98 protein-coding genes, 2 tRNA genes and 4 pseudogenes (2 of these 104 cut by a window edge) are annotated in these 113,905 nt (G+C 72.9%); 49 read left to right on the forward strand and 55 right to left on the reverse strand.

Going from position 1 to position 113,905, the window contains the following annotated elements; all coding sequences use genetic code 11:
- The 5 genes from rsmA to rsmI form a co-directional block, all read right to left on the reverse strand.
- A protein-coding gene (gene rsmA / locus AC5K6T_RS29060) for a 16S rRNA (adenine(1518)-N(6)/adenine(1519)-N(6))-dimethyltransferase RsmA (protein WP_493213750.1) crosses the window boundary here: on the reverse strand, positions 1-382 show its start. It extends 542 nt beyond the left edge of the window; the window shows 382 of its 924 coding nt (coding positions 1-382); its start codon is at positions 380-382; its stop codon lies off the left edge, out of view.
- An 85-nt stretch (positions 383-467) separates the two neighbouring features.
- Positions 468-2,066, reverse strand: coding sequence for a resuscitation-promoting factor (locus AC5K6T_RS29065; protein WP_493213752.1), 1,599 nt, complete (start codon positions 2,064-2,066; stop codon positions 468-470).
- Positions 2,067-2,412: 346 nt separating this feature from the next.
- Positions 2,413-3,294 (reverse strand): TatD family hydrolase, encoded by an 882-nt coding sequence (locus tag AC5K6T_RS29070; protein ID WP_493213754.1) that lies wholly within the window; start codon positions 3,292-3,294, stop codon positions 2,413-2,415.
- Between the two features lie 46 nt (positions 3,295-3,340).
- Positions 3,341-3,829: a hypothetical protein gene (locus tag AC5K6T_RS29075; protein ID WP_493213756.1), complete on the reverse strand. Its 489-nt coding sequence runs from the start codon at positions 3,827-3,829 to the stop codon at positions 3,341-3,343.
- Positions 3,830-4,042: 213 nt separating this feature from the next.
- On the reverse strand, positions 4,043-4,891 hold the full coding sequence (gene rsmI, locus AC5K6T_RS29080; RefSeq protein ID WP_493213757.1) for a 16S rRNA (cytidine(1402)-2'-O)-methyltransferase: 849 nt from the start codon (positions 4,889-4,891) through the stop codon (positions 4,043-4,045).
- Positions 4,892-5,282: 391 nt separating this feature from the next.
- Here rsmI and AC5K6T_RS29085 point away from each other — a divergent pair, with 391 nt between their 5' ends.
- Entirely contained in the window at positions 5,283-7,007 is a 1,725-nt protein-coding gene (locus AC5K6T_RS29085) for a dolichyl-phosphate-mannose--protein mannosyltransferase (protein ID WP_493214289.1), read from the forward strand.
- A gap of 153 nt (positions 7,008-7,160) precedes the next feature.
- On the opposite strand, the gene AC5K6T_RS29090 is transcribed toward AC5K6T_RS29085, so the two are convergent.
- A complete protein-coding gene (locus tag AC5K6T_RS29090) occupies positions 7,161-7,670 on the reverse strand; it encodes a hypothetical protein (protein ID WP_493213759.1) in 510 nt (169 codons plus the stop codon).
- A 440-nt stretch (positions 7,671-8,110) separates the two neighbouring features.
- On the opposite strand from AC5K6T_RS29090, the gene AC5K6T_RS29095 reads away from it, so the two are divergent.
- Complete coding sequence (locus AC5K6T_RS29095) at positions 8,111-8,899, forward strand: NUDIX domain-containing protein (RefSeq protein WP_493213761.1); 789 nt, start codon at positions 8,111-8,113, stop codon at positions 8,897-8,899.
- Here AC5K6T_RS29095 and AC5K6T_RS29100 read toward each other — a convergent pair.
- The gene (locus AC5K6T_RS29100; RefSeq protein ID WP_493213763.1) at positions 8,883-9,812 is read right to left on the reverse strand and encodes an NsdA family TPR-like regulatory protein; all 930 of its coding nucleotides are present in this window, start codon (positions 9,810-9,812) and stop codon (positions 8,883-8,885) included. The two genes, AC5K6T_RS29095 and AC5K6T_RS29100, sit on opposite strands and share 17 nt — an antisense overlap.
- Positions 9,813-10,777: 965 nt before the next feature.
- On the opposite strand from AC5K6T_RS29100, the gene AC5K6T_RS29105 reads away from it, so the two are divergent.
- The 14 genes from AC5K6T_RS29105 (at position 10,778) to AC5K6T_RS29170 (ending at position 20,845) form a co-directional block, all read left to right on the forward strand.
- Positions 10,778-11,047, forward strand: a complete 270-nt coding sequence (locus tag AC5K6T_RS29105) for a DUF6284 family protein (protein WP_493213764.1) — start codon at positions 10,778-10,780, stop codon at positions 11,045-11,047.
- Positions 11,047-11,289, forward strand: a complete 243-nt coding sequence (locus tag AC5K6T_RS29110) for a hypothetical protein (RefSeq protein ID WP_493213766.1) — start codon at positions 11,047-11,049, stop codon at positions 11,287-11,289. The genes AC5K6T_RS29105 and AC5K6T_RS29110 overlap by 1 nt, the downstream gene beginning before the upstream one ends.
- Positions 11,286-12,173 (forward strand): DUF2637 domain-containing protein, encoded by an 888-nt coding sequence (locus AC5K6T_RS29115; RefSeq protein ID WP_493213768.1) that lies wholly within the window; start codon positions 11,286-11,288, stop codon positions 12,171-12,173. The genes AC5K6T_RS29110 and AC5K6T_RS29115 overlap by 4 nt, the downstream gene beginning before the upstream one ends.
- Positions 12,173-12,622 carry an RRQRL motif-containing zinc-binding protein gene (locus tag AC5K6T_RS29120; RefSeq protein ID WP_493213770.1) on the forward strand — a complete coding sequence of 150 codons (450 nt, stop codon included), beginning with the start codon at positions 12,173-12,175 and terminating at the stop codon, positions 12,620-12,622. The genes AC5K6T_RS29115 and AC5K6T_RS29120 overlap by 1 nt, the downstream gene beginning before the upstream one ends.
- A complete protein-coding gene (locus AC5K6T_RS29125) occupies positions 12,577-12,894 on the forward strand; it encodes a hypothetical protein (RefSeq protein WP_493213772.1) in 318 nt (105 codons plus the stop codon). Before AC5K6T_RS29120 ends, AC5K6T_RS29125 begins: the two co-directional genes overlap by 46 nt.
- 2 nt (positions 12,895-12,896) lie before the next feature.
- Positions 12,897-13,064: a pRL2-8 gene (locus AC5K6T_RS29130; RefSeq protein WP_493213774.1), complete on the forward strand. Its 168-nt coding sequence runs from the start codon at positions 12,897-12,899 to the stop codon at positions 13,062-13,064.
- A gap of 119 nt (positions 13,065-13,183) precedes the next feature.
- Entirely contained in the window at positions 13,184-15,325 is a 2,142-nt protein-coding gene (locus AC5K6T_RS29135) for an ATP-binding protein (protein ID WP_493213776.1), read from the forward strand.
- Positions 15,326-15,529: 204 nt separating this feature from the next.
- On the forward strand, positions 15,530-15,850 hold the full coding sequence (locus AC5K6T_RS29140) for a hypothetical protein (protein WP_493213778.1): 321 nt from the start codon (positions 15,530-15,532) through the stop codon (positions 15,848-15,850).
- A 91-nt stretch (positions 15,851-15,941) separates the two neighbouring features.
- On the forward strand, positions 15,942-16,805 hold the full coding sequence (locus AC5K6T_RS29145) for a deazapurine DNA modification protein DpdA family protein (RefSeq protein WP_493213779.1): 864 nt from the start codon (positions 15,942-15,944) through the stop codon (positions 16,803-16,805).
- The gene (locus tag AC5K6T_RS29150) at positions 16,802-17,722 is read left to right on the forward strand and encodes a bifunctional DNA primase/polymerase (protein ID WP_493213780.1); all 921 of its coding nucleotides are present in this window, start codon (positions 16,802-16,804) and stop codon (positions 17,720-17,722) included. Before AC5K6T_RS29145 ends, AC5K6T_RS29150 begins: the two co-directional genes overlap by 4 nt.
- Entirely contained in the window at positions 17,719-17,898 is a 180-nt protein-coding gene (locus AC5K6T_RS29155) for a hypothetical protein (protein ID WP_493213782.1), read from the forward strand. Before AC5K6T_RS29150 ends, AC5K6T_RS29155 begins: the two co-directional genes overlap by 4 nt.
- Positions 17,895-19,040 (forward strand): DUF3631 domain-containing protein, encoded by a 1,146-nt coding sequence (locus AC5K6T_RS29160; RefSeq protein WP_493213784.1) that lies wholly within the window; start codon positions 17,895-17,897, stop codon positions 19,038-19,040. The genes AC5K6T_RS29155 and AC5K6T_RS29160 overlap by 4 nt, the downstream gene beginning before the upstream one ends.
- 209 nt (positions 19,041-19,249) lie before the next feature.
- Positions 19,250-19,498, forward strand: coding sequence for a helix-turn-helix transcriptional regulator (locus AC5K6T_RS29165; RefSeq protein ID WP_493213785.1), 249 nt, complete (start codon positions 19,250-19,252; stop codon positions 19,496-19,498).
- Positions 19,499-19,579: 81 nt separating this feature from the next.
- Positions 19,580-20,845: a tyrosine-type recombinase/integrase gene (locus AC5K6T_RS29170; RefSeq protein ID WP_493213786.1), complete on the forward strand. Its 1,266-nt coding sequence runs from the start codon at positions 19,580-19,582 to the stop codon at positions 20,843-20,845.
- 229 nt (positions 20,846-21,074) lie between these two features.
- On the opposite strand, the gene AC5K6T_RS29175 is transcribed toward AC5K6T_RS29170, so the two are convergent.
- Positions 21,075-21,485, reverse strand: a complete 411-nt coding sequence (locus tag AC5K6T_RS29175) for a hypothetical protein (protein WP_493213788.1) — start codon at positions 21,483-21,485, stop codon at positions 21,075-21,077.
- A 232-nt stretch (positions 21,486-21,717) separates the two neighbouring features.
- The gene (locus tag AC5K6T_RS29180; protein WP_493213789.1) at positions 21,718-22,032 is read right to left on the reverse strand and encodes a hypothetical protein; all 315 of its coding nucleotides are present in this window, start codon (positions 22,030-22,032) and stop codon (positions 21,718-21,720) included.
- A gap of 244 nt (positions 22,033-22,276) precedes the next feature.
- On the opposite strand from AC5K6T_RS29180, the gene AC5K6T_RS29185 reads away from it, so the two are divergent.
- Both AC5K6T_RS29185 and AC5K6T_RS29190 read left to right on the forward strand, forming a co-directional pair.
- Complete coding sequence (locus AC5K6T_RS29185; protein WP_493213791.1) at positions 22,277-23,905, forward strand: penicillin-binding transpeptidase domain-containing protein; 1,629 nt, start codon at positions 22,277-22,279, stop codon at positions 23,903-23,905.
- Positions 23,906-24,579: 674 nt separating this feature from the next.
- The gene (locus AC5K6T_RS29190) at positions 24,580-26,253 is read left to right on the forward strand and encodes a penicillin-binding transpeptidase domain-containing protein (RefSeq protein ID WP_493213793.1); all 1,674 of its coding nucleotides are present in this window, start codon (positions 24,580-24,582) and stop codon (positions 26,251-26,253) included.
- A gap of 198 nt (positions 26,254-26,451) precedes the next feature.
- Here the strand turns inward: AC5K6T_RS29190 and AC5K6T_RS29195 are convergent, their stop codons facing one another.
- A complete protein-coding gene (locus tag AC5K6T_RS29195) occupies positions 26,452-26,811 on the reverse strand; it encodes an SsgA family sporulation/cell division regulator (protein ID WP_493213795.1) in 360 nt (119 codons plus the stop codon).
- 167 nt (positions 26,812-26,978) lie between these two features.
- Between AC5K6T_RS29195 and AC5K6T_RS29200 the strand changes: the two genes are divergently transcribed.
- From AC5K6T_RS29200 to AC5K6T_RS29215, 4 genes are all read left to right on the forward strand, one after another.
- Positions 26,979-28,034, forward strand: a complete 1,056-nt coding sequence (locus tag AC5K6T_RS29200) for an energy-coupling factor ABC transporter permease (protein ID WP_493213797.1) — start codon at positions 26,979-26,981, stop codon at positions 28,032-28,034.
- 2 nt (positions 28,035-28,036) lie between these two features.
- Positions 28,037-28,798, forward strand: a complete 762-nt coding sequence (gene cbiQ / locus AC5K6T_RS29205) for a cobalt ECF transporter T component CbiQ (RefSeq protein WP_493213799.1) — start codon at positions 28,037-28,039, stop codon at positions 28,796-28,798.
- Positions 28,786-29,544 (forward strand): energy-coupling factor ABC transporter ATP-binding protein, encoded by a 759-nt coding sequence (locus tag AC5K6T_RS29210; RefSeq protein ID WP_493213800.1) that lies wholly within the window; start codon positions 28,786-28,788, stop codon positions 29,542-29,544. Before cbiQ ends, AC5K6T_RS29210 begins: the two co-directional genes overlap by 13 nt.
- 164 nt (positions 29,545-29,708) lie before the next feature.
- Entirely contained in the window at positions 29,709-30,923 is a 1,215-nt protein-coding gene (locus AC5K6T_RS29215; RefSeq protein ID WP_493213802.1) for a serine hydrolase domain-containing protein, read from the forward strand.
- Between the two features lie 28 nt (positions 30,924-30,951).
- Here the strand turns inward: AC5K6T_RS29215 and AC5K6T_RS29220 are convergent, their stop codons facing one another.
- The 5 genes from AC5K6T_RS29220 to AC5K6T_RS29240 form a co-directional block, all read right to left on the reverse strand.
- Positions 30,952-31,227, reverse strand: coding sequence for a DUF1876 domain-containing protein (locus AC5K6T_RS29220; protein WP_493213804.1), 276 nt, complete (start codon positions 31,225-31,227; stop codon positions 30,952-30,954).
- A 131-nt stretch (positions 31,228-31,358) separates the two neighbouring features.
- Complete coding sequence (locus AC5K6T_RS29225) at positions 31,359-32,204, reverse strand: EamA family transporter (protein WP_493213806.1); 846 nt, start codon at positions 32,202-32,204, stop codon at positions 31,359-31,361.
- Positions 32,201-32,638: a YbaK/EbsC family protein gene (locus AC5K6T_RS29230; protein WP_493214290.1), complete on the reverse strand. Its 438-nt coding sequence runs from the start codon at positions 32,636-32,638 to the stop codon at positions 32,201-32,203. Before AC5K6T_RS29230 ends, AC5K6T_RS29225 begins: the two co-directional genes overlap by 4 nt.
- Before the next feature lie 448 nt (positions 32,639-33,086).
- Positions 33,087-35,306: an MMPL family transporter gene (locus tag AC5K6T_RS29235; RefSeq protein WP_493213808.1), complete on the reverse strand. Its 2,220-nt coding sequence runs from the start codon at positions 35,304-35,306 to the stop codon at positions 33,087-33,089.
- 196 nt (positions 35,307-35,502) lie between these two features.
- The gene (locus AC5K6T_RS29240; RefSeq protein ID WP_493213810.1) at positions 35,503-36,108 is read right to left on the reverse strand and encodes a TetR/AcrR family transcriptional regulator; all 606 of its coding nucleotides are present in this window, start codon (positions 36,106-36,108) and stop codon (positions 35,503-35,505) included.
- A gap of 600 nt (positions 36,109-36,708) precedes the next feature.
- Here AC5K6T_RS29240 and AC5K6T_RS29245 point away from each other — a divergent pair.
- Entirely contained in the window at positions 36,709-39,942 is a 3,234-nt protein-coding gene (locus tag AC5K6T_RS29245; RefSeq protein WP_493213812.1) for a S41 family peptidase, read from the forward strand.
- 536 nt (positions 39,943-40,478) lie between these two features.
- Here AC5K6T_RS29245 and AC5K6T_RS29250 read toward each other — a convergent pair.
- From AC5K6T_RS29250 to AC5K6T_RS29265, 4 genes are all read right to left on the reverse strand, one after another.
- Positions 40,479-40,700: a hypothetical protein gene (locus AC5K6T_RS29250; protein WP_493213813.1), complete on the reverse strand. Its 222-nt coding sequence runs from the start codon at positions 40,698-40,700 to the stop codon at positions 40,479-40,481.
- Positions 40,701-40,816: 116 nt separating this feature from the next.
- Positions 40,817-41,698 carry an SDR family oxidoreductase gene (locus AC5K6T_RS29255; protein WP_493213815.1) on the reverse strand — a complete coding sequence of 294 codons (882 nt, stop codon included), beginning with the start codon at positions 41,696-41,698 and terminating at the stop codon, positions 40,817-40,819.
- A complete protein-coding gene (locus AC5K6T_RS29260) occupies positions 41,695-42,774 on the reverse strand; it encodes an alpha/beta fold hydrolase (protein WP_493213817.1) in 1,080 nt (359 codons plus the stop codon). Before AC5K6T_RS29260 ends, AC5K6T_RS29255 begins: the two co-directional genes overlap by 4 nt.
- On the reverse strand, positions 42,771-44,420 hold the full coding sequence (locus AC5K6T_RS29265; protein ID WP_493213819.1) for a flavin-containing monooxygenase: 1,650 nt from the start codon (positions 44,418-44,420) through the stop codon (positions 42,771-42,773). The genes AC5K6T_RS29260 and AC5K6T_RS29265 overlap by 4 nt, the downstream gene beginning before the upstream one ends.
- A 644-nt stretch (positions 44,421-45,064) precedes the next feature.
- Here AC5K6T_RS29265 and AC5K6T_RS29270 point away from each other — a divergent pair.
- Positions 45,065-45,685 (forward strand): MerR family transcriptional regulator, encoded by a 621-nt coding sequence (locus AC5K6T_RS29270; RefSeq protein ID WP_493214291.1) that lies wholly within the window; start codon positions 45,065-45,067, stop codon positions 45,683-45,685.
- A 38-nt stretch (positions 45,686-45,723) separates the two neighbouring features.
- On the opposite strand, the gene AC5K6T_RS29275 is transcribed toward AC5K6T_RS29270, so the two are convergent.
- Entirely contained in the window at positions 45,724-46,548 is an 825-nt protein-coding gene (locus AC5K6T_RS29275) for an exodeoxyribonuclease III (protein ID WP_493213821.1), read from the reverse strand.
- A 148-nt stretch (positions 46,549-46,696) separates the two neighbouring features.
- Between AC5K6T_RS29275 and AC5K6T_RS29280 the strand changes: the two genes are divergently transcribed.
- A complete protein-coding gene (locus tag AC5K6T_RS29280) occupies positions 46,697-47,173 on the forward strand; it encodes a GNAT family N-acetyltransferase (RefSeq protein WP_493213822.1) in 477 nt (158 codons plus the stop codon).
- 452 nt (positions 47,174-47,625) lie between these two features.
- On the opposite strand, the gene AC5K6T_RS29285 is transcribed toward AC5K6T_RS29280, so the two are convergent.
- The 4 genes and pseudogenes from AC5K6T_RS29285 to AC5K6T_RS29300 all read right to left on the reverse strand — a co-directional run bounded on the left by AC5K6T_RS29285 (position 47,626) and on the right by AC5K6T_RS29300 (position 49,266).
- Positions 47,626-47,865 (reverse strand): hypothetical protein, encoded by a 240-nt coding sequence (locus tag AC5K6T_RS29285; protein ID WP_493213824.1) that lies wholly within the window; start codon positions 47,863-47,865, stop codon positions 47,626-47,628.
- Between the two features lie 525 nt (positions 47,866-48,390).
- Positions 48,391-48,450: pseudogene (locus AC5K6T_RS29290) on the reverse strand (hypothetical protein); the annotation flags it as partial.
- A 16-nt stretch (positions 48,451-48,466) separates the two neighbouring features.
- A pseudogene (locus AC5K6T_RS29295) lies at positions 48,467-48,586 on the reverse strand (DUF4259 domain-containing protein); the annotation flags it as partial.
- Between the two features lie 287 nt (positions 48,587-48,873).
- Positions 48,874-49,266, reverse strand: a complete 393-nt coding sequence (locus AC5K6T_RS29300; RefSeq protein WP_493213826.1) for a hypothetical protein — start codon at positions 49,264-49,266, stop codon at positions 48,874-48,876.
- Positions 49,267-49,286: 20 nt separating this feature from the next.
- Between AC5K6T_RS29300 and AC5K6T_RS29305 the strand changes: the two genes are divergently transcribed.
- Positions 49,287-49,820, forward strand: coding sequence for a hypothetical protein (locus AC5K6T_RS29305; protein ID WP_493213828.1), 534 nt, complete (start codon positions 49,287-49,289; stop codon positions 49,818-49,820).
- Positions 49,821-51,158: 1,338 nt separating this feature from the next.
- Positions 51,159-51,677, forward strand: a complete 519-nt coding sequence (locus AC5K6T_RS29310; protein ID WP_493213830.1) for a hypothetical protein — start codon at positions 51,159-51,161, stop codon at positions 51,675-51,677.
- A gap of 231 nt (positions 51,678-51,908) precedes the next feature.
- On the opposite strand, the gene AC5K6T_RS29315 is transcribed toward AC5K6T_RS29310, so the two are convergent.
- The 7 genes from AC5K6T_RS29315 to galU all read right to left on the reverse strand — a co-directional run bounded on the left by AC5K6T_RS29315 (position 51,909) and on the right by galU (position 58,299).
- Positions 51,909-51,982 (reverse strand) — tRNA-Ala (locus tag AC5K6T_RS29315).
- Between the two features lie 159 nt (positions 51,983-52,141).
- Positions 52,142-53,545, reverse strand: a complete 1,404-nt coding sequence (sepX, locus tag AC5K6T_RS29320; protein WP_493213832.1) for a divisome protein SepX/GlpR — start codon at positions 53,543-53,545, stop codon at positions 52,142-52,144.
- Between the two features lie 187 nt (positions 53,546-53,732).
- Positions 53,733-54,389 (reverse strand): GNAT family N-acetyltransferase, encoded by a 657-nt coding sequence (locus tag AC5K6T_RS29325; RefSeq protein ID WP_493213834.1) that lies wholly within the window; start codon positions 54,387-54,389, stop codon positions 53,733-53,735.
- A 17-nt stretch (positions 54,390-54,406) separates the two neighbouring features.
- Positions 54,407-54,934 (reverse strand): MogA/MoaB family molybdenum cofactor biosynthesis protein, encoded by a 528-nt coding sequence (locus AC5K6T_RS29330; protein WP_493214292.1) that lies wholly within the window; start codon positions 54,932-54,934, stop codon positions 54,407-54,409.
- Entirely contained in the window at positions 54,919-55,398 is a 480-nt protein-coding gene (gene moaC / locus AC5K6T_RS29335) for a cyclic pyranopterin monophosphate synthase MoaC (protein ID WP_493213836.1), read from the reverse strand. Before moaC ends, AC5K6T_RS29330 begins: the two co-directional genes overlap by 16 nt.
- A gap of 671 nt (positions 55,399-56,069) precedes the next feature.
- A complete protein-coding gene (gene glp / locus AC5K6T_RS29340; protein ID WP_493213838.1) occupies positions 56,070-57,392 on the reverse strand; it encodes a molybdotransferase-like divisome protein Glp in 1,323 nt (440 codons plus the stop codon).
- Between the two features lie 4 nt (positions 57,393-57,396).
- On the reverse strand, positions 57,397-58,299 hold the full coding sequence (gene galU / locus AC5K6T_RS29345) for a UTP--glucose-1-phosphate uridylyltransferase GalU (RefSeq protein ID WP_493213840.1): 903 nt from the start codon (positions 58,297-58,299) through the stop codon (positions 57,397-57,399).
- Between the two features lie 298 nt (positions 58,300-58,597).
- Here galU and AC5K6T_RS29350 point away from each other — a divergent pair.
- Positions 58,598-59,185, forward strand: a pseudogene (locus AC5K6T_RS29350) (5-formyltetrahydrofolate cyclo-ligase); the annotation flags it as partial.
- Positions 59,186-59,469: 284 nt separating this feature from the next.
- Here the strand turns inward: AC5K6T_RS29350 and AC5K6T_RS29355 are convergent.
- Positions 59,470-62,418, reverse strand: a complete 2,949-nt coding sequence (locus AC5K6T_RS29355; protein ID WP_493213842.1) for a penicillin acylase family protein — start codon at positions 62,416-62,418, stop codon at positions 59,470-59,472.
- 252 nt (positions 62,419-62,670) lie between these two features.
- Between AC5K6T_RS29355 and AC5K6T_RS29360 the strand changes: the two genes are divergently transcribed.
- From AC5K6T_RS29360 to mscL, 6 genes are all read left to right on the forward strand, one after another.
- Positions 62,671-64,194, forward strand: a complete 1,524-nt coding sequence (locus tag AC5K6T_RS29360; protein ID WP_493213844.1) for a potassium/proton antiporter — start codon at positions 62,671-62,673, stop codon at positions 64,192-64,194.
- Between the two features lie 511 nt (positions 64,195-64,705).
- Positions 64,706-65,998 carry an MFS transporter gene (locus tag AC5K6T_RS29365; RefSeq protein ID WP_493213846.1) on the forward strand — a complete coding sequence of 431 codons (1,293 nt, stop codon included), beginning with the start codon at positions 64,706-64,708 and terminating at the stop codon, positions 65,996-65,998.
- A gap of 67 nt (positions 65,999-66,065) precedes the next feature.
- Positions 66,066-66,401: an FmdB family zinc ribbon protein gene (locus AC5K6T_RS29370; RefSeq protein ID WP_493213848.1), complete on the forward strand. Its 336-nt coding sequence runs from the start codon at positions 66,066-66,068 to the stop codon at positions 66,399-66,401.
- A 101-nt stretch (positions 66,402-66,502) separates the two neighbouring features.
- Positions 66,503-67,336 carry an S-methyl-5'-thioadenosine phosphorylase gene (locus tag AC5K6T_RS29375; RefSeq protein ID WP_493213850.1) on the forward strand — a complete coding sequence of 278 codons (834 nt, stop codon included), beginning with the start codon at positions 66,503-66,505 and terminating at the stop codon, positions 67,334-67,336.
- A gap of 536 nt (positions 67,337-67,872) precedes the next feature.
- Complete coding sequence (locus tag AC5K6T_RS29380; protein ID WP_493213852.1) at positions 67,873-68,373, forward strand: hypothetical protein; 501 nt, start codon at positions 67,873-67,875, stop codon at positions 68,371-68,373.
- A gap of 138 nt (positions 68,374-68,511) precedes the next feature.
- Positions 68,512-68,988, forward strand: coding sequence for a large conductance mechanosensitive channel protein MscL (mscL, locus tag AC5K6T_RS29385; protein WP_493213853.1), 477 nt, complete (start codon positions 68,512-68,514; stop codon positions 68,986-68,988).
- 54 nt (positions 68,989-69,042) lie between these two features.
- Here the strand turns inward: mscL and AC5K6T_RS29390 are convergent, their stop codons facing one another.
- Positions 69,043-69,219 carry a hypothetical protein gene (locus AC5K6T_RS29390; protein ID WP_493213855.1) on the reverse strand — a complete coding sequence of 59 codons (177 nt, stop codon included), beginning with the start codon at positions 69,217-69,219 and terminating at the stop codon, positions 69,043-69,045.
- A gap of 358 nt (positions 69,220-69,577) precedes the next feature.
- Between AC5K6T_RS29390 and AC5K6T_RS29395 the strand changes: the two genes are divergently transcribed.
- The 4 genes from AC5K6T_RS29395 (at position 69,578) to AC5K6T_RS29410 (ending at position 74,393) form a co-directional block, all read left to right on the forward strand.
- Complete coding sequence (locus AC5K6T_RS29395; protein ID WP_493213857.1) at positions 69,578-70,825, forward strand: low temperature requirement protein A; 1,248 nt, start codon at positions 69,578-69,580, stop codon at positions 70,823-70,825.
- A 59-nt stretch (positions 70,826-70,884) separates the two neighbouring features.
- Complete coding sequence (locus AC5K6T_RS29400) at positions 70,885-71,913, forward strand: P1 family peptidase (RefSeq protein ID WP_493213858.1); 1,029 nt, start codon at positions 70,885-70,887, stop codon at positions 71,911-71,913.
- Positions 71,914-72,192: 279 nt separating this feature from the next.
- Positions 72,193-73,407, forward strand: a complete 1,215-nt coding sequence (locus tag AC5K6T_RS29405) for a L,D-transpeptidase (RefSeq protein ID WP_493213859.1) — start codon at positions 72,193-72,195, stop codon at positions 73,405-73,407.
- 242 nt (positions 73,408-73,649) lie between these two features.
- Positions 73,650-74,393: a DUF6227 family protein gene (locus AC5K6T_RS29410; protein WP_493213861.1), complete on the forward strand. Its 744-nt coding sequence runs from the start codon at positions 73,650-73,652 to the stop codon at positions 74,391-74,393.
- A 189-nt stretch (positions 74,394-74,582) separates the two neighbouring features.
- Here AC5K6T_RS29410 and AC5K6T_RS29415 read toward each other — a convergent pair whose 3' ends face one another.
- Entirely contained in the window at positions 74,583-74,837 is a 255-nt protein-coding gene (locus tag AC5K6T_RS29415) for a hypothetical protein (protein WP_493213862.1), read from the reverse strand.
- A gap of 155 nt (positions 74,838-74,992) precedes the next feature.
- On the reverse strand, positions 74,993-76,639 hold the full coding sequence (locus AC5K6T_RS29420; protein WP_493213864.1) for an MFS transporter: 1,647 nt from the start codon (positions 76,637-76,639) through the stop codon (positions 74,993-74,995).
- A 62-nt stretch (positions 76,640-76,701) separates the two neighbouring features.
- Here AC5K6T_RS29420 and AC5K6T_RS29425 point away from each other — a divergent pair, with 62 nt between their 5' ends.
- Positions 76,702-77,664, forward strand: coding sequence for a helix-turn-helix transcriptional regulator (locus tag AC5K6T_RS29425; protein ID WP_493213865.1), 963 nt, complete (start codon positions 76,702-76,704; stop codon positions 77,662-77,664).
- A gap of 347 nt (positions 77,665-78,011) precedes the next feature.
- Here AC5K6T_RS29425 and AC5K6T_RS29430 read toward each other — a convergent pair whose 3' ends face one another.
- From AC5K6T_RS29430 to AC5K6T_RS29440, 3 genes are all read right to left on the reverse strand, one after another.
- On the reverse strand, positions 78,012-78,665 hold the full coding sequence (locus AC5K6T_RS29430; RefSeq protein ID WP_493214293.1) for a TetR/AcrR family transcriptional regulator: 654 nt from the start codon (positions 78,663-78,665) through the stop codon (positions 78,012-78,014).
- A 653-nt stretch (positions 78,666-79,318) separates the two neighbouring features.
- Entirely contained in the window at positions 79,319-80,317 is a 999-nt protein-coding gene (locus AC5K6T_RS29435) for a sigma-70 family RNA polymerase sigma factor (protein ID WP_493213867.1), read from the reverse strand.
- Between the two features lie 878 nt (positions 80,318-81,195).
- Positions 81,196-81,990, reverse strand: a complete 795-nt coding sequence (locus AC5K6T_RS29440; protein WP_493213869.1) for a dioxygenase family protein — start codon at positions 81,988-81,990, stop codon at positions 81,196-81,198.
- Between the two features lie 544 nt (positions 81,991-82,534).
- Here AC5K6T_RS29440 and AC5K6T_RS29445 point away from each other — a divergent pair.
- Complete coding sequence (locus AC5K6T_RS29445; protein ID WP_493213871.1) at positions 82,535-83,059, forward strand: MarR family winged helix-turn-helix transcriptional regulator; 525 nt, start codon at positions 82,535-82,537, stop codon at positions 83,057-83,059.
- A gap of 105 nt (positions 83,060-83,164) precedes the next feature.
- Here AC5K6T_RS29445 and AC5K6T_RS29450 read toward each other — a convergent pair whose 3' ends face one another.
- Both AC5K6T_RS29450 and AC5K6T_RS29455 read right to left on the reverse strand, forming a co-directional pair.
- Positions 83,165-84,697, reverse strand: a complete 1,533-nt coding sequence (locus tag AC5K6T_RS29450; protein ID WP_493213873.1) for an MFS transporter — start codon at positions 84,695-84,697, stop codon at positions 83,165-83,167.
- A 327-nt stretch (positions 84,698-85,024) separates the two neighbouring features.
- The gene (locus tag AC5K6T_RS29455; RefSeq protein WP_493214294.1) at positions 85,025-85,672 is read right to left on the reverse strand and encodes a TetR/AcrR family transcriptional regulator; all 648 of its coding nucleotides are present in this window, start codon (positions 85,670-85,672) and stop codon (positions 85,025-85,027) included.
- Positions 85,673-86,191: 519 nt separating this feature from the next.
- Between AC5K6T_RS29455 and AC5K6T_RS29460 the strand changes: the two genes are divergently transcribed.
- On the forward strand, positions 86,192-87,478 hold the full coding sequence (locus AC5K6T_RS29460; protein ID WP_493213875.1) for a M6 family metalloprotease domain-containing protein: 1,287 nt from the start codon (positions 86,192-86,194) through the stop codon (positions 87,476-87,478).
- An 80-nt stretch (positions 87,479-87,558) separates the two neighbouring features.
- Positions 87,559-87,631 (forward strand) — tRNA-Arg (locus AC5K6T_RS29465).
- A gap of 47 nt (positions 87,632-87,678) precedes the next feature.
- On the opposite strand, the gene AC5K6T_RS29470 is transcribed toward AC5K6T_RS29465, so the two are convergent.
- The 8 genes from AC5K6T_RS29470 to AC5K6T_RS29505 form a co-directional block, all read right to left on the reverse strand.
- A complete protein-coding gene (locus AC5K6T_RS29470; protein ID WP_493214295.1) occupies positions 87,679-88,080 on the reverse strand; it encodes a tyrosine-type recombinase/integrase in 402 nt (133 codons plus the stop codon).
- Positions 87,984-89,249: a hypothetical protein gene (locus AC5K6T_RS29475; protein WP_493213877.1), complete on the reverse strand. Its 1,266-nt coding sequence runs from the start codon at positions 89,247-89,249 to the stop codon at positions 87,984-87,986. The genes AC5K6T_RS29470 and AC5K6T_RS29475 overlap by 97 nt, the downstream gene beginning before the upstream one ends.
- A gap of 89 nt (positions 89,250-89,338) precedes the next feature.
- Positions 89,339-91,417, reverse strand: a complete 2,079-nt coding sequence (fxlM, locus tag AC5K6T_RS29480) for a methyltransferase, FxLD system (protein WP_493213879.1) — start codon at positions 91,415-91,417, stop codon at positions 89,339-89,341.
- 21 nt (positions 91,418-91,438) lie between these two features.
- Positions 91,439-92,713 carry a lanthionine synthetase C family protein gene (locus tag AC5K6T_RS29485; RefSeq protein WP_493213880.1) on the reverse strand — a complete coding sequence of 425 codons (1,275 nt, stop codon included), beginning with the start codon at positions 92,711-92,713 and terminating at the stop codon, positions 91,439-91,441.
- Positions 92,710-95,664 carry a lantibiotic dehydratase gene (locus AC5K6T_RS29490; RefSeq protein WP_493213882.1) on the reverse strand — a complete coding sequence of 985 codons (2,955 nt, stop codon included), beginning with the start codon at positions 95,662-95,664 and terminating at the stop codon, positions 92,710-92,712. Before AC5K6T_RS29490 ends, AC5K6T_RS29485 begins: the two co-directional genes overlap by 4 nt.
- 216 nt (positions 95,665-95,880) lie before the next feature.
- Positions 95,881-96,060 (reverse strand): FxLD family lanthipeptide, encoded by a 180-nt coding sequence (locus AC5K6T_RS29495; protein WP_493213884.1) that lies wholly within the window; start codon positions 96,058-96,060, stop codon positions 95,881-95,883.
- A gap of 187 nt (positions 96,061-96,247) precedes the next feature.
- Positions 96,248-96,436 (reverse strand): hypothetical protein, encoded by a 189-nt coding sequence (locus AC5K6T_RS29500; RefSeq protein ID WP_054242262.1) that lies wholly within the window; start codon positions 96,434-96,436, stop codon positions 96,248-96,250.
- Positions 96,437-96,877: 441 nt separating this feature from the next.
- A complete protein-coding gene (locus AC5K6T_RS29505; RefSeq protein WP_493213886.1) occupies positions 96,878-97,324 on the reverse strand; it encodes an ATP-binding protein in 447 nt (148 codons plus the stop codon).
- 239 nt (positions 97,325-97,563) lie between these two features.
- On the opposite strand from AC5K6T_RS29505, the gene AC5K6T_RS29510 reads away from it, so the two are divergent.
- Complete coding sequence (locus AC5K6T_RS29510) at positions 97,564-98,853, forward strand: NsdA family TPR-like regulatory protein (protein ID WP_493213888.1); 1,290 nt, start codon at positions 97,564-97,566, stop codon at positions 98,851-98,853.
- Positions 98,850-99,389 carry a GNAT family N-acetyltransferase gene (locus AC5K6T_RS29515; RefSeq protein WP_493213890.1) on the forward strand — a complete coding sequence of 180 codons (540 nt, stop codon included), beginning with the start codon at positions 98,850-98,852 and terminating at the stop codon, positions 99,387-99,389. Before AC5K6T_RS29510 ends, AC5K6T_RS29515 begins: the two co-directional genes overlap by 4 nt.
- Before the next feature lie 369 nt (positions 99,390-99,758).
- On the opposite strand, the pseudogene AC5K6T_RS29520 reads toward AC5K6T_RS29515, so the two are convergent.
- Positions 99,759-99,920, reverse strand: a pseudogene (locus tag AC5K6T_RS29520) (IS256 family transposase); the annotation flags it as partial.
- 999 nt (positions 99,921-100,919) lie between these two features.
- Between AC5K6T_RS29520 and AC5K6T_RS29525 the strand changes: the two are divergent.
- From AC5K6T_RS29525 to AC5K6T_RS29535, 3 genes are read left to right on the forward strand one after another with little or no spacing between them, the layout of a single operon-like run.
- Entirely contained in the window at positions 100,920-101,726 is an 807-nt protein-coding gene (locus tag AC5K6T_RS29525) for a hypothetical protein (protein WP_493213892.1), read from the forward strand.
- 58 nt (positions 101,727-101,784) lie between these two features.
- The gene (locus tag AC5K6T_RS29530; protein ID WP_493213894.1) at positions 101,785-103,395 is read left to right on the forward strand and encodes an AbeC-like domain-containing protein; all 1,611 of its coding nucleotides are present in this window, start codon (positions 101,785-101,787) and stop codon (positions 103,393-103,395) included.
- Positions 103,392-104,090 carry a TIR domain-containing protein gene (locus AC5K6T_RS29535; protein ID WP_493213895.1) on the forward strand — a complete coding sequence of 233 codons (699 nt, stop codon included), beginning with the start codon at positions 103,392-103,394 and terminating at the stop codon, positions 104,088-104,090. Before AC5K6T_RS29530 ends, AC5K6T_RS29535 begins: the two co-directional genes overlap by 4 nt.
- Before the next feature lie 114 nt (positions 104,091-104,204).
- Here AC5K6T_RS29535 and AC5K6T_RS29540 read toward each other — a convergent pair whose 3' ends face one another.
- Positions 104,205-105,014, reverse strand: coding sequence for a macro domain-containing protein (locus AC5K6T_RS29540; RefSeq protein WP_493213897.1), 810 nt, complete (start codon positions 105,012-105,014; stop codon positions 104,205-104,207).
- A gap of 322 nt (positions 105,015-105,336) precedes the next feature.
- Between AC5K6T_RS29540 and AC5K6T_RS29545 the strand changes: the two genes are divergently transcribed.
- Positions 105,337-106,692 carry an AfsR/SARP family transcriptional regulator gene (locus AC5K6T_RS29545; protein ID WP_493213899.1) on the forward strand — a complete coding sequence of 452 codons (1,356 nt, stop codon included), beginning with the start codon at positions 105,337-105,339 and terminating at the stop codon, positions 106,690-106,692.
- A 571-nt stretch (positions 106,693-107,263) separates the two neighbouring features.
- Here the strand turns inward: AC5K6T_RS29545 and AC5K6T_RS29550 are convergent.
- Positions 107,264-108,538, reverse strand: a complete 1,275-nt coding sequence (locus tag AC5K6T_RS29550; protein WP_493214296.1) for a ferredoxin reductase family protein — start codon at positions 108,536-108,538, stop codon at positions 107,264-107,266.
- 257 nt (positions 108,539-108,795) lie between these two features.
- On the opposite strand from AC5K6T_RS29550, the gene AC5K6T_RS29555 reads away from it, so the two are divergent.
- Positions 108,796-109,026 carry a cold-shock protein gene (locus tag AC5K6T_RS29555; protein WP_493213901.1) on the forward strand — a complete coding sequence of 77 codons (231 nt, stop codon included), beginning with the start codon at positions 108,796-108,798 and terminating at the stop codon, positions 109,024-109,026.
- A 430-nt stretch (positions 109,027-109,456) separates the two neighbouring features.
- Here the strand turns inward: AC5K6T_RS29555 and AC5K6T_RS29560 are convergent, their stop codons facing one another.
- From AC5K6T_RS29560 to AC5K6T_RS29575, 4 genes are all read right to left on the reverse strand, one after another.
- Entirely contained in the window at positions 109,457-110,077 is a 621-nt protein-coding gene (locus AC5K6T_RS29560) for a sigma-70 family RNA polymerase sigma factor (RefSeq protein ID WP_493213903.1), read from the reverse strand.
- 183 nt (positions 110,078-110,260) lie between these two features.
- Entirely contained in the window at positions 110,261-111,016 is a 756-nt protein-coding gene (locus AC5K6T_RS29565) for a hypothetical protein (protein ID WP_493213904.1), read from the reverse strand.
- A 122-nt stretch (positions 111,017-111,138) separates the two neighbouring features.
- Entirely contained in the window at positions 111,139-111,663 is a 525-nt protein-coding gene (locus AC5K6T_RS29570) for a copper chaperone PCu(A)C (RefSeq protein ID WP_493213906.1), read from the reverse strand.
- Positions 111,660-113,905, reverse strand: partial view of a heavy metal translocating P-type ATPase gene (locus AC5K6T_RS29575; RefSeq protein WP_493213908.1) — the 3' portion only. 307 nt of this gene lie beyond the right edge of the window; 2,246 of the gene's 2,553 nt are visible here — the last part of the coding sequence; the start codon falls outside the window, past its right edge — the gene reads right to left on this strand; the stop codon is at positions 111,660-111,662. Before AC5K6T_RS29575 ends, AC5K6T_RS29570 begins: the two co-directional genes overlap by 4 nt.

Here is a 113,905-nt window from a genome sequence, read left to right on the forward strand (position 1 = left end):
CCACGAGGGCGGTCGGTGCCGGGCCGGGCAGTCCGGTGACGTGCATCGCGTCGGAGTGCACCAGCGAGAACCGGTCCGCCCGCTGCGGCATGCGGGCCGCGACGGTGGCGGGCAGCGCCGCGGCCAGCACGTCGTCGATCTCCACGGCGGTGACCCGGTCGGCCGCCTCCAGCAGGGCGAGGGTGAGGGAGCCGAGCCCCGGTCCGACCTCCACGACCACGTCGTCGGGGCGTACCTGCGCGGTGCGCACGATGCGGCGGACCGTGTTGGCGTCGATCACGAAGTTCTGGCCGCGCTGCTTGGTGGGGCGCACGCCGAGCGCGGTCGCGAGGTCGCGGACGTCGGCGGGCCCGAGGAGGGCGTCGGGGGTGGGGCTGCTCACGGCACAAGGGTACGGGGGTGCGCCGGCCCTCCCGCACGGCCGGGGCGTGCGGACCCGGCGGTGCGGGGAGGACCGGGTGGAGGGCTCACCCGTGCAGCCGGGCCCCGCAGTGCGGCCAGGGGCTCGCACCGCGGCGCACGTAGAGCTTCTTGGCGCGGAAGGTCTGCTCGGCGGCGGGCGCGTCCTGCGGGCGGCCGCTGCCGCCGAGTCCCTGCCAGGTGCGGACGTCGAACTGGTACAGCCCGCCGTAGGTGCCGGAGGGGTCGACCGCGCTGGGCCGGCCGCCGGACTCGCACGCGGCGAGGGCCGCCCAGTCGAGGCGGTCGGCGCCCCGCACGGCGGTGGGCATCGGCCGGGTGCCGACCTTGACGATCCGGGGGCGCGGCCGGCGCACGATCTCGGTGTCGACGGTGCGGGGCCGCTGCCGGACGCCGTTGACCGTGCGCAGGTGGTAGGTGACCCTGCGCAGGCCGGGCTGTCCGGGCTGTTCGACGGAGACGGTGCCGCGGAACAGCGTCGGGTCCTCGGTCCGTTCCACCTCGAAGGGGATCGGCTCCTCGCGGACCTCCTTGCTGCGGGTGATGCGCAGTACGGTGACGGTCTGCCCGTCGCGGGGGAAGCTGCCCGGCGGGACGGAGGTGGTGTCCTGCCCGTGCAGGGTGACTCCGGCCTGCTCGACGGCCTCGCCGACGGTCGCGGCGTTGGTGCGGATGGTGCGGGCGCGGCCGTCCGCCATGACCGTCACGGAGCGCTCGGTGCGGACGTCGAGCGTCAGGCCCGCGCGCGGAATGCCCAGCGAGCGTGCGGCCGAGAGGTAGGCGCCCTCCGCGCGCACGCCGAGCTGTCCGAGCGCCTCGTCCACCGTGCGTGCCGTCGTCCACAGCTCGTGCCGCCGGCCGTCGAGGGTGAGCCGCAGGGGGCGCCCGTGGCGGACCTCGACCGCGCCGCCGTCCTCCAGACCGGTGCCGGGGGCGGGTGTCACCACGTCGTGCGCCCCGATGTGCACGCCCTCCTGCGCGAGCAGCTCGCTCACGTCGTCGGCGAAGGTGTGCAGGGTCCGCGACCGGCCGTCGAGGGTCAGTTCGACGGCCTTGTCCTCGGCGACGAAGGCGCTGGTGCCGCCCGCGAGGAAGGCGACCACCAGAGCCTGGGGCAGCAGCCGGCGCACGGAGCCGTCGGCGCGGCGCGGTGTGTGGGCCCGCCCCGCCGAGCCGCCGGCGGGCGCCGGACCGGTGGGTGCCGGACCGGTGGGTGCCGAACCGGTGGGTGCCGGACCTCCGGGCGCCGGGCGGCCCGCGTCCGCCGGGCTGACGCTCTGGCGGGGCAGCGCGGTGTCGCGCGGGGCGTGGCCCCCGTGGGAGGCCTGGGTCCCGTAGGGGCCGGCGGGACGGCCGGACTCCCGGTGGGACGCGTGGGCGGGGGCGTACGTGTCCGGGCCCCGCACGTAGGTGTCGGGGTGCGTCCCGTAGGGGCCGAGGGGGCGGGACGGGGCCGGGGAGGCCGCCGGGCCGGGGCCGCCCGGGTAGGTCTCGCCGTATCCGAGGGTGTCGGCGGTGTGCGGATCGAAAGGGGCGTACGACGCTCCCCCCGCGCCCGGGGCGTACGCGGGGCCCGGGCCGTCGAACGGGTCGTACTCGGGGATGCGCGCGTACCGCTCGTCGCGCACGTACGGCGAATCGCTCACACCGACACGCTCCAGGAGTCCATAGCGGTCCACAGGGGTCCCGATCGGGCCCCCAGAACCTAGCGGAGTGACGGTCACTCTCCAAAGCGACGCGACCACGCACCGTGGCGGAGCCGGTGCGCACCCTCCCCGCGGACGGCTCCGCACGGGGGTGCCCGCCGGATTCCACCTACGGACGCACGCTCGGCATGCGGGCACGGAAAGGGGGCACGGGACGCACGCTCGGCACACGGGCACGGAAAGCGGGCACGGGACGCACGCTCGGCATGCGGGCACGGCACGCACGCACGGGACGCGCGTCCGGGCTGCGCCGCGGGGCCCGCGACGCGTCGTGCGGCGGGCGGGGTCAGTAGCCGAAGGCGCGCGCGGTGTTCGCGGCCAGGGCGCCCGCCAGGGTGTCCTCGTCGACGCCGCGCACGGCGGCCATGGCGCGCACGGTGACCGGGACGAGGTACGGGGCGTTGGGGCGTCCGCGGTACGGCGCCGGGGTGAGGAACGGCGCGTCGGTCTCCACCAGCAGCAGTTCCGGCGGGGCGACGGCCAGCGCGTCCCGCAGGTTCTGGGCGTTCTTGAAGGTGACGTTGCCGGCGAAGGACATGTAGTACCCGGCGCGGGCGCAGATCTCGGCCATCTCGGCGTCGCCGGAGTAGCAGTGGAACACCGTGCGGTCCGGCGCACCCTCCTCCTTCAGCACGCGCAGGACGTCGGCGTGGGCCTCCCGGTCGTGGATGACGAGCGCCTTGCCGTGCCGCTTGGCGATCTCGATGTGGGCGCGGAAGGAGCGCTCCTGGGCGGCCTTGCCCTCCTCGCCGGTGCGGAAGTGGTCGAGGCCGGTCTCACCGACGCCCCTGACCTGGTCCAGCGCGGCCAGCCGGTCGATCTCGGCGAGCGCCTCGTCCAGCGCGGCGTCCCCGCCGGGGGCGCGGGCGCCCTGCCGGGACCAGCCGTCGGGGTCCCCGTGGACGAGGCGAGGGGCCTCGTTGGGGTGCAGGGCGACGGTGGCGTGGACGGCGTCGTACGCCGCCGCGGTCTGGGCGGCCCAGCGGGATCCGGCCAGGTCGCAGCCCACCTGCACGACGGTCGTCACACCGACCGACGCGGCCTTCGCCAGGGCCTCCTCGACGGTGCCGGACTGCATGTCGAGGTGGGTGTGGGAGTCGGCGACCGGCACCGCGAGGGGCGCGGGCAGGGGCGGCGCGGTGTTTCTGTCGGCGGCGTTCGAAGGCATGCCCCGATCCTACGGAAGGCCGCCCGCGCCCCGGCCGGCCCGGTGTTCAGCCCGCCTTGTGCTGGAACGGGTGCAGCAGGTCCGACAGGTGCCAGCGGTGCCGGTCCCCGCCCGGCCCGCCCGCGGTGTCCGCCGCGTCCGGCCCGCGCCCCTCGGGCCCGCGCGGCCGCTGCCGCGAGCGGTCGGCCCTGCGCGCGGTCGCCACCCGTCCGGCGCGCATGATGCGCAGGACGTGGCTGTCGCAGTTGTGGCACAGCGGACGGCTGAGCGGGGACGGCACGACCCGGCCGTCGGCCACGTACACCACGAACTCGCGGCCCTCGGCGTCGAAGTGGTGCTCGATCTCGTACGACTGCTCCCAGCCGGTGCCGCAGCGCATGCAGGCGAAGGCGTAGGACTCGTGGACGACGAGATGGGCGACGGGGTGGGCGTCGGGGTGGGCGACGGGGTGGGCGTCGGGGTGGGCGTCGGGGTGGGCGTCGGCGGCGGGCGCCGCCTGCGTGCGGTGGCCTGTCTGCCCTGCGGTCTCGGTCATGCCAGCTCCTGGTTCCGCTGGAGGGCGGGGACGGGTACGCCCCCGGGTAGCCCCGACAACCAGTGCACTCCTCGACCGTCGAGAACGCGACAGCCCTGTCGACTATTGGCGGCGTTTTGGGCCTTCCTTGCCGCAACGCCGGCGGCCCGAGGCCTGCGCTTTGCGTTGCCCCCTACACCTTTTGCACAGAAATCAGTCGGCCGGCCGCATAGATCACGCGCCCGCGTTCTTCGCGGCGACCACCGCGTCGAACACCTCCCGCTTGGGCAGCCCGGCCTCCGCCGCAACGGCCGCGATGGCCTCCTTGCGCCGCTCCCCCGCCTCCTCGCGCACCCGCACCCGGCGCACCAGCTCGGCGGCGTCGAGTTCCTCCGGGCCGCGCTCCGGGGCTCCCTCCACGACCACGGTGATCTCCCCGCGCACGCCTTCGGCGGCCCAGGCCGCCAGCTCGGCCAGCGGACCGCGCCGGACCTCCTCGTACGTCTTGGTCAGCTCCCGGCACACGGCGGCGCGCCGGTCCGCGCCGAACACCTCGGCCATCGCGGCGAGGGTGTCGTCCAGCCGGTGCGGCGCCTCGAAGTAGACGAGGGTGCGCCGCTCCCCCGCCGCCTCCCGCAGCCGGCCGAGCCGCTCACCGGCCTTGCGGGGCAGGAACCCCTCGAAGCAGAAGCGGTCGACGGGCAGCCCGGACAGGGCGAGCGCGGTGAGCACGGCGGACGGGCCGGGCACGGCGGTGACGCGGACGTCCCGCTCCACGGCCGCGGCGACCAGCCGGTAGCCGGGGTCGGACACCGACGGCATGCCGGCGTCCGTGACGAGCAGCACCCGCGCACCGCCGAGGAGTTCCTCCACGAGTTCGGGGGTGCGGGCCGTCTCGTTGCCCTCGAAGTACGACACCACCCGGCCCTTGGGGGCCACTCCGAGCGCCTGGGTGAGCCGGCGCAGCCGCCGCGTGTCCTCGGCGGCGACCACGTCGGCGCCGGCCAGTTCCTCGGCGAGCCGGGGCGGCGCGTCCGCGATGTCGCCGATGGGGGTGCCCGCCAGTACAAGGGTTCCAGTCACCCCACCATCCTCCCAAAGCGACGGCGCCCCCTCGTGCCACGGCCACGGCCACCGCCACCGCCGGCGCCCCGCTGCCTCGTGCCACGGCCACCGTCACCGCCGGCGCCACCGCCGGCGCCACCGCCGGCGCCACCGCCGGCGCCCCGCTGCCTCCCGCGCCCGTCACCGTCCGCCGCCCGCCGCGCCCGGGAGGCCTTCGCGGCGCCCCGTACGCCTCTCCGGTCCGACGCATCCTCCCCATGCACGGGACTCACACAGCACCGTTCCCTACGATGGCGCGGTGACCAGTACCGCGTCCTCGGCGTCCTCGGCGTCATCCGCGTCCCAGGAGCCCTCGGAGTCCGCAGCGTCTCCGGGGTCTCCGGAGTCCCCGGAGGCCGCCGCCTCCCCGGTGGGCTCCCGCCCCGAGCAGGGCTCCCCGCACGACCAGGGGCCGCCGTGGCGGCAGCGGCTGCGCCGGTTCGGCCACGCGGCGCGGCCCGAGGGCGACGTCCGGGACCGGCTGGTACCGCCGTACGCCGAGCCCTCCCCCCGTCTGTGGGCGGTGCTCGGTGTCCCGCCCGGACGCGCGGCGGTGCTCACCCGCCTCTCCGGCTGGCTCGGGCCGCTGCTGGTGACGCTGTTCGCGGGCGTGCTGCGGTTCTGGAACCTGGGCAGCCCGAAGGCGGTGATATTCGACGAGACGTACTACGCCAAGGACGCCTGGGCGCTCGTCCACCGCGGCTTCGAGGTCAACTGGGACAAGGACGCCAACGACCTGATCCTGTCCTCGCACGGGCAGGTGCCGATCCCCACGGAGGCGGCGTACGTCGTCCACCCGCCGGTCGGCAAGTACGTCATCGGTCTCGGCGAGCTGGTCTTCGGGTTCGACCCGTTCGGCTGGCGGTTCATGACCGCGCTGCTCGGCACGCTGTCGGTGCTGATGGTGTGCCGGATCGGGCGGCGGCTGTTCCGGTCCACGTTCCTCGGCTGCCTGGCCGGCGCACTGCTCGCGGTGGACGGCCTGCACTTCGTGATGAGCCGCACCTCGCTGCTCGACGGGGTGCTCATGTTCTTCGTGCTCGCCGCGTTCTGCTGCCTCGTCCTCGACCGCGACCGGGCGCGCGCCGGACTCGCCGCCGCGCTGCCCGCGGGCCCCGACGGGCGGGTCCGCCCGGACGCGCGGACCGCCGACACCCTGCGGCTGGGCGTGCGGCCGTGGCGCTGGGCCGCGGGGCTGATGCTGGGCCTGGCCATCGGCACCAAGTGGAACGGCCTGTACTTCCTGGCCGCGTTCGGCGTGCTGACGGTGCTGTGGGACATCGGCTCGCGCAAGGTGGCGGGCGCCCGCCACCCGTACACGGCCGTGCTCAAGTACGACCTGGGGTGGGCTTTCCTGGCGACCGTGCCGGTGGCGGTCGCCACCTACCTGCTGTCGTGGACCGGCTGGATCCTGTCCCCGTCGGACGGCACCGGCGGCTACTACCGCGACTGGGCCACCGCGAACGGGCGCGGCAGCGACTGGTCGTGGCTGTTCCCGGACTGGCTGCGCAGCCTGTGGCACTACGAGAACCAGGTGTACGACTTCCACATCGGACTGCACTCGCCGCACACCTACGAGTCCAACCCGTGGAGCTGGCTCGTGCTGGGCCGCCCGGTGTCGTACTTCTACGAGTCGCCCGCACCCGGCCAGGACGGCTGCCCGGCCGACGCGGGCGACAAGTGTGCGCGCGAGGTGCTGGCGCTGGGCACGCCCGTGCTGTGGTGGGTGGGCTGCTTCGCCCTGCTGTACGTCCTGTGGCGGTGGTTCTTCCGCCGTGACTGGCGGGCCGGGGCGATCGCCTGCGCCGTCGTGGCCGGGTACCTGCCCTGGCTCTTCTACCAGGAACGCACCATCTTCTTCTTCTACGCGGTCGTGTTCGTGCCGTTCCTGTGCCTGGCGGTGGCCATGCTGGTCGGCGCGCTGGTCGGCCCACCCGGCTCGACCGAGGCCCGCCGCGTGGCCGGCGCGACCGGCGCGGGCGTCCTGGTCCTGCTGATCGCCTGGAACTTCGTCTACTTCTGGCCGATCTACACCGGCACCGCCATCCCCATCGACGACTGGCGCTCCCGGATGTGGCTGGACACCTGGGTCTAGCTGGGCGGAGGCTGCCATGGCGTGACGGAACCGCGTCACGCGATGACGGTCGTTGTTGGTCGCTCGCGGCCGTGGTTGGTCCCCCTCAGACGGCCCCGAGACGGCCCGCGGGGGACCGCGAGAGGAAGCCAGGCCCATACGAGTGTCGAGAGGTTACTCGTCGCCTTCCCTATCACTCTCTTTCTCGTTCTCCACGGCCTTTCTGGCTTTGTCTTCCCTTTCCCGCGCTTCCCTCTCCAGCTCGTCCTCACGCTTCTTTTGCTCCTTGGATTCCATAAGCATTCCGACGCCCCGCCCGAAGAGCATGCCACCGACGGTTGTAGCCGGTGCAGCGATCACGGTCCCAATTGGGCCCAGGGCGACGACGCTGCCAGCGCCGCCGCTAATGAGGAGGAGACCACTTAGAGCGCACAGAGCTCCCGTCAAGCGATTTGGCAGGTCACCGTCTGGGACTTCACCCTTGAGTAGAATCTCCGACCTGCGGACGAGATCGTCAATCTGTTGCTGGCCACATTGATCGATGTACTCAGCTGTGTCGTTAGCTACGCGGTAAAGAAATTTCCCGAGGTCGGGACTGATGCCGCTCGTATCGTGCGTTGCGTGCTTGGCGAAGTCCCGCACGAAGCTGACGCTACTCTGGATGGCTTCGAGCTCCGCAGCCATTTGCTGACCTACTTGGGCCAGATCTTCACGTGAGGAACTGCTGAGATGGGACTCAGCCAGTCCTCCCGTCCAGATCACATCTAGGGCCAGCAGACGAAAGCACCTATCGGCCAGATCCACCGCTCGGTGCTGCTCTGAGATCGAAAGGGACATCGGTTGGCCTCCTGCCAGCACACGGCATCAGTGCTAATCAACGTCGAGCGTAGGTATGGCCTTCCTGCAACGCCTTTCGACGCGGACCAAAGGGGTGACCGCCCAGACTCGGCGCCTCCTCGCGTCGTGTGTGGCTAGCGACCGCACGTGTCACCGGCGGCGACATACGGCCTGCTAAGCGAGCCTGCCCCGCTGCGACCGCTCGACGAGTGCACAGACCTGGTCAGCAATGAACTGCGCCCCGCTACCCTGGTACGCACCACTTCAGAACGGAGAGTGCTCCGCGGATGGGACCGAAGACGACCAAGGTCTACGAGACGCTTCGCGAACGGCTCGCTGACGGCACCTACGCGCCCGGCGAGAAGTTCCCCTCTGAACGCACCCTGACCGAGGAACTGAGCATCGGACGGACCGCACTCCGGCAGGTTCTCGCCCGTCTCGTGACGGAGGGCTCCTTGGAGGTCCGAGGCCGGAGTTCGTACCGGGTCCCCGGTGATGTGAGCGTGAAGACGCCCGAGGGGCTGGAGCCGTGGCGCATCCACGGTGAGCGGGATCTCTACGACAACCGATGGGTGAAGCTTCAGCTCTGGGATGTGGAGCCGCCGGGCGTGGAGCCGTTCGAGCATCACGTTGTGAAGCTTCAGCACGTCGCCATCACGGCCGTGGTCGACGAACAGGACCGCGTCCTGATGATGTGGCGGTACCGGTTCGTTCCGCAGCGGTTCGGCTGGGAGCTCCCCGGCGGCATCGTCGATGAGGGGGAAGCCCCTGCGGAGACGGCGCTCCGGGAAGTCGTCGAAGAGACCGGGTGGCGCCCGAAGAACATCGAGCACGTCGTGACCTATCAGCCCATGGTCGGCATGGTGGACTCGCCCCACGAGATCTTCGTTGCGCACGGCGCCGAGAAGGTCGGCGAGCCGACCGACCTGGAGGAGGCTGGGCACATCGAGTGGGTGCCGCTCGCCGACGTTCCCGGGCTCATGGCCCGCGGTGAGCTACTGGGTTCCGGCACGCTGGTCGCGCTGCTTCACATCCTGGCCAGCAGGGGCAAGCAGGGCGTCACAGCCGCTCGCTGAGCAGGTCGACCCGGCGGCGCTGCCGCACCGAACCGGTGCGGCTCGCCAACAGCCGCGCCTGTCGCAGGTGGGTGTTCGCGTCGTCGTACTCGGCGCGGGCAAGGTGCGCTTGCGCCAGGTCCGTGTGAAGCCCTGCGCGGGCCCGCACGAACGTCGGGTCCATGACCTCAAGGGCGCCGTAGAGGTCGGTCACAGCCTCACCGTCACCGAGCAAGCCGAGCACGTTGCCGCGCCACCGTGCGAGGTGGGCGCCATTCAGGAAGATGCTGAGCATGTCAGGGTCCCGGTCCTCGGGGCCCGACGGGATGACTGCGGTCGCCGCGTCCAGCGCACGCTTGCTGTCGTCCGCCATTCCGGCGTGCGCGCACAGCTCGGCTTCCGCTGCATGCAGCCAAGCCCGGAGCCGAGGGGAACCGGACTGGCCGAGGGTGCGCTGAGCGTCGCGGATGAGGTCCACGCCGAGCGCCGGACGTCCGGCGTCGCAGAGGACGTACGCCTGCTCGCCCATGGCGTGCGCGAGGTACATCGGAGCTTCCGCGTCGCGAGCAGCGCTCTTCGCCAGCTCGTAGTGTCGCCAGGCTCGTTCAACGGCGCCCGAGTCGATTGCCTGCCAGGCCGCGAGGGTGGAAGCACCGGCCAGCGCGAGCGCCACTGGGCGCCGCGCCGTTGGTAACACGGCGAATTTCAGGGCCTCTTCGAGGGTACTGAGGTGCCCCGTCATCTGGTCGACAAGACTGACGGCGCCCATCTGCCGGTCCATGGTGCGGAGTAGCTCCGTCTGGTCGTTGAACGCCTTGACCATGGTCTCGCTCACGCTGCTGGCGGAGTCAATGCGGCTTAGCAGGTCGTCGTACCCGTCGGCCATCGGTAGCGTCGGCTTTTGAGAGACGCCTCGCAGCTCGGCATCGGTCACGCCGAGGAGGTTCCGCAGGATCGCCGCGTAGCGGTCCGAGATGGGGCGTCGCCCGTTCTCCCACTCTGACACGTAGACCCGCAGACTCGCCGTGGAAGCAACGTCCGTGAGGTTCCGTCGGCCGTACTGCTCGATCTCGCGGATGAGTCGCTCCTGAGACCACCCGCGCGCCGTTCGCGCGCTACGCAGTCCTGATCCTGCACTCACAAGGCACCCCGTTCGGCGTCAGTCCGATCGTTGCTCACCCATGCTGCCTCACATTATCGCAGGTCAAAAGGGGTTAACACCAACCCTAACTAGCCGTTTATGAGGGCTAGTTGACTGCCGCGACACCCCCTCCGACCGGTCTCCTTGAAGTGCGCCACGACGGGGTGACCGCCACTCAATCCGGCGAACCACCTTGACTCTGGTGCGCACCAGATGCACGCTACTGGTGCGCACCAGTTCCGGGGCTGGTTCCGGTTCACGGTGCACAAGAACGGCCCTGCCTGGGTCGTTCTGCACGGCCCCGCCGGGCCCGCTTACAGGCGGCCCATGCGGTAGGGGAGACGTAAAAGCCCGTCGTCTTCACGGATCGATCGGTGTCACCGGCTAAGCCGCTGGTCTGACCCTCGGGCGTAGACCCAGGGACCGGATCGCGGGGACCCCGGTGATTGGGCCGCACCCAGCCCATGGCACCCAGGGAGCAACCACTCAGCGAGTGACGACTGAGTGGCGCGGTGACCGCGCGCCGACCAGAGGAGGCGGAGCGAGGCGCGTATGGCGCCGCGAGACGACAGTGACGGGCTTCCCGTCACTCGTCATGCGGGCAGGGCGCCACCGGTGTTCGGCTCCCTGCCCACTTGATGAGGCCCTCAGTTCCGCCCGCACCGCTTCCGGCGCGGACCCTTCCCTACGGCGCGCCCCGGAGCTGCAACTCCGGGGCGCTGTTGGAGCCGTCCACCCTTCGAGAGGAACACGACCCAATGAGTCACATCGTCACTGTTCAGGACGCTGTTACCGCGTTCCCCGACTGGAACGAGCCGACGACGGCGGAGCTGGACGCCATCGAGCAGGAGATGCCGCTGATCCTGGCGGACGTCGACCTTCTCGACGCGCAGATCCTCACCCTCGACCGCACGCCGAGCGAGCTGGACGCCCGCCGCATCCGGCGAGCCCGGCGCCGGGTGCTGGCCGAGCGGGCCGCGCTCGCCAACCGCACGGCCGCCGCGATGCTGCCGGGGGGTGCGGCCTGATGGCCCGTTTCAACCTCACGCTGTCCAACCGGTTCCACGTCGAGAACGCCCGCGAGGAACTGGCGGCCGCGAAGACCGTGAACCTGCTGGACGAGAACGCCATGGCCCGCACGATCGGCCGCCTTGAGGTCGCCCTGGAGCGGCTGGTCGAGATGGTCGACGCGGGGGCCGGGGAGGAAGTCCCCTGGTGCCCGGCCGCGCACCACACCCGACCCTATCCGTGGCGGGAGGGCCGGTCATGAGTCTTCACCGCAAGGGGCGCGCCGCTCTGGTGCTGGCGCTGGTCGCGGTGGTCGCCATGGCGTTCCGGGTGTCGTGGAACGCGCTGCGGGACATCGCCAACGCCGTCGGCGCCGACGCCACGGCCGCGATGCTGTACCCGTTCGTGGTCGACGGGCTCATGGCGCTCGCCCTGGTCGCCACGCTCGTACTTGCCGGGCGGGACCGGGTGTTCGCGCTGCGGGTGCTGGGTGCCTACACGCTCGCCTCGCTGGTGCTGAACTACGTGCACGGTCTGGTTCCGGAGCTCCACGGCCGGGCGGTCGACTGGGGTCGACTTGCCGACTGGGACCCGGCGAACTGGGCTCTGGTATTGCTGGCCACGTCGCTTCCGGTCGGCTCGATCTACTTCGGATCCGATCTGGTGGCGAAGGTGCTGCACCACCACCCCGCCCCGATCCCGGCCGACACCGTGAATGCGGAGGAATCTACCGAGATCGAGAGGAATCGGTCTACGGCTGAGCTGCTCGAATCGGCCCCGGCGCCGGTCATGGCAACGCTGGTGCGGGTGCCCGATCCGGTGGGCGTCGACCACGTGAAACCGGCTCTGCCGCTCAAGCCGATCCGTGCCGTCGAGTCGGCGCCGCTCTCCTCGATCGAGCGGCGTGCGGTGGCGGCTGAGTCGGCCCGACCGCGCCGGGCGACGGGCCGGGTGCCGGAGTCGGCCCGATCAAGCCGTCCCAAGCGCACCCCGGCCGAACTGCTCGATCAGGCCCGCGCGGCGACGGCCGATTGGCCGGACGCTCAGGTCACCGCCGAGGGCATCCGCCGGGCCGTGCACACGTCGCCGGTGAACGCGCGGATGCTGCGTGACACCCTGCTCGCCGAGCGCGCCAAGGCCGCGTGATGTCCGCCGCGTGGGGGAAGTGCTACGACCCGAACGGCGCCGGATACGGGGTGCCCACCTATCCGTGGAAGCTCGCGCCGGATGGGTTGGCCACGCGTCGGCAGCTACGGGCCAAGGGGTTACGGCCGGGCGGTCAGCCGATACAGGCGCAGCTCATGAGGGTCAACCGCCGCACCGGCACGCCGCGGATCGCCTACCTGTACCGGCTCGACCTGGCCAAGCCGGTACGGCCGATGACCTCCCGCAAGTGGGGCGCGCTCGCCCTGGCCATGCTCGCCCGCCGCACCTGCCCGCAGTGCCGCACCGATGCCGGATACGTCATCCCCGCCTCCCTCGGTGCCTGCGTGGCCTGCGCCTACCCCGACACCCCCGACCAGACGAGCCCCGAAGGAGCATCTGACCTATGGGCAAGCCCGACACCCGCCGCCTGGACCGTGAAATCAAGCTGACCCAGCGCAAGCTGGAAGCCGTCCGCAAGGGTGAGCTGTGGCCTCTGACCGGTGCCGAGCGCCGCAAGGTGCTGCGGGCGCTGGCCGGTGGTGGCTACAACGTCGTGCGCGGCAACAGCACCGGCCGCGCCGAACGCAGCCTCGACCACGTGGCGGAGACCGCCGTGATCCGGCTGACCGCCGAACTCACCGCCCTGCACACCGAGCGCCAGCGCATCGTCAACGAGGCCGCCGCCGCGAAGGCCGCCAAGAGGTCGTCGCGGTGGTGGTGACCATGACCGGACGGGACACATCTCCCGGCGAGTGCCCGCAGTGCTGGCAGCACGCCCACGATCCGCGCGCACACCGCCGCCTCGGTCCCCGAGAGGACTGCCCGCAGTGCGTGGACCACATGATCAACGGCCACCCCTACATCGTGCCCAAGACGTCTCGGTGGTGGTGACACCGCCGCCCTGAACACCCCGCACCCCCCTGACGGGCGGGCGGCTCCTCTTCCGCCGCCCGCCCTCTCCCTCGTCTTCAACTCCCGCCCACATGAGGGCAGTCAGGAATCTCTCCGTCATGAGCGGCACCGTCGTTCCCCTGCACAAGCACACCGACCCGCCCGGCCCCGACACCCGCCCGACCCTCACCGCCGTCCCCGACCCCGCCCCGCCCGTCCCGGCACTGCCGGGCGCGCGACCGTTGCCGCTGTGGGTCCGCTCCGGCCGCGCCATCCGGCACGTGGTCACGCATGAGAACACCCGCACCGCCGCCCGTGCCGTCGCCCGTCACAGCCTGTACGTGGTGGGCGGGGCCCGCATCGTCGGGCGCCGGGCGTGGGACGGCCGCACCGCCGCCCGCTACGAGCGCTACATGCGCACGGCCGAAGCCGCGGGGAACATGGAACTCGCCGCGGAGTGGGAGGAACGGGGCCAGCGCTACCGCGAGGCCCGCCACCGCCGCCGCATGGACCTGCTCACCTCCCCCATCGACGCCGCCAAGGGCATCGCGGCTGGCACCGGGGTGGGTATCGGTGGTCTGATCGCCCTCGGCGTCGTCATGGCCGTTGCCACCAAGGACGTGACGAACGTCGTCACGCCGCTGATGGCGACGGTGGAGTTCATCAACCTGCTCATCACCATCGTTCAGGTGGTGTGGGGACCCGCGGTCTCGATCGGCCCGTTCCTCGCCCTGCTCGCCCTATGGTCGGTCGGCCGACACCAGCAGGCCGCACCCCAGTGGGCGCTCCCCGCGAACATCCGTAGCGGCGAGGGCGAGCCGATCACCCCGTCCATCGTGGTGAAGGCACTGCGCGACCTGGGTGTTCCGGCGCTGCGAGGCGCCATCAAGGAGATGGGCGATGCTGGCGCCTCCATGCTCGGGCCGATCCGGATCGCCGGTTGCGGCGTGGAGGTCGACGTCACGCTTCCGTCCGGGGTGTCGACCAACGAAGTGCAGGTCAAGCGGCGCAAGCTTGCCGAGAACCTCACCCGGCACGAGCACGAGGTGTTCATCACCATCCCGGAGGCTGCCCGCACGGTCCGGCTGTGGATCGCGGATTCCGGCGCGCTGGATGAGCCGATCGGCCCCTCGCCGCTGGTCACTGACGAGACCCTGACCGCCGACTACGCCAAGGGTCGTGCCCCGTGGGGACAGGATCTGCGTGGGGATGCTGCCGCGCTGAGCGTGTATCAGCGGCATCTGCTCATCACGGGCCTGTCGAATCAGGGCAAGACCGCCGCCCTGCGGGCGCTCGCGCTGTGGCTCGCGCTGGACCGGTCGGTGGAGTTCTGGATGGGCGACCTCAAGGGCGTCGGCGACTGGGCCATGTTCGACGGCTTGGCTACCCGGCTCATCCAGGGCCCGACCGACGAGCACGTCATCCAGGTCACCGAGATGGTCGAGGACGCGGTGGAGGAGATGAACCGCCGTCTCCAGGCCCCGCCCGGCACGGAGTTTCCGGCGCTCATCGTGATCGTGGATGAGGCGCAGGTGGCGTTCATGTGCCCGGTCAAGGACGAGGACAAGCGCCCCTACGGCGGCTCCAGCTCTACCTCCCGGTACTTCATGGCGGCCCGCAAGATTCACAACCAGGGACGGGCCGTGAACGTGTTGCTGTGGCAGGGCACGCAGGACCCCACCGACCAGAACCTTCCCAAGCTGGTCCGCGAGGGCGCCCACACGCGTGCCTCGCTCGCGCTGGGCACCGATTCTCAGGCCCGTATGGCGCTCGGGGACAAGGCCGTGGACGGCGGCGCCGCGCCGAACCTGCTGAGGCCCGGCCTGGACAAGGGAACCCTGGTCGTCGCATCCGACGGCATCACCATCCTCAAGGGACAGTCGTCCATCACCGTGCGCACCCACTACATCAGCACCGACGACGCCAAGGTGATCGCCTCCCGTGCCAAGGCCCTGCGCGACGGCGTCACCACCCTGCACGTCATCGAGCGGGGCACCGGCCGCGACCCCCTCGCCGACATCGCCACCGTCCTCGGCGACGCAGCGCGGGTGCGTACGCAGGACGTCATCAAGCGGCTCGCCATGCTGAACGAGGGCACCTACGGCAAGTGGTCGTTCACCGACCTCACCCGCGCCCTGGACGGCACCGGTGCCGAGCCGTACAAGTCCGACGGCGTCATGGTCATCAGCCGCGACCGCCTTGCCCGCGCACTCGCCAACCGCGACGGCGACGGCTCCGCTTCCGCTTCCGCCGCCGAGTAGAGGGAGGCGACCCCTCCCCGGGGCAGGGAGGCAGGGAGAACTCCCTGAACGCCTCCCTGACCCGCCTCCCTGCACCTGACCTGCGCGAATGATCGCTCAGGGAGTCAGGGAGGAGCGCAGGTCAGTACCCCTGAAGCCCCCTCCACGGCCACCCGGCAAGGGTGTGCCTCAGCCTCCCTGAACCGTCACCGGAAGGGATTCCGCATGTCCAACCGCACACACCGTGACCCGCCGGAGATCATCGCCCCGCACATCCCCGCCGACGCCTACCACCGCGCCGAAGCCACCGGCGCCCCCGTCGTCATCGTTGTCCACGCCACCGACCCGACCGGCCGCCCGCTGCGGCACTACCTCTACCCGATCGCCATCGCTGGCGCGGGCGCCATCGGGATCTTCGCCACCGTGGCAGCCCTGCTCACCCTGCTCGACCTCGCCGCCCACACCGCCATGGCCGTCGCCAGCGCCACCGGCCCGCTCAGCATCGGCGGCATCAGCCTCAAACACGCCCGCTCCAAAGGCGCCTAGCTACGCCAAGGGCGGCCCCCACGTCTCGCCAAAGATCCGGGACCGCCCTTGCCCAACCAGCCATCAGCAGACCTGTTGGAGGTCTCCCAGCATGACCCAACCCACGACCATCCCGCGAGCCTTACCGGCGGGAGCTCCCGCCGCGGGCCGGATGCGGTTCTACCTGACCACCCACAAGCGGCACTGGCTGCGCCTGACCGACGTGCCGCTGTTCCTGAAGTCCGAGCACTTCGACCGGGCCGTGAAGTGGGACGAAGCCCGCGGCCCCTACGCCATCGACTCGGGCGGCTTCATGGACCTGAAGGACAAGGGCACCTGGACCCGCCCGCCCCGCAAGTACGTCGATGACCTGCGCCGCATCTGGGAACACGTCGGACCTTACGACTGGGCAGCGCAGCAGGACTGGATGTGCGAGGACGCCATCATCCACGGCGGCACCTTCCAGGGCCAGCACTTCGTCGGCACCCACCTCAGTGTTGCCGAGCACCAGCGCCGCACAGTGGCCAACTTCCTCGAACTACGCTCGCTCGCCCCCGACCTGCGCGTCGCCCCTGTCCTGCAAGGGCGCAGCATCCCCGAGTACGAACGGTGCGTGGAGCTGTTCGAGAGAGCGGGAGTTGACCTGCGGCGTGAGCCGGTGGTGGGACTGGGGTCGGTGTGCCGGTTGCAGTCCACCCGCGAGGGCGCCGCCATCGTCACCGCCATGGCTGCGCACGGCTTCAAGCTGCACGGCTTCGGCTTCAAGACCCTCGGCCTGGAACGCGTCGGGCATCTGCTCGCCTCCGCGGACTCCGCAGCGTGGAGCTCCCACGCGCGCCGCCGCCCGGCGCTGCCCGGCCACACGCACAAGAACTGCGCCAACTGCATCGACTACGCCCTGATGTGGCGCACCCGCGTCATCAACGCCATCCCCGCCCACCAGCAAACGCTCCTCACCGACCGGAGCGCAGCATGACCAGCACCCCGACCATGGACCTGACCCGCCTGGAACTGCTGGCCTGGGCCATTGAGGCCGCCGGGCGCGGCTGGCGCGTCTTCCCGCTGCGCCCCGGCGACAAGCGCCCCGCCGGACACGCACAGAAGTACTGCCCCGGCACCGGACGCTGCGCGGACGGGCACAAGACCCCCGAACAGCGCGCCACCACCGACGTCGACCTTCTCGTCGCGGCGTGGGCGCACCAGCCCTACAACGTGGCCATCGCCACCGGCCCCTCCGGGCTGCTGGTCGTCGACCTCGACATGCCCAAGCCGCAAGAGCCGAAAGGAACGCCTGACGGCGTCGACAACTTCCAGGCGCTCTGCGAGCGCGCCGAACAGCCCGTGCCCGACACCTACCGCGTGCGGAGCGCGCGCGGCGGGGAACACCTGTACTTCACCCAACCGCCCGGCGCGGCACTGCACTCCACCGCTGGACACCTCGCCAAGAAGATCGACACCCGTGGGTGGGGCGGATACGTCGTCGCCGCGGGCAGCACCACCCCCCACGGCCCGTACACGGTCGTGGACAACCGCCCGCCCATCGAACTGCCCGACTGGCTCCACAACGCCCTGAAACCCCCTCAGCGCCCCGCCTACGCCCTCCCCAACACCCCAGCACGGGCGGGCGGTTACGCCGCCGCAGCCCTGCGCAACGAAGTCCGCAACGTCGCCGCGGCCGCGGACGGCACCCGCAACGCAACCCTCCTGCGCGCCGCGCGAGCACTCGGGCGGCTCGTGGCATCCGGCGACCTCACCCGCACCGAGGTCGAAGAGGCTCTTAGTAGGGCGGCGGGGGGCAACGCCACCCAGTCCCAGCGCTACTACGACGACGTCATCCGCCGCGGCCTGGACTGGTCGGTTGCCCACAACCCAGCCGGAGGACGCGCGGCATGACCATCCCCACGCCTACTAAGAGCCTCACCATGGCCGACCACCGGCCCAACGACGCCGCACAGCCCGCGGACGAACCGGCCGAGGGCGAGCCGAAAGGCGCCGCCCGCAAGGGCGTCCGAACTGCTCTTGGTACTGACCCGCACACGGTCACCGCACAGGAAGGAAGGGACGCATGACCTCCACGCTCGACGGCACCGCGCTGCTCGACGAGGTGGAAGCCTTCCACCGACGGTTCAACGTCTTCCCCACCGATGCCGCCTACGTGGCCGTTGCCCTGTGGGACGCGCACGCCCATCTCCTCGACTGCTTCGACTCCACCCCCCGCCTCGCCTTCCTGTCCCCCGAACCGGGGTCAGGCAAGACGCGAGCGCTGGAGATCGTCGAAACCCTCGTGCCCCAGCCCATGACGGCCGTGAACGCCTCCGCCGCCGCCCTGTTCCGGTCCGTCTCGGCAGGCACCGGCAAGCCAACAATCCTGTTCGACGAGATCGATACCGTCTTCGGCCCCAAAGCTGGGGACAACGAAGAGTTGCGCGGGTTCCTCAACGCCGGACACCGACGTACCGGAGTCACCTACCGATGCATCGGAGACGGCGGTCAGCAGACCGTGCAAGCCTTCCCCTCGTACTGCGCCGTAGCCGTCGCCGGGCTGGGCTCGCTCCCCGACACGATCCTGAGCCGCTCCGTCATCGTCCGCATGCGGCGCCGGGCCAGGAACGAGAAGGTCGAACCCTTCCGAGCCCGCATCCACGAAGCCGAGGGGCACAAGCTCCGGGACCGTCTCGCCGCATGGGCACAGCAGGTGCGAGGGGCCGTGATGGACGCCTGGCCCGACATGCCCGAAGGGGTCAGCGACCGCCCGGCGGACGTGTGGGAGCCCCTGCTCGCCGTCGCCGATGCTGCTGGCGGCGCCTGGCCCGAACGAGCCCGCTCAGCATGCCTGACCCTGGTCAAGGCGTCCCAGGCCAACGACAAGGGCAGCCTGGGCGTCCGCCTGCTCACCGACCTCCGAGACAACGTCATGGTCGGCATCGACCGCCTGCCCACCATCGCCATCCTGGACAGGCTCAACAGCCTCGACGACGCCCCGTGGGCGGACCTGGGAGGCAAGCCGCTCGACAACCGGCGCCTGTCGAAGATGCTCGGCGAGTACATGACGGCCGACAACGAGCCGATCACCTCCCGCAACATCAAGGCCGCCGGGAGCGTGCTGAAGGGCTACTACGCCGCCGATCTCCGGGACGCGTGGGGCCGCTACTGCCCCCCACCCCCGGAAAGTCCGCTACCTCCGCTACCTGGCACCGAAAACGTCGCCTGACCAGCAACAACGGGGTAGCGGCAACCGACCTCGGTTGCCGCTACCCAACCGCTACCGCTACCCCTTCCCGCTACCTCGAACAGGCCCCTGACCTGCGCGGTAGCGGCGGTAGCGGAAGTAGCGGCCCTCGGAAGGGGGCCCTCGAAGCCGCGATGAGTCGCGATGACCCGCGACTCATCGCAATGTGACTCCAACTCACGGAGGACGCAGTGACGCCGCCCCACCTCCTTGAGGACACCGATCCCCGCGCCATCCTCCGGGGTGGCCTCCCGGACCGGTACCTCAACCCCGACGACATCGCCGAGATCTTCGACGTGCCGAAAGAGACCGTCTACCAGTGGCGCAAGAAGCGCATCGGCCCACCGGGCTTCCGCATCGGCAAGTACGTCCGCTACGACCCTGCCGACGTGCGCGCCTACGTCACCCAGCGCAAGAACGCCGACCAAGACGCCTCATAGCCGAACAACCACCCAAGACAGCAGGGCGAGCCGCAAACCAGCGGCTCGCCCTGCTGCGTGTCGCGAGAGGACCACTGCCACATGGCAGGCCACATCCAAGACCGCTGGTACAAGACCATCCCGGACCTCGACGGCAAACCCATCAAGGTCAAGACCGACCGCCACGGAACGGGTCTGCGGTACCGGGCCCGGTACGTCGGCCCGGACGGCACCGAGAAAAGCAAGTCGTTCCGTGACAAGGAACTGCGCCTCGCTAAGCAGTGGCTCGCGGAGATCGAAGCGGACATGTCGCGCGGTCAGTACGTCGACCCGCGCGCCGCGCGGACCACATTCCGCCAGTACGCGGAACGCTGGGTGCAGACACACACGGGCGAGATCAACAGCCGTGAGGCCGCGGAGCGTCGGCTCCGGCTGCACGCCTACCCCCACATCGGCTCGCGCCCGCTCGGCTCGTTCAAGCCGGAGCACATCCGTGCCTGGATCGCAGCCCTGGAAGCCACCGTTCCTGCCGAGTCCCACCGCCGCATCATCGTCGGCACCGTCTCCGCAGCGCTGAGCGCAGCGGTCGACGACGGGCTGCTCAGCAAGAACCCCTGTCGTGCCCGCACGGTGCAGCTCCCGAAGCCGGGCAAGCCGCGCGTCGTCCCGTGGACGGCAGAGCAGGTCTTCGGCGTACGCTCCGCCCTCCCCCAGCGCTACCAGGCCGCCGTGGACGCCGGGGCAGGATGCGGACTGCGACAGGGTGAGATCTTCGGTCTGGCCGTCGACGAACTCGACTACGAGGGCGGTTGGCTCACCGTCGGCCACCAGCTCAAGCGCATCCGGGGCAAGTACGTCTTCGCCCTGCCGAAGGGCGGCAAGGTCCGGGACGTTCCGCTGCCCAAGGCAGTGGCTACGGCGCTCCGGGATCACTCGAAGGAGTTCGAGCCGATCGACGTGACGCTTCCGTGGCGGACGCCGGACGGCCCGCTCGTGACCAAGCGGCTCCTCTTCAGCGGGGTTGAGGGCAAGCACGTGCGCGTGAGCGTCTTCAATGACCACCACTGGAAGCCCGCCCTGGCAGCCGCAGGCATCATCCCGACGCGGGAGGCGGGCAGGCGGTACGCGTCGGCTCCCGAACACGGCATGCACGCGCTCAGGCACTTCTACGCGTCCGTCCTGCTGGACGCGGGCGAGAACATTCGGGCCTTGAGTCAGTACCTCGGTCACGCCGATCCGGGGTTCACACTCCGGACCTACACCCACCTGATGCCGAGCAGCGAGGGGCGCACCCGGAAGGCCGTCGACAGCCTCTACCTGGCGTCAGATCCTCAAGATCACGGCCCAGAGACGGCCCAGGCCGCCTGATCCGGCCCCGGCCAGAGGCAAACGCCCAGGTCGGGGCCCCAAGGGTCCGGATCACGCAGACTTCGTCTACTTCTGGCCGATCTACACCGGCACCGCCATCCCCATCGACGACTGGCGGTCGCGGATGTGGCTGGACACCTGGGTGTAGCCGGGCGGACACACCACGGGGGCACGGCAGTCGGCCGTGCCCCCGTGAGTCGTCGCCGGCCGGGGCCGGCGCCCGGGCAGGTCAGTACCAGGCCGTGCAGATGGTCCGGTGACCGCTGGTGTCACCGCAGGCCCGCACCTTGTGCGGCGAGCCGTCGTACAGCAGGTTGTTCTGCGGCGTCTGCGTCGACCTCGACGAGCTGGTCGTGTACTGGCGCGCAGTCCAGTTCTTCCCGCCGTTGATCGAGTCGTCCAGCCACACCCGTGCCCTGGAGGCGCCGGCGCTGCCGGAGATGATCCCCTTGGCGTAGTCGTGCCCGTCCGGGCACCGCCAGATCTGGAGGACCACCAGGTCCCCGCTGCCCGAGGCAGTCCTCTGCTTCGAGTAGGTGCAGTCCCAGGTGGCGTACGCGTTCGCCGTGCCGCTGGTGGCGATCACGCCGCCGACGGCCACGGCGCATGCTATGGCGATTCTGCCGAGTGTCTTCTTCATTCCGCACCCCGTTCCTTGGCCGCGCATCGCGGCGTGAACCCCTCATGGTCGGGAGAGGGGGTGTGCCAGATTGTAGCCTTCAAGATCATCTGGCCGTGGTGGGACGTACCGCGCGGCAGACCGGCGGTCTCGGCGCGGCCGCTCTTCGCGGGCGCCGCCGGCCCGCGCGGACGGAGGTGACCGTATTCCGCCGGCCGCCACCCGTCCCCGCCTCGTCCGGCGGACCGAGTCCTCAGTAGACGAACTCCGGCGCCTGATAGGGGCTCCACCAGCTGACCAGTCCCCAGATCCCCAGCGCGGCCGCGGCGACGGCGGCCGCGGCGGCAGGCCACGGGCGACGGAACCGGCGCAGGACGAGCAGCCAGCAGACGAGCGGCACCAGGGCGCCGCCCGCGGCGACGAGCGGCAGGTCGACGTAGAGGACGCCGAGGTCCCGGTCGAGCCCCTCGAACCCGCCCTCGATGCTGACCCGCGCCAGCGGAGCCCAGGCGAGCAGCGCCGCTGCGGCGCCCAGACCGGCGACGAGGAAGCCGGCGAGACCCTTCATCTCTTCCTTCACACCGGTTCGGACGCCGCAGCCCCGCCGGCAGTTCCTGGGCGCGCCGTCCCCGCCGGCGACGGGGCGGCGCGCGGATGTGGCCGGATGGGTGCGGTGGGGCGCGGGGACATACCGTGCAGGGTGCACCGAGTCCGGCGGACCGGGGCGGGGCACCGCCCCGGGCGGGGGCGAAGCCCTTTACAGTGCAGGGGAAGGAGACGCGGGGGCACGGGGGCCACGGGAGGGGCAGGGGATGCGCAAGGGGGCCAAGGCAGCAGTCGTCGGCACGGTGTTCGCCGTGATGGTGGGCGGCGCCGGCTGGGGCGTGTACAACGTGGTGTCGGCTCTGGACGGGGACTCGGGGTCCGGCACGGGCGCGACGACCTCCGCGAAGAGCGGACCACCGGACAAGGGCGAGGTCGCCGAGACCACCGAGGCGTTCTTCACGGCCTGGGAGCAGGGCAGCGGCGCGCGGGCCGCGTCGTACACCAACAACGCCATGGACGCGGAACCGGTGCTGACGTCCTTCGGGGGCAGCGCGCACCTGACCGATGTGAAGATCACCCCCGGTGCGCCCCGGGGCGCCACCGTGCCGTTCTCGGTGAAGGCGACCGTGTCCTACGGGGGGAAGACCGAACCCCTGGCGTACGACAGCGAGTTGACGGTGGTGCGGGGCGTCACCACCGGCCGGGCGCTGGTCGACTGGGAGCCGGCCGTGGTCCATCCCGAACTCGGCGAGGGCGACACGCTGGTCACGGAGGAGTCCGCGAGCCCGCCGATCGAGGCGGTGGCCCGGGACGGCAGCGTCCTGTCGAAGGAGGAGTTCCCCTCGCTGGGCCCCGTCCTGGACGAGCTGCGCAAGCGGTACGGCCAGGAGGCGGGCGGCACGCGCGGCGTGGAGCTGTCCGTCCGGCACACCGCGACCGGCGCCGCGGACACCTCGCTGCTCACCCTCGCCGAGGGCAGGCCGGGCAAGCTGCCGACGACGATCAGTGTGCGCGCCCAGGCCGCCGCCGAGAAGGCCGTCGCCCGGTACGAGGAGTCCTCGGTGGTCGCGGTCAAGCCGAGCACGGGCGAGATCCTCGCGGTCGCCAACCATCGCGCGGACGGGTTCAACGCCGCGATGCGGGGTGCGCTCGCCCCCGGCTCCACCATGAAGATCCTCAGCTCGGCGATGCTCATCGACCACGGCCTGGCCACGGCGGACGGCCCGGCGCCGTGCCCCTCGCAGGCGGTCTCGGACAGCCAGACCTTCCACAACCTGCCGGGCCTGAAGGCGGACGAGGGCGCCAGCCTCGCCGACAGCTTCGCCCGTTCCTGCAACACCGCGTTCGTGAAGTTCGCCGACGAGATCGACGACGACTCCCTCACCCGGGAGGTCCAGGACCGCTTCGGCCTCGGACGCGACGACTGGAAGGCCGGCGTCCCCACCTTCGACGGCAGCGTGCCCGCCTCCGTCGGCCCGGACACCGCCGCCGCGCTGCTCGGACAGGGCAAGGTGCAGATGAACCCGCTGAACATGGCGTCCGCCACCTCGACCGCCATCACCGGGGCCTTCCGGCAGCCGGTGATCGTGCCGCAGAGCCTGGACGGCAGGCCCCTCGCCCGGGCGCAGGGCCTGCGGGCGGGCACGGTCGGCCAGTTGCGCGCGATGATGCGGCGCACCGCCACCAGCGGCACCGCCGCGCAGGCGATGGCCGGTCTCGGCGGCGACATCGGTGCGAAGACCGGCTCCGCCGAGGTCGACGGACAGGCCACCGCCAACAGCTGGTTCACCGGCTACCGCGACGACCTGGCGGCCGCCGCCATGGCCCAGCACGGCGGGCACGGCAGCGACGTCGCCGGGCCGATCGTCGCGCAGGTGCTGCGCGCGGGCGGCTGACCGGTCCGGCCCGGCCGCCGCCTGAAGGGTGCCGCACGGTCCGTTCGACGCCGTGCACGCCTCGTGGCGGAGGCGCTCGGCCCGCGCCGCGCCGCACGGCCCCGGTGTCGTCTGCCGCCGCCTTCCCGCCGCCGGAGCGGTCCGCACCCGGGCGTGAGAGGCTCGGGCCGACGGGCGGCGCCGGGCGGGGCGGGGTGGCTCGGGGCGACGGAGGAGGGGCCGGGGGAGGGAGGGCCGGCAGCCGGTGCGCCGGCCGGTGACCGGGGTCGGCGGCGGGAGCGGCGGCCGGTGTCACCCGCCCGGGCCGGGGTCCCCACCGGACCACCGTCGTTGTCGACGGTGGGGGGCACGGCCCCCCGGAGCCCTTGGAGCACGGCCGGGGACGGCCGGGGACCGAGCGGCCGGGACGGCCGCGGACGGCCGGGGTGCCCAGGGGCGCCTCCGGCCGACCGGAGGCGACCGGGGACGGCCGGGGACGGCCGGGGACGGCCGGGGACGGCCGGGGACGGCCGGGGGCAGGACGGACGCCGGACGGGACAGCCGGACGGCCGGGGACGGGCAGCGACGAGCGGGCACAGCCGGCGGGCAGGCCGGGACACCGGGACACCGGGACACCGGGACACCGGGACACCGGAACGCCGGGGCCCGGGGACTTGAGCGAAGGATCGGGAAGAGTGGGAAAGAGAAGACGCGTCGCCCAGCGACGCAGCAGCAGACCGGCCGTCGTCGCCACGGCGGTCGCCGCCGCCGTCGGCCTCGGCATCGGCGGCTACGTGCTCTTCGGCAAGGGCGCGGCGGCCGACGACACGGCGGCCGCCGCGACCGCGAAGCGGCAGCCGGCCAGGACCGGCCCGCTGACCGCGACCGAGGTGACCACCGCCGCGCAGCGCTTCCTCACCGCCTGGCAGCAGGGTGAGGTGAGCGCGGCCGCGGCGGCCACCACCGACGCCCGGGCCGCCGCCACGCTGCTCACCGGCTACACCGAGGACGCCCACATCACGGACGTCACCCTCACGCCCGGCACCCCGCGGGGCGCCGAGGTGCCCTTCACGGTCGAGGGCACCGTCTCCCACGACACGCTCAGCAAGCCGCTGACGTACCGCGGCTCCCTCACCGTCGTGCGCGGCGCGACGGACGGCGAGCCCCTGGTGCGGTGGACGCCCGCCGTCGTCCACCCCGATCTGAAGGACGGCGACCGGCTGGTCACCGGGGAGGCCGGCATCCCGCCGGTCAAGGCACTCGACCGCGACGGCGGGGAGCTGACCGCGGAGAAGTACCCGTCCCTGGGCACCGTCCTCGACGGTCTGCGCGAGAAGTACGGCGAGACGGCGGGCGGCACCGCGGGCGTCGAGCTCCAGGTGGTCCGCGGCAAGGCGTCGAAGGCGGCGAAGGCCCCGCTGTCCGACAAGACCCTGCTGGAGCTGAGCGAGGGCACCGCCGGCACGGTGCGGACGACGCTCAGTCCGGCACTCCAGGCCGAGGCCGAGCGGCAGGTCGCGGCACGGCAGCGTGCCTCGGTGGTGCTGCTGCGGGCGTCCACGGGCGAGATCCTCGCCGTCGCGAACTCCTCCCACGGCTTCAACACCGCCTTCCTCGGCTCCCTCGCCCCCGGCTCCACGATGAAGGTGATCACCTCCTCGCTGCTGTTCGAGCGGAACCTGGCGTCGGTGAACCGGGGGCACCCCTGCCCCAAGTACTTCTCCTACGGCGGCTGGAGGTTCCAGAACGACGACGAGTTCGAGATCAAGGGCGGCACCTTCAAGGCGTCCTTCGCGCGCTCCTGCAACACGGCCTTCATCAGCCAGGCGCCGAAGCTGGACGACGCGGACCTGACGAAGCAGGCGCAGCAGGTGTTCGGCCTCGGCATGGACAACTGGTCGGTCGGCGTACCCACGTTCGACGGGTCGGTGCCGGTGCAGTCGAAGGCGCCGATGGCGGCCTCGCTGATCGGGCAGGGCGGGGTGCGGATGAACCCGCTGAACATGGCGTCGGTGTCGGCGACGGTGCGGACGGGCGCGTTCCACCAGCCTTATCTGGTCTCCCCGTCGGTCGACGGGCGCACCCTCGCGACCGCCGCGCGGCAGCTGTCCGCGGGCACCCTCGCGCAGCTGCGGGAGGCGATGGCGTACACGGCGGCGTACGGTACGGCGGCCGAGGCCATGGCGGGCGTGACCGGCGACGTGGGGGCGAAGACGGGTTCGGCGGAGGTCGACGGGCAGGAGAAGCCGAACGGCTGGTTCACGGCGTACCGGGGCGACCTCGCGGCCGCGGGCGTGGTGCAGGCGGGCGGCCACGGCGGCGACACGGCGGGCCCGGTCGTGGCGGCTCTGCTGCGGGCCGGCGGCTGAGGCGGCGCGCCCGGCCGTGCCCTGGTTCCGCCCCGGCTCCGGCTCCCTTGCGCCCCGCTCCCGGCCCCTCCGCCCCGGGCCCGGCCCGGTCCGGCCCCAGGGTCCCGGGGCCCCGGGACCGTCCCGGCGCGGCGCCCGCCCCGTCCACGGCGGACCACACCGCGGCCTCGGCGGAGTCCGCCGCGGACGGGCACCGCGTCAGTGCGGTACGGGCTGCGCCGCCGCCGTGTAGGTGCGCCGCAGGAAGCGCAGCAGGTCCTTCGACTCGAACTGCACCACCGAGACGCCCTCCACGGAGTGGAACTCGACGACGGCCTGCACCCGTCCGCACGGCCAGACGCGCACGTCGCCCCGTTCGGCCGGGGCGCGCAGCCCCTGTTCCAGGAGGGACCGGTCCAGGGTCCACTCGTGCGGTCCGGGGAGCCGGATGCGGACGGTGCGGGGCTCGGCGTCCGGGTCGTGGCGCAGCACGACGGGGACGGCTCCGCGCTCCTCCAGCACCGTGACGTCGGTGTCCTTGACGATGTGGGCTCGTGCGTACTGCTCGACTACGGACATCGGCAGGCCCCTAACGCTGCGTGACCTGAGCGGAGGTCGCGTCTCCGCTTTCTCTCCAATGTCGCACATTCTCCCGATCACGCCCCCGGACGTATTCCGCGACGGATCGCAGATGACAAGTCACTCGCTCTTGCGAACCATTCGCATCTGGCCACTATCATCGAACGGTGCATGTGCCTGACGGATTCATAGACGCCCCGACATCCCTGGCCACCGGAGTCGTCGCCGCCGGCGCCGTGGCCGTGAGCCTGCGCGGCGCGCGCCGCGAACTCGACGAGCGGACCGCCCCGCTGGCCGGCCTCGTGGCGGCGTTCATCTTCGCCGTCCAGATGCTCAACTTCCCCGTCGCCGCCGGAACCAGCGGACACCTCCTCGGCGGAGCGCTGGCCGCGGTCCTCGTCGGCCCCTTCACGGGTGTGCTGTGCGTGTCGGTGGTCCTGCTGATGCAGGGCATCCTGTTCGCCGACGGCGGCCTGACCGCGCTCGGCGTGAACATCACCGACATGGCCGTGGTCACGACCGTCGCCGCCTACGCCGTCTTCCGGGGCCTGGTGAAGGTGCTGCCGCGCACCCGCCGCTCGGCGACCGCCGCCTCGTTCACGGCCGCGCTGGTGTCCGTGCCCGCCGCGGCCCTCGCCTTCACCGCGCTCTACGCCGTCGGCGGCACCTCCGACGTCGCCCTCGGCAAGGTCGCCGCCGCCATGGTCGGCGTCCACGTGCTGATCGGCATCGGCGAGGCCGCGATCACCGCGCTGACCGTCGGAGCGGTCCTCGCGGTCCGCCCCGACCTGGTGTACGGCGCGCGTGACCTGCGCGAGCCGCTGAAGCTGCGGGTGGACGGCGCACTCGTCGACGCCCCCGCGGCCCGGCCGGCCCCGGTGCGCGGCCGCTCCGCCCGCCCGGTGTGGCTCACCGGCCTCGCCGCCTCCCTGCTGCTGGCCGGCGTCGTCAGCTTCTACGCCTCCGCCAGCCCGGACGGCCTGGAGAAGGTCGCGGCCGACCACGGCATCGACAAGCAGGCCGAGGAGCACGCCGCCGCGGACTCCCCGCTCGCCGACTACGGCGTCAGGGACGTGGCCGACGACCGGCTGTCCGGCGGCCTGGCCGGCGTCATCGGGGTCGGCGCGACCGTCGCCGCGGGCAGCGCCGTGTTCTGGGCGGTCCGCCGGCGCCGCACCGCCGAAGCGTCGCCGGTCGACGCCGCCGCGGCCCCGGGCGCCTAGCCGTGTCCGCCGGTCACGCCCACAGGCTCTACCTCCACGGGCACTCGCGGGTGCACCGCCTGCCGCCGCACACCAAGCTCGTCGCCACGTTCGCGTTCGTCCTGGTCGTGGTGTCGACACCGCGGGAGGCGATGTGGGCGTTCGCCCTGTACGCGCTGCTCCTGGCGGGCGCCGCGGCAGTGGCCCGGATCCCGGCCGGCTTCCTGCTGAAGCGGCTGCTGATCGAGGTGCCGTTCGTCGCGTTCGCCGTGCTCATGCCGTTCGTGGCGGAGGGCGAGCGCACCGAGGTGCTGGGGCTGTCCCTGAGCGTCAGCGGTCTGTGGGGCGCCTGGAACGTCCTCGCCAAGGGCACCCTCGGCGTGGCCGCCTCGGTGCTGCTGGCCTCCACCACCGAACTGCGCGAACTGCTGCTCGGACTGCAGCGGCTGAGACTGCCGCCGCTGCTGGTGCAGATCGCGTCGTTCATGCTGCGCTACGGCGACGTCATCGCGGACGAGATGCGCCGGATGCGGATCGCCCGCGAGTCGCGCGGCTTCGAGGCCCGCGGAGTGCGGCACTGGGGCGTGCTGGCCAAGTCGGCGGGCGCCCTGTTCATCCGCTCCTACGAACGCGGCGAACGCGTCCACCTCGCCATGGTCAGCCGCGGCTACGCGGGCGCCATGCCGGTCATCGACGAGGTCACCGCCTCCCGGGCGCAGTGGACGTCCGCCCTGACCCTCCCCGTCGCCGCGCTCGGCGTCTGTCTGCTGGGATGGACCCTGTGACTGCTTCCCTGGAGGTCTTGGGCCTCGCCTTCGCCTACCCCGACGGACACCAGGCCCTGTTCGGCGTGGACTTCCGCATCGAACGCGGCGAGCGGGTCGCCCTGCTGGGCCCGAACGGCGCCGGCAAGACCACCCTCGTCCTGCACCTCAACGGCATCCTGACCGGCGGCACGGGCCGGGTCACGGTCGCCGGGCTGCCGGTCGGCCGGGCGCACATGGCCGAGATCCGCCGCAAGGTCGGCATCGTCTTCCAGGACCCCGACGACCAGCTGTTCATGCCGACCGTCCGCGAGGACGTGGCGTTCGGCCCGGCCGCGGCCGGGCTCGCGGGCGCCGCGCTGGAGGCGCGTGTCGACCGGGCCCTGGAGCAGGTCGGCATGAGCGGGTTCAAGGACCGCCCGCCGCACCACCTGTCCTTCGGGCAGCGCCGCCGGGTCGCGGTCGCCACCGTGCTCGCGATGGAGCCGGAGATCCTCGTCCTCGACGAGCCGTCGTCCAACCTGGACCCCGCCTCCCGGCGGGAACTCGCCGACATTCTGCGCGCGCTGGACGTCACGGTCCTGATGGTCACCCACGACCTGCCGTACGCCCTCGAACTGTGCCCGCGCGCGCTCGTCCTGAGCGAGGGCGTGATCGCCGCCGACGGTCCGACCGGCACTCTGCTCCGCGACGAGGAGCTGATGCGGGCGCACCGCCTGGAGCTGCCGTTCGGCTTCGACCCGCGCTCCGTCACCCTGGGTACCTGACACCGTCCCGCGGTGCCGCCCCGGCACGGCCCCGCCGGGGAATCGGGGGCGGACCGGGGTTGTTGCACCCCTGCGGAGGCCGCGGCGGAGCCCGGGAGGAACAGCCGGCGGAACAGCAGGCGGAACAGCAGGCGGAACAGCAGGCGGAAAGGGACAGGACGGACGTGGACGGCGGCGCAGCGGACGCGATCGCGGACGAACACGGCGGGACACCCGTGCACGGCACGGTCGCCGAGGGCTTCGATGCGGTCAGGCAGGCCTTCGTACGGAACTTCGCGCTGCTCGGCGACCGGGGCGCGGCCGTGTCCGTGTACCGGGACGGGCGGCGGGTCGTCGACCTGTGGGGCGGAACCCGCGACATCGACGGCACCGAGCCGTGGCGGCGCGGCACCGCGCAGATCGTCCGGTCCGCCACCAAGGGTGTCGCCGCCGCGGCGGTCCTGCTGCTGCACCAGCGCGGCGAGCTGGACCTGGACGCGCCGGTCGCCGCCTGGTGGCCCGAGTACAAGGCGGCCGGCAAGGAGCACACCCTGGTGCGGCATCTGCTGGCGCACCGCGCGGGGGTGCCCGTGCTGGACCGGTCGCTGACCCCCGGCGAGGCCGCCGACCCGGACCGCGGTGCGGAGGCCGTCGCGGCACAGCCGCCGGTCTGGGAGCCGGGCACCGCCCACGGCTACCACGCACACACCTACGGCTGGCTGACCGGCGAGCTGGTGCGCAGGGTCACCGGCAGGCCGGCTGGCGAGTGGATCGCCGAGGAGATCGCGGGGCCCGCCGGGGCGGACTTCTGGCTGGGGCTGCCGTCCGCGGCGGCCGCCCGCGCGGGGCGGGTCGGCCCGGCCGGGATACCGGAGGCCGCGGGCGCCCTGAGGATGCGGCCCAAACCGGCGGTCGCCGACGCCTACGCCGACCCCGCCTCGCTCACCCGGCGCGCCTTCGCCGCGATCACCCCGCTGCCCGACGAGAACGACCCGGCCTACCGCGCGGCCGCCCTTCCCGCCTCCAACGGCATCGCCACCGCCGACGGCCTGGCCCGGGTGTACGCCTCGCTGATCGGGGACGTCGACGGCGGTCGGCGGCTGTTCACCCCGGGCACGGCCGAGCTGGCCCGCACCGAGCTGTCCGCCGGCGAGGACCGGGTCCTCGTCGTCGGCACCCGCTTCGGCCCCGGTTTCATGCTGCACGGCAGCGCGTCCCCGCTGCTGTCCCCCGCCTCCTTCGGCCACCCCGGCCGCGGCGGCGCCCTCGGCTTCGCCGACCCGGACGCCGGGATCGCCTTCGGCTACGTCACCAACGGCTTCCGGCAGAGCGTGACGGCCGACCCGAGGGCGCAGTCGCTGGTGCGGGCGCTGCGCACGGCCCTCGCCGGGCAGGACTGAACGGGCCCTGTCCCGCACGGGAGGGGGCTCACATGTGGATGGGGTGGGACGTACGCCCCGACTCCTGGTCGATCTCGCCGTGCGCCTTGGTCAGCAACTGCATGGCGAGCTCGTTGAGCGCCCGCGCACCGGCGATCTCCTCCCCCACCCGGGGCTGGTTGGAGTCGGTGTGGTGGCGGCTGGCATGTCCCTGGGCCCGGACTTCGGAGCCGTCGGGCAGCCGCACCAGCGCGGCCGCTCTGGTGTGCTGGTCGTCCTCCATGAACTCCAGCTCGACATGCCATCCCACTGTGGTGTGCATCATGACGATCACCTCCGGAACACCTGCTTCCAGGGTGCCCCCGGCACGGCCCGCCCGCACCCAAGCGGGGCGGGCCCCGGGCCGCGGCACCCGCCGGCCGGGAGCGCCCGCCCGGGGCGGAGCGCTCCCGCTGCTCATCCCGTGTGCAGCAGCAGTCCGATCCCGACGACCAGCAGGCCCGCCGCCCAGACCCGCGGCGCACCGAACCGCTCCCTGAACACCAGCGCCCCGATGGCGGCGCCGACGAGGATCGAGGACTCCCGGAGGGCCGCCACGGGTGCCATGGCCGCGCGGGTCTGCGCCCACAGCACCAGTCCGTACGCCGTCACGGACAGCGCGGCGCCGAGCAGTCCGAAGCCGGCGGCCGGCCGCAGCAGCGCGAGCGTGTCGCCGCGCAGGCGCAGAACGGCGTACGCGGGCAGGACGAGCCCTTCGGCGATCATCAGCCAGGCGATGTAGCCGAGGGACGAGCCGGAGGCCCGCACCCCGAGCCCGTCCACCACCGTGTACGCGGCGATGGACAGCCCGGTCGCGAGGGCGGCGCCGATCGCCGGCCAGTCGGGGCGCCGCCCGCGCAGCCCCCACAGGGCGACGCCGGTCAGTCCGGCGCAGGACAGCGTGACGCCGGCGGCGGCCCACGCGTCGGGCACCTCGTGCGCGAACACGGCGGCCAGCACGGTCACCACCAGCGGTGCGCTGCCGCGGGCGATCGGGTAGGCCTGGCCGAAGTCGCCGAGCCGGAAGGCGCGCATGAGCAGTGCGTAGTAGGCGAGGTGGATCAGCGCGGAGGCGGCCAGGTACGGCCAGGCGGCCGCCGCCGGGAAGGCGGTGAACGGCGCCAGGGCGCATCCGATCAGCGCGCCGCCGCCGGAGATGAGCGTGAAGCCGACGAGCTTGTCGGGAATCCGGTGGGCGATCGCGTTCCAGCCGGCGTGCAGCACCGCGGCGAGCAGTACGGCCGCGGTGACCGCGGGCGTCACGCGGTGCGCTCGCGGACGTCCACCAGGGCCGCCCCGGCGTGCGCGACGAGGGCGTCGGGGGCGATCGGGAACACGGTGTGCGGTGTCCCGGCCGCCGCCCACACCTCGTCGTGGCCGAGCAGTGCCCGGTCGGCGAGCACCCGGGTCCGCGTCCGGTGGCCGAAGGGCGGCACCCCGCCGATCGCGTAGCCGGTGGTGTCCCGTACGGCGGCGGCGTCGGCGCGGGTCACCTCGGCGGCGCCGAGTGCGGCGCGGACCCGTTCGACGTCGACGCGGGAGGCGCCGTCCATCAGTACCAGCACGGGTTCGCCGTCCGCCGCGAAGACCAGGGACTTGCAGATCCGGCTCGGCTCGCACCCGATCGCCGCGGCCGCGTCCGCGGCGGTCCGGGTCGCCTCGGGATACCTCCGCACCCGGCCGAGCAGCGCCTGCAGCCCGGCCCGGACGAGGGCTTCGGCGAAACGGGGGTGGGCCGCGGAGCCGGCGGGGTCGGCGGGGTCGGCGGGGTCGGCGGGGTCGGCGGGGTCGGCGGGGTCGGCGGGGTCGGCGGGGTCGGCGGGGTCGGCGGGGTCGGCGGGGTCGGCGGGGTCGGCGTCTGATGTCGTCGTCACAGCCGCACGCTAGCGGCCGGTGCACCCACCACGCGACCGGGTTGCCGTACGCCCGCCCGTCACGCACCGCCCGTCACGCGGCGGGCGCCTGGCCGTCCGTCGCACACCGTGAACCGCCCGCCCCCGTACGGGCGTTGCCGTGCGGTCCGCTCCCGGAGGCGCGGCCCGGCCGGTCCGCGCCCCGTGCACCGCAACCGGCCGGCCGGTGAGGGAAGCCTGTCCGAGCAGGTCCCTCACCGGCCGGCGGCGGGGCGGCCGTGCGGCCGGCGGGTCAGGCGCGGACGAGCTCCTTGCGGCCGTCGGGGCCGGTGCCGTCGCGGTCGGCGGCGGTGCGCAGGCCCTCACCCTCGACGTCCACGTTGGGCAGGAGGCGGTCCAGCCACTTCGGGAGCCACCAGGCCCGCTTGCCGAGGAGGGCGAGGACGGCGGGGACGAGGGCCATGCGGACCACGAAGGCGTCGAAGAACACGGCGATCGCGAGGCCGAAGCCGATCATCTTGATCATGGACTCGGAGGAGCCGATGAATCCGGCGAACACGGCCATCATGATGACCGCGGCGGCGGTGACGACCCGGGCGCCGTGCCGGAAGCCGGTGACCACCGCCTGGCCGGGCTTCTCCCCGTGCACGTACGCCTCCCGCATCCGGGTGACGAGGAAGACCTCGTAGTCCATGGCGAGACCGAAGACCACGCCCACCATGAAGATCGGCATCATCGACATGACGGGCCCGGTCTCCTCCACGCCCATCAGACCGGACAGCCAGCCCCACTGGAAGACGGCGACGACGGCGCCGAGCGCGGCCATGACCGACAGCAGGAAGCCGAGGGCGGCCTTGAGCGGGACCAGGACGGACCGGAAGACGACGATGAGGAGCAGGAACGCCAGGCCGACCACCAGGATGAGGTAGGGCAGGAGCGCGTCGTTCAGCTTCTGCGAGACGTCGATGTTCATCGCGGTGGACCCGGTGACCAGGACGTCGGCGCCGGTGTCCCGGGCGACGGCGGCGCCGGTGTCGCGGATGGCGTGCACCAGGTCCTCGGTCGTCGCCGAGGACGGCTTGGCGTCGGGGATGACGGTGATGGTGGCGGTGTCGCCGGTCTTGTTGGGGGCGGCCGGGGTGACGGTCACCACGTTGTCGAGGGCCTTGATGCGGTCGCCGGTGTCGGTGAAGGCCGCCTGCGGGTCGGCGCTGCCCCCGGCGTCGACGACGACCATGAGGGGGCCGTTGAAGCCGGGGCCGAAGCCCTCGGAGAGCAGGTCGTAGGCGCGGCGCTGTGTGGTCGAGGTGGGCTGGGAGCCGTCGTCGGGCAGGCCCAGTTCCAGCGAGCCGGCCGGGATGGCGGCGGCACCGAGGGCGACGACGCCGGTCAGCAGCACCGCGAGCGGGCGGCGTACCACGAAACTGGCCCAGCGGGTGCCCATGTTGGGGCGGCCGGGGTTCCTGCGCGGGCGGCCGCCGCCCAGCAGCCTGGACTTCTCGCCCGCCGGGCGCACCCTGCGGCCGGCGAAGCCGAGCAGGGCGGGGATGAGGGTGAGGGCGATGAGGACGGCGACGGCGACCGTGCCGGCCGCGGCGAAGCCCATCTTGGTCAGCATCGGGATGTTGACGACGGCGAGGCCGACGAGGGCGATGACGACGGTGAGGCCCGCGAAGACCACCGCGGAGCCGGCGGTGCCGACGGCGCGTCCGGCGGCCTCCTCCCGTTCACGTCCCTCGGCGAGTTCGGCCCGGTAGCGGGAGACGATGAACAGGGCGTAGTCGATCCCCACGGCGAGGCCGATCATCGTGGCCAGGGTGGAGGTGGTGGAGCCGAGGTCGAGGGTCGAGGCGAGGGCGGTGATGGTGGAGACGCCGATGCCGACGCCGACGATCGCGGTGAGCAGCGGCAGGCCCGCGGCGAGCAGCGAGCCGAAGGTGACGACCAGGACGACGGCGGCCACCGCGATGCCGATGATCTCGGTGGAGCCGGTCTCGGGGGTGGTCTGGAGGGCGTCGCCGCCGACCTCGACGGCCAGCCCGGCCGCACGGGCGTGCTCGGCGGCGTCCTGGAGGGCCTCACGGCTGGAGTCCTGCAGTTCCATGCCGGAGACGTCGTACCTGACGGACGTGTAGGCCACGGCACCGGACTTGCTGACGGCTCCGGCCTCGTACGGATCGGCGACGGAGGTGACCTCGCGGCCGGCGGAGAGCTCCTCCATCGTCTTCCGCACGGTCGCCTTGTTGCCGGCGTCCGTCATCTTCTCGCCGCCCGGCGCCTTGAACACGACGCGGGCGGTGGCCCCGTCCGCGCTCATCCCGGGGAAGCGCTCCTCCAGCAGGTCGAAGGCCTGCTGGGCCTCGGTGCCGGGGATGGAGAAGGAGGTGGTGCCGGCTGCGGGCGCGCTGGCCGCGCCGACTCCGGCGAGGGTCAGCAGCGCCACCCAGATCAGGGCGGCGAAGTGCCGTCGCCTGAAGGCGAGGCGGCCGAGTTTGTACAGGAACGTGGCCACGGGGCGTACTCCCGGTCAGGTCGTGGGTGGTTCGGGGCAGAGGTGACCGGCCCGGCGGGGAGGCAGGGCCGGCCGGCCCGACGACATGAGCGGTTGGCGTCAGGTGGCTGGGAACGTGTGCGGGTTGGCCGGATGGGGCAGCCGCGTGGGGAACTGCGCGGCGGGCGTGCGGGGAGGGGACGGGCGGGTGGCCCGGTCAGCGGGCGGACACGCCGAGGGCGGGGAGCACCACGGCGTCCACGTAGGAGGTCAGGAAGGCCCGGGTGGGCGGCCGTTCGTCGAGCATGGTGCGGGTGACGAACCCGCCGACCATCATGGGGAGCATGAAGTCGAGCGCCGGGCAGTCGGGGCGGACCTCGCCCCGGGCGACGGCGCGTTGCAGCACCCGCTCCAGCTCGGCCATCTCCGGTTCGATCAGCTGCTCCTGGAACGCCTGGCGCAGATCCGGGTTCTGATGGATCGCCATGGCGACACCGCGCATGAGCGCGGAGTTCTGCTCCATGCTGCAGTCGTCCTCCACGCTGACGAGGGCGTGCAGGTCGCCGCGGAGCGAGCCGGTGTCGATGTCCTCGATACGGCCGGGCTTGTTGTGCCGGAGGGCCCTGACGACCAGTTCGGCCTTGCCGCCCCACTGGCGGTAGAGGGTGGCCTTGCTGGATCTGGTGCGGGCGGCCACGGCGTCCATGGTGAGGGCGTCGTAGCCGACCTCACGGAGCAGGTCGAGCACGGCCTCGTAGAGCTCGGCCGCGCGTTCGGGTGTGAGCCGGCTGCGACGCTGCGTCGTCACCGCGACCTCGGCCATGGTCCCCACCTTCCGCTCCGTCGGCGTCCGCGGACACGTCCGCCCGGTACGCGCCCGGTGCGGACGCGTCCGTCTGGTCCGGCAGCGGTCGGGGTGACTGCTGCCGGGTACGAATCTAGCGTGGCGACCATCGAAACGAAACCGTTTCGTACGTGACCTGCGCCACGTACGAAACGGTTTCGTACCCATCGCCGTTCCACCCCGCCCCGCACTCCCCCGCCCCGCGATCCCGCACTCCCCCGCCCCGCACGCCGCGTACCCACGCATCGCCGTACCCCCGTACCCCCTGTACCCCCTGTACCCCCCCCGCCCCCGCAGCTCCTTGCCGCAGCTCCTTGCCGGGTCCCCGTGCCTGCCTGCCGGGCCCCCGGAGAGCACCCCGAGCGCGACCGGCCGGCGGCTGTCGAGCCGCGGCGGAGACCAGGTCCGCAGCGTCCCGCAGCGTCCTGCTGCGGCCCGGGCACCGCACGGTTTCCGCACGGCACCGCGCCCCCACAGCACCCCACAGCACGGCACGGCACCCACCGGCACCGCACCGCACCCCAAAAGAGGTGCACCGCACGAGTTGCTCCGCCCCCCGTCGCGGAAAAGCATGGGGACGTGAGCTATCTGCGCCTGCCCCATCTCAGCGGTGACCTGCTCTGCTTCGTCGCCGAGGACGACCTCTGGCTCGCCCCGCTGGACCCCCCCGGCCGGGCCTGGCGGCTCACGGTCGACCGGACCAAGCTGGGCCAGCCCCGCTTCTCGCCCGACGGCGGCCTGCTCGCGTACACCAGCTGGCGCAGCCACGCCCCCGAGGTGCACCTGGTGCCGGTGGACGGCGGGCCGGGCCGCCAGCTGTCGTACTGGGGCAGCTCCGACACCCGGGTGTGCGGCTGGACCCCGGACGGCACGATCCTGGCCGTCGCCTCGCACGGCGAGCCCTTCTCCCACTTCACCTGGGCCTACAAGGTGTCCCCCGACGGCGACCCCGGCCGCAAACTGCCCTGGGGCCCGGTCTCCGACATCCAGGTCGCCGACCTCGACGGGGAGCGCCGCAGCCTGCTGCTCACCGGCACCGCCCCGCACGAGATGGCCTCCTGGAAGCGCTACCGGGGCGGCGCCACCGGCCGTCTGTGGCTGCACGGCCACCGGCTTCTGCCGCACCTCGCGGGACAGCTGGCCTGCCCGATGTTCACCGGCGGCCGGATCGCGTTCCTCTCCGACCACGAGGGGGTCGGCAACCTCTACTCCTGCGCGCACGACGGCTCCGACCTGCGCCGGCACACCGACCACGACGCCTTCTACGCCCGCAACGCGTCCACCGACGGCACCCGGGTGGTCTACCAGTGCGCGGGCGAGCTGTGGATCGTGGACGACCTGGCACCGGACTCCGAGCCGCGCCGGCTGGACGTCCGGCTCAGCGGGCCGCGGGCCGGCCGCCGCCCCTACCAGGTGCCGGCCGCCCAGCACGTGGACGGCCTCTCGGTCGACGAGACCGGGCGGGCCAGCGCGGTCGTCGTGCGCGGCAGCCTGTACTGGCTCACCCACCGCGACGGCCCGGCCCGCACCCTCACCGACACCCCGGGGGTACGGGTGCGGCTGCCCGAGATGCTCGGCGCCGGCGGGCAGGTCGCCTATGTGACGGACGCCGAGGGCGAGGACGCCGTGGAGGTCGCCTACCTCCCCCGGGCCACCGGCGACCGGGAGCCGCGCAGACTCGCCTCGGGGGAGCTCGGCAGGGTGCTGGAACAGGTGTCCGACCCCGACGGGGAGCGCCTGGCGATCGCCTCGCACGACGGACGGCTGCTGCTCCTCGACGCCACCGAGGCCTCCAACGGCGAGGTGACCGAGCTGATCCGGTCCCTCAACGGGCCCGTGCGCGACCTCGCGTTCTCCCCCGACGGGGCCTGGCTGACCTGGTCGCACCCGGGTATCGGCCGGTCGCTGCGGCAGATCAAGATGGCCCGGATCAAGGACCGTTCGGTCGTCGACGTCACCAACGGCCGTTTCGAGGACGAGAACCCGGTCTTCACCCGCGACGGCCGCTATCTGGCCTTCCTGTCCTGGCGCGGCTTCGACCCGGTGTACGACGTGCACACCGGCGACCTCTCCTTCCCGCTCGGCTGCCGCCCCTACCTGGTGCCGCTGTCGTCGGCGACGCCCTCCCCGTTCGCGCTGAACCCGGAGGGCAGGCCGGCCGCCGGAGGCATGGACCCGGCGGCCGACGAGGGCGGCGACGGCACCGTCACCGTCGAGCTGGAGGGCCTGGAGAACCGGGTGACGCCGTTCCCGGTCACCGCGTCCAAGTACTCCGCCCTCCACCCCGTCGCGGGCGGCGGACTGGTGTGGCTGCGCTGGCCGATCTCCGGCGCGCTGGGCGAGACGTTCGCCAGCCCGGACGACACCAGCGGCCGCCCGACCCTGGAGCACTTCGCCGTCACCAAGGCCAAGCGGACCGAACTCGTCGACCACCTCGACTGGTTCGCGGTCAGCGGGGACGGCACCCGTCTCGTCGTCGTCGACGAGGGCGACCTGCGGGCCGTACCCGCGGGCGAGTCCGGCGACAGCGACTCCACCGTCTGGATCGACCTGCGGCGCATCCTGCACACCGTCGACCCGGCCGCCGAGTGGCGCCAGTCCTACGCGGAGGCCGGACGTCTCATCCGCGCCTACTTCTGGGACCCCGGCATGTCCGGCGTCGACTGGGACGCCGTCCTGGCGCAGTACCGCCCGCTGGTCGAACAGGTAGCCTCCCCCGACGAGTTCGCCGACCTGCTGCGCGAGGTGCTCGGCGAGCTCGGCACCTCCCACGCCTATGTCTCCGCCGCCCGGCGCAGCGAGGGCCCGCCGCACTACCAGCGTCTCCAGGGCCTGCTCGGCGCCAACCTGGCGTGCCGGGACGGCAACTGGACGGTCCGGCGTATCCTGCCCGGAGACTCCTCCGACTCCAAGGCGCGCTCCCCGCTGGCCGGCACCGGCATCCGCGAGGGTGCCGTCCTCACCCACGTCGACGGCCGCCCCGTCGACCCGGTCACGGGTCCCTGCCCGCTGCTCGCCGGGGCCGGCGGTACGACGGTCGAGCTGACCTTCACCCCCGCCGAGGGCGTGGCCGGCCGGGCCCGCCGCGTCGCCGTCGTCCCCCTCACCGACGAACGCCCCCTGCGCTACCAGGACTGGGTCGCCAAGCGCCGCGCCGTGGTACGCGAACTCGGCGGCGGCCGCTGCGGATACCTGCACATCCCCGACATGGGCGGCTCAGGCTGGGCCCAGTTCAACCGCGACCTGCGCATGGAGGTCTCCCGGCCCGCCCTCATCGTCGACGTGCGCGGCAACGCCGGCGGGCACATCAGCGAACTCGTCGTCGAGAAGCTCACCCGCACGATCCTCGGCTGGGACCTCACCCGCGACGCCCAGCCGGTGTCGTACGCCTCCAACGCGCCGCGCGGACCGGTCGTGGCGCTCGCCGACGAGGCGACCTCCTCCGACGGCGACATGATCACCGCCGCGTTCAAGCTGCTCGGGCTGGGCCCGGTCGTCGGCCAGCGCACCTGGGGCGGCGTGGTCGGGATGACCGGCCGCCACCGGCTCGGCGACGGCACCGTCATCACCGTCCCCATGAACGCGGCCTGGTTCGACGCGTACGGCTGGTCCGTGGAGAACCGCGGTGTCACCCCCGACGTGGAGGTCCTGCGCACCCCCCTGGACTGGGCCGAGGGCCGCCACGCCGTCCTCGACGACGCCGTGCGCCTGGCCCTCGAACTGCTGGCGACCAACCCGCCGGCGGCACCGCCCGACTACCGCGACGTACCGGACCGGTCCCGGCCCAAGCTGCCGCCGCGGCCGACGGTCTGACGACGGCACGGTCCGGCGGATCTGCGGTCCTGTGTTCTGCGGTCCTGAGGCCCTGCCGTCCTGCGTCATGCGGTCTGCGGTCTGCGGTCCGGCGGTCCTGCCGTCCTGCGTTCTGCGGTCCGGCGGTCCGGCGGTCCGGCCATCCTGCGTTCTGCGGCCCTGCGTTCTGCCGTCCTGCGGCCTCACGGGTGCGGCGGAGGCGCGCCCGACGGCCGCACAGCACGGCCTGGACGCGGGCCGCACGGCCGCACGGAGACCGGGCGCGAAGGCGGGGCACGGCACAGGTCGCGGCACAGGTCGCGGCGCGGGACACGGCGCGGGACACGGCGCGGGACACGGCGGCGGGCCGGGCGGACCACCGCGCACGGGGCGGCGGTCCGCGCGGCCGCGCCGCGCGGACCGAGAGCCGCCGCGCGCCGCACGCACGACGAGCGCGGGGCGCCCCTCCGTGAGGAGGCGCGCCCCGCGCCGGAACTGCCGGGTCCGGCAGGACCACACGTCTTGAGGCCACGCGGCCCCGGGCGAGTCCCGCGGACCTACATGTCGTAGTCCTGGTCGAAGCGGTCCTCCGCCTCGCGGCGCTCGCGCTGCGTGTCCTCGTCCTCGCGACGGCGGTCACGCTCCTGGCCGCGGCTGGGACTCTGGCCCCGGTCCTGGCCCCGGTCCTGGCCCATCTTCTCGCGGGCCTGGCCCATCTTCTCCTTGGCCTGGTCCTGCCACTGCTGAGCCTGGTCCTGGAACTTGTCCTTCATACCCATGTGAGTTCACTCCTGTGACGGGTGCTTGGTGCTGAGGTGGGTGAGGGAATCGACCCGCGACCAGACTCACACGCACCGTCACCGCACGCATGTCGATCATTGACACAGGGTAGCGGTCAGGGGCGGGTGGCCCGGCCCTGCTCGTCCGCCGCCCCTCCGGCCCCGACCAGCCCCGTCCGCATGCCCTCCAGCCGGTCCGCGAACCGCACCATCTCCCGCCGCCCGACCGTCGCGATGATCCCCGGCAGAGCGCCCCGCACCCCCTGCATCCCGCGCAGCCACCACTGCCCGTACACATGGGCGGAGCGCCGCTCGATCCCGGCGACGATCCGGTCCACGGCCGGGCCCAGCGGATACGTCCTGTTGGCGGGCCACGGCAGCCGCTGCCTCAGCTCGCGCATCACGTCGTCCTGGTCCGCACCGCGCACCATGTCGGTGTCGGTCCACGACAGGTAGCCGACGCCCACCTTCACGCCCTTGAACCCGACCTCGGCCCGCAGACTGTGCGCGTACGCCTCCACACCCGACTTGGAGGCGGTGTAGGCGGTCATCATCGGGGCCGGTGTGATCGCCGCCAGGGAGGCGATCTGGAGCAGATATCCGCGGCTCTCCATGAGCAGCGGCAGGAACGCGCGGGCGGTCACGGCCGACCCGACGAGATTGACCTCGATCACCCGCCGCCACGCCTCGGGGTCGGAGTCGACGAACGGACCGCCGGTGGCCACACCGGCGTTGGCGACGACGATGTCGGCCTTGCCGAACCGCTCCTTCACCTCCCGCGCCACGCGGGCCATCGCCTCGTGGTCGGTGACGTCGGCGTACCAGTGGTCGCTGTCGCCGTGCAGACGCTCCGAGACCTGCTTGAGCGCGTCCCGCTCCAGACCGACCAGCGCGACGACGGCTCCGCGCGCGGAGAGCTTGCGGGCGAGCAGCTCGCCGACCCCGCGGGCCGCGCCCGTGACGACCGCGACCTGCCCCTCCAGACTGACCCTGCTCATGCGCCCTCCTTGATCTGACTGACCTGGCCGGCCTGGCTGTCCTGGCCGGTCCGGCTGTCCTGGCCGGTCTGCGCTGCCGCCGCGGCCCCCGCGGCCCCCGCGGCCCCCGCCGCCTCCGCCGCCTCCGCGGCCTCCGCGGCCCCCGCCGCCTGGCCGGGCCGGCCGGTACCGTCGGCCCGCGAGTACGTGGTGACCAGTGACCGGATGCGGCCGGTGACCGTCTCCGGTACCTCCACCGGTGTCATGTGTCCCACTCCGGGCAGTTCGGTCAGCCCCACGCACTCGGGAAGCGCGGCGGCCAGCCTGCGGGCGTGCACCGGCGGGGTGAGCCGGTCGGCGGTGCCCGCGATCACGGCCGTGGGCACGCGCAGCCGGGTCACGCCGTGGTCGAGATCGAGCCGCGCCAGCACCCGGCTCCAGGCGTGCCGGGCCCGGCGCGGGCAGGCGTGCACGATCCGGGCGCAGGCCTCGACCATGTGCGGTGCCGAACCGGCCCCCATGGTGGCGTACTTGAGGATGCGCCGGGCCGCCGGAGTGACCGGCCCGAGCGGTGCCCTCGATCCCAGGATGTGTCCGGTCAGCCAGGTCCGCAGCCGGCCGGCGCGCAGGGGCACCACCGTGGACTCGGCGACCAGGCGCGCGCTGCCGGTGCTGCACAGCAGCACGGCCGCGGCGTGCGCCCGGAACGCGGGCCGGTCGGCGGCGGCCATGACCGTCATGCCGCCCATGGAGTGGCCCGCCACGACGGCCTTCTCACCGGGCGCGAGGGTGGCCAGGAGAACCGCCTCGAGGTCGTCGGCGAGGGCCTCCGTACCGCAGGACGGGCTCAGCGGACTGCGGCCGTGGCCGCGCTGGTCGTAGACGATCACACGGTGGTCGGCCGCCAGGTCGCGGATCTGGGCCGCCCAGAAGGCGGTCGAGCAGGTCCAGCCGTGCGCCAGTACGACGGCGGGCGCCCCGTCCGGCCCGTGCACCTCGACGTGCAGCCGGGCGCCGTCCGCGGAGACGGCGGTCAGCGTACGGGCCGGGGCGGGCGGGGCGTACGGTCCGGAGGCGGCGTGCGGGAGGCGGCTCATGCGCTCACGTCCTCGGCGTCGACGGCCGTCAGGTCCGGCGTCCCGTCCGCAGCCGTCGTCCGCGCGGCGGACGCCCCGGCGGCGGGCTCGCGTGCGGCGGGCGGCCCGGCCGCCTCCCCTGCGGGCGTCCCGGCCGCGGACACCCGTGCCCCGGCCGCGTGCCGCTGCCGCACGGCGGGGCGCAGGACGGCGTACTCCGCGAGGTCCACGCCGCGGGTGGCGCGCCGGAACTCCGTCGTCGTACCGGGCCAGATGGTGGTGTTGCGGCCGCCGGCGTCCAGGTACCAGCTGGTGCAGCCGCCCGTGTTCCACACGGTGCGCCGCATACGCTCCTGGACCCGGCGGTTCCAGGCGCCCACGGCGCTGGGCCGGGCGTCGAGCGCGGCGCGGCCGCCGAGGACGCCGAGCTGGCGCAGATAGTCGGCCATGTAGTTCAGCTGGGACTCGATCATGAGGATCATGGAGGAGTTCCCGAGCCCGGTGTTGGGGCCGATGATCGTCATCCAGTTCGGGAAGCCGGGGGCGGTCGCGCCGCGCAGGGCCTCCATCCCGCCGGTCCAGGTCTCGGCGAGGGTCCGGCCGTCGGCGCCGACGACCCGCTCCGCGATCGGCATGTCCGTGACGTGGAAACCGGTGCCGAAGACGACCGCGTCGGCCTCGGCCTCGGTGCCGTCGGCAGCCACCAGGGTGGAGCCGCGGATCTCGCTGAGCCCGCCGGCCACGACGTCCACGTTCGGCCGGGTCAGGGCCGGGTAGTACTCGCTGGACAGCAGGATGCGCTTGCAGCCGATGCGGTAGTCGGGGGTGAGCTTGGCGCGCAGGGCCGGGTCCTGGACGGCACGGGCCATGTTCTTCCGGGCCAGCCTCTCCACCAGGCCCAGTTCGTCGGGGTGCTTGGTGAACGCCTGCACCTGGAGCTCGCGGATCCCCCACAGCAGGCCGCGGCGGAGCCGGGTGGTGAAGGGCAGCGCGCGGTGCAGGGAGCGTTCGAGGCCGGTGATCGCGCGGTCCATCCGCGGCATGACCCACGGCGGGGTGCGCTGGAACAGCGTGAGGGAGGCGACCTGCGGCTGGATGGCCGGCACGATCTGGATCGCCGAGGCGCCGGTGCCGACCATGGCGACGCGCTTGCCGCGCAGGTCGTAGTCGTGGTCCCAGCGGGCGGAGTGGAACACCTTGCCGGGGAAGGAGCCGAGCCCGGGGATGTCCGGGATCTTCGGGTCGGAGAGCGGGCCGGTCGCCGAGACGACGACGTCGGCGGTGAGGGTGGCCCCCCGGGCGGTCTCGATGCGCCACAGCAGCCGCTCGGCGTCCCACGTCATCCGCTGCACCTCGGAGTCGAAGCGGATGTGCGGGCGCAGCCGGAAGGTGTCCGTGACGTGTTCGAGGTAGGCGCGGATGTGCTGCTGGCCGGAGAAGGTGCGCGGCCAGTCGGGGTTGGGGGCGAAGGAGAAGGAGTACAGGTGAGAGGGCACGTCGCAGGCGCACCCCGGATAGCTGTTGTCCCGCCACGTGCCGCCCACGCTGTCGGCCCGCTCCAGGACGACGAAGTCGGTGATTCCCTCGCGTCGCAGGCGTACGGCCGCCCCGAGCCCGCCGAAGCCGGACCCGATCACCGCCACCCGGACATGTTCGTGCTCGGCCATCCCGAAGCCTCCACGCGTCGTATCGCCGGACTCTGCCAGTGAACACTGGCGTAATGGGGAGGGTAGAGCAGGCGGGTACTCATGGGTAGGGGGCGGGGCAAGGAAGTTACCGACGGTACGCGGTGTGCGGTACACCTCCTCGGCGCTGCGGCAGGAGAGGTCCTCCGGCCCGCGACGCCCGGCGGCTTCCCGGCAGACCCCTCCGGCCGCAGCACCAGCCGCGGCAGCGACGTCCGCCCCGTCGCGGCGCCCGGCACGCACCGTCGCCGCACCGTCCGCAAGCCCGGGTACGTCCGTACGAGGGCTTCCGGCCGGCACGCCGGGAGCACACACCGGGCGCCGCTCCTCGACGGGCAAACCCCTCCGGCCGCAGCACTAGGCTTCCGGGTGTGGCAGACGAGGCGCCCGGCAGGGCGGAAGGCGCGGGACAGGGCACCGGACGCAGCCCCGCCCGGAACCCCGGGCAGGACACCGGACGCAACCCCGGACAGGACTCCGGACGGGACTCCGGACGGGCCCCCGGGCACGGCACCGGGCGGACCACCGGGCCGGACGCCGGACCGGACGCCCCCGGCGGGCGGCCCGGCGCGGACACCCCCGGCGACCGGTCCGGCGCGGACCCCGGGCCCCGCCGGGAGTACCGGATGGAGGAACTGGCCCGGCTGGCCGGCATCACCGTGCGCACCCTGCGCTTCTACCGTGAGCGCAAGCTGATCCCGCCGCCGCGCCGCGAGGGCCGGATCGCCTGGTACGACGACCACCACCTGGCCCGGCTGCGCACGATCGCCGCCCTGCTGGACCGCGGTCACACCCTCAGCGGGATCGCCGATCTGACGGAGACCTTCGACCACGGCCGCGACGTCGCCGACCTGCTGGGGCTCGGCGCCCCGACCGAGGAGGAACCGGTCCGGCTCACCCCGGAGGAGCTCGCCGACCACTTCGCGGGCGAGGTGACCCCGGAGAACTTCGCCGCCGCCATGGAGCTCGGCTACGTGGGCACCGACGGCGAGAACATCGTCCACATCAGCCGGCGCCTGCTGGAGGTGTCCGCCGCGCTGGTCCGTGAGGGCATCCCGCTCGCGGAGGTCCTCGCCGCCGCGTCCCAGGTCCGCAGACACGCCGACGCCCTCGCCGCGCTCTTCGCCGAACTCGTGCTGCGGCACGGCCCGGAGGACGGCGTCCAGCGTCTGCGGCCGCTCGCGCGCAGCGTGGTGGAGGCGGAACTGTCCCTGGCCCTGGACCGCAGACTCCGCCCGGCGGAGTAGGCCGGGGCCGGAGCCCCCGGTCCCGGCCCGGGCACCGCTCAGCGGTCGAAGACCGCCGTGACGGGGGCGTGGTCGCTCCACCGCTCCGCATGGCTGGCGGCGCGCTCCACGTACGCCTTGACGCAGGTCTGCGCCAGACCGGGCGTGGCGGCCAGCAGGTCGATGCGCCAGCCGCTGTCGTTGTCGAAGGCCCGGCCCCGGTACGACCACCAGCTGTAGGGGCCGGCCACATCCGGGTGCTGGGCCCGGACGACGTCGGCGTAGCCGCCGTCCTGCGGGTCGAGGACCCGGCTGAGCCAGGCGCGCTCCTCCGGCAGGAAGCCGGAGTTCCTGGTGTTGCCGCGCCAGTTCTTCAGGTCGGCGGGCTCGTGGGCGATGTTCCAGTCGCCGCAGACGAGCACCTCGCGTCCGCCGGCCGCGGCCCGCTCGCGCAGCTCCTTGAGGTAGGGCAGGAACGCGTCCATGAAGCGGATCTTCTCGTCCTGCCGCTCGGTGCCGACCTCGCCGGAGGGCAGATAGAGGGAGCCGACCGTGACGCCGGGCAGGTCGGCCTCGACGTAGCGGCCGCTGCCGTCGAACTCGTCGGAGCCGAACCCGACCCGTACGGCGTCGGGCTCGCGGCGGGTGTACAGGGAGACACCGGCCCGGCCCTTGGCGGCGGCGGGCGCGTGCACGACGTGCCAGCCCTCCGGGCCGCGGACGTGCTCGGGCAGCTGCTGCGGCTCGGCCCGCACCTCCTGGAGGCAGAGCACGTCGGCGGAGGTGCCGGCGAGCCACTCCACGAAGCCCTTCCTGGCGGCGGCGCGCAGCCCGTTCACGTTCACAGAGGTCACAGTGAGCACCCCGGCACGATACCCGCACACGGGACCCGGTCCGGAACGCGAACACTCAAGGACGCTCAAGGGCACCCAAGGACACCGCAGGACGGCCGAGGACGGCCCGGGACGGCCGAGGACGGCCCGGGACGGGCCCGGGACGGCTCCGCCGGCGCCCGTACGTACGATGACCAGCATGGATATCCGCCGTGTCGCCTTCGACCACCCTGACGCCCGGAAGCTCGACGACGAGGTCCAGGCCGAGTACCGCGTGCGCTACGGCGACGACGGCGACGCCACCTCGCTGGCCCCCGCCGACTTCGACCCGCCGCGCGGTGTGTACCTCATCGCGTACGACGAGCTGGGCCGCCCGGTGGCCACCGGCGGCTGGCGCAGCCAGGAGAGCAACGGCGAGGGCAACGAGGACGGCGACGCCGAGCTCAAGCGCATGTACGTGGTCCCGGACATGCGCGGTCTGGGCCTCGCCCGGCGCGTGCTGTCCGCCCTGGAGGACGACGCCCGCGCCGCGGGCCGGGTCCGCATGGTGCTGGAGACCGGGGTCAAGCAGCCGGAGGCGATCGCCCTGTACACCTCCACCGGCTACGTGCCGTGTGCGAAGTTCGGCTACTACCGCTTCCACCCGGACAGCCGCTGCTACGCCAAGACCCTGTGACGCGGCTCACCCGACAGGGCGCCGGGGCAGGCACCTGCGCCCCGCGCCGTCGCGCCGCCCGGCCACGCAGGCCCCCGCACCGGCACAGGCCGCCGCACCGGGCCCGCCTGACGCCCCGTCGGACGGCACGGCCCCGCGGGGTGTGCGCACAGCAGAGATCCCGCCCGCCCTTCCGACCGGACGGGATCTCGTCAGCTTCCTCCGGCAGAACCGCGTTCCGTCATTGCGGTGGACCTGTGAGGTGGTGAACCCCAGACCCCTCGGTGCGAACCACGGGCACCGGGGCCGACGGGGCCTCCCGCGGAGGTGAGGGAGACGGTCACGGTGCAAGGCCGCTGCCTGTGGCCGGCACGGCTGCCGCGCCACCACGCTGTACCGCGGTCACCGTCGTCTTTCGAGGGCTGTACGGTGGCGGCTTCCCGGACGTTGGACGCCCTGGGTGGGGTTGCCCCCTACAGCGCGCCCGCCACCCATGAGACGGGATCCACCAGCTGGTACAGCAGCCCGCCGATGGGCGACCCGTCGGGGTTGGTGCCTTGGGCCGATGGCGGGAACGGAAAGAGTCCCCCGACATTCAGACCCACTGGGCGAGGCGTGGCGAGAGGCGCGGCCGCCGAGGCGTTGGAGGCGGGCATGCCGAGCCCACCGACAGCGAGAAGCACGACAGCCGCAATCCGCGGAACGTTGATCATTTGCGTCACTCGATCCTTTGCTGAGGTTCCTGGCACGCCATGCCCGGCTTGACGGGAGGCGTTGCCCGCTCGCCATGTCAACGCGTCAGTCGTCCCCGGGTGACACCTCTCATGCTGGTGCTCACCGTTTGCCGCAGTTCCGCGGCGCGGCGTTTCGACTCCGGCTCGAAGACCGGGAGCCGACGAGGCAGGCCGCTGGTGAGTCGTGGGCCGGATCCGGCGTCGTGTCACGAGGCACCACGGCACACCGTACGAACCTCGCCACGTCAACCGGCTGTTCGTCGCTCGATCGGCGCGGGCGGGCGTCCGCCGTATCCGCCTGCACGACGCCCGGCACACGTGCGGCTCGCCGCTCGCCGTGCTCGACGTACACCCCCGGATCGCCCTGCGGATCCCTCGCGCAGGAGGATCGCGGTGACCACGGGGGTGTACACGCACGCCCCGTCCGACGCGGTCCGGCGGGCACCTCGCAGGCCGGGCAGGCGCCTTGAGAACCAGGTGGAGGGTGTCGAAGCCGATGGCGACGACACGGGCGCCGAACCGGTGCTCCCAGTCGCGGACGACCGCGGAGAACTTCGCGGTGATAGCCCGCGGTGTCGATCACACGGGTGAGGATGCTGCGGATCAGGCCCGTGCGCTCGCCTGCGGCTGCCGCATCGAGTTCACCGCAGAAGTCCGCTGCGGTGTCGTTGTCGAAGGGGCCGACGTCCCCAGTACCCATGCTCTCTCCCGATCACGATGTTGACCGGGGCATCCTGACGGAGGCCACTGACAGAGCCTGCGCAGTCCAGGGGATGCCGATGAAGTGGTGTGACTGGGCGAGCTACTTGTCACCTGGGCGCGATACCTGTCACTCAGCCTTTTCCAACCTGAGGTTGCAGGTCACGGGGCTGGCGTGGGACGGGGGCGGGGTTCTCGCACTGGCCGGGTCCTTGATCGACAGCATGTGACGGCCCGCCAGCGGGCGGACTGCGCCGACACCTGGATGGTGCTGCCCTTTCGAGTGCCTTACCAGAGGGTGGCCGGTCCCGCGATGACCCAGCCGGCTTCGACGGGCTTGACCCGGAAGCTCAATGCCACCTCGATGATCTGCGCGCGGTGGGTGATCTCAACGTAGACACCGCTGCCGGTGTAGTCCCAGTGGAAGTCCGCAAGATTCAGTTCGCCGAGCCAGGACAGATCCTGCTCCCACTCGTCGGCAGCAGGACTTCTGCTCACCGTGTCCCCGTCGGCGCTTGCTTCGACGGACCCGGTCCACAGCGACTTGAGCACATGACGAACCGGGCTGTGATCGATGAGCTGTTCGACCTCAGGGATCCTCCCGGCCTGGAGCAGGCTGAAGTAGCGGCGAACGACAGCTTCGACGTCCGCCTTGGCGGGGTACTCCGTCCAGATCCTCACCGCGAGATCATACGAGTTCCGTGACTGCCCGGATCGTCGATCTCACCGCACCCCGGGCCCGGACCGCCCACACGGCTGCCCGCCCCACCGTCCAGATCCCCGACGCCGAACACTTCGCGCCGCCACCGAAGAAGACGCTGCCCGAGGTGTGCTGCGCGGGCTCCATCACCGTGCCCGCCGACGCCGAAGCGGCCGACTGGCGCCTGGCCAAGTACCGCCAGGACGTCCACTACCTGCACACGTCCCGGATCAACACCTACCGGCCCATCCGCAGCCACAACGAGGGCGCCAACGGGCGCTTCAAGAGCGGGAAACTCGACCTCGGCAACCCCAAACACCGACCCGCCCCAGGGCAGGTCGCCCAGGCACTTCTCCTCGCCGTCATGCTCACGATCGCCAACCTGACCGTCCTGGAAACCTGGCTCACCGAACGCGACGGCCCCGACGAACTCACCACCGCCGACTTCGACGCCAGCGGCCCCCTCCCCGCACTCGCCGATTCCGTTGTTACGCACGCCCTGCCGGCGGGACGCCCACCACCGTCCGTCCGCTGACCGAGCCCGGGCCGAACAACCCCACATCACTGAAGCGCGCTGATCACCACGATCGGCGTGCTTCCCCATACCCAGAGCCAGGCAAGCACGCGCAGCACGCCCGCCACGCCGCCCCGCCATCGGCACCCAGACCTCCCGACAAGCCCAGAAACGACGAGATCCCGTCCGATCGAAGTGATGCGGACGGGATCTCGTGAACCGTTCCGGAGCTCTCTCAAGAACGGCCTTGCTGGCCGCCTACTTCACGGGCCGGGCCACGATCGCCGAGGCCTGGCGCATCCTCCACTTCCGCCTCGAACCCAGAGCCCGCACCTGGCTGGGCATCCCGGCCGAGGCACCGACGACGGCGCGGGAGTGCATCGCTGCGAGCCGTCGCCTCTACCGGGGCTTCGACCGCATCACCACCGTCCTCGACCCGGCCCGCTGCGACCGCCGCTCCCGCCTGCCCCAGGACATCGCCGACGCCTACGCGGACGCCTGGGACGTCCCCTCGGGCCGACGGGCCGCCGAGCGGCTCCAACAACTGGCCAACCAGTTGGTCCTGGCTCCGGTCCTCCTCGCGAAGGAGCGCGGGCACCTGCGCGGCTGGCGCGGGGACGTGGGCGTGGACGCCACCTCCATCCCTGTTCTGGCCCGTCCCGCCAGCGACCGCACCCCGACCGCGCCCGTGGAAATCACCGCGGGCTGGCACTACAGCGGCGGCTCCGGGGAGGGCACCTTCGGCTATCGCGCGAGCTTCGTCGTCGCAGCCCACCGCCGCCGCCCCGGCGAGAAGGCCGGCAAGCCGACCGCCTACCCGCAGATGTGCGTCGGCCTGGTGCTCGACACTCCTAGTGTCCGCATCGGTCTAGTGTCCGCATCGGCCGCAACGCAGTCCTCGCACTCCAGGAACTCGGCGCCCTCGGGCTGCCCATCGGCACCTGCGCGGCCGACCGCGCCCACACCGGATGCTCCCCCGGGAACTTCCAGATACCCGTACGCCGACTCGGCTACCGCCCCGCCCTGGATTACAAGGTCGAGGACCGGGGCCCCAGGGCAGTTGGGCGGGCGCCTTGCTCGCCGACGGCTCCCCGGCATGCCCTCTCATGCCCGCCGCACTCGTCCACGTCACAAAGGGCCCGGACGACAAAACCGTACGCGAACTCCGCGACAACCAGCAGCTCACCGAACACATCGCCGCCCGCGAGCCGCACTACCTCAAGACCGAACAAGGGCCCGACGCCCGAGGCGCCGTCCGCCTCCAATGCCCGGCCTCGGGACCGTCGCCGTCGGTGAACTGCGCACACCGTGACCGGCTCCGCCCCCCGCACACCCCTCACCCCGGGCCCGCCCTCTGCAGTGGTCGACTTCAGCGACAGCCGCAAACGCGCCGCACACCCCTCCGCCCGGCCTACCGTCGAACTCCCTCAGGACGAATGGCTCGCCCCGCCACCGGCGGACGAACTGCCCCGCGTCTGCGGCAAGTCCGACATCACCGTCCCCACCGACGCCGCCGGCGACCTCAAGACCGCCAAGTTCCGGCAGGACAGCCACTACCTGTCCGACGACTGGATTGCCGTCTACAAGCCCATCCGATCCCACAAAGAGGGAATCCACGGGCGCCTCAAGAGCGACGAACTCGACATCGGCAACCCCAAACACCGCCCGGCACGAGGCCAGGTCGCCCAGACGCTCCTGGTCGCTCTCATGGTCACCGCCGGAAACCTCGACATCCTCGAAACCTGGCTCTACCAGCGCACCGGCGCCCAACTCACCAACGCTGTCTTCGATAACGCCGATCCCCAGCCACCAGCATGCCCGGAGACGGAACCACCCGCGCAAGCCGGACGACCACCACCATCCACCACAAATCGCTGAACAGGGAAAAGAACACAAAACTGCAGCCAGCCCCCGGGGTGCCCGGGGCTGGCTGTGATGCACGCAACGAGCCGAGACTGAGCGGTGGCACGGCTACACTGACGGACCGCCGCCATCAATCACCCCGAACAGGCTCGAACAGACCCCAGAAACGACGAAGATCCCGCACGATCATCGTGATCGCCGGGATCTCGTCAACCGACCCTGAGCGAACTCAAGAACGGCTGTGCGTGGACCTGTGGGGATTTGAACCCCAGACCCCCTCGATGCGAACGAGGTGCGCTACCGGACTGCGCCACAGGCCCTTGCAACGAGTGAAACTCTAGCATCCCCGTCGCCGTGCTTGAAAATCCGTTCCCGGGCGGCCGGCCGGCCGGGTCCGCCGGCGGGGAGCGGCCCGGGACGGGGCCTCACCTGGGGCGGTGCGCATCCGGCCGGCGGGTGCCGCCCGGGCGGGCGGGGCGCTACTCGTTGGCGGCGCGCGGCCGGCCGTCGCCGCCGTCCGCGTACCGGTCGCGCCGGTCGCGCTGGTCGTACTGGTCGAACAGAGGGGTGCGGCCCCGTTCGCGCGAGCGGCGCGCTGACGCGGCCCGGCGCGCGTCGCTGCGGCCGTCGCCGTCGGGCCCGTCCGCCGCGGTGGCGGCCGCAGCGCCCGTACCGTCCTCGGCGCGGGCGTCAGCGGCCGGTCCGGCGGGGGCCTCGTCCTTGTCCGGGGCCTCCCCGACGGCGCTCGACCGTGCCGAGCTCCAGGCGTCCGGCGCCCCGAGGTCGACGTCCGCCGTGGCGCGCGGTGCTACCGGCGCGGTCACGTAGGTCGGCAGCGGCACCGGCACCGGGTCCCAGCTGTCGCCCCGCCCCGGACGGCGCTGCCGCTCCCGCTGCTGGTCGACCCACTCCGCGTGGTCGGTCTGCTCCACCAGCGCCCGCCGGTCCGCGGCGAGCGCCGACATCCCAGGGTCCACGTCGGACTCACCCCCTTCGTCGGGCTCCTCGGCGTCCTCGGCCACCGCCTCCGTGACGGCGGCCCGGCGCGGCTGACGCGCCCTCTCGCGCAGGCGCTGGGCGGCGACCTCGGCCCGGCGGCGGTCCATCTGGTAGGCGAACCGGCGCCGCTCCTGCGTGCGCAGGTAGGCGATGTACACGCTGAGCAGCACGGCGGGCGCGGCCGGCGCCCAGAGCAGGGCGAGGCCGCCCACGGCGGCGGCGACGGCCCCCGCGGTGAACGCCAGGAAGAGCATCACGGTGGTGCGCCGGCGGCGTGCCAGCACCTTCGAGCGCTGGGCGCGCGCGGCGGCGGCGTTCGCGCCGGGTGCGCGCCGGGCACCCGGAACGGGCCTGCGCGCCGGAGCCGGGCCGGACCCGGTGCGCCGGGGCGGGGCGGGCTCGGCCCCGCGGGGGGCGGCGGGCTCGGCGCCCCGGCCGACGGCGGGTTCGGCGCCGCGGGGGGCGGCGGGTTCGGCGCCGCGGGGGGCGGCGGGGGGCTGGGCGCGGCCGGAGGTGCCGGAGGGGGCGCCCGGGGCGGCCGGGGCGTTCGCGGGGGCGCCGCCCTGCTCCCGTCCGGGGGCGCCCGGCGCCGGGGAGACCGGCTGCGGGCGGGTCGGGGGCATGGCGAAGGCCCGGACGTCCACCGAGTCGGCGGTCGCGTCCGGGGCGTCGGTGACGGGCTCCGCCGGGTCGGCGGTGCGCGCCCGGTCCCTGGCGTACCGGCGCTCCATGCCCGCCCGTCCGGACAGCAGTCGGATGGCGGTGCTGAAGCGTTCCGTCGGACGGGCCTCGTTCAGCTCGTCCTGCCTACGGAGCCACATCGGCACCAAGTAGGCGGCCCAGGCCCCGACGATGACTGCGTAGATGAGGCCGCTGCTGCTCACGCCTCACACCGTAGAGGGGTTTGCGCGAGGCCATCCGCCAATTGAGCCGGTGTGTCGCACGATCTGGCTGATATTTCGAACTTTTCTTGTGACCGATGCGATCAACAGCCCTCACAGAGCGCGAATTGATTGCCTCCGGCCGGTCAGAGGGCGGCGAATATCGAACACTTATTCCATTTCCGGAAAACTAAGCGGGATTCCCCTGGGTGTTGCGGCGGTCCGGGGGCGCCCCGTGCTCGTCACGCGCCGTGTCGCTGGTGCGCCTGCGCCGCCAGCGGTTCGCCAGCCCGTCGGGGACCTCCTCGGCGGTCAGTGCGAAGACCAGATGGTCGCGCCAGGCGCCGTCGATGTGGAGATAGCGGGGACGCAGTCCCTCCTCGCGGAATCCCAGTTTCTCCACGACCCGCCGGCTGGGTGTGTTCTCGGGGCGAATACACACCTCGATGCGGTGCAGCCCGACACTGCGGAAACAGTGGTCCACGACGAGCGCGACCGCCGTCGGCATCACTCCGCGGCCGGCCACCGCCTCGTCCACCCAGTAGCCGATATGGCCCGAGCACATCGATCCCCAGGTGATCCCGGCGACGGTCAGCTGCCCCACCAGCCGCCCCTGGTACTCGATCACGAACGGCAGCATGCGGCCCGAGCCCGCCTCCGACCGCAGGTGCCGCACCATCTGCCGGTAGGTGGGGCGGTGGGTGACCGGCCCGCTGGGCGTGGGGGGCGGAAGGGTCGCCTCCCAGGGGCGCAGCCAGTCCCGGTTGCGCCGGTTCACCTCACGCCACGCCCGCTGGTCGCGCAGCTTTATCGGCCGGAGGACGACGTCGCCGTCCGCCAGCACCACGGGCCAGGACGGGCTGTTCAGCTCGCACCCCCACTGCCGGGGACGGGTCTCGGGTGGTCCCCGCCGCGGATCTGGTCGACGGCGTGCGTCAGCAGGGGCTCCAGCACGGCGAGGCCGTCCTTCACCCCTCCGGAGGAACCCGGCAGATTGACGATCAGGGTCCCGCGCGCCACCCCGGCCAGCCCCCGGGAGAGAGCGGCCGTCGGCACCTTCTCCCGCCCGAACGCCCGGATCGCCTCCGCGATGCCCGGCACCTCGCGGTCGATGACCTCACGGGTGGCCTCCGGGGTGCGGTCGGTGGGTGAGATCCCGGTCCCGCCGGTGGTGACGACGACGTCGTACCCGGCGTCCACCGCGGCCCGCAGCGCCGCCCGCACGGGGTCTCCGTCGGGCACGACCTGCGGCCCGTCGACGGTGAGGCCGAGTGCGGCGAGACCGGCCGCGACCAGCGGGCCGCCCCGGTCCTCGTACACTCCGGCGGCGGCCCGGTTGGAGGCGGTCACGACCAGCGCGCGGTACGCCCCGGCGCTCACGCCCGGCTCCAGTCGCCCGACTTGCCGCCCGTCTTCTCCTCCACCCGTACGTCCGTGATGACCGCTCCCTTGTCGACCGCCTTGACCATGTCGATCACGGTGAGCGCGGCGACGGACACCGCGGTGAGGGCCTCCATCTCGACGCCCGTGCGGTCCGTCGTCCGCACCGTGGCGGTGATCTCCACGGCGTCGTCCGCGACCGACAGGTCCAGTGTCACACCGGACACCGACAACGGATGGCACAGCGGGATGAGCTCCGGAGTGCGTTTGGCGCCCATGATGCCCGCGATCCGCGCCGTGGCCAGGGCGTCCCCCTTCGGCACGCCCTCACCGCGCAGCAGTTCCACCACCCGGGGTGCGACGAGGACACGGCCGCTCGCGCGCGCGGTGCGCGCGGTCACGTCCTTGCCGGATACGTCGACCATGCGGGCGGCACCCGCCTCGTCGAGGTGCGTCAGTCGGCCTTGCGTGCTCATGGTGTGTGGCGCTCCCGGTCCGGGCCCGTCGCGGTGCGGCGCACGGGCCTGTTGTGCGCGACACGGTACCGCCAAGTCGGCTCGCCGGGTGGCGCAGGATGCCGGGGACGGTCGGACGGTCGGACGGGCCGTGCGGCGGCCGGTCCGCCGGTGCCCCGGGCCGACGGCATGCGCGCGGGCGCCCGGGTGTGCGGCCGTCGTCGGCTCGGCGGCCGCGGGGCGGCACGCGCACGTACGGCGCGCCCGGGTGCCGCACCGTTCCTCCCCGGTACGGCGGCATGCCGTCGCCCGCAGCACAGAGCGCCGTCGCCCATCCCGGCGCTCTCCTCGCCGGGGCCGCACCGGCCGGCACGGACGGAGGCGGGCCGCCGGGCCTCCGTGCCGGACGCACGGGCGGGTACGGACCACCGACAGCCCCGGCGGGCGGCCCCTGCAGACTCGGCGACCGCGGGGCGGCGCGCGCGGGCGGGCCCGCCGCTGCCGCCGGGACAGCACAGCGCGCTGTCACCGGGCCGGGCGCTCTCCTCGCCGGGGCCGCACCGGCCGGCACCGACGGAGGCGGGCCGCCGGCCTCCGTGCCGGACGCACGGGCGGGTACGGGCCGCCGACAGCCCCGGCGGGCGGCCCCTGCGCGTGCCCGGCCCGCGCACGTGCCCGGCGGGACGGCTCGGTCAGCCGAGCAGGACGACCTCGACCTCGGTGCCCGGCTCGACGGACTCCACGTCCTCCGGCACCACGATCAGCGCGTCGGCGTGGGCGAGCGCCGCCACCAGGTGGGAGCCGGCCCCGCCGACCGCGCGTACGGCGCCGTCCGCGTACGTCCCGCGCAGGAACTGCCGGCGGCCCTTGGGCGAGCTCAGCGCCCGGTCACCGGCGAGGACGGCGCGGACGCGCGGCCGGTGCACGTCGGCGAGGCCCATGAGGGCGCGGATCGCCGGCCGCACGAACAGCTCGAAGGAGACGTAGGAGGAGACCGGGTTGCCGGGCAGCGCCAGCAGGGGGGTGTGGTCGGGACCGATCGAGCCGAACCCCTGCGGCTTGCCGGGCTGCATGGCGAGCTTGCGGAACTCGATGCCGCTGCCCGCCTCGTCCTCGTCCCCGACGTGCGAGAGGGCCTCCTTGACGACGTCGTAGGCGCCGACGCTGACTCCGCCGGTGGTGACCATCAGGTCGGCGCGCACCAGCTGGTCCTCGACCGTGGTGCGCAGGGTGTCGGCGTCGTCGGCGACGGCGCCCACCCGGTAGGCGATGGCACCGGCGTCGCGGGCCGCCGCGGTCAGGGCGAAGCTGTTGGAGTCGTAGATCTGACCGCTGCCCAGCTCCTCGTCCGGCTGGACGAGTTCGCTGCCGGTGGAGAGCACCACCACGCGCGGGCGGGGCCGCACCCGGACGGTGCCGCGGCCGATCGCGGCGAGCAGCGCGATCTGCGGCGGTCCGAGGACGGTGCCCGCCTCCAGGGCGCACACACCGGCCTGGACGTCGCTGCCCCGGGCGCGCACGTGCGCCCGTGCCTCGGCCGGACGGAACACCTGGACCTGCCCGCCGGCGCCCTCCGGGGCGTGACGCCGGGCGCGCATCGCGGCCGCCGGGCCCTCGCCGAGGCCGCCGTCGGTCCACTCGACCGGGACGACGGTCTCCGCGCCCGGCGGCAGCGGGGCCCCGGTCATGATGCGGGCGGCCTGGCCGGGGCCGACGTGCAGCGGATCGGCCGCGCCCGCGGCCACGTCCCCGACGACCTCCAGGACGGCCGGGAACTCCTCGCTCGCGCCCGCGACATCGGCGACCCGTACCGCGTACCCGTCCATGGAGCTGTTGTCGAACGGCGGCAGCGGGGCCGGCACCGTGACGTCGTCGACCAGGACGCAGCCCTGCGCGTCCAGCAACTGCAGCTCGATGGGTTCGAGGGGGCGTACGGTCGCGAGGATGTCCTCCAGGTGTTCGTCCACCGACCACAGCGGGTCCTGGCCGGCGGTGCGGGGCGCGGCGGTGCTCACAGTGCTACATCTCCTCGGTGACGTAACGGCGAAGCCAGGACCGGAAGTCCGGTCCCAGGTCTTCACGTTCGCACGCGAGTCTGACAATGGCACGCAGGTAGTCACCGCGGTCACCGGTGTCATAGCGGCGGCCCTTGAAGACGACACCGTGCACCGGTCCGCCGACCTTCTCGTCCTGGGCGAGCTGCTGCAGGGCGTCGGTGAGCTGGATCTCGCCGCCGCGGCCGGGCTCGGTCCGGCGCAGTATGTCGAAGACGTGCGGGTCGAGGACGTAGCGGCCGATGATCGCGTAGTTGGAGGGGGCGTCCGCCACGTCGGGCTTCTCGACCAGGCCGTTGACCTTGACCACGTCGCCGTCGGCGGTCGTCTCCACGGCCGCGCAGCCGTAGAGGTGGATCTGCTCGGGCTCGACCTCCATCAGCGCCACGACGCTGCCGCCGTGCTGCTCCCGCACGTCGATCATGCGCTGGAGCAGCGGGTCGCGCGGGTCGATCAGGTCGTCGCCGAGAAGCACCGCGAACGGCTCGTCACCGACGTGCGGGGCGGCGCAGAGCACCGCGTGACCGAGTCCCCTGGGGTCACCCTGGCGTACGTAGTGCATGGTCGCCAGGTCGCTGGACTCCTGCACCTTGGCCAGGCGCGCGGCGTCGCCCTTCTTCCCCAGGGCGGACTCGAGCTCGTAGTTGCGGTCGAAGTGGTCCTCCAGGGGGCGCTTGTTGCGGCCCGTGATCATGAGGACGTCGTCGAGGCCCGCGGACACGGCCTCCTCGACCACGTACTGGATGGCCGGCTTGTCGACCACCGGCAGCATCTCCTTGGGGGTGGCCTTGGTGGCCGGCAGGAACCGGGTACCGAGACCTGCCGCGGGGATGACAGCCTTGCTGATCCTGGGGTGGGACTGAGTCATGCCCGCCACCCTATCCGGTGCCTTTGTGGGGGATCTGTGGCTCCGGTTAATTGGCTCTCATATGAACGTATTGGAGCCGGAACAGGAGGAAACCATGGGGCAGTTCGCGGACCGGGCCGAGGACCCGAACCGCAGCCGGAACGCCGCGGCGAAGGACGGCCCGGAGCGCGGCCCGGCGGACGATCCGGAGCACGGCACGGAGCACGGCCCGACGGACGATCCGACGGACGGCCCGAAGGACGGCCCCAAGGACGGTCCGACGGACGGCCCGAAGGACAGCCCGAAGGACGGCCCGAAGGACAGTGACAAGCGAAGCTTGCGACGAGAGATCCTCGCGGTGAGGAACAGGTTGCCGGAAGATGTCGTCCGGGGCGCGGCGGTGCTGCTCGCCGAGCGGGCCCTGGGGCTGCCCGAGCTGGCGCGCGCCCGCACGGTGGCGGCGTACGTGTCCGTGGGCGCCGAGCCCGGCACCCTCGCGCTCCTGGACGCGCTGCGCGCGCGGGGGGTGCGGGTGCTGCTGCCCGCCCTGCTCCCCGACAACGACCTCGACTGGGGCGCCTACGAGGGCGAGGCCTCGCTCGCGCGCGTGCGGCACGGCGGGAAGATGGCTCTGCTGGAGCCGTCCGGGCCGCGCCTGGGCCCCGAGGCCGTCGCCGCCGCCGACGCGGTCCTGCTGCCCGGCCTCGCCGTGGACGCGCGCGGGATGCGGCTGGGCCGCGGCGGCGGCTCGTACGACCGCGTGCTCGCCCGGCTGCGGCGCGCGCAGGCCGGGCCGGCGCTCGTGGTGCTGCTGTACGACACGGAGGTCGTCGAACGCGTCCCTGCCGAGGAGCACGACCTGCCGGTGCACGCGGTGGTGACCCCGTCGGGCGTACGTCGCTTCTGACCCGGCGTACGCCCTGGAGCGCACGCTTCGCGGGGCACGGGAGAGGCCGGAGCACAGGAGAGGCCGGAGCACGGGAGAGGCCGGAGCACAGGAGAGGCCGGGGCGGCCGGCGCCGGGCCGACGGGCAGCAGACGGCCCCTTGAACCCAAGGTGTCCGGGCGGGGCCGCCGGGGGCCCGGGCGGGGCCGGGGCGGGCCGTGCGCGGGACGGCCCTCCTCGCGCGTGTGGAGGGCCGTCCCGTCCGCGGGGGCGGGGGCGGCGTCAGCCGGCGGTACCGCCGCGGGTCACGGCGTCAGGACCAGGGTGTCGTCGGTCCCCGCGTCGACCGCCTTCCGGGTGAAGGCCCAGGGCAGCAGCTCGCCCTCGGCCCACTTGTCGGTCTGGTCGGTGTAGTGGGAGTTGTAGGCGTGCCCGGAGGCGCCGGTGAGGTTGATCCAGCGGGACTTGTCGAGGTCGGCGAGGTTCACCACCATGCGCATCGACGGGACCCAGACCACGCCGTAGCCGCCCGCCGCGTTCCAGCCGGTGGCGTTGACCGCGGCCTCGCCGCCGCCGAGCCGCCAGGGGCCGCGGTTGAGCATGCGCTGCAGGAACCCGGGGCCGGCGGTGCCGAGCGTCTGGTTCTTCAGGAACAGCCGGTGCAGCCGGCCCCAGCTCCAGGTGTCGATGTCCTTGCCGAGCTTGGCGGTCAGCTCCCAGCGGGCGTCGATCATGGCGCGCCTGAACAGCTCGTCGCGGTTGTCGGCGCCGGGGCGCCGGGTCCCGGACTGGGGTGTGCTCCACCACTCGCTGTCCTGGTCGTCCAGGAGGTTGCGCACCACCTCGAACCAGCGGTCGCCGCCGTCCGGCTGGGCCTGGTCGGCGTCGCGCTGCCCGCACTCGCGGACCCTGCGGTTCTCGTCGGCGGGGCCGGTGGTGCCGGTCGGCTCGACCCACAGGCACTGGCCCTTGACGCGCAGCTCCTTGGGGAGCTTGTTGCCGAAGGCGAGCTTGAGGATGTTGCGCCAGGTCGCGTTGAAGTACGCGGCCGCGGCGGAGTCGGCGTCCTGGGTGTAGTCCCAGCCCTCCAGGAGCTTCTGCGCCTGACGGATGTCCGGGTCGCCGACGTCGATCTTCAGCAGCTGCGGCACGAGCAGCTTGGCGATCTCGCTGCTGTTGTCGAGCTGCATCTGCCGCATGTCGTCGGGGGAGACCTTGCCGCCGCCCTTGATCTTGGACTCGATCAGGTCGTCGATGCGCTGGCTGCGGGTGCCGTAGCCCCAGTCCGTGGTGAGCGTGTACGGGTAGTCGGCCTGGTCGACGACGGCCTGGTTGGCGGTGACGATGTATCCGCGCGCCGGGTCGTACTCGTAGGGCAGCTCGTCCTTCTCGATGAAGCCCTTCCAGCGGTAGGCGGAGTCCCAGCCGGGCGCCGGGACCGACCCGTCGTGGCCCTTCGCCCGCGTGGGGATCTTCCCCGGCAGGGTGTAGCCGATGTGGTTCTTCGTGTCCGCGTAGACCAGGTTCTGCGAGGGGACGTCGAACAGCGCGGCCGCGGCACGGAAGTCGTCCCAGTCGGCGGCCCGGTCCATGGCGAAGACGGCGTCCATGGACGTGCCGGCGTCCAGCGCCGTCCAGCGCAGGGCGATGCCGTAGCCGTCGCCGCGGTCGGGGGCGGCGGTGTCCACGGTGGCCTTGCGGCCGGCCTTGACCAGTTCGTCGGACCGGTCGGACAGCAGCGGGCCGTTGTCGGTCTCGCGGACCACGATCGTCTTGGCGGTGCCGCCGGCGACCTCGATGGTCTCCTCGCGTGTGGTGAACGGCTTGACCTTGCCGTCGAGCAGGTAGCCGTCACCGGTGAGCTTCTCCAGGTAGAGGTCGGTGACGTCCACGCCGGAGTTGGTCATGCCCCAGGCGATGTCCTTGTTGTGGCCGATGATCACACCGGGCAGCCCGGCGAACGTGTAGCCGCTGACGTCGAACTGGCACGAGCCGGAGAGGGAGCGGCAGTGCAGGCCCATCTGGTACCAGACGGAGGGCAGCGACGCCGACAGGTGCGGGTCGTTCGCCAGGAGCGGCTTTCCGGTGATGGTGTGGCCGCCGCCGACGACCCAGGAGTTCGAGCCGATGCCGTTGCCGTTGACGCCGACGGCCTCGGGGATGCCGTCGAGGACGCCGTAGAGGCCCGAGAGCTGGGCCTGCAGGGCCGTGCCGTCCGCGGCGGCCTGTGAACCGGTGGCGCTGCCGTCCGCGACGCCGTCCGCGACGCCGTCCGACGTCCCGTCCGACGTGCCGTCCGCGAGGCCGGTGGCACCGGTCGCCCCCGGTGCGCCCGTGCCGGTTCCGGTTCCGGTGCCGGTTCCGGCTCCCGTACCCGTGCCGTCGGTGGCACCCGACGGGTCCGTGCCGCTGCCTCCGGTGCCGTCGCCGGTCCCGCCTCCGGTGCCGTCGCCGGTCCCGCCTCCGGTCCCGCCGAACGTGCCGGTCAGCTCGTCGTACTGGCCCTCCTGCACGATCGCCCGGTGGCGGTCGTACGGGTAGCGCGGGTAGAGGTCGGCGATCTGCCGCGGCCCGAGGCGGCTGGTCATCAGGGCGCGGTCGATCTCGTCCTGCATGTTGCCGCGCAGGTCCCAGGCCATCGCCTTCAGCCAGGCGACGGAGTCGACCGGGGTCCACTCGGCGGGCCGGTAGTCGTTGGCGAATCCCAGGGCGGCGTACTCCAGGGAGATGTCCGCGCCGTCCCTGCCCGCCAGGTAGGCGTTGACCCCCTTGGCGTACGCCCGGAGGTACTTCTTGGTGGAGGCCGACAGCGTGGTGTCGTACTCCTTCTTCGCCACCCGGTCCCAGCCCAGGGTGCGCAGGAACTCGTCGTTCTCGATCTGGTCCTCGCCGAACATCTCCGACAGGCGGCCGGAGGTCAGATGGCGGCGCACGTCCATCTCGTAGAACCGGTCCTGCGCCTGGACGAAGCCCTGCGCCATGAACAGGTCCTCGTCGGAGGACGCGTAGATCTGCGGGATGCCGTTGCCGTCGCGCTTGACGTCGACGGGACCGGACAGGCCGTCCAGGGTGATGCTGCCCTTGGTCTGCGGGAACGAGGCGCGCACCGTACTGACCGACCAGTACGCCCCGAAGGCGACGCCGCCGACGACGGCCAGCACCAGCACGAGCACGAGCAGACGGGCTTTGCGCCCCTTCTTCCGTCCGGACGTGCCGGGCTTCTGACCCGTTGAGGCGGTGGTGTTGGGGGGCATCGCTGTCCTTGCTGTCCTAACGCGAGCGGCAGGTCGGGCTGTGACTTTGAATGAGCGCTGGAGCAACCATAGGCGCAGGGCCCGGGACGCCATGACGCGGAGTCGGAATCCGGCACGGACGGCTGTTCGATCCCCTACGGCAGAATGTCAAGAAAGCGTCAAGAGTTAGATAAGGTAACGAAGTAGTCGGATGCGGGGTGCCGCCCCCTCGTGTCCGATGTACGTGAGTGTTCACGCGCGCGTGATGCCCTCGTGAACCGGGGAAGGGAACGGCCACTGACAGTCCACGACCTCAACCAGCTGCTGCTCGCCTGCTCGCTCGTCCTGCTCGTCGCCGTGGCCGCGGTCCGGATCTCCTCGCGCAGCGGGCTCCCCAGCCTGCTCATCTACCTGGGCATCGGCGTCCTGATGGGCCAGGACGGAATCGGCGGAATCCACTTCGACGACGCCGCGCTCACCCAGGTCATCGGGTACGCCGCCCTGGTGGTGATCCTGGCCGAGGGCGGTCTGGGCACGAAGTGGAACGAGATCAGACCGGCTCTGCCGGCCGCGACCGCGCTCGCCCTGGGCGGGGTCGCGGTGAGCGTCGGCGTGACCGCCGCGGGCGCGCACCACCTCATCGGGCTGGAGTGGCGCCAGGCACTCATCCTCGGCGCGGTCGTGTCCTCCACCGACGCGGCGGCGGTCTTCTCCGTCCTGCGCCGCATCCCCCTGCCGGCACGGGTGACGGGCACCCTGGAGGCCGAGTCCGGCTTCAACGACGCCCCCGTCGTCATCCTGGTCGTCGCGTTCTCCACCGCGGGTCCCATCGAGCACTGGTACGCCCTCGTCGGCGAGATCCTCCTGGAGCTCGCGATCGGCGCGGCCGTGGGCCTCGCGGTGGGCTGGCTGGGCGCCTGGACCCTGCGCCACGTCGCACTGCCCGCCTCGGGCCTCTACCCCATCGCCGTCGTGGCGATCGCGGTGACCGCGTACGCCGCCGGCGCCCTCAGCCACGGCAGCGGCTTCCTCGCCGTGTACCTCGCCGCCATGGTGATGGGCAACGCCCGGCTCCCCCACTGGCCCGCCTCGCGGGGCTTCGCCGAGGGGCTCGGCTGGATCGCCCAGATCGGCATGTTCGTCCTGCTCGGCCTGCTCGTCAGCCCGCACGAGCTGGGCGACGACCTCTGGCCCGCCCTCGTCATCGGGCTGGTGCTGACCATGGTGGCGCGCCCGCTGGGCGTCGTCCTGTGCCTGCTGCCGTTCCGGGTGCCGTGGCCGCAGCAGGCCCTGATGTCCTGGGCCGGGCTGCGCGGCGCCGTGCCCATCATCCTGGCGACCATCCCCATGGTGAACGGGGTCGAGGGCAGCCGCCGCCTGTTCAACATCGTGTTCGTCCTGGTGGTCGTCTTCACCCTCATCCAGGGGCCCACCCTGCCCTGGCTGGCCCGCGCCCTGCACCTCGGGAACGGGTCCGGGACCACCGACCTCGGCATCGAGTCCGCCCCCCTGGAACGGCTGCGCGGCCATCTGCTGTCCCTGTCGATCCCGGAGGGCTCCCGGATGCACGGGGTCGAGGTCAGCGAGCTCCGGCTGCCCGCCGGCGCCGCCGTCACCCTCGTGGTCCGCGACGGCACGTCCTTCGTGCCGCTCCCCTCGACCGTGCTGCGGCGCGGCGACGACCTCCTCGTCGTGGCCACCGACCCGGTCCGCGACGCCACCGAACGCCGCCTGCGCGCCGTCGGGCAGGGCGGCAAGCTGGCCGGCTGGCTGGGCACGGGCGGGCCGGGGCGCTGAGGTGCGGGAGGCGCCCGGCGGGGCGGCCGCGGCCCGCCGGGGCCGCTCGGACCGCCCGCTGCGACCGCAGGGACCGCAGGGACCGCCCGCCGGGACTACTGGGACCGCTGGGACCGCTGGGACCGCTGGGACCGCTGGGACCGCCTGCCAGGACTACTGGGACCGTTGAGACCGTTGAGACCGCTGGGACGGCGGGGCGGTGCAGGGCGATGCAGGCGTGATGGGGCGTTAACGGCAGGTTTCGCACCGTTCACACCTTCCTGAATCGCAGGCCGGCGTCGCCATGGTGCTCGCTTTCACAGATGCAACGCGCGTAGATACCTGTAGGATGAAGGTCGACCTTGATCGAACCAACTCTGCCTGATGCAGAGCTGGCGCGACCGTATGGCGGCCGCGACGTCCCCCTCACCCGGGCGCCGGTATCTACCGCAGTTCAGCGCAAGAGGACAGCTCTCGGCGCCGCCCCCCACCCTCAGGGGCCGCGCTACCAGGCGGCGGAAAGGCACGGGCCGTGGCGTCCACGGTCACCACCGAGCCGTCGAAGGACTCGCCGGCACCCTCCCGCCCGGGATACGGGCACCTGCTGCGCACCCGCGGCGCCTGGACGTTTCTGCTGCCCGGCTTCGCGGCGCGCCAGCCGTTCGCGATGCTGACCCTCTCGATCGTGCTGCTCGTGCAGCACACGACCGGCTCGTACGGGGCGGCGGGCGCCGCCGCGGCCGTCACCGGCGTCTCCATGGCCCTGTTCGCGCCCTACAGCGGGCGCCTCGCCGACCGCTTCGGGCAGCGCGCCGTCCTCGTCCCCGGCGTGCTCGTGCACGCCCTGGCGGGTCTCACCTTCACCTTCCTCGCGCTCAACCACGCGCCGATGTGGGCACTGTTCGCCGCGGCCGTCCCGACCGGCGCCTCGGTCCCCCAGGTCGGCCCCATGGTGCGGGCCCGCTGGGGCGTGAAACTGCAGGGCTCGCCCCTGATGACCACGGCCGCCGCCTTCGAGTCGGTCACCGACGAGTTCACCTTCGTCGTCGGACCGCTGCTGGCCACGGCCCTGTGCACCACCGTGGACCCGGCCGCGGGCCTGCTGACCGAGGCGTCGCTGACCCTGGTGGGCGGCCTGCTGTTCGCCGCACAGCGGAGCACCCAGCCGCAGGTCGTCACCGGCGGGCAGGCGCACGTGCGGCAGGCGTCCGCGCTGCGGGTCCCGGGTGTGCGGGTGCTCGTCGTGGCGTTCCTCGGCATCGGCTCCGTGTTCGGCGGCATGCAGGTGTCGCTCGCCGCGTTCACCGAGTCCATCGGCGAGCCCGGCCTGAACGGCGTGCTGTACGGCACCTTCGCCGCGGGCAACATGCTCTCCGGCATCGTCTGCGGCGCCATCGCCTGGAAGGCCGCCCCGCAGCAGCGCCTTCTCGTCGGCTACGCGGCCCTCGCCCTGGTCGCCTCGGGCCTGTGGGCCGCGCACTCCGCGCTGCTCCTCGCCGGACTCGGCCTGCTCGTCGGCATGTGCATCGCACCCGCGCTGATCACCGGCTACACGCTGGTGGAGAGCCTGGTCCCGGCCGGTGCGCGCACCGAGGCGTTCACCTGGCTGACGGGCGCGGTCGCGCTCGGGCAGGCGGCGGCCGTCACCGTCGCCGGCCAGTTCGAGGACCGCTTCTGGACCGGTGCCGGATTCCTCGTGCCGATGGGCGGCACCGTACTGGCCCTGGCGACCGTGGTCGCCCTGCGCACGCGGCTCGTCGCCCGCCCCCGCGGCCGTACGGTCGCACGTGGCGTGGGTCACCGCGTGCCGGTGACGGTGGACTGATCCTCGGGAATACGTCACTATGGACCGTCGTTAGCACTCATCGAGTGAGAGTGCCAGGAGGAAGACAGTGCCGACCTACCAGTACCAGTGCACCGCGTGCGGCGAGGGCCTCGAGGCGGTGCAGAAGTTCACCGACGACGCGCTGACCGAGTGCCCCGCCTGCCAGGGCCGCCTCAAGAAGGTGTTCTCCGCCGTCGGCATCGTCTTCAAGGGCTCCGGCTTCTACCGCAACGACAGCCGCGGCTCCTCGTCGAGCAGCTCTCCTTCGAACGCGAAGCCGGCCGCCGCCTCGGCCTCGGCCTCCACGTCCGACTCCAAGCCCTCGGCCTCCACCGGGTCGACGGCGTCCTCGGGATCCTCGGGATCCACGGGCTCGACCAGCTCGGCCGGTACCGCCGCCTGACCACCTCCTCACCGGACCCTGCCGTCACGGGACGGCGGGGTCCTCGGCGTCCACGGGTACCGGGTGACGCGCGCTCCGCGGCGCGGGCTACCGTGCACGTCATGGCGAACGCAGACATCGGTGTAATCGGCGGCTCCGGCTTCTACTCGTTCCTCGACGACGTGACCGAGGTGCAGGTGGACACGCCGTACGGGCCGCCCAGCGACTCCCTGTTCCTCGGTGAGATCGCGGGCCGCCGGGTCGCGTTCCTGCCCCGGCACGGCCGCGGCCACCATCTGCCGCCCCACCGGATCAACTACCGGGCCAACCTGTGGGCGCTGCGCTCGGTCGGCGCGCGCCAGATCCTCGGCCCGTGCGCGGTGGGAGGCCTGCGCCCCGAGTACGGTCCCGGCACACTGCTCGTCCCGGACCAGTTCGTGGACCGTACGAAGTCCCGGGTGGGCACGTACTTCGACGGGCTCCCGCTGCCGGACGGCACGGTTCCGAACGTGGTGCACGTGTCGCTGGCCGACCCCTACTGCCCGGCCGGGCGGGCCGCCGCGCTCAAGGCCGCCCGCGGCCGGGACTGGGAACCCGTGGACGGCGGCACGCTGGCCGTCGTCGAGGGGCCGCGCTTCTCGACCCGCGCCGAGTCGCTCTGGCACCGGGCGCAGGGCTGGTCCGTGGTCGGCATGACGGGCCACCCGGAAGCCGCGCTCGCCCGCGAACTCGAACTCTGCTACACCTCCCTGACCCTGGTCACCGATCTCGACGCGGGCGCCGAGTCGGGCGAGGGCGTCTCCCACGACGAGGTGCTCAGGGTGTTCGCGGACAACGTGGACCGGCTGCGGGGCGTGCTGTTCGACGCGGTCGCCGCACTGCCCGGGACCTCCGAGCGGAACTGCCTGTGCACCAGCGCCCTGGGCGGCATGGACCCGGGGTTCACGCTGCCCTAGCGGCGGACGGGCACGGCGCGGACGGGTGAGCGCGGTGCGGACGGGCACGGCGCGGACGGGCACGGCGCGGACGGGCACGGCGCGGGGCGGCGGGGCGCGGGGCGGCGGGGCTGGACCGCCCGTTCGGGTGAGGGAGTTGTCCACAACCGGCCGGTGGTCCACCGGTCGCGGCGGGCGTCGGCGGACCGGGGCATCGTGAGACGGCCAACCGGTTCCCGTCGCAGGTGGTGATCCCCGTGTCCGTGCTCCCCCGGCCCCCTCAGCTCCCTCAGCCCCCTCAGCTCCCTCGACCCTCCCCGCCCTCCCCGCCCGTTCGGCCCGCTCGGCCCGCTGAGCCCGCTCGGCTCCCTCGCCCCGTCGCTCCCCCCTCGCCCGCCCCGCCTCTCCTTCCTCTGCGCCCCTCGCACTCCTCGCACCCCTCGCACTCCTCGCACTCCTCGCACTCCTCGCCGCTCCCGGCACCGTCCTCCGCCGCACCGGCCTCCGCAGCACCGGCCTCCACCGCCCCGGGTGGCGCGCACCCGCCGGGCAGCGACGTGCCCGCGACCTGCGAGGTACCGCACTTCGCCCCCGTACGGGTGCGCGGCGGGCGGTACCGGCTGCTCCGTCTCGTGCGGCACCGCAGGCGTGCCCTGGCGGCCGGCGTCGCGGTGACGGCGGCCGCGCTGCTGGCGGCCGGGCACCAGGCGGGCGCCGGAGCGCACCGGAGCGGCGCGGCCCGCGGGCATCCGGCGGAGGACGGGGCGCCGAAACACCGGCCGGTGCGGATGGCGTCCGCGCCCGTGCGGATCGCCGACGGCGCCACGGTGCGGCTGCTGCGCCCCGGCGACCGGGTCGACGTGATCGCCGTGCCGCAGACGGCGGTCGGCTCAGAGGCCCGGGTGCTCGCGCGGGGGGCTCTGGTGACCCGGCTGCCCGAGCCGCTCGCCGGAGCAGCCGACTCGGGTGCGCTGGTCGTGCTGTCCGTGCCGCGGGCGACCGCGGCACGGCTGGCCGGAGCGAGCGCCATGGCACGGCTGGCGGTGACGCTGTGCTGACCGAGACCTCGGTGGTCAGGCCTGACGTGCTGTCAAGTCGCTCGTTCGAACGACAGGATTGGACAGGACGGCCTCACCCTGCCGTAGGTTGCGGAGCGGCTGGTTCCACACCCTGGGCGTACGAGGAGAGGCTCCGAAGTGAGCAAGAAGCAGGAAGCAAGCGTCTGGTCGGGATTCAAGGCCTTCCTGATGCGCGGGAACGTCATCGACCTGGCTGTGGCGGTCGTCATCGGCGCGGCCTTCACCAACATCGTCAACTCCGTGGTGAAGGGTGTGATCAACCCGGTGGTGGGCGCGATCGGCACCCAGAACCTGGACAGCTACAGCTCGTGCCTGAAGGGCCCGTGCGAGACGGGCCCGGACGGCACCGTCTCGAAGGGCGTGATGATCCTCTGGGGCTCGGTGCTGGGCGCGACGCTGAGCTTCGTGATCACCGCCGCGGTGGTCTACTTCCTGATGGTGCTGCCGATGGCGAAGTACCTGGCGCGGGTGGAGGCCCAGCGAAAGGCCAAGGAGGGCACCCACGAGGTCATCGAGGTGACCGAGCTGGAGGTGCTGCAGCAGATCCGCGACACCCTGGTCACCCAGCGCGGACCGGGCGTGGGCAAGCGCTGACGACCGCGTCCGGGGCGGCCCTGCGGGCGGGTGCCGTGGGACCGCCTCGCGTGTTCACAGGTGGTGGGGCGGCTTCTCGTCGAGGAAGCGCCGCAGGTCGTCCGAGCCGTCACCGGCCTGCCGCTCGCCCCATCCGCGGTCCGTGTCGTCCGAGGACTGCTGGGCCAGCGGATCGTCGAAGATCAGCGCGGCCTTCGGCGCGCGGGGCCCGGGGCCGGAGGCGGTAGTCATGCCTCCCAGCGTACGGCGCGTCCGTCCGGGCCCGCAGATGCCGTCCGCGCCGCACCCGGGTGGACCGGGCGGACCGCCCCGGCACGGCGCGTGCGCCCCGGGGCCGAACACCCCCTGCGCCTCGTGCCCGTACGGAGCACGTGCCCCGGGGCGAGGCCGCCTCCCCGGACCGGCCCGCCGCGGCCGGGGCCTCCGCGCCCGCCCCGCCCGCCGGCCCGGGACGCCCCCCGGGGCAGCCCGCCGGTGCCGAGGCCGCTTGCCCGCGCCGGTCCGCCGGGCCCGGGACCTCCTCACCGGAACGCGGCCGCGGGTGCCGCCTGAGCCGCGGCGACGGCCGGTTTCTGCTGTGCTGGGAGCCATGACGTCCCGTTCGACTCCCCCGGTGGCAGCCCCCGCCCCGCCCTCAGCCGGCCGGCCGCTGCGCAAGCTGACCGCGAGGGGACGTGGCGAGCCTCACCGGACCGCCACTCCGCTCGAACTCTTCTTCGACCTGTGCTTCGTCGTCGCCGTCGCCCAGGCCGGCGCCCAGTTGGTGCACGCGCTCGCCGAGAGCCACGTCGGCGAGGGGATCATGAACTACGCGATGGTCTTCTTCGCCGTCTGGTGGGCGTGGATGAACTTCACCTGGTTCGCGTCGGCGTACGACAACGACGACGTGCTGTACCGGGTGGTGACCCTGATCCAGATCGCCGGGGTGCTGGTGCTCGCGGCCGGGGTCTCCCGGGCGTTCGCGGACCACGACTTCCTCATGGTCTGGCTCGGATACGCCATCATGCGGATCGCGATGGCCGCGCAGTGGCTGCGGGCCGCGAGATCCGTCCAGGGCGCCGACCGGACGGTCGCGCTGCGCTACGCGGGCGGTGTGCTGCTCTGCCAGGTCGGCTGGCTGGGCCTGCTGCTCTTCCCGGAGCACGCCCGGCCCTGGGTGTTCCTGGTGATGGCACTCGCCGAGCTGAGCGTGCCCGTGGTGGCGGAGCGGGCCGCGCCGACCGCCTGGCATCCGCGCCACATCGCCGAGCGGTACGGACTGTTCACGATCATCGTGCTCGGCGAGTCGGTCGCCGCGGCGACGGTGGCGGTGAAGACGGGCGTGGACGAGCACGACGCGCTCGCCGACCTGCTGCCGATCGCCCTCGGCGGCCTCCTGATCGTCTTCTGCGCCTGGTGGATCTACTTCGCGGTGCCCGTCCACGGGCACCTGCGCACCAACCGGCAGGCGTTCCTGTGGGGATACGGCCACTACCTGATCTTCGCCTCGGCGGCGGCGATCGGTGCGGGCCTGGAGGTGGCGGTCGAGCAGACGGTCGGCACGGCCCACATCTCCACGCTGGCGGCCTCCTCCGCGGTGACCCTGCCCACCGCGCTCTACCTCCTCACCGTCTGGGCGCTGCACTCACGGCACTTCAAGGCGGGCATCTCCCAGCAGGTGGTGCTGCCGGCGGCGGCCCTGGCGGTCATCTGCTGCACGTTCCTCGGCGACGCGGCCGTGCTCGCGGCGGGCGCGGCGACGGCGCTGGCGGTGGCGGCCGGCACGGCCCTCAGCGCACGCGGGGCCCCCGGAGCGGGCTCCGGGGGCCCGGGCGGGGCGGCCACGCCGACGGCCTGACACCACGCCGGGGACACCTGCGGCGTCCGCCAGCCTCGGCACGGGCAACACTGGACCCCATGACAGTCGACGCTCTGACGGATGTCGCCGGCCTGCGTGTGGGACACGCCACGCGCAGCGGCGACGGATGGCTCACCGGCACCACGGTCGTCCTCGCCCCCGAGGGAGGTGCGGTGTGCGCCGTGGACGTGCGGGGCGGCGGACCCGGCACCAAGGAGACCGACGCCCTCGATCCGCGCAACGTGGTCCAGCGCGTCGAGGCGGTGGTGCTGACCGGCGGCAGCGCGTACGGGCTGGATGCGGCCTCGGGGGTGATGGCCTGGCTGGAGGAACGGGGCCGCGGGGTGTCCGTCGGCCCGGACCCCTCGCACGTCGTGCCGGTCGTGCCCGCCGCCTGCGTCTTCGACCTGGGCCGCGGCGGAGAGTTCCGGGCCCGGCCGGACGCCGCCACCGGCCGGGCCGCGGTCGAGGCGGCCGCGGCGAGCGAGCCCGGTACACGGGTGGCGCAGGGGTGCGTGGGCGCGGGCACGGGCGCGGCGGTCGGGCCGCTGAAAGGCGGCATCGGCACGGCGAGCACGGTGCTGGCGTCCGGGGTGACCGTGGCCGCGCTGGTGGTGGCGAACGCGGTGGGCTCGGCGATGGACCCCTCGACGGGACTGCTGTACGGGGAGCTGTTCGAGGGGCGCCTGGAGCGGCCCGGGGCCCAGGTCCACGACGCCGCCCGGCGGCGCCTGGCCGAGGCCGCCGCGCGGAACACCGAGCCCCCGCTGAACACGACGCTCGCCGTGGTCGCCACCGACGCCGACCTGTCCAGGGCACAGGCGCAGAAGCTGGCGGGCACCGCGCACGACGGCATCGCGCGCGCCGTGCGGCCGGTGCACCTGCTCAACGACGGGGACACGGTGTTCGCCCTGGCGACGGGGGCGCGCCCGCTGGACGCCGGGCGCCCGCTCGCTCTGAACGACATCCTCGCCGCGGGTGCGGACATGGTCACGCGGGCCATCGTGCGCGCCGTCCGGGCGGCGGACCCGGTGGACGGACCGGGCGGGACCTGGCCGTCGTACGAGGAGCTGTACGGGAGCCGGTGAGGGCCGGGCCGGAGCGGGCACGGCCGGGTGACGGCAGACCGGCCTGCTTCCGTCCACCTCCCCGAACCGGGTGGCCCCCGCCGCCAGGCCGCCCCAGCGTCCCGGGACGGCGTGCGAGGGTGCGCGGGCGCGGCCGGGCACCCCACGGGGTGGGTGAATGTCCCGGTTCTGTCACCGATGGCGTCCGGGGCGGCGGCCCGGGAACCCGCCCGTGACCGGCCGCCTCTTTCACCACGTAGGGGAGTGGATCACGCACATCGCAGGAACCGGGGGCAGACCATGCCGAAGTCGGATGAAGTCAAGCAGCGCGTCCTGGCGGCCTGCGCCGCCCTGGCGGTCGGCGCACTGACACTGACCGCGTGCGGCGGCAGCGCCGGCGCCGACGACGGCAAGCGGGGCGGCGGCGACGCCCGGCCGCAGGTGCCGCGCATCGTCATCTCGGCGGAGAACGGCTCGACGGGCGCGTCCATCAACGCCACCGGCGTACGGGTCAGCGACGGCACGCTGACGGCCGTGCGGATGACGGAGGCGGAGTCCGGCGAGGCGGTGCCGGGGGCGGTGTCCGCAAACGGCACGGCCTGGAAGCCGAAGGAGCAGCTGGAGCGCGGCACGGCGTACCGGATAGCGGCGACCGCGAAGAACGGGCAGGGCCGGACGGCCACGGCCGGCTCCCGGTTCACCACGGTCTCCGAGACCGACAGCTACATCGGCACCTACCTGCCGGACGACGGGACCACGGTCGGCGCGGGGATGCCGGTGTCGTTCACCTTCGACAAGGCCATCACCGACCGGCGGGCCGTGCAGTCGCACATCACGGTCACCTCGGACAGCGGGCAGAAGGCGGTCGGGCACTGGTTCGGCGACCGGCGGCTGGACTTCCGGCCGGAGGACTACTGGAAGGCCGGTTCGAAGGTCACGATGAAGATCGACCTGGACGGTGTGGAGGGCGCGGACGGCATCCGCGGGGTGCAGAGCAAGACCGTGACCTTCACCGTCGGCCGGTCCCAGGTCTCCACCGTCGACGCCGCCACCCAGACGATGACCGTCGTCCGTGACGGCGCCGTCCTGAAGACGATCCCGATATCCGCGGGAAGCCCGCAGAACCCGACCTACAACGGCACCATGGTGATCTCCGGCAAGTGGGAGGAGATGCGGATGGACGGCTCGACGGTCGGTTTCGCCGGACAGTACGACATACCGGACGTGCCGCACGCGATGCAGCTGACCGGGTCCGGGACCTTCATCCACGGCAACTACTGGTACAACAAGGGGAACCCGCCCTTCGGGAACGTGGGCGCGAGCCACGGCTGCGTGGGCCTGGAGGACGCGCAGGGCGCGCAGGGCGACACCCCGGGCAAGTGGTTCTTCGACAACTCGCTCGTCGGGGACGTGGTGATCGTGAAGAACTCCCCCGACCGCGAGGTCGCGCCGGACAACGGGCTCAACGGCTGGAACATGGCGTGGGCCGACTGGGTCGCGGGCAGCGCGGTCTGACCGGCCGCACCCGAAGGGGGCAGAAGACGGCAGAAGACGGCAGAAGACGGCAGAAGACGTCGCAAGGTGCCGGAACGCGACCGCCACCAGCACTTTCTGACAAAGAATCGGGCCGCCCAGGAACCTCTCCCGCGGCCCGGTCGTTTTCTGACGTACGTTTTCACGGTTTCCGGACACGATGTCCGACCGAGGGGCTACGGTATGCACCCACAAGGTGACATGCAGCAACGCCGGGAGAAACCTTGAGCGTTCCGTACGACACGACAGCGTACGAACCACACGAGTCGCCGGAGTCTCCGGAGGAGCATCTCGCGCGACTGCTCGGCCGCGCCCTGAACTCCTTCGAGCTGCCCGACGAGGTGTTACGGCGGCTCGACACCGCGCTGGCGCACGACAGTTCGCTGCACTCCGCCCACCACAGCGCGGGGCTGCACCGGGAGACGTACCGGCACACCTGGCTGCTGGCCGACGGTTCGGCGCTCACCCTGTGGGAGCTCGGACACAACACGGCGTCGGCCACCGCCCAGCACGAGGTGTACGCCGACGAGGCGGAGCTGCGTGCGGCCACCGCGCGTCTCCCGCTGCCGCTGGAGACACCGGACTTCGAACTGCCGGCGCTCGCCGCGCCGGCGCCCCTGCCGGGACCGCGGCACGCGTATGTGCCCGACGACTCCGCCGACCACGCGCGCCGCCTGCTGCGCCGGGCGGAGAACCCCGACCGGCCGGGCACGGAGACCGCCGCCCTGCTGACCACCGCGTTCGCGCACCAGATCACGCAGGCGTTCGGGCGGCCGTGCCGCGCGGGGCGCATCGGGCTCGGGTTCGCGCTCTACGAGCATGCGTTCCTGCTGCGCGACGGCCGGGAGATGTCCCTGTGGGAGGCCGAGCACACGGCGACCCCCGACGGGCGGCACATGTGCGAGGTGTACGGCAGCGAGGAGGCGGCCCGGGCGGCCATGGAGCGACGCGCGGCCCAGGTGTCCTGATCCCCCGGCCGCTACCCCGCTGATGCGCCTGCCGGCCCCCGGCCCCTCGGACCCGCCCGGCGCGTCAGCGCCCCGCCCGCGGTCCGGCACGTCGCGGCACAGCCCTGAAGGGGCGCGGAGAACCGCGCGACCGGCCACGGCGGCGCCGCGGTCCGCCGATGCCCCGCCGCGGCGGTCCCGGCGGAGCGCTCAGTGTCCGTCGGCGAGGCGCCGGACCAGGCGTGCGAAGGCGTCCCGCTCGGCCGGCGTCAGCTCAACCGATTCCAGCGCCGGACCCGACCGCCGCTGCCGCGGAAGCGCGGGCAGCACGGCGGGGCGGGGCGCCAGGGGGCCGGACGTGCGGCGACCGCGGCGCAGCAGACCCCGCCCGACCACCCAGGCGACGACGGCCAGGGCGAGGGCACCCGCGCCCGCCCACTCGACGTTCGACACGTGCTCAGGCATGCGCCCAGTAGACACCACGGTCCGGGCTTTCGTCCCGGACCGTGACGTATCTCGCAGGTGGTGCAGTTGGCTTGCTTCCACCGAAGAACCGTGAACGACCTTCAAGCCGTCAAAAGGGCACATCTCGGCGTGTCGAGGGCCCGGCCGGCGGGGTCTCAGTACGCCGGGCCGCTCCCGCCCGACCGCGCGTGGGCACTCCCCGAGGCCGCCCCGGCGCGCACTCCCTCCGGACCGGCCGCGGCCCCGGTGTCCGCCCCCGCGGCTCCCGTGCCGGGGCCGGCCGCCTGCCCCGTCGGCGCTCCCGCACCGTCGGCCGCCGGGTCCGGCGCCGAGCCGGCCTTCCTGGGCAGCGCGAACATCAGCAGGAAGATCACGCCGAGCACCGCGGCGACCCACCCGAGCGCGTGCTGGAAGGCGTCCACGAACGCCGGCCCCACCTCACGCGGGGCGAGGTCGTCGTCGATGACGCCGAAGAAGACGACCGACACCAGTCCGAGCCCCAGCGCGTTGCCCATCTGCATCACGGTGTTGATGAGCCCGGACGCCGAACCGGCGTGCTCGCGCGGCACCTGCGCGAGGATCGCGTCGGTGAGCGGGGCGAAGATCAGCCCCATGCCGGCACCCATCACCATCAGCGGCGGGATCATCTGCCAGGGCGTGATGCCGAGCCCGTACCACTCGGACTCCGCCAGGTACAGCAGCACCCCGGCGGCCATCACCAGCGCGCCCGCCTGAAGCACCTTGCGCCCGAAGCGCGGCACCAGCTTCTGCACGGACATCCCCGCGGCCACCGACACCGCGACGGAGAACGGCACCCCGGTCAGCCCGGCCTTCAGCAGGCCCCAGCCCAGCCCGATCTGCAGGTACAGCGTCCACACCAGGAAGAAGATGCCGAGCCCGAGGCCGAAGACGACCTGCACCCCGATGCCCGCGGCGAAGCTCTTCACCCGGAACAGCGACAGTTCGATCAGCGGGGAGCCGTCCCGCGCGGTCTTGCGGCGTTCGTAGCCGACCAGCGCACCGAACACCGGCACCGACCCGGCCATCAGCAGGTGCCCCCACAGCGGCCAGCCCAGTTCGTGGCCGCGGGTCAGCGGATACAGCAGCATCAGCAGACCGAGGGTCACCAGCACCACACCCACCAGGTCCAGCCTGAGCGCCTTCGGGGCGCGGGACTCGCCGATGAACCGGTGGCCGAGCAGCAGGCCGGCGATCCCGACGGGGAGGTTGATGAGGAAGATCGGGCGCCACTGAAGGCCGAACAGATTCCACTCGGTCAGCAGCGCGCCCAGCAGCGGACCGAGCACCGCGCCCATCCCCACGACCGCGCCGAACAGCCCGAACACCTTGCCGCGTTCGTGCGCGGGGAACGTCGCGTGCACGATCGACAGCACCTGCGGCACCATCAGCGCCGCCATGGCACCCTGCAGGATGCGCGCGGCGACCAGCATGTCCGGGCCCCCCGCGAAGCCGCAGAGCGCGGAGGCCAGGGTGAACCCTCCGATGCCGATCAGGAACAGCCGCTTGCGGCCGTGGATGTCACCGAGCCGGCCACCGGTGATCAGCCCCGCGGCGAAGGCGAGGGCGTAGCCGGCGGTGATCCACTGGATGTGGCTGAAGGTGGCTCCGGTGTCGCGCTGGATGGACGGGATGGCGATGTTGACGATCGTGACGTCGACGAGGTCCATGAAGGCCGCCGTCATGACGATGGCGAGGGCGAACCAGCGCCGCCGGTCGGCCGGGGCCGGCTGCCCCTCGGGGCTCCCCGGAACGGGGACTGTGGTGGTCTCGGTGGAGGTCATGACGACAAGCTAGAAAGCCCTTAGGTCAGATCGTGTCCTAGTGGTGCGGCATCCTCGGACACATGACGACGGACACCCCGGCCCGGCTGCTGCAATTGCTGTCCCTGCTCCAGACCCCCCGCGAATGGCCCGGCGGCGAGCTCGCCGACCGGCTCGGCGTCTCCCGCCGCACCGTCCGGCGGGACGTCGGCCGGCTGCGCGAACTGGGCTACCCGGTCCAGGCGACCAAGGGCTCCGACGGCGGCTACCGCCTCGTCGCGGGCAAGGCGATGCCGCCGCTCGTCCTCGACGACGAGGAGGCGGTGGCCATGGCGGTGGGCCTGCGTGCGGGGGCGGGCCACGCGGTCGAGGGCGTGGACGAGGCGTCGGTGCGCGCGCTCGCCAAGCTGGAGCAGGTCCTGCCGTCCCGGCTGCGCCGCCGGGTGACCACCCTGCAGGCCGCGACGACAGCGCTGACCAGCGGCGACGGACCGAGCATCGCGCCCGAGACGCTCACCGTGATGGCTTCGACGGTGGCCGGCCGCGAGCGGCTGCGGTTCGCCTACCGCGCGAAGGACGGCACCGAGTCCCGCCGTCTGACCGAGCCCTACCGGCTGGTGTCCACCGGCCGCCGCTGGTACCTCGTCGCCTACGACCTCGACCGCGCCGACTGGCGCACCTTCCGCGTGGACCGGGTCAGCGCCCCGTTCGCGACGGGAGCCCGGTTCGCGCCGCGGGAGCTGCCGACGGGCAGCGCGGCCGAGTACCTGCGGCAGTCCATCGGGCGGCGCCGTGAGTCGTACGCGTTCACGGTCACCTTCGCCGCACCCGCCGAGGCCGTGGCCGCCCGTCTGCCGGCCTGGCTGAGCCCGCCCGAGCCCCTGGACGCCTGCACCTGCCGCCTGCGCGGCACGAGCAGCGACCCGGTGGACTGGCTGGCCGTCCGGCTCGCCATGCTGGGCTGGGACTTCACCATCCAGGAACCCCCCGCCCTCATCGCCTCCGCCCAGGCCCTCGGCACCCGCCTGACCCGGGCGACAGCCTGACCCGTCCCCCGGGAGAGCCCGCGAACCGGCCGCGGCCGGCGAGCGAAGGGCCGCGCAACATCCCCGCGAGGGGCGCGGGGAACGCGCGACCAGCCACACCCCACCCCCACCCGACCGACGGCAGACACCACCCCCACAGCCCGCGGACTCCACACAGCCCGACACCCCCAAGCGGCGCGGGGAACCGCGCGACCAGCCACCCTCCTCCCGCACCCGCCCACCGGCAGCCACCACCCCCACCCCCACACCGTCACCTGCAGCCCGGCCCCCGAGGGGCGCGGGGAACTGCGCAACCAGCCCCACCCGCCCCGACCAGCGCCCCGCAGCGGAGCGCCCCAGCGGAGCGCTCAGCACGTCCAGTCGAACCCCTGCAACGCCGTCAGGTTCCGCAACGCCAGTGCCACAGGCCCCTGTTCGCCCTCCGGGGGCGCATCACCGGCCGCCCACGCCTCCACCGCGGTCCGTACGGCCGCACTGGCGACGGCCGCGGTGAACCGCCGCCCCACCCGGCCGGCCACCGCATCGCCCTCACCGGCCGAGCCGGCCGTGTCCGCCGTGGCGGACACGGCCGGCTCGGCAGGCTCGGCGGGCGCAGCGGGCGTCCCGGCCCGCTCGGCCAGCACCTCCCCCAGGTCTTCCTCCGAGGCCCGGCACACCTCCGCCCACACCTTGCTCAGCGCGGGACTGGACCCGGCCAGGCGGATCAGGGTCCGCACCCAGTCCCAGGATCCGGCCGAGACCCCGGCACCGGGCTGCAGCGTGTGCCGTACGGCGTGTTCCAGCGCCTGTGGCACGTCCAGTTCCGCGGGCGCGTCGCGCACGGCCTCCACCCAGCGATGGGCACCGGCCGCGTAGAGGGGGGCGATCGCCTCCTCCTTGGCGGCGAAGTAGCGGTAGAACGTCCGCGGGGCGACGCCGGCGGCCTGCGCGATGTCCTCGGCGCGAGTGGACTTCAGGCCTCGGCCGACGAAGAGCCCGGCAGCGGCACGGGCGATGTCCATCCGGGTGGCCGCCTTGCGCCGCTCGGTCAAGGACGCCGACGAACCGTGCCGGTTCTGCGCGGAGGTGATGCTGCTCACCACGGCAGGCTATGCCGATGTGGCACAATCTGCCATTCGGCGGGCCACCCCGGGGTTCAGGTCCGGGGTGACCCGCCACCCGAGGCCACAGCCCGCCACCCGAGGCCACAGCCCGGCAGCCAGGCCGCCCGCCTCTCGCCTCGCCACCCCGCCCGTCATGCCCACCCGTGCCGTGCCGAGCCGCGCGCCACCGCGCCCCCACGACACCGAAGAGCCGGGCTTCGGCGCTCAGGGGGGGGGAGAGACACCGAAGCCCGGCTCGGGAAAGTCCCGGCACCGGGGGGAGTGCGTCGGGACGTGGTCGGAAGGTCTTCCTGGACAGATCGAGCCCCGAGGTACCGGCGCAGGGGCCCGGGTCTGCTTTCCCCGTGCCGGCCAGGCCCGCCGCGGCCCGGTGGGGAGTGCCGCGAACTCACCTGCCCTGAAGGGTTGTTCCCGCCGCCTCCCGGGTTGAAGCGACGGAACACAGCCATGTTTGCGCGGCCTTGCGCCACCCGGCGTGCGCCCCCGCCAGGCCCCGGCAGGCCCCGGCAGGACCGGCTGTCCCGGATCGGGACGCCGTGCCGGGCCGTCGGTCAGGCCGCCGCGTCGAAGCCGGTCTGGCGGGCCAGCTTCTTCAGCTCCAACAGCGCGTGCTTCTCGATCTGACGGATGCGCTCACGGGTCAGGCCGTGTTCCTTGCCGACCTCGGTGAGGGTGCGCTCCCGGCCGTCGTCGATGCCGTACCGCATCTTGATGATCGAGGCCGTGCGCTGGTCGAGGCGTCCGATGAGGCCGTCGAGTTCCTCGCTGCGCAGCAGGGTCAGCACCGACTGCTCGGGGGACACCGCGGAGGTGTCCTCCAGGAGGTCGCCGAACTGGGTCTCGCCCTCGTCGTCCACCGACATGTTCAGCGAGACGGGATCGCGCGCCCAGTCCAGGACGTCGCCGACGCGCTCAGGCGTGGATCCGAGCTCGGCGGCGATCTCCGCGGGCTCCGGCTCACGCCCCTGGTCGCGGTTGAACTCGCGCTGCACGCGCCGGATCCGGCCGAGCTCCTCCACGAGATGGACGGGCAGGCGGATGGTGCGGGACTGGTCGGCTATGGACCGGGTGATGGCCTGCCGGATCCACCAGGTGGCGTACGTGGAGAACTTGAAGCCCTTGCGGTAGTCGAACTTCTCGACCGCCCGCACCAGACCCGCGTTGCCTTCCTGGATCAGGTCGAGCAGCGGCAGACCGCTGCGCGGGTAGCGGCGGGCGACCGCGACGACCAGTCGGAGGTTGGACCGGATGAACACGTCCTTGGCCCGCTCCCCTTCGGCGACCAGAGCCTCCAGCTCCTCCCGGGTGGCGGTCGCCTGGGACTCCTCGAACCCGTCGAGAACCTGCCGCGCGAAGACACCCGCCTCGATCGTCTGCGACAGCTCGACCTCCCTGGCGGCGTCGAGCAGCGGCGTACGCGCGATCTCGTCGAGGTACATGCCGACCAGGTCGCGATCGGCGATCTCGCCGCCATGGGCGCGAACACTGCTGGCCGCGTCGGTGGTCTCGCCGGCGGCGGACTTACGACGGGCGACGGCACGGGTTGCCATGCGTGCTCCCTTGCGGTGGTGGGTCAGCTGGTGGTCCGGGATGCTCGGCCACTCTCGTCGGGTGCCCTGCATCCGATGGAAACAACGACTGGAATCAGGACAGAATTCCCAACCTGTCCCTCGATTTTTCTGATCATGCAGTACCCTGTGCCGCCACCCAGCGCCCCATATCGCCACCGGGCGGACGGAGACGCAGGTCAGAGCAGGCGTGGAGGGGATCGGCACGACCGCCCCGCCCTCTGCGGTCACTCCCCGCGGGGGACGCCGATCGCCTTCGATCCGGCCGCCCTCACCCTCGGAAGCGCCGCTCGTGGCCGCCCTCCCACCGTGAAGACGGCCCGCGCCCGGGCATGGTTGCCCTGGCCGGGGATTCACAGGCTCTCCCGGGGGCGCACACAGGAAGCGCGCCCGCGGGGCGCACCACAGCGCCTCGCAAACCCGCGCGCCCCCACCACGGCACGCACCGGGGGCGCCGTCGCACTCCCGCACCGCCCCAGCCCTGTGCCCGGTGGAGCCCCCCGGCCTCGGCCCCACTCCGAGCACCGCACGAGCCGACCCCGCCCCCGGACACCGGACGCGGCACGCGCGTACGCGACAGACGGCAGACGGCAGACGGCACACGGCACACGGCACACGGCACACGGCACACGGCAGACGGCACACGGCACACGGCACACGGCACACACGGCACACACGGCACACACGGCACACACGGCAGACGGCAGACGGCACACGCGGGGACGCCGGCAGGCGGCGCGCCGGGCACCCGCAGGCCGCCCGACACCGCATCACCATTCCCGGCACCGCGCCTCGCCACCCCGCCGCGTGCGGCGCGTCGAGCACCTCTGCCGTGCCCCGGCCGGTCCGGCCGGACGCCCTCACACTCCGAACTGCACCGACCGCTTCGCCAGTCCCCTCCAGAACCCGTCGATCACCGAGCGCTGGCGCCCCAGGTCTCCGGCCGCGTCGGCGGCGCCCAGGGTGACGAACAGGGGGGCGAAGTGCTCGGTGCGCGGGTGGGCCAGCCGCCCGGCCGGGGACTTCGCCGCGAAGTCGAGCAGCCCGTCGACGTCGCCCGCCTCCAGCGCACCCCGACCCCAGTCGTCGAACTCGGCCGACCAGCCGGGGACCCCCGGGCCGGTATGACGCAGGGCGGCCAGGTTGTGGGTGAAGAAGCCGGAGCCGACCACGAGCACGCCCTCGTCGCGCAGCGGGGCGAGCCTGCGGCCGATCTCCATCAGGCGCAGGGGGTCCAGGGTGGGCATGGAGAGCTGCAGGACGGGGATGCCGGCGTCGGGGTACATCTCCACGAGCGGCACGTAGGCGCCGTGGTCGAGACCCCGGTCGGGCATGTCCTGCACGGGCGTGCCGGGGGCGCGCAGCAGCTTGCGGACGGCCTCGGCGAGCCGGGGCGCGCCCGGGGCGTCGTAGCGGACGCGGTAGTAGTGCTCGGGGAAGCCCCAGAAGTCGTACACGAGAGGCACGGGCCGGACGGCCCCGAGGGCCAGCGGGGCCTCCTCCCAGTGGGCGGACACCATGAGGATCGCCCTGGGCCGGGGCAGGCCGGCGGCCCAGGCGGCGAGCTGACCGGGCCAGACGGGATCGTCCGCGAGCGGCGGCGCGCCGTGGGAGAGGTACAGGGCGGGCATGCGCTCCTGAGCTGCGGCGGACATGGTGTCGGCTCCCTCCGGAAGCATTCGCTTGAAGTTTAAAGCTTCCTGCCCTCGTGAGACTAGGCCAGGCTTGTTTAAAGTTCAAGGAGTGCGGGCCTACAGTGGACCCATGAACACGTCACCCGGCCACCCCACAGGTGCCGCCACGGAAGCCACCTCGGACGGCACCGGGGGCGGCACCGGGGGCGGCCCGCCCGCCCCACCGGCCCCCGCAGCCGAGGCGGCGGCGTCCGCGCCGCGGGCGACGGCCGGTTCAGCCGAGGCGGCGTCCGGCCCGGCCGCACCGGCACCCCTGGTCCGCGGGACATCCACCGCCCGCGCCACGGCCCCGGCGCGGGCGGACGCCGCAGCCCGGAACGAGGCCTCGGCGCGGTCCGGGGCTCCGGCGCGGGCAAAGGCCCCGGCCCGGGCGGAGGCCCCGGCCCGGGCGGAGGCCCCGGCCCGGGCGGAGGCCCCGGCCCGGGCGGAGGCCCCGGCCCGGGCGGAGGGCCCGTCCGGCGCGCCGCCCGCGGCCGAACCCACGCCCCCGGCCGAGCAGTCGTCCGTGTCCGGTCCGGCATCCCCGTCCGGCCCGGCTCGGGGCACCGCCCCACACTGGCTGACCGCCGACGAACAGCGCGTCTGGCGCTCCTACCTCCACGCCACCACGCTGCTGGAGGACCACCTCGACCGCCAGCTCCAGCGCGACGCGGGCATGCCGCACCTCTACTACGGACTGCTGGTGCGTCTGGGCGAGACACCGGAGCGGCGCCTGCGGATGACCGAGCTGGCCAGGGACGCGAAGATCACCCGCTCCCGCCTCTCGCACGCGATCGCCCGGCTGGAGCGGAACGGCTGGGTGCGCCGGGAGGACTGCCCCTCCGACCGGCGCGGCCAGTTCGCGGTGCTGACCGACGAGGGTGCCCAGGTGCTGCGCCGGACCGCGCCCGGCCACGTGGCCGCCGTACGGCAGGCGCTGTTCGACCGGCTGACCCCGCAACAGAAGAAGTCCCTCGGCGAGATCATGCAGATCGTCGCCGAGGGACTTCAGCCCGCCGAGGCGGGGGCGGACCTGCCCTGGCTGCGCTGACCGCTCACGCGCGTCCGGGGCGGGTCCGGAGTCCGTACGGAGGAGGCGTCCCCTTCCTCAGCCGTACGGACGGGCCCTGAGGGATACCGTCCCTGTCCGGTCGGGTCAGTGGGCGACCACGGGGACGGGGGTGTCCTCGGTGGCGTCCTCGCCGGTGGCCAGGGGGCTGTTGCCGGGCCTGCCGGCGTTGACCAGGGTCAGGGCGATCACGGCGGCGGCGACCAGGATGCCGACCGCGAACCAGATCGCGCTGGTGTAGCCGTGCACCATGCCCTCCAGCCGGATGAGCTGCTGCTGGGACGGGCCGGCCGCGGAGCCGAGGTGGCCGGCGAGGTAGGACGTGGTCGCGGACGCCGCGATCGTGTTCAGCAGCGCGGTACCGATCGCACCGCCGACCTGCTGGGAGGTGTTGACCATCGCGGAGGCCACACCCGCGTCCTGCGGCCTGACCCCGGTCGTGGCCATCGACATCGCCGGCATGAACGCCGTACCCATGCCCAGACCCAGCAGCAGCATCGACGGCAGCAGCAGCGCGGCGTAGGACGAACCGGTCTCCAGCCGCGTCAGCAGCAGCATGCCCACCGCCGCGACCAGGAACCCCGGCCCCATCAGCAGCCGCGGCGCGGTACGCGTCATCAGCCGCGCCCCGATCTGCGTGGAACCCGTGATCATGCCCGCGATCATCGGCAGGAACGCGAACCCGGTCTTCACCGGCGAGTAGCCCTTGACGATCTGCAGGTAGTACGTCAGGAACAGGAACAGCCCGAACATCGCGATGATCGCCAGGCCCAGCGACAGGTAGATCCCGCCACGGGTACGGTCGGTGACCACCCGCAGCGGCAGCAGCGGCGCCTTCACCCGCGCCTCCACCGCCACGAACGACACCAGCAGCACCGCCGACGCCACGAACATCCCCACCGTCACCGCATCGCTCCAGCCGTCGGACTCCGCCCGCGTGAAGCCGTACACCAGCGCCACCAGACCCAGCGTCGACAGCACCACACCCGGCACGTCCAGCGGAGAACGGTTGCGCCCGCCCTCCGGCTCACGGATCACCAGCCAGGCACCCGCCGCCGCGACCACCGCGAACGGGATGTTCACGAAGAACGTCCACCGCCAGTCCAGGTACTCCGTCAGGAACCCGCCCAGGATCAGGCCCACCGCGCCACCGCCGCCCGCGATCGCACCGTAGATACCGAACGCCTTCGCCCGCTCCCTGCCGTCGGTGAACATCACCGCCAGCAGCGACAGCGCCGCCGGCGCCAGCAGCGCACCGAACACACCCTGCAGGGCCCGCGCACCGAACATCATCGCCCCGGTCGTGGCCGCCCCGCCCAGCGCGGACGCCGCCGCGAACCCGGCCAGACCGATCACGAACGCCCGCTTGCGCCCCCACAGATCCGCGATCCGCCCACCGAACAGCAGCAGACCACCGAACGCCAGCGCGTACGCCGTCACCACCCACTGCCGGTTGCCGTCCGAGATCCCCAGATCCCGCTGGGCCGAAGGCAACGCGATATTCACGATGGTGGCATCCAGCACCACCATCAACTGCGCCAGCGCGATGAACACCAGCGCCTTCCAGCGCCCCGGATCGGGCGCGAGGGAGGAGGAAGCCTTTACGGCCGTATCAGACATGGAGGTACCCACTTCAGGACTTCGTGACGGAACAGTCAGGACGTACGGAACGGTCGGGACGGGATGACGGGCAGCCGCCGGAACTGCCGGAGCCGCGTGGACGAGGCGGACCAGGCGGACTAGGCGGACTAGGCGGACTAGGCGGACGAGATGAACGACGGAGAGGACGGAAGGGACGGACCCGACGGGACGATCGGACGGGAGGGCCCGGACTCCGCCCGCTGTCGGACGCCGGGTGCCGGGTGCCGAACACTCCTCCCTCGGTGACGGTGGTCGCTGTGCGGGGCTCCCGGAGTGGTGACCGCCGGGAGGCACCGGACTGATCGGTCAGGCCTTGCGGAGGTCCTCCATGGTCAGGGGCGTCCCCGGGAGGGTGGAGCGGGCGGGGGCCTGCAGCCCGTCGAGGAACAGTTGCAGATGACGGTGGACGAACCGGTCGACGTCGAGGCAGGCCGTACCGGCAGGGGGCCGGCTGAGCTGGGCGACCGCGACCATCAGGTCGCCGAAGCCCACATCGGGCCGCAGCTGACCGGCCGCCCTGGCCCGGTCCATGATCGCTCCGACGAGTTCCTCGCAGCGGACGCGCGCGGCCACCAGGTCGGGGTGATGCTGGTCGAAGGTGCTCTGCACCATGGGGCACAGCGCGCTGATCCGCTCGTCGGCGGCGGTGTGCGTGAAGCGCTCCAGCGCCTCGAAGGCATCCCCGGTCTCCGCGAGCGCGTCCTCGGCGGCCGCGACCGTACGGTCCATGACGGAGCAGACGACCTCGCGCACCAGGGCGTCGCGGTCGGGGAAGTTGCGGTACAGCGTGGCGTTGCCGAGACCGGCCCGGCGGGCCACGTCGTCGAGCGGCACGTCGGGACCGAACTCGACGAACATCTCGCGGGCGGCGGTGACGATCCGCTCCCGGTTGCGCAGGGCGTCGGCGCGCAACCGCGTCGCCGGGCGGCGCACAGGGGTGGCTGTCGACGTCACGGCGTACTCCTCACTGGTGTCGGTGCTGCGTCCGGCGGTCCTGCCGGTGGCCTTGTCGGCGGTCTTGTCGGTGGCCTTGTCGGCGGTCTCGGCAGTGGTCATGGCAATGGTCGTGGCAGGGACAGTGGTCTTGGCGGTCGGGTGCGGTGTCCGTCGGGTGGTTCGGCAGGCCGGAGGTCGGGATGCGGCTGTCGCCGGCACGGCCCCGACGCCCCGCCCGGGGTTCACCCCGGAAGGGGCGGACCCGGCGGGCCGGACCGGGCGGAGCGACTCCCGGCCGGAAGTCGGTCCCGGATCCGGGGAGTGGATCCCCGTTTCGCCGTACGCACGGTTAAACGGGGAGGAGGTCCCCGCTTATTTCCCGACTTCCCGAAGATTCCCTGTGACCTGGATCACGGTCCGCCCGGAGCGGATCGCACGATCGGTCTCTTCCAGCGCGCGCACGCACACCTGTCGGCGGAGGGTGATCGAAAGGGTGCAGCCGGTGTCCGGTGGCTGCCTGGAGCGAAGGGCCCCTGCATGCAGCCGCAGCCGACGAGCCGCCGCATACGCCCGGGCCGGGCCGCCGCCCTCACCGCCGTCACGGCGCTCACCCTCGCGGCGAGCACTTCGGCGGGCGCAGGGCACCTGTCCCCGGGCGGCACGGCGTCCGGTCCGGGTCCCGCGACCCGGACCCGCGGCTCGGCCCTCGAACCCTGCATGATCAACGGCGGCGCGAAGGTGCAGATGTCCGAGGGGATCCCCACCCCCGCCGGCTACTCCCGCTCCACCGGCACGGTCCGCGCCCTGACCCTGATGATCGACTTCTCCGACGCACCGGGCGAGGGCAGCGCCCTGGAGCGCTACCGGGAGTTCTTCCCGCAGACCCAGCAGTGGTTCCGCACCGCCAGCTACGGCCGCCTCGACTACCGCCCGGAGGCGCCGATCACGGACTGGCTGCGGATGCCGAAGCCGTTCCGGGAGTACGGCATAGAACGCGGCGCCCCCTTCGACCCCGGCTACCGCCGGCTGGTCCAGGACATCGTGGCCGCCGCCGACCCCGAGGTCGACTTCCGCTCGTACGACCTCCTCAACGTCCTGGTCACCCCGAACGCGGGCCCCTCCGCCCTGGACACGGTGCTGTCGGTGACGTTCGCCGGGAACCTGGAGGCGCCCGTGGCGGACGGGGTGCCCGTGGCCAACGCGTCCTTCGTCTACTCCCGCCAGGACGACGGCTCCGGCTCCTACGACCGCACCGGCTACCGGGTACTGCCCCACGAGAACGGCCATGTCTTCGGCCTGCCCGACCTCTACACCCAGGGAGGCGGCGGCGCGGTGGGCCACTGGGACATCATGAGCGAGGACTGGGGCGCCAACAACGACTTCCTCGGCTGGCACAAATGGAAGCTGGGCTGGCTGGACGCGGCCCAGGTCAGCTGCGCGGCCACACCCGGCACCACCGAGCACGCCCTGACCCCGCTGTCCCACACGGGCGGCGCGAAACTGGTCTTCATACCCCTCGACCAGCGCACCGGCTACGCCGTCGAACTGCGCACCCGCGCCGGCAACGACGAGTCCGTCTGCCGCCCCGGCATCCTCATCTACAAGGTCGACGCCGACATCGACACCGGCCAGGGCCCCATCCGCGTCTACGACTCCCGTCGCGACAGCGGTGGCTGCACCCGCAGCCCCAACGTCCACGCCGAACTCTCCGACGCCCCCTTCTCCCCCGGCGACACCTTCAAGGACCCGAGCCGCGGCGTCACCATCAAGATCGCCGCGGCAGACCTGGAGGGCATCTACCGAGTCCGGGTCACCCGCAACTGACCCCACCCTCCCACCCAGCCCCCGCCCGAACATCCACCCGCTACACTGTCCGCGGCAGCACCACCACGCCTGCCAGCCCCGCCTTCGTAGCTCAGGGGATAGAGCACCGCTCTCCTAAAGCGGGTGTCGCAGGTTCGAATCCTGCCGGGGGCACAACGCGTTACCGCTCTGATCTGGGGTTTATCCCCCAGGGAGGGCTCCTACTCGGCCTCGGACTCCTCGTCCGGGGCCGTTTGCGTGAGCGGTGCGTGAGCGGACGGAGAGTTGATCTCCCGAATACCGCCCAAGGGATCAGCATCATCCGGCACGGACTCCGCGTCGGGCTTCTCCTCGCCGTCGGGTTCGGGCTCCGTTTCGGGAGCGGTGTTCTCGGAGGTGGCGCGGGCTCGCGGTGCAAGCCGGGCTGCGGCCTCGGCGATGGCGAGATCCGCCTCTGGGAGCAGGCTCGTGTACGTGTCGGCCGTGATGGTGATCGACGAGTGGCCGAGCATCTCCTGGATGTCCTTCAGGTCGGCCCCGGCCGCGTGAGCCAGGGTCGCGGCACCGTGGCGGAGGTCGTGGAGCCGGACCGGCGGGAGGCCGATCTCCTCGTACAGCTCGATGAACCGTCGTGTGACGTTGGCGGGGTGGAGCATCTCACCGTTTTCCTTGGTGAAGACACGTCCGGTCTCCACCCAGGCGCGACGCTTTCCCGGATCACGCTATCGCTGGCGCGCAGGGCCGCCGTCAGTTCTCCTCGCAGCTCGTCCGGGAGGATCCCAACACCGAGGGTGCAGGCGCGCACCAGCGCGCGACAGCCCTGCACTTGCCGGTCCGTGGCGATCTCGGTGAACAGAGGGTGAGCCAAGTTCTCGCGGGCCGCGTAGCCGTCTGCGGCGTCCGTCGTCCTGCGGTGGAGGTCCTCGACGATGCGGTGCGCGGCGAGCGCCTCGGCGGAACCGATCGCGTCGAGGACCGTTAGTCCGAGCCGGGTGTCGAAGACGGTCATCCCAGGTTCGGTCTTCCGTCCGAGGTAGGCCGTCACCACGTCCGCCAGATGGCCGTCGATCGGCTGCCCGACGTCGCGGCGGCATAGAACGGTCAGGCATGCCGTGACGGCTTGCTCCCACGGATCGCCGGGCATCGTGTCGGCAAGGAGGTCAGCTGCCCACGCGGTGTCACCCGCAACGAGGGCGGCAAGTACGGCAACCTGCCGACCGTCGAGCATCCGCTTTCCGATGCCATGGTGGGCTTCGATGTGCGCCAGGGCCTCGGCCCATCGTCCCTCGGTGGTGAGGGTGCGTGTGCCGTCTGCGAGGAGGACGCGCCACAGCCATGCGCGAACCTCCTGGCGGTCTTCACCGGTCGCAGTGAGGTCCGCAGGTACGTTGACGCCCTCGAACCGGGCGGCTGTGCCCGCCTCGACGGCCTTGTACAGGTTGAGGAGTCGCTGACGGCCCTCATCGACGTGGCCAGCGCGGATCTGGAGGCGAGCGAGATTGACGACCGGTTCAAGTCCTCGAATCGCGCTCATGCCGGGGAGGGGGCAGGCGTGGAGGTAGGCGGTGGCGTGCTGGTGGCACATCTCGCGGGCGAGGTCGGGGAGGTCGAGGTCGGAGGCGATGAGCGCGGCCTGGTTGTAGACGGCCGATGCGAGCCCCTGGTCGGTCTCTTCCACCGCAGTGCCGGCCAGATCGACGAGTGCCCTTACGCGTGCAGGCAGGGGCAGGCAGGCGGGGCGGAATCGGGCGACGAGCGGGAAGCGCTGGGCTATGGGGCCGTACGGGTCCATGGATCCCCCGGGGTCGAGAGTGAGGACTGCTGAAGCGACGGTGCCCGCCGGCCGTGTGCCGACGGGCACCGTCCGCTACGCGTGGGGCGTCATCGCCAGTCGACGACGATGCGGTTCAGCGGCGTGTCGAGGGCGAAGAGACCCGAGCGCCGCTCGATCTGAGGGGCGTCGAGGGGCTGGATCTCGAACGTGGCCTCACGACCTCGGTACTCCCTGTCCCAGGTACGGATGGTGTCGGCGACCTTCGCGGCCAGCTCGTCGCTGCCGGGGCCGTGGCCGATGACGCCGAACTCCCAGAGCTTGCCGCCCTCGGGAGTCTTCTTCTTCGACAGGCGCCGGGCGAGGTATGTGACGGCACCCTTGTCGACGACCGCGGTCGACGAGGGGTAGGGGTCCTCGGTGAGCAGAGTGCCCTTGGCGTTCTGGGGGAACAGCATCCGGATCAGACCGGAGGGCAGGGAGCAGGTGACGAACAGTTCCATCCACTCCGGCGACTCCATCGCGCGGACCGTCATGCCGGTCCACTCCTCGATGCGCGGCTGGTCGAGTACGCCCGCGAGGGCATCGGCGTCGATGTTGAGCCCGGCGGGGGCCTGGAGTCGTACGGCGCCGTCCGTACTGAGAGGGATCACTCGGCGGTCGTCGTCAGCGATGCCCCGCCGAAGCGGCATGAAGGTGTTCATCTCGCTGCCGAGGGACGCCCACCGGCCGTCGCGCTGCTCGTAGGCGATGGAGCGGGAGACGGTGCCCTTGAGGCGCTGGGGGACGACGAGCCGACCGCCGGGTGCGAGCTGCTGCAGCCAGGCGTGCGGTACGCCGTGCGCGCCGACGGTGGCGATGATCCGGTCGTACGGCGCTGCTTCGGCGTAGCCGAGGGCCCCGTCGCGGGTCACGACCTCGACGTTGGTGATTCCGGCGGCGGCGAAGTGCGTGCGGGCACCCTCCACGAGGTCGTCGTCGATGTCGAGGGTGGTCACGTGTCCGTTCTCGCCGACCAGGTGGGCGAGCAGACCGGCGTTGTAGCCAGTGCCGGCACCGAGTTCGAGGATGCGCTCGCCGGGCTGGGCGTCGAGCTGGTCCAACATGAGGGCGACGACGCCCGGTTGGGAGGCGCAGGAGATGGACGTGCCGTCGGTGTCGTACTTGATGTGCACGGGTGCGTTGGCGTAGGCGTCTTCGAGCGACGCCTCGGGCACGAACACGTGGCGGGGCACGGTCCGCAACGCGGTCTCGACGGCGGGCGTGCGGGCATGTCCGTCCGCACGGAGCTGGTCGACAAGGACGTTGCGGAGGCGCTCGGCGTCCGCCGTGGCGGTGGTGATCGTGTCGGTGTTCACCGCGCTGACGCTATCGATGTCGGCCGTTGCCTCGGTGGGCGACTCGGTGTGGTCACTCGTTCCCATGACTACCTCTCGTGCGATGTGGGACAGGGCGCTCTGCTCGTCCCGGAGGAGACCGGCGCGGTTGGCGTGGAAGATCACGTGGTGGGCGATGACGGCTCGCAGGCCGCGGATGAGGGCGCCGCGGCCTGCGAGTTCGGCGAGCGTGGCTCCGGCCCGTTCGAAGGCGGTCACCCATTCCTCGTGCGCGTGGAGTGGGCCGCCGAGGCGGCTGAGGCTGTGGGCGTCGGCGGTCATGAGCTTCCGCATGGCCGGGGCCAGTTCCGCGGCTCGTTCGGGGGGTGGAGCGGTGGTCGGTCGAAGGGCCGCGACCTTCGCCCATACGTCGCCCTGTTCGAACCAGTCGAGCCCAGCGCCACGCATCATGGCACTCGCCAGCAGGACGGCGGTTTCCCGGCGTCCCAAGTGCATCGGCCTCGGCTGGTAGGTGAGCAGGTGGCGGCAGTCGCTGTGGAACAGTTCATGGGCTGTGTCCATGGCCTCGGGTCCGCCGAATGCGTTGGTCTCGGGCTCGTAGATGCTGGGCAGGCACGGCACGGCCACGCCGTCGCCGATGAGATCGCTCAGGAGCGACTCGACGGCTGGTGAGGGCTGGTCGGCGAGATAACGCAGCGGCCAGGGCTGCTTGTTCATGAACCACCAGCCGGTGAGCTGTCCGTCGGCCTCGGCCTCGATCAGGGCGGGGCCGAGGCGTTCGGCGATGGTGCGCCGGGCAATCTCGCGGTCGACGAAGGTGATGTTGTGCTGCTGCCAGCGGTCGGGAGGCATAGAGGTCCTTCGGTCGGTGGATCAAGTGATGAGGAGGCATGCGTCCCAGGAGGACCGGGGTGGTGCGGCGGTGCTGGGCGCCAGGAGGGCCAGGGCTATGCCGGCGGCGCCGTCGAGGAGGCCGGGGCCGCCTTCCTCGTTCTGCATGAGCGCCGTGGCCATGAGTTCGGGGTCGGTGCCCGGTTGGATGACCGCAGCCAGGAGGGCCGGGATCGCGGCTCGGAGTTTCCCCGCGGTCGAGGGGTGGGCGTCGTCGGCCGTACGCGCGGCGGTGTGGGCGAGGCCGGCGAACCCGTGGCAGAGGCCGTTGTCCGTGGTGGCCTTCAGCTGGTCGGGGTCGGTGAGGGCGGCCACGAGGGCGTTCTCCGCGTCGATCTGGCGGCGGGTGTCGTCGAGAGCGAGTGCCGCGAGTTGCTGGGCGCGGGCGAGGCCAGCGGTGCCGTAGCACCAGGAGGGCCGCCTGGGGGCTGACGAGCCGAGGTGTCCGTTGCGCAGCTCACCGTGGGTGACCCAGTACGGCCAGATCGGTCCGCCGTCGGCCTTCTGCTTCCAGCGGTCCAGCCAGGCCAGGATGGTGCGCAGTGCTGCTTGGTGCCCGTCGGTGGCGGTGCTGTACCGAGCGGCGAGGGCGAGGAGCGCGAGCACGCCGCTGATGCCGTGGGCCATACCGGTGTTGGCGTGTCCACCAGGGAATCGGTCGTCCGGGTTGCCCGAGGGGCCGGTCTCCGTCCACCAGCCCGGCAGGGTCTCACCGTGGTGAGTGATCGGTTCGGTGAGACGCACGCAGTAGTCGAGAACGGCTCGGGTCGTGGTGCTGTCGGGGTTTCGACGCAGTAGGTAGGCGCCGTATCCGGTGAGGCCCCGGATGGTGTCGAACTCGGCGAGTTGCGGTAGGCGTCCAGCATCGATGCGGCGGTGTGCGGCGTCGAGACGGCGTCCGACGTCGGCTGCGATCTTTCCGTCCATCACGTCGAGGGCGCGCTGGTAGGAGTCGGGAAGGTGATCGGCTGCACAGGTCAGGGCGTGGGCGAAGGCGGGCACTCCGTAGAACGGGTGGCTGTCCGGGCCGCTGGTGAGCGGCTGCCGGGAGGCGGCTGCTAGCCACTCGTGGGCGCGGTGCCACGGGCCGAGGCCGTTCGCGGCCAGCTCGATGTGCAGGAGCGCGATTCCGGGAGGGCCGTAAGCAAGATGCTGCCGGTCCGAGGACAGCGTCCTGGAGCCGAGGGGCACGGTGTCGGGGTCGGCGAGCCGGGTGGCGATGGCCTCGACCAGGCCGAGCGCAAGGTGGGCGGTCACGAGGCCCTCGCCCTGGTGCGGGCGGTCCAGGCCAGGGCGGCGGCGCGCGCCAGGTAGAGGCACACCTCTTCCTCCGGGAAGTTCACAGCGACGTGGCGCACGAAGTGGACGTGCAGCAGGGAGGTCAGGACGTCGTCGACGGCGATGCCCTGGGTGTCCGGGCCGGGCAGGTGCGGCCGGTACGCGGCGAGTGCCGATTCCCGGTCGGCCCATCCGGACACGATGGCGTCTCCGCCCGGGACGCTACGCAGGGCCGACCAGTCATCGCTCGGGTCGGCGAGCCGTACGGCGTCAGTGAACTGGGGCCGTGGAACCGGTTTGTGGGCTGTCGGGGGGATGTGGTCGATCAGCCACTGCATTCCGGCCTCGATGGTGCCAAGGAACGCGGAGGCGATGGCGACGGTGTGGGCCGCCACCAGCGTGCGCTGGCTGGGGCGCCGTGGCTGCCTGAGCTGGGCCAGGATGGTGCGCGAGTCTGCCTGGAACACCTCCTCGGCCGCCTCCCATGTGGTGCCGGAGCCCCAGCGGCCCATCTCGCGGTAGGAGGTGGGATAGCGCAGGTCGGCCAGCAGGCCGATGCTTCGTAGCTCGTCGGCCCAGGCGCTCACCGTTCGGGCCGTGTCGGCGAAGGCTTCCGGGTCGGGGAGGGCGATGCGTACGCGGAGGTGCTGGTCCGGGTCGCGGAAGCGGATGAACCACCACGGCGGGTTGCCGAGTTGTTCGAGGAGGCCGGGCAAGTGCCGAGAGAGCAAGATGTCTTGGCGGCGGGGGTCGCCGTACAGGGCGGCTAGGAGAACAGAGGAAGCGGCGGGCGTCTGCGTCTGGGCCGCAGACAGGGCACGGGCCCGGCTGGGGGCGGGCAGTGGTGGCCACGTCGGCGGTCGGGTGGCCTTGAGCGGAACTACGACCTCGTGGGCTCGCCCGCCGCACCAGCCGTACGCTTCCGGTTCCGGGGCCTCGACGAGCACGGCCAGACGCGTGCGGTCGAGGTGTCTGCGCAGGAGCGTCCGGTGGCCGGTCTCGTCGAGGTCGAGGAAGAGACGTCGGTCGTCCTCAACGAGATGGACATGGCGCGGCAGTCTCCGCCGGGCACGCCAGTCGGCGAGCGCAGCATCCCACTCGGCCCGAGGGCGGACGTGGCCGGGCAGTTCGGGCGCTTCCAGCCGCCAGCGTGCCGGGGCCAGCACGATGCGGCCGTACCGCAGACGTGGAAGGAACGGCATGGCCGCTGCGGCGCCCCAGTCGAAGACGGTGACCTGCGCGTACTGGGCGCGGGACAGTTCGGTGAGGAACCGCACCAGTGGCGGGGTGTGGGTGTGGAGGTTCAGGGCGTGCATCCCGATGGCCTCGACGCGGTGGCCTCGCTCGGGGACGGCGAGGTACATGCGGCGGCCGTCGCACCCCACAGCCAAGTCCTCCGGGGTGAGGACGGTGTCCTGCGGGGCGCGGTGCTCCTGAAGGCTGATCACGGTGGGTAGGAGCTGTGGGGAGCGGGTGACGTGGGCGCTCTCTGGGAGCAGGGGCGGGAAAGAGAGCTGTGCGGGCACGGTGTTGCCGTCCGCGGCCGGGAGGTCGGCAAGCTCGGCGGCCAGGGCCTCCCGATCGGCGGGGGCCAGCACGCTGAGGAACCGGCCCGCGGAGACGCCGGCACCACGGGACACGCTCACGGCCTCCAGCCGGAACCGCCCACGCTGCAACTCCTCCAGGCTGGCTGCATGCACCCGCACCCCGATCTCCAAGTGCGGCGGCAGCCGAGGCTCGTCGGGACCCACGTCCAGGGCGTCAATCTGTTCGTCCGTGAGGAGCACTTCGTCACGGCCGTCGAGCGCAGCGGCCTGAGCCAGCCGTATAGGGACGTCATCCCGAGCGGAGCCGCGGGGACTGCGTGGGCTGGCCGGAGCGCCTGGGTAGCCGTCGGGATAGCCGGTGCCGCTGTCCGCGACAACCTCCGCGAGCGGGACCATCGTGCCGATGCCGTACCGCTCGTAGAACCGCTGGTGGTACTCGTTCCAGGCGGCGGTCCCGTACGGGCGGCTGCTCAAGCGGGTCAGGATAAGAGCGGCGCGCTCTATCTCTCGGGCGACCGCTTCCGGCAGAACGAGCCGCGCATCCAGGCGGAGGTCGAGCGCGACGGGGTGGCGACGCAGGCCCGGGACGAGGTCTCGCATCCGCGCCGCGACGCTGTCCCGGCCGCCGTGCGTGGCGCACAACTCCAGGCCCGCCCGGACCGCGTGGAGTTCGCGTACGGTCTCCGCGACCGGGGCGAGACTTCCAGCGTCGATCACGTCGAGCTGGCTCACCAGATACCCGAGGGCATCGGTCTCGGTGCTCGGAGCGTGCAGGCCCGTGATCAGCACCCGCCGCCGGATCAGCTCCGCCAGCAGTTGACGCGCCTTCTCGGGACCGGCCTCGGGGAACTCCGCTCGGAGCTTGTCCACGAGGGTGCCGAACCGGATCGGCGCCCAGGTCGCGGCAAGGACTGCGCGCACCGGTCCGCTCAGGGCCAGGGACGCCTCGACCGCGCGAGTCCGGTCGTCCTGGACGTCGGGCTGGAACGGCACGATGAGCCGGTCTCCCCGGGACGTCACGGTGTTGTTGATGACGACGGGTAGCCGTTCGAGGAGGTCCGGGCAGGACTCCAACCGTTCGACCAGGACCGCCAGCCACTCTGCCCCCGCGCGGCCCACGGCCACGTGCTCCTCGCCCCAGTCAGCTTGCGCCTGCGGGCCGAACTCCGCGGTGGCCACGCCGGCGAACAGACCGAAGGGTGTCGCGCGGTGCTGGGCCCGCAGTAGGTAGCGGGCCACGGACAGCGCCGCGCGCTGCACATCCCGGAGGGCGGGATGCTCGGCCGTACACAGGGCCCCTACTTGCGCGGCCAGGACCGGGCTGGAGTGCTGGAGTGCCTCGGCGACGTCCTTGTCCGCCCAGACCGCGCGTAGCCACGCCACACAGGCAGACAAACCACTGGGCGAGCGGTCGTCGAGGTCAGGGCATGGAGGAAACGGCAGCGAGGGTCGGACCACGGCGCGGACGAGAGCAGTGGAACCGGTGCGGAACGCTGCGCGCGGAGCAACCACCAAGTACCTCCGTAGGTGAGGGGGCGGGCGGCTGGTGCCGCCGCGTGGAGACGCGGCGGCACCAGACCGGGATGGCTTGGGGCCGGATCAGGCGACGTTGGTGGTGCAGGCGCCGCAGGTGGACCCGCAGTTGTCGTCGGTCAGGTTGACCAGGCCCGCCGGGTCGGCGATCTCGACGAGGGAGACGTCCAGGTCGAAGCCGTCCGATGCCCCCGGGATCTGCGGGCGTACTTCGGTGCGGCTGGGAACTACGGTGCTGCGCGGCATGCTTCAACTCCTGGTATTCGTTGTGGTGTTACTGGGCTGGCGCCCACCAGGTGCCGCCACGGGAGCGCTGCCAGACAGGCTGCTCTCCGGACGGCTCCTAGCCGCCCGGCACGAGGGGACGCCTCCGCGTAGGAAGTCCTCGCGGGGTGCCTGCCTCACGCCGGGAAGTCGTGTGCCGGGAGTCTGATCAAGCGGATGCCGGCCGCCGCTCCATGAAGTAGGCGAGCGCCTGGGCCTTGAGGCGATCGAGGCACGGCTCGCACGCGTAGAAGGGGGCGTGCTGCCCGTCCCACTGCACCGGGCCGAGCCAGATCACCAGGACTCCGGTACGCCCGCAGCCGAGCCAGCAATCACCGGTGGTCCACGGCCACTCCATGGAAGGACTTCCCCTTTCTCAGCTGGTCGGGATGGTCGATCTGGCGGCCTGGCAGTGGGGGAGCGCAGGCCCAGAGCTGGAACAGCAGGTCCCGGTGGCGTATCTCGCCCAGCCGTCGAGGTCGTGTCCCCCGTCGTGGTGTAGCCGATCACAGTCCGTCGCTCCGCTTCGGAGCCATCCGGTACGTGCCGCTGCGGTCCGTCGTGCGATCACCGCTGGTCCCGGCTCGGCGATCCCCAACAGGGCCGCCGGGGAGGGCGATTCGGGCCGCGACCTGCGGATTCCGCCAGCTTGATCGGCTACACCACTCGGCGGGACGCCATCGCCGTCGACCGCTCGCTCCCAGCAGCCGGGCGCAGAGGGCGCAGTCCGTGGCCATCTGCTGCCGGGGCCGGAGTCGAGCGAGATCCGGAAGGGGCAAGGGTGCCGTGGCCGGGCTGCTCACTTGCCGCCCTCGGTACGGAGTTCCGCCCAGACCTCTTTGCCCCAGGGGCGTCTGCCCGAGCCTTGGAGGTCGTAGCCCCAGCGGTCGGCGACAGCATCGACGAGGAGCAGCCCGCGCCCCGACTCGACGTCGTCAGCCGCCTGGCTGAGTATGGGCAGACGCGCTGGTTCCCGGTCCAGGACCCCGACACGCAGTCGTGTCGCGTTCAGCCGCCCAACCGTGAGGTGAATCTCGGGACACCGAGTGTGCCTGGAGGCGTTCGCGATCAGCTCCGTGACGATCAGCGCGGCACGGTCGGCGAGGCCGTCGAGGTGCCACACACCGAGGACGTCTCGGACGAGTTCGCGGCCGAGCTCGGCCGTGGACGGCTCGCACGGGAAGGTCTGGCTGTACGTGGGGTGGCCGACGGATGGGACCTCAACTGGTGTTTTCAGACTCGTCATTGGGTGGAGCCTTCGTGTCGTCTCGGCGCCCGGCCCGCCCCCGCGGGGGTACCTCCGGGGCGGGCCGGGCCGTCAACAGCCGCTCGCGAGGTGGGGCATGCGAGCGACCAGCACCCAGACAACTCCCTTTCCCAGCAGGTTGGTTAGGACGTTCAGGTGGTCAGCCGACGGACCGACCTAGGGCGTTTTGACTCCCCCTTTACCTGGCGGGCGGGGATCGTGCGGGCTACCGTGCCCGCATGGACACCACCCGCAACACCGTTCTTGAGGCGTGGATGACCGAACACGGCTACAGCTCCAACAGCCTCGCCGAGGCCGTGAACAGCGCCATTGAACGGTTGACCGGGCGCCCTGGAGGACTCGACGGCTCATCGGTCCGGGCATGGAAAGCGGGCCGGGTCACGTGGCCAAAGTCCGCTGCCCGCAAAGCACTTGAGGACGTCACCGGACTACCCGCCGTCGCTTTAGGGTTCGTGCCACGGGGCCGGCCTTCGTCCACCCCAGCACCATCGCACCAGGAGGAGGACCCCGACATGAAGCGCCGTACCCTCGTCGGAGGCATCGCGGCGGCAGCCGCCGCAGCTGCAGCCGCACCCGGCACCGCATCGCCGCGCCGTATCGGCATGACCGACGTCAACCGCCTGAACAAGCGCTTCGCCGAGATCATCGCCAGCGACCACCGCCACGGCGGACAACTCGGCATCGAACAGCGGGCCGCCGCCCTCGCCGACGAGGCACTCAACCTCCAGAACGCCGGCAGCGCCACCCAGCGCGTACGAAGCAACCTCTACGCCTCCGCAGCCGCCTTCCGCTCCTCCGCGATGTGGGCCGCCATCGACGGCCGGCGCTACGACGTCGCCAAGGCACACATGCGCGAGGCCCAGGCCCTCGCCGAGATGTCCGGCGACCAGGCGATCAAGTTCCGCATCTGGAGCCACGCGGGCACCATGTACCGCCACATGGGCCGCCCCGCCGACGCGTTCGCCGCCAACGACGTCGCCCGCAACCTGCACCTCACCCGCCGAGACCCCCTGTTCGCCTCCCTCGGCCTGGCCCGCCAGGGCGCCATCCACGGCACGGCACAGGACCGCACCGGCACCCGCCGCGCCTTCGATCAGGCCCAGGACGCCATACTGCGCGCCGACCCCGCCGACTACCGGCCGCTGTGGATGCTCGCCTTCTACGACCAGGCCGAGCTGGACTCCCTGGCCCTCTCCGCGCACTTGGCACTCGGTGACTACTCGACCGCCGAGTACCACGCCCACCGCTGCCTGTCCGCCCTCCGGCCCCACATGATCCGCTCCCGGGCCATCACCACGACCCGCCTCGCCCACGCCCAGCTCGCCCAGGGCGCCCCCGACGCCGCCACGGCCACCGCGATGAAGGTCCCCGCCGAAGCCGCCACCCAGCACGCCCGGGTCACGCGCATGCTGCAGGAGTTCGGGGCCGCACTGCGCGCCACCGCGCCGGGCAGTTCCACCGTGCAGACCTGGACCGAGCACACCGCTGCCTGGAGGATGGCCGCATGACCACGGCGCCCGCCAACGAACTACGCACGTTCACCACCCTCGACACCGTCCGCGGCGATCTCCTCGACGTGTACGCCGACGTGCGCGCCCCGCTCCTCCACCTGCCGAACTACGCGGTCACCGCGTTCGGCGAACGCCTGGACCGACACGGCACCGAGCCGGGGCTCACGGCCGTCCTCGCGTATGCGGACGGGCATCCGGTTGGCTACGCCTACGGCAACACCATCGAGCACGGCGACCGGTACTGGCAGCGCACCAGCCCGACGCCGGCGGAGAAGTACACCGAGCACCCGGCCGTGGCCCTGAAGGAGATCGGCGTCCGGCCAGCCTGGCGGAAGACCGGTACCGCCCTCCGCATCCACGACGCCCTCCTCGCCACCCGCGACGAGCCATTCGTCACGCTCATGGTCAACCCAGCGGCCGGCGACGGAAAGGTCCACGCGCTCTACACGTCGTGGGGGTACGAGGACATCGGCCAGAGCCAGCCGTCACCGGCCTCCCCGGTGCTCACAGTGATGATCCGCGCCATCCGCTGACCGGCACCGGCTGGTGCTACGGCACCCTCGGCCTTGTCGGCGACCAGCAACTCGCCACCCGCGCCCCTATGCGACGCAGACCGCAAACGCGTGGCCGAGCAAGCCTTCGTGTACCACCTGGCCGACCCCGCCAACCCGACTAACTCATCAACCATGGCCTGTACCACGGCATCGACGGCCTGCTGGGCGAGGTCTGCGGCATTGCCGACGCCTTCACCATCCTCGGCAGACTGTCAGACCCGGGTGCCATGCTTCTTGGATGGTCAGCAAGAACAAGTGGCGGCGTGGGCGGGTCAGGGGTCGTGTCCGTTCTTGTGGTGTAGCCGATCACCCTGCGGTCGTGTTGGTGGTGTTCGGTAGCGCGGGGGCGCTTTCGGGGCGCTCGTTCCGCTCAGCGCCGATCCGGGCCGTGGCCTCGGCCTCGATCAACTCCTGGAGCATCCGCTCAGCCACACCGCGGACGAGTTCGAGCCCGCCCGCCGAGCGTAGTGACTCCAGCAGGCGTAGTGGGTCAGACTGGGACAGGGTCACCGAGCACCTTCCAGGTTGCACTGGCCGTTCATCAAGGAGAGTTGCAGGTGGCCCGCCTGCTGGGCAGGGAACGGAATCACCATCGGCGCACGCCCCCAGGCGTACGCCCTAGCCGTGATCGGCTACACCGCCTAGTGGGACGCCATCCGAGGACCGGAATGGGCCGGCACTGTCGTCGGCACCCAGTGGGGTCCGGCAGCGGTGTTCACAGGAGGCCGGAGCTATACGGTGCCTGCGGCCTCCTCCCCTGCTGCCGAGCCTGTAGAAGTCCTCACGGCCCAGTTCCATGCCGCGATCCCGATTCCGGCCGACTCAGACGGAGACGGCCGGCGCATGTGTCTCATCGCCTTCTCCACCCCGGACATCACGCACCGGGAGACGTGCTACGCCCCGATCACGGCCGGAGTTCTGCGGAGCCTCCGCTTCATCGAGAACAGCCCGGATGACGCGCGAGGCCGCATCTCTGTCGATCACGACGGCGGTTCTGATCGGCCGCCTCCGGTGACCGGCTGGTCTCGGCTGAGTGTGCGCCCGAGTATCGGGCCCCGGTAGCTCGGCTTCGGGACCGCTCGGGTGCCAGGAGATCTGTTCGCGGTGGCCATGGCACTGACCATGAGCGGGTTCCAGAACCACGGCGACCGCGCTGACATGCCGCCGTCGGCCCGGTGAGCTCGCCGAGGCCAGCATGGTGTGCGGGGGGGGAGGGCCGGATCCGGTGTCGACGCCGTGGCCGGGAAGACCCTGCCCACCCGGAGCGCGGGCGGTGTGCCCGGACCTCACGAAGGGGTTCGGAGGGGGTCGGAAGCGGTTCGGAAGCAGGTCGGTTCTGGCCACGGAAGCGGCCGTGCTGGTGGCATCGGAGGCATCAACCGCCCGCCCGCGCACCGCTGTCCACCGTCGGCCCGCGGCGGAACCGTCGCGTACGCACGTACCGTACGGGCCGCCGTGAGGGCAGCCGGGGGCGGGCGCGCCGCACTGCTGTGATCTCTGGAGAACCGCATGACCACCCCAGGGCTGACACCGCCTGCCGAGCCTCCCGACGCACCGTCCACCCACCGGGCACCGCCCGCCTACCGCCCCCCGGGGCTGATTCCCCCGAACGGCCCCGCCCGCACCTGGGGCCTCGCGGTCACCGCCACGCCCCTGCTGCTCGCCCTGACGATGTCGCTGCTCGGCAGCTCTTCCGACGGCTCCGCCTCCACTGGATCAGCCGGATCTGCCGGATCCGCCCACTCCTCCCGGTCGTCCGCGTCGTCCGGGTTCCGCTTCTTCGGTCCGGACGCCTCCGGCTCGGGCCCGCGGGCCACAGCCGGCCGGGCGACCGACGAGGCCTCGGACACGCCGCCCGCGTGGCCGTACGGCGGCACCGGGACGCCGGACGCCCACAGCACCCCCGAGCCGACCGCGACCGACGGCTACGGCGAGGACGGCGATGAAGAAGGCGGCTACGGGGAGGGCGGCCGCGCCGGTCCGACGGACACCGGCACCGCCACCGCCACCCCGGCCTCGGGCGCGGGCGGTGGTCCGGGCGGGGTCGTCACCGCCTACTTCGAGGCGATCAACGCCCGCGACTACCGCACCGCCTGGGACCTCGGCGGCAAGAACCTCGAGTCCAGCTACGGCAGGTTCGTCGCGGGCTACGCCGACACCGCGCGGGACACCATCAGCATCGTGTCCACGGACGGCCCCGAGGTGCGGCTGACCATCGAGGCTCTTCAGACGGACGGCACGACGCGCTCGTACGAGGCCACCTACACGGTGCACGACGGCGCGATCACCGCAGGCAAGGGCATCCGGACCGACTGACACCCACCGGGCGTGCCCGAAGGGGGTGCGCCCGCCACGAGCGGAGCGCTGAACCACCATGGCAACAGGAACACTTGCCCCCCGTCCACCCGGCCCGGAGCCACAGGACCCGCGGGAACACCGCGAGTACGCGCGCACCAGAGCCACCAGACTGCTGTCCGCGGGTACCTACCTCGATCCCGGCTACCGGCGCGACGTGATCCGCGAACTGCTGGACGAGCAGTTCAGGGTGGTCGCGCCCTCCTTCGGCTACGACACCGTGTCCGTCCTCGCCCACGCCCTCGCCGCGCGCCGGCTGCACCGTATGCAGTGGGCGTCCGTGGCCGGTGTGGCGGCCGTGATCCTGCTGCTGATGTCCAGCGGCGTGCTCGGCCAGTCCCTCGGCTTCTTCGTGCTGTGGTGGGCGCCGTGGGCGGCGGCCTATCTGCGCCGGATCGTCACCCTGCACATCCTGATGACCCGGCTGCGGGAGAACGGCCCGGACGGCGGTTTCGACGGGGCCTGCCCGACGCACGCCCTGCTGACCCCCGCACTCGCCCACAAGATCGACGACCAGCAGGCCAGCCGCAGCGGTCTGGTCTTCTACGGCGGCTACCGGCCCTTCGTCGGCGCGGGCGTGGCGCTGCACGACTGGTCCAACGCGCAGCTGCTGCTCGGCGCGCCGAAGACCCGGATCATGGCGCGCAAGAGCGAGGACGGCTCACCACCCGACCTCGACACCGTCGAGCGCCGGCAGGTGCGCCCGTTCACCGTGCGTGACATCACCGATCAGGTCGCCACCCGGATGGCCGCCGATCTGCGCGACGAGGCCCGCGCCGTCGAGCGGATCGACGGCCTGACCGTCGAGCGGCGCCTCTACACCACCGCGATCAGCACCAAGGACCGCTCCACCGGCCGCGGCTGGTCCGGCCTGCCCGGCGTGGCCGACCTGTCCGGCATCCACTGGCGGGAGGACTACGACGCGGCCCGCGAATACCTCTGTGTGCGCATCGGCTCCTGGGACGAGGAGCTGGTGACCTCGGTCTTCGTCGGGTTCGACATCAAGGGCAACACCCTGCACACCGAGTTCCACACCCGTGTGCTGGGGCCGCTCGTGGAGGACTTCCACCTCGTCGACCAGTTGCCCCGGTCCGTCGACGGGCGTCTCGCGGTGCGCGTGGCGTGGGACATGTTCATGGTCCTGGTGCGCTGGTGGTCGTTGGTGTGGCTGTGGCCCTTGCTGCTGGTGCCGAAGCGGTTCCTGCCGGAGTGGGTGGTCCGGTGGACCCGGCCCTGGCGGGCCAGGGGCGCCAGGAGGGCGACGGCCGTGGTGCTGCCGCCGGACGGGGCGGCCGACACCAGCGAGTTCCGGCTCGGCCGGTACGTCAACCGCCGGCGCAACTGCGGTGCACTGGCCAGCGTCAGGGAGCTGGCCACCAGCGCGACCTACCACCACTTCTTCCAGTACTCCGACGCGGTCAAGTACATGAAGATCGTCGAGCGTCGTCTGCTCCAGAACATCCGCGCGTTCCTCGACGAGCACGACGTCGACCTCGCCGAGCACGACCGCGCGCAGACCAACATCCTGCTGGGCGACAAGAGCCAGAACTTCTTCGGCGGCCGGCAGAGCGGGTTCGGATACAACCACCAATCGTCGAGCGGCGGTTCATCGGGAGAGGCGGGATCGTGACCACGCATCAGGGCCACACCGGCGGCGACAACAGCCAGAACTTCTTCGGCGGCGAGCAGAGCGGATTCGGATACAACGTCCACAACGCACCGCCGCAGCCCGCGCCGTCCGCCGAGCAGGAGGCCGCACGCGCGGCCCGGGCGCGCGCGGACCACGGACGCAGCCGCAGTGTCTTCGTCGTGCACGGCCGCGACGAGGAGGTCCGCTCGGCGATGTTCGGGCTGCTGCGCCGGCTCGACCTGCGCCCGCTGGAGTGGGAGCGGCTGGTCCGGGCCACCGGGGGAACCGCGCCGTTCCTCGGGGAGGTCGTCGAGAAGGCGCTGTCGCAGGCGCAGGCGGCACTGGTGCTGTGCACCCCGGACGACGTCGCCAAGCTCCATCCGCACCTGCTCGGCGACAACGAGCCGCACCACGAGACCCGGCCGACCGGCCAGCCCCGGCAGAACGTGCTGATCGAGCTCGGCATGGCGCTGATGGCCTACCCGGAACGGACGATCATCGTGCAGGTCGGCCAGGTGCGGCCGGCCGCGGACCTGGCGGGCCGCAACGTCATCCACTTCGACGGCTCCGAGACCGCCGTGTCGAAGATCGTCGAGCGGCTCAAGGGAGCCGAGTGCGATCTCGACGACACCCGGCCGGACTGGCGCGACGTCTCGTACTTCAGGAATCTGGCCGCCTACCGCCGACTGGCCTGACGGACGCCGCGAGGGGGCCGGACGGCGCGAGGGGGCCGGACCCCGCGTGCCTTCGGCCCTCCTCGTGCGCGGCGCCAGCCGCCGGCCGGTGTACGCGTCGGGTCCGTCCGCACGCTACCGGTCCGGTTCCGCCGCCAGGGCGTCCAGGAACGCGGCCAGCTCGCGCATGTCGACACGCTCCAGGTCCTCGGGGCGTATCACCACGCGCAGTTCCCGGCAGATCGCGCTCTCCCGGGACCGGGCCACGAAGGACACCAGGATCAGCCGGAGGAGGCTGTCCCGGTCGAGATGGCCGAGCCGGGCCAGCCCGGACCCGACCAGCGGCATCGCCACCGCCTCCAGTTGGGCGTGTGTGCGCAGCGCGTCCCACAGCCCGCCCAGACCTCGCCACAGGTCCTCCACACCGGAGGCGGCCACGTAGTCGTTGCCGATCCGGCTGTAGGCCACGCCGAACACCAGCCGCGGCCGGGCGCCCAGCACCGCCACCGTGCCGATCGGATAGCGGTCGAGCCTGCCGAGCGGCTTGTCCGCCCGCCGCTCGCGCGCGACGGGCCGGGCCGGGGCGAGCGCCGCGCCCAGCTCCGCGTCCAGGCGGGACACGTCGCCGCCGTACCGGCGGTCCAGGAGCTGGGCCTGCACGCTGCGGCCGTTGATGACCCGGCCGCCGGCCGAGAGGGTGTCGAAGGTGTCGCAGAACCCGACGACGAGGTGGGCCGACTGGTCGAACACGTCGCCCGCCTCGACGACCACCGTCATGTCGGGCCGCCGGAACACCTGCCGCACCCGGGTCACCGGACGGGCTCGCAGCAGCCCCCAGCCCAGGCACGCCCCCACCGACAGCCCGACGGCCACACCGGAGCCGATGTGCGGCACGAACGGGCCCACGACCTGGAGCACGGCGGACAGCCCGCCGAACGCCACCATCGTGTCGCGTACGAAGACCTGCCGGACGCGCCGCGTGGCACGCGGCAGACGGGGCAGGGCGCGGGGGCGGGCGAGGCCCGGCCGCCGCCGCGGGCGCGGTGCGGGGTGCGGCCGGGGGCGCGGTGCGGGGCGCGGTCCTGGGTGCGGCCGGGCGGAGCCGGGGGATCCTAACGGGTCCGTCGGGTCCAGGGCACCGGAATCACCCGAAGACATGGCTGCCCCACGACGCGCTGATAATCTGGCAGCCGCTATCACCTGACGCGGAGTGACGCACACATGCCGGGGGGCGACGGGGATGTCCGGTGCGAGAGCGTGTATCCGAGTGAAGATACTGGGCCCGGTCCAACTCGAGGTCGACGGGTCTCCGGTCCGGCTGACGCCGCTGACCGTACGGCTGCTGGTCCGCCTGGTGGTGGCCGGGGGCGAGGCGGTGCCGGTGCGGCAGCTCCGCCGCGACGTGTGGGGGCTCGCCGACGAGCCGCGCCATCTGGACCAGCGCAATCGCAACGAGGTCCAGAAACGCGTCCTGGAGCTGCGGCGCGCGCTGGCCCCCGGCCAGGGCGGCACCGGAGCGGCCATCCTGCGCACCGAGCAACAGGTCACCGTGCAGGGCCCGGAGACCGCCTACCGCCTGGTGCTGCGACCCGAGGAGCTGGACAGCGCACGCTTCACCGCGATCGTCGGCGACGCCCTGCTCGCGCCGCCGGCCACCGCCGCGCACCGTCTGGCCGAGGCGCTCGCCCTGGTACGGGGACGGCCGCTGGCCGAGGTGAACGGCGAGGGCTTCGCGGTCCCCTTCATCCGCCGTCTGACCTCCCTCCAGGAGTCGGCACGGCGTGAACTGGTGCGGGTACAGAAAGACTTGGGCCGGCCCGAACGCGCGCTTCCGGTCGCCGAGCTGCTCGCCCACGAGCACCCCGACGACACCGAGGCCGCGCGCGAGCTCGACACGCTCCGCGCGGAGCTGCGCGCCCGGCACGGGGACGAACTGCTGCGGCACCGGGTTCCGTTGCCCGGCCGGCGGGCGGAAGTGGTGCTGGTCCGGGGCGACCTGTTCGACCAGACGGACTGCAACCTGGTGATCGGGTTCTCCGACACCTTCGACACGGAGACCGCCGAGGATCTCGTGATCAGCCGCGAGAGCGTGCAGAGCCAGCTCGTCGAGCGGCTGTTCGACGGGCGGCGCCGCCTGCTGGACGACAGGCTGCGGGCGGGGCTGCGCAAGACGAAGCCGGTCGGCACCGAGAGTGTGCGGTCCAAGCCGCTGGGCCGGCGGGTGCGTTACCCGGTGGGCACCACCGTGGTGGTCCCGGTCGACGGCCGCCGGGTGTTCGCCACCGCCTATTCGCAGCTCGGCAACGATCTGGTGGCCAGGTCCAGCGACCGTGACCTGCGGCTGAGTCTGGAGAATCTGTGGTCCGCGGTGGCGGTGCACGGCCTGTTCAAGCCGGTCGCCGCCCCGCTGATCGGCTCCGGGCTGGCCCGTGTCACCGATCTGGACCGGGGCCAGCTGGTCGCCCTGATCGTGGACTCCTTCATCGACGCCTGCCGCCGTCACCCCGCCCTGACCCCCGAACTCCGGCTCGTCATCCGGCCACAGGAGCTGGCCCGGACCGACCTGACCCTGGTGGAGCAGCGCTTCCAGGACCTCGTACCCGGTCCGCGCGCGGCGGACTGACCGCGAAGGCGAGGCCGGGCGGGGGCCCGGACGTTTCCCCCGGGCCGGCGGGCTGCTCCGCATCTCCAGCTCCCCCTTCGCGGGATCTCCCGCCGTCCGCGCCACACGCCGCCTCGCCCGGCCTCACCGCCGTCCACCAGACCACCCCGGACACTTCCGCCGGAACCCGCCAACCGCTTCCGATCCGATTCCGAGGCGCTCCCGCCGGCCGTGCGCGCAGGGGCCGCGGAGCCCGGGCCGACGCCGGGCACCACCGGCGCGCCGGAGACGACGGGCGGCCGGGGGGCGCCGCCGCCACCGGCAGCCTGAGCCGCGGCCGGGCCGGGACACGCAACCGGGCGGGGGCCGCCCGCCGTGCGGGAGCACGTCACGGCGGGACGACGGCTGAACGGGGGCGGGACGACGGCTGAACGGAACGGGGCCGCCGGCACGGACCGGACCACAGCCCAAAGGTCCCCACCCGGCTCCCGCACCCGCACCCGCACCCGCACCCGGAGGGGACGCAGCCGCGGGCCGTCCGCCTCCGGACGGGCCGCGGCGCCCGCCACGGGTGCCGGACTCCCGTTCCGGATCAGGCCAGGCCGAACTTCTCGGCGTGGACCTGTCCTGCCGGGACCCGCAAGGACCGCAGCCCGGTGAGGACGGCCTCGGTCATGGGAGGCGGTCCGCAGACGTACACGTCGCGCTCGGTGATGTCGGGGACCAGCTGGTGCAGGGCGGCCGGGTCGAACGGCGAGGTGCCGTGCTCGCCGGTCCTCCCGGTCAGCAGGTGCAGCCGTCCGCCGCGGCGTCCGACCAGGTGCCGCACCTCGTTCAGCAGCACGGCGTCGGCCTCGCTGCGCACCCGGTACAGCACGACGACGTCTCCGGTCGCCTCCTCCTCCAGCAGCGCCCGCACCGGCGTGATCCCCACGCCTCCGGCGATCAGCAGGGTCCCGGTCCGGGTCCGGTGCAGCGAGGTGAACGCCCCGTACGGCCCCTCGACGAAGGCGGGGCCGCCGACCCGGAGGTTCCGCAGCCCGGCGCTGGCCGTGCCGGCCGCCTTCGCCGTCAGGCGCAGCCCCTGGCCGCTCGGGGCCGCCGACAGGGAGAAGGGGTTGGCCAGCCACCAGTGCTGGTGACCGGGGAACCGCCAGATGCAGAACTGCCCGGCCCGCGCCGGGAGTCGGTCCAGGTTCCGGCCGGTGACGTACACGGACACCACCTCGTCCGACTCCGGTACCACGGCCGCGACGCGGAACCGGTGGTAGGCGTTGCGCCACAGCGGCATCACCAGGCGCCCGGTCAGCAGGGCACCGAAGGCGGACAGCCACAGGATCCACCAGTAGGCCGTGGCGAAGGCGGAGAACGTGAAGGTCGTGGTCTCCAGCAGCTGGTGGACGAACGACAGGCCCAGCGCCACGTAGAGCAGCAGGTGCAGACCGTGCCAGACCTCGTACCGCAGGCGCCGGCGGAGCGGACGGGTGGAGATCACGGCGATCACGACGATCACGGTCGCGGCGAGTATGCCCAGCAGGGAGGCCGGCACGCCGCTCAGTGCGACGAACGTCTTCGCCATGGACGTGTCGTCGAGCATCGCGTAGCCGAGCACCACCAGCGTGGCGTGGGTGAGGACCGTCCACAGCAGAGTGAAGCCGACCCACCGGTGCCACACCGTGAGCCGGTCCATCCCGATACGGCGGTCCAGCCAGGGCAGCCGTGCCACCAGCAGCAGCTGACACAGCATCAGCAGCGACGCGTGCAGCCCGAAGAACCTGGCGGCCGTGAGCACGTCGTTCTTGCCCGGACCGGCGCCGAGGAACAGCACCTCGGTGATCACCACGTTCGCCACGACGAACGTCCACATCGCCCGGCGCGCCGCAGCCACCGGAAGCACGGTGCCTCCCCGCACCGAGTCGCCCGCCACCGCCATGGTTGCCTCACATCCCCCGTGGCCGCCGCGTCCGCGGCCTGTATGCGCCGTCCATCCCCATGAAGACCGAGTGACTCGTCCATCCGCGCACCCCGATCGGACAAGGATACGGAGCGCGGGCCCGGTCCGTTCAAGCCGGAACGGCCGAGTTCGTCGAATCCGAGGACGCATGGAGGCGTAGGGTGCCGGGCTTGGTGATCGCTACGGTGCGCTCGTGGGACGACGAGGAAGGGTGGGGCGTGCTCGACTCGCGGGAGACCCCCGGCGGCTGCTTCGGCCACTACTCCGCCATCCAGGCCCCGGGCTGTTGCACCCTGTCGCCCGGGCAGCGCGTGGAACTCACCTGGGAGGCGCCCGGCTTCGCCCAGGACGGATACGACTACCACGCCCTCGGTATCGCGCCCCTGACGCCCCGGACCTGACCGCCCGCGTGTTCCCGGCGTCAACGTGACCTCTTGCAGGCCGATTTGGCAGGCCGGCCCGGGTCCGGGACCGGGTCACCCGTGGCGGTGAACGGGTCAGGGCGGGACAGCCGAGGGCCCCCGCGGGGTTGTGCCGGGCGTTCGTCCGGAGAGCCTGGAAGGGGACCGTCCGGGCCACGCCGTACGTCGCACGCCTCACGACCGCTCTCGCCGCCGCGGGGGTCCTCCTCGTCACCGCCTCCGGGAGCACTCAGGCCTTAGCGGTCGGGTCGACTCCCGTGCACTCCTTCGCGTACAGCGTGGGCGGCGTGACCATGAGCGTCCTCCGGGGGCCGGAAGGGCCGGAAGGGCCGGAAGGGAGGGGCCTGACGTCCGGCCCGAGGGGGTGCCGGGCCTCCCGTCGGGGCGGGTTCGCCGGCACCCCTGCGGGTCAGGCTGCCGCGAGGGCGGCCGGGGGTGCCTCGGCTGCGGCCAGCAGACTCGTCAGCGTCGCCCGGGCGCGCGCCACGCGGGAGCGGACCGTACCGATCGGGCAGTCGCTGATCGCGGCCGCCTCCGCGTAGGGGAGTCCGACCAGCTGCGTGAGGACGAACGCCTCCCGCCGCTCCTGCGGCAGCGCGGCCAGCAGGTCGAGCAGGGCGACCCCGTCGTCGAATCCGGGAAGACCCCTCGGCTGGGTCAGCTCGCAGGCGACCTGCCAGTCCTTCACGTCGGACAGCCGCGGCCGCGCCGCGGCGTGGCGGTAGCTGTCGACGACCGCCCGCCTGGCGATGGACAGCAGCCACGCCCGCGCCGAGGAGCGGCCCTCGAAGCGGTGCAGGCTGCCGAGAGCACGCAGGAACGTGTCCTGGGCCAGATCGTCCGCGGCCTGGGGGTCGCCGCACAGATAGGCGACGTACCGCAGCACGTCACGGTGCAGAGCCCGGACGAAGTGCTCCACCGCGGCCGGGTCGCCGCTCCGGGCGGCCAGCGCCCAGGCCGTGATCGACTCGTCGGCCGGTACGGCCTGTTCGGTGGTGCCGTGCGGGGTGGGCAGGGCAGAGGTGATCACCTGGTGTCCTTCTCCATGTCGGTGATCCGGACCGCGGCACGCCTCGGCGCGGGCGGTCCGGTGAGGGGGACGGCCCTACGGCACCCCTGCGCCGCGGCGGCGTCCGAGGACGCCCGCGGCACCCGTGGCGGCGTACGGCCGAGACCCGGGGCGCACAGGGGCGGCCCGGGGAACCAGCTGCCGTCAGAGGACAGCGGCTCCCGCGGGCGGCCCCCTGGTGGTGATCGCGTGGCCGAGGAGCAGGAGGTTCGGCGCCCGGTCCGAGCGGGGGCGTCCGGCCCGGACCGGCGGGCGGACGTGCACGGCTCCGGGCCCGGCCAGCAGGAGCCTCAGCGGCGCCGCCAGCCGGCCGGCCACGGCCCGCACGATGCGGAAGGCCGCCCGCTCGCCGTACGCCAGCCACAGACCCGTCAGCAGCGCCGCCAGCACGTGCGCCGCGAGCATCCCCCACGACGAGCCGCCGTGCATCAGACGGCCCATGTGGTCCATGTGGTCCATCTGGTCCAGCCGGCCCAGGGGGGTCATGTCCGCTGTCCCGCCCAGGTGGGCCAGGTGCCCCGTGTGGGCCATGCGGGGCGCGGCGCCTTCGCCACCCATGCCTCCCATGCCGCCCAGGTGCCCCGCATGCGGCGCCGGGTACCCGTGCGCGCCTCCCGCGGCGGCCGCGGAGGTCCCGGGGGCCGTGCCCGACTGGGCGTACGAGAACGCGGAGTGCAGCGCGGTCTGGGCGGCGACGGCGGCGGCCACGATGAGGGGCAGGCCCCGCTCCCGGCCGGCGAGGGACCAGCCGAGCAGGCCGGCCGCGAGGCCGCCCGCGGCGAGGGTCCAGGCGGGTACGTGACGGCCCGACATGAGGACGTGGCCCAGGGCGGCGAGCAGTACGCAGACGGCCGCGAACACTCCGGCCCGTAGTGTGCGAGAACACCACCCAGCAGTCATCGGGCCTCATCCTCGCATTCGGGCGGCGCTCTTCACGGGCTGATACGGACGTGGCCCCGTTCCCGCACTCACCCGGACGACTGTGAGCCGCGCCACGTCGCGGGGGCGCGCGGGGCGCGCTCTCAGAACGTCCGGCCTGCGGGGCCGACCACCACCGCGAGGGTGCGGACCGGCCCGCTGTGTTCGAAGTGGAGCGTGAACGGTACGAGGTCGCCGGCCTGCCAGGTCCGCCGCGGACGCAGCGTCACGTCCAGCCCGCTCGGCGACATGGACAGCGTGGTCCCGGCCCGGACGGTGGTGGAGGGGACCGTGTCCCGGTAGGCGGCGGTGGTGCCGTTCCTCCGGTGGCGGCTGAGGGCCGCCTCCCCGGTGCGCGGGGACGTCACGGACAGCAGCCGGTCGTCGGCGCCTCCGGAGTTGGTGATGTCGAAGAAGGCCGCGGTCTCGGCGCCGCTGCCGCCGGTCGGCAGGAGCACCCGTCCGGAGGTCACGGAGATCTCCGCCGGGCTTCCGGCCCGTCCGGCGGCGACCCACGACGTCAGGCCGGCGAGGGCGAGGGAGGCCGCCGTGACCGGGGCGAGCGCCGCGGCCACGGTGTCGCCGAGCCGACGGCGGGTGGGCCGCCACGGGTGCTGCTGTCCGGTCACCGGTTCCTCCTGCGGGCGGGTGAGGGCTGCCAGGCCCGCAGCCGGAGGCTGTTCGCGACCACCAGCACCGAACTGGCGGACATCGCGGCGGCGGCGAGCATGGGGTTGAGCAGGCCGACCATGGCGAGCGGCACGGTGACGGCGTTGTAGCCGAACGCCCAGGCCAGGTTGGCGCGGACGGTGCCCAGGGTGCTCCGGGCCAGGCGGACGGCATCGGCCAGGGCCTCGATGTCGCCCCGGACGAGGGTGACGTCGGCGGCCCCGATCGCCACGTCGGCACCGCCGCCCATGGCGATGCCGAGGTCGGCACCGGCCAGCGCGGCCGCGTCGTTGACGCCGTCACCGATGACCGCGACCCGGTATCCCTGTTCCTGGAGGCCGCGGACCAGGGCCGCCTTGTCCTCGGGAGTGCGGCGGGCGTGGACCTCGTCGATGCCGAGGGCGTCGGCCACGGCGCGGGCGGGCGCCTCGCGGTCCCCGGTGGCGAGGACCGGCCGTACACCGAGCCGCTTCAGCCGGTCCACGGCGCGGTAGCTGCCGGGCCGTACGACGTCCCCGACCTCGATGAGCGCCTGGACGGCGCCGTCCACCCGGACCAGGACGGGTGTGTGCGCGGCGGACCCGGCGGCGGCGAGCGCGTCGCCGAGTACGGCGGGGAGTTCGCCGTCGGGCGCGCCGACCTCGACGAGCCGCCCCTCCACCCGGCCGCGCACCCCGCGCCCCGGCAACGCGGCGAACCCGGTCACAGCGGGCAGCGGTCCGCCGTGCTCGCGCCGGGCGTACGCGGTGACGGCCCGGCCCAGCGGATGCTCCGAGCCCTGCTCCACGGCGCCCGCGAGCCGCAGCACGGCGGCCCGGCCGAGCGGAACGGGCGGTGCGGGCGCGGCGGGCGCGGCGGGCGCGGCGGAGGCGTCCGGCGCGTCGGACCCAAGAGGCCCGCTCGGAGCACCCGGTACGTCAAGCACAGCGGGTCCAACGGAGCCAGCGGGTCCAACGGGTGCAGCGGGTCCAACGGGTGCAGCGGCTTCAGCTGATTCAGCGGCCGCGGCAGGCGCGGCAGGCGCGGCAGGCGCCTCGGCCGGGTCCGGCACGACGGTGACGCGGGCCACGCTCATATGGCCGGAGGTCAGGGTGCCGGTCTTGTCCAGCACCACGGCGTCGAGGTGCTGGAGTCCCTCCAGGGCCTGCGGTCCGGTGACGAGGACGCCCAGCCGGGCTCCTCGGCCGGTCGCGGCCATCAGGGCGGTCGGGGTCGCGAGCCCGAGGGCGCACGGGCAGGCGACCACCAGCACGGCCACGCACGCGGTGATCGCCGCCTGCGGGTCGGCACCGGCGCCGAGCCAGAACCCCAGTGTCGTCACGGCGAGCGCCAGCACGACGGGGACGAAGACCCCGGCCACCGAGTCGGCCAGCCGCTGCGCCCGCGCCTTGCCCGCCTGCGCCTCGGTCACCAGCCGGGTGATCCGGGCGAGTTGGGTGTCCGCGCCGACCGCGGTCGCCCGCACCAGCAGCAGTCCGCCGGCGTTCACGGCGCCACCGACCACCGCCGAACCCGGACCCACCTCGACCGGGTCGGTCTCCCCGGTGACCAGCGACAGGTCGACGGCCGAACTGCCCTCCGTCACCCGCCCGTCGGTGGCCACCCGTTCACCGGGCCGCACGACGAAGACCTGTCCGACGGTCACCTCCTCGATCGGCACCAGGCGTTCGGCGCCTCCGTCGGACACGGACACCTCCTTGGCGGCGAGTCGGGCGAGGGAGCGCAGCGCGTGTGAGGTGCCGCGCCGGGCCCGGGCCTCCAGGGCGCGGCCCGCCAGCACGAACAGCGGTACGCCCACGGCCGCTTCGAGGTAGATGTGGGCCGTCCCGTGGGAGGCGGAGGGCACCAGCTGGAACGGCATCCGCAGGTCCGGCTCACCGGCCCCGCCGAGGAACAGCGCGTACGCCGACCACAGGAAGGACGCGGCCACGCCCAGCGAGACCAGGGTGTCCATGGTGGCCGCCGCATGCCGCAGCCCGCGCACCGCGCGCACGTGGAAGGGCCAGGCGCCCCATACGGCGACGGGTGCGGCGAGGGCGAAGCAGAGCCACTGCCAGTTACGGAACTGCAGGCCCGGTGCCATCGACAGCACCAGCACCGGCAGCGCGAGCAGGGCGGTGACCAGCAGCCGGCCGCGCTCCCGCGGGGCCTCACCGGAGGGGGCGTCCGCCCCGGCCCCCGCGCCGGTCCCTGCCCCGGTCT

The organism is Streptomyces sp. B8-7 (assembly GCF_058833805.1).

What these genes read in the sequence shown, in the direction of transcription:
- AC5K6T_RS29280 (WP_493213822.1), top strand. Translation starts at nt 46,697, where the DNA reads ATGGATATCCGCCGTGTCGCCTTCGACCACCCTGACGCCCGGAAGCTC.
- AC5K6T_RS29160 (WP_493213784.1), top strand. Translation starts at nt 17,895, where the DNA reads ATGACCTCCACGCTCGACGGCACCGCGCTGCTCGACGAGGTGGAAGCC.
- AC5K6T_RS29250 (WP_493213813.1), bottom strand. Translation starts at nt 40,700, where the DNA reads ATGGGTATGAAGGACAAGTTCCAGGACCAGGCTCAGCAGTGGCAGGAC.
- fxlM (WP_493213879.1), bottom strand. Translation starts at nt 91,417, where the DNA reads ATGCCTCCCGACCGCTGGCAGCAGCACAACATCACCTTCGTCGACCGC.
- AC5K6T_RS29185 (WP_493213791.1), top strand. Translation starts at nt 22,277, where the DNA reads ATGCGCAAGGGGGCCAAGGCAGCAGTCGTCGGCACGGTGTTCGCCGTG.
- AC5K6T_RS29115 (WP_493213768.1), top strand. Translation starts at nt 11,286, where the DNA reads ATGAGTCTTCACCGCAAGGGGCGCGCCGCTCTGGTGCTGGCGCTGGTC.
- AC5K6T_RS29220 (WP_493213804.1), bottom strand. Translation starts at nt 31,227, where the DNA reads ATGATGCACACCACAGTGGGATGGCATGTCGAGCTGGAGTTCATGGAG.
- AC5K6T_RS29270 (WP_493214291.1), top strand. Translation starts at nt 45,065, where the DNA reads ATGGAGGAACTGGCCCGGCTGGCCGGCATCACCGTGCGCACCCTGCGC.
- AC5K6T_RS29450 (WP_493213873.1), bottom strand. Translation starts at nt 84,697, where the DNA reads ATGTCTGATACGGCCGTAAAGGCTTCCTCCTCCCTCGCGCCCGATCCG.
- AC5K6T_RS29105 (WP_493213764.1), top strand. Translation starts at nt 10,778, where the DNA reads ATGAGTCACATCGTCACTGTTCAGGACGCTGTTACCGCGTTCCCCGAC.
- AC5K6T_RS29075 (WP_493213756.1), bottom strand. Translation starts at nt 3,829, where the DNA reads ATGACCGAGACCGCAGGGCAGACAGGCCACCGCACGCAGGCGGCGCCC.
- AC5K6T_RS29550 (WP_493214296.1), bottom strand. Translation starts at nt 108,538, where the DNA reads ATGTGGACGTTCGTCGTGGCGAACGTGGTGATCACCGAGGTGCTGTTC.
- AC5K6T_RS29070 (WP_493213754.1), bottom strand. Translation starts at nt 3,294, where the DNA reads ATGCCTTCGAACGCCGCCGACAGAAACACCGCGCCGCCCCTGCCCGCG.
- AC5K6T_RS29170 (WP_493213786.1), top strand. Translation starts at nt 19,580, where the DNA reads ATGGCAGGCCACATCCAAGACCGCTGGTACAAGACCATCCCGGACCTC.
- AC5K6T_RS29500 (WP_054242262.1), bottom strand. Translation starts at nt 96,436, where the DNA reads ATGGAGTGGCCGTGGACCACCGGTGATTGCTGGCTCGGCTGCGGGCGT.
- AC5K6T_RS29110 (WP_493213766.1), top strand. Translation starts at nt 11,047, where the DNA reads ATGGCCCGTTTCAACCTCACGCTGTCCAACCGGTTCCACGTCGAGAAC.
- AC5K6T_RS29525 (WP_493213892.1), top strand. Translation starts at nt 100,920, where the DNA reads ATGACCACCCCAGGGCTGACACCGCCTGCCGAGCCTCCCGACGCACCG.
- AC5K6T_RS29125 (WP_493213772.1), top strand. Translation starts at nt 12,577, where the DNA reads ATGGGCAAGCCCGACACCCGCCGCCTGGACCGTGAAATCAAGCTGACC.
- moaC (WP_493213836.1), bottom strand. Translation starts at nt 55,398, where the DNA reads ATGAGCACGCAAGGCCGACTGACGCACCTCGACGAGGCGGGTGCCGCC.
- AC5K6T_RS29210 (WP_493213800.1), top strand. Translation starts at nt 28,786, where the DNA reads ATGGACCCTGTGACTGCTTCCCTGGAGGTCTTGGGCCTCGCCTTCGCC.
- AC5K6T_RS29440 (WP_493213869.1), bottom strand. Translation starts at nt 81,990, where the DNA reads ATGTCCGCCGCAGCTCAGGAGCGCATGCCCGCCCTGTACCTCTCCCAC.
- AC5K6T_RS29505 (WP_493213886.1), bottom strand. Translation starts at nt 97,324, where the DNA reads ATGACGAGTCTGAAAACACCAGTTGAGGTCCCATCCGTCGGCCACCCC.
- AC5K6T_RS29240 (WP_493213810.1), bottom strand. Translation starts at nt 36,108, where the DNA reads ATGGCCGAGGTCGCGGTGACGACGCAGCGTCGCAGCCGGCTCACACCC.
- AC5K6T_RS29135 (WP_493213776.1), top strand. Translation starts at nt 13,184, where the DNA reads ATGAGCGGCACCGTCGTTCCCCTGCACAAGCACACCGACCCGCCCGGC.
- galU (WP_493213840.1), bottom strand. Translation starts at nt 58,299, where the DNA reads ATGACTCAGTCCCACCCCAGGATCAGCAAGGCTGTCATCCCCGCGGCA.
- AC5K6T_RS29175 (WP_493213788.1), bottom strand. Translation starts at nt 21,485, where the DNA reads ATGAAGAAGACACTCGGCAGAATCGCCATAGCATGCGCCGTGGCCGTC.
- AC5K6T_RS29130 (WP_493213774.1), top strand. Translation starts at nt 12,897, where the DNA reads ATGACCGGACGGGACACATCTCCCGGCGAGTGCCCGCAGTGCTGGCAG.
- AC5K6T_RS29120 (WP_493213770.1), top strand. Translation starts at nt 12,173, where the DNA reads ATGTCCGCCGCGTGGGGGAAGTGCTACGACCCGAACGGCGCCGGATAC.
- AC5K6T_RS29180 (WP_493213789.1), bottom strand. Translation starts at nt 22,032, where the DNA reads ATGAAGGGTCTCGCCGGCTTCCTCGTCGCCGGTCTGGGCGCCGCAGCG.
- AC5K6T_RS29400 (WP_493213858.1), top strand. Translation starts at nt 70,885, where the DNA reads ATGACAGTCGACGCTCTGACGGATGTCGCCGGCCTGCGTGTGGGACAC.
- AC5K6T_RS29285 (WP_493213824.1), bottom strand. Translation starts at nt 47,865, where the DNA reads ATGATCAACGTTCCGCGGATTGCGGCTGTCGTGCTTCTCGCTGTCGGT.
- AC5K6T_RS29530 (WP_493213894.1), top strand. Translation starts at nt 101,785, where the DNA reads ATGGCAACAGGAACACTTGCCCCCCGTCCACCCGGCCCGGAGCCACAG.
- AC5K6T_RS29435 (WP_493213867.1), bottom strand. Translation starts at nt 80,317, where the DNA reads ATGGCAACCCGTGCCGTCGCCCGTCGTAAGTCCGCCGCCGGCGAGACC.
- AC5K6T_RS29475 (WP_493213877.1), bottom strand. Translation starts at nt 89,249, where the DNA reads ATGGACCCGTACGGCCCCATAGCCCAGCGCTTCCCGCTCGTCGCCCGA.
- AC5K6T_RS29460 (WP_493213875.1), top strand. Translation starts at nt 86,192, where the DNA reads ATGCAGCCGCAGCCGACGAGCCGCCGCATACGCCCGGGCCGGGCCGCC.
- AC5K6T_RS29565 (WP_493213904.1), bottom strand. Translation starts at nt 111,016, where the DNA reads ATGACTGCTGGGTGGTGTTCTCGCACACTACGGGCCGGAGTGTTCGCG.
- AC5K6T_RS29255 (WP_493213815.1), bottom strand. Translation starts at nt 41,698, where the DNA reads ATGAGCAGGGTCAGTCTGGAGGGGCAGGTCGCGGTCGTCACGGGCGCG.
- AC5K6T_RS29355 (WP_493213842.1), bottom strand. Translation starts at nt 62,418, where the DNA reads ATGCCCCCCAACACCACCGCCTCAACGGGTCAGAAGCCCGGCACGTCC.
- AC5K6T_RS29510 (WP_493213888.1), top strand. Translation starts at nt 97,564, where the DNA reads ATGGACACCACCCGCAACACCGTTCTTGAGGCGTGGATGACCGAACAC.
- AC5K6T_RS29145 (WP_493213779.1), top strand. Translation starts at nt 15,942, where the DNA reads ATGACCCAACCCACGACCATCCCGCGAGCCTTACCGGCGGGAGCTCCC.
- AC5K6T_RS29155 (WP_493213782.1), top strand. Translation starts at nt 17,719, where the DNA reads ATGACCATCCCCACGCCTACTAAGAGCCTCACCATGGCCGACCACCGG.
- AC5K6T_RS29140 (WP_493213778.1), top strand. Translation starts at nt 15,530, where the DNA reads ATGTCCAACCGCACACACCGTGACCCGCCGGAGATCATCGCCCCGCAC.
- AC5K6T_RS29415 (WP_493213862.1), bottom strand. Translation starts at nt 74,837, where the DNA reads ATGCCTGAGCACGTGTCGAACGTCGAGTGGGCGGGCGCGGGTGCCCTC.
- AC5K6T_RS29495 (WP_493213884.1), bottom strand. Translation starts at nt 96,060, where the DNA reads ATGCCGCGCAGCACCGTAGTTCCCAGCCGCACCGAAGTACGCCCGCAG.
- AC5K6T_RS29090 (WP_493213759.1), bottom strand. Translation starts at nt 7,670, where the DNA reads ATGGCTGCGGAGCTCGAAGCCATCCAGAGTAGCGTCAGCTTCGTGCGG.
- AC5K6T_RS29375 (WP_493213850.1), top strand. Translation starts at nt 66,503, where the DNA reads ATGGCGAACGCAGACATCGGTGTAATCGGCGGCTCCGGCTTCTACTCG.
- AC5K6T_RS29095 (WP_493213761.1), top strand. Translation starts at nt 8,111, where the DNA reads ATGGGACCGAAGACGACCAAGGTCTACGAGACGCTTCGCGAACGGCTC.
- AC5K6T_RS29390 (WP_493213855.1), bottom strand. Translation starts at nt 69,219, where the DNA reads ATGACTACCGCCTCCGGCCCCGGGCCCCGCGCGCCGAAGGCCGCGCTG.
- AC5K6T_RS29515 (WP_493213890.1), top strand. Translation starts at nt 98,850, where the DNA reads ATGACCACGGCGCCCGCCAACGAACTACGCACGTTCACCACCCTCGAC.
- AC5K6T_RS29430 (WP_493214293.1), bottom strand. Translation starts at nt 78,665, where the DNA reads ATGGACATCGCCCGTGCCGCTGCCGGGCTCTTCGTCGGCCGAGGCCTG.
- AC5K6T_RS29265 (WP_493213819.1), bottom strand. Translation starts at nt 44,420, where the DNA reads ATGGCCGAGCACGAACATGTCCGGGTGGCGGTGATCGGGTCCGGCTTC.
- AC5K6T_RS29395 (WP_493213857.1), top strand. Translation starts at nt 69,578, where the DNA reads ATGACGTCCCGTTCGACTCCCCCGGTGGCAGCCCCCGCCCCGCCCTCA.
- AC5K6T_RS29420 (WP_493213864.1), bottom strand. Translation starts at nt 76,639, where the DNA reads ATGACCTCCACCGAGACCACCACAGTCCCCGTTCCGGGGAGCCCCGAG.
- AC5K6T_RS29405 (WP_493213859.1), top strand. Translation starts at nt 72,193, where the DNA reads ATGCCGAAGTCGGATGAAGTCAAGCAGCGCGTCCTGGCGGCCTGCGCC.
- AC5K6T_RS29150 (WP_493213780.1), top strand. Translation starts at nt 16,802, where the DNA reads ATGACCAGCACCCCGACCATGGACCTGACCCGCCTGGAACTGCTGGCC.
- AC5K6T_RS29260 (WP_493213817.1), bottom strand. Translation starts at nt 42,774, where the DNA reads ATGAGCCGCCTCCCGCACGCCGCCTCCGGACCGTACGCCCCGCCCGCC.
- AC5K6T_RS29425 (WP_493213865.1), top strand. Translation starts at nt 76,702, where the DNA reads ATGACGACGGACACCCCGGCCCGGCTGCTGCAATTGCTGTCCCTGCTC.
- AC5K6T_RS29195 (WP_493213795.1), bottom strand. Translation starts at nt 26,811, where the DNA reads ATGTCCGTAGTCGAGCAGTACGCACGAGCCCACATCGTCAAGGACACC.
- AC5K6T_RS29540 (WP_493213897.1), bottom strand. Translation starts at nt 105,014, where the DNA reads ATGGTGGCGTTCGGCGGGCTGTCCGCCGTGCTCCAGGTCGTGGGCCCG.